The sequence below is a fragment of the Aquabacterium parvum genome (genome assembly GCF_001447195.1).
Taxonomy (GTDB): Bacteria; Pseudomonadota; Gammaproteobacteria; order Burkholderiales; family Burkholderiaceae_C; genus Aquabacterium; species Aquabacterium parvum.
Map to the genome: position 1 here is coordinate 336,284 of NZ_LFRI01000386.1, position 114,106 is coordinate 450,389.

A 114,106-nucleotide genomic window follows, 5' to 3' on the forward strand; every position below is an offset into this window, starting at 1 on the left:
CCCCCTGGCTGAGGATGTGGGCGCCGCGGGGCACCATCTGGGCCTGCGCAGGGTGGTGCAGGGCGCTGGTCAGCAGCAGGGTGCCTGCCAGCACAGCGAGCGCGCGCGCGGACCAGGCCGATGCGGGGTCGGGCTGGTCGGCGATGGGGCGACGACGGTGTTGGGCTTGGCGCATGCGGCACTCCTGGGGACCACGTCCATGACATCCCATGCTAGGCAGGCGAGCCCGGTTTGTGGGCCCGAGTTGTGTGCCCTTGTTGGGGCCTTTTTGCCTGATGGGTTGGGCGCGGTGGGAGGACAAGGCTAGCGAGCGCGCTCCTGGTCGTGCATGGGTTTAACCCGTGGTCTGGAGGGCCCCAGGCCACCTGCCTCCGGTGCAGCGGGGTCGCTCCCCCAGGTCGAAGCGGGTGCTCACGTCGGTGAAACCGGCCGCTTGCAACAACTGTTGCACTTGTGGCGCCTGGTCGTGGCCGTGCTCCAACAGCAACCAGCCGCCTGGTTTCAGGTGGGTGGGTGACTGGCGGGTGATGTGACGCAGGTCGTCCAGGCCATCCGGACCGGCGGTCAGGGCGGTGCGGGGTTCGTGGTGAAGGGCGGCCAGGTGGTGGTCGCCTTCGGCGATGTAGGGCGGGTTGCTGGCGATCAGGTCGAAGCGTTGGCCGGCCAGGGGCTCGAACCAGCTGCCTTGTCGCCCTGTCACCTGGCGCAGGCCCAGGCGCTCGGCGTTGCCCAGGGCCACGGCCAGGGCGCCTGCCGAAAAGTCGACCGCAGTGACCTGGACCTGGGGGCGCTGGCTGGCGATCGCCAGGGCGATGGCACCGCTGCCGGTGCCCAGGTCTGCGACGGTGCGCGCCTGGTCACCTGGCAGCAACTCCAGCGCCCAGTGCACCAGGGTTTCGGTGTCGGGGCGGGGGATGAGGGTGTCGGGCGTGACGCGCAACAGCAGGCCGAAGAATTCCTTTTCGCCTTGCAGGTAGGCGAAGGGCTCGCCTGCGGCGCGACGGCGCAGCCAGTCGAGCAGGCGCGGCAGGTGCTCTGTGGGCAGCGGGTCGCGGTCGTGCGCCAGCACCCAGCTGCGCGAGACGCCCAGCACGGTGCCGACGATGAGCTGGGCGTCGAGGCGATCGAGGCCGGCATCGCGGGCCTGGTTCAGGGCGTCTGCGACGGTGAGTGGGGCCGGGGAGAAGGCGTCGGCTGGCGTGGCGCTCGTGGGCAGCGCGACGGTGGCGCCCGGCGGCAGCGGGGCGTGCTCAGGTGCCATGCGCGGCCTCCAGCTCGGCGAGTTGCTCCGCGGCCTGGGCCGACAGCAGCGCGGCGATCACCTCGCCGAGCTCGCCCTCCATCACCGCGCCCAGCTTGTAGAGCGTGAGGTTGATTCGGTGGTCGGTCAGGCGGCCCTGCGGGAAGTTGTAGGTGCGGATGCGGTCGGAGCGGTCGCCGCTGCCCACGAGGCCCTTGCGGGTGGCGGCTTCTTTGGCCTGGCGGGCGATGCGCTCCTGGTCGCGGATGCGCGCGGCGAGCACCGCCAGGGCCTTGGCCTTGTTGCGGTGCTGGCTGCGGTCGTCCTGGCACTCGGCGACGATGCCGGTGGGGATGTGCGTGATGCGCACGGCCGAGTCCGTCTTGTTGATGTGCTGGCCGCCGGCGCCGCTGGCGCGGTAGGTGTCGATGCGCAGGTCGGCCGGGTTGATCTGCACCTCTTGGGCCTCGTCGGGCTCGGGCAGCACGGCCACGGTGCAGGCGCTGGTGTGGATGCGGCCTTGTGATTCGGTGGCGGGCACGCGCTGCACGCGGTGGCCGCCGGACTCGAATTTCAACTGGCCGTAGACGCCGGTGAGCACCGTGGGGTCGGGGCGTTCGGCCTCCAAGCGCAGCACGATTTCCTTGTATCCGCCCAGGTCGGAGTCGCTGGCCGACATCACCTCGCAGCGCCAGCCCTTGCGTTCGGCGAAGCGGGTGTACATGCGGGCCAGGTCGGCGGCGAACAGGGCCGATTCTTCGCCACCGGTGCCGGCGCGGATTTCGAGGAAGGCGGGGCGAGCGTCGTCGGGGTCGCGGGGCAGCAGGGCGGTTTGCAACTGGTCGATGAGCTGCTCGAGGTCGGCTTCGGCCTGGGTGACTTCTTCTTGCGCCATGGTGCGCAGGTCGGCGTCGTCGCCGGCGCCTTGCAGCATCTCGCTGGCCTCGACCAGGTCCTGCTGGCGGCGGGTGTGGCGCTGGGCCAGGTCGCACACGGCGCTGACCTCGGCGTGCTCGCGCGAGAGGTCGCGAAAGCGGCGGTTGTCGGCGGCGACGGCGGGGTCGGCCAGGGCCGCGTCGAGTTCCTGCAGGCGGCGGGCCAGGCGGTCGAGCGATGAGGCCAGGGCGGGCGCGAGCGAGCGGCTCACGCGTCGGGCTCCGCGCTGGGGCCGGGCGGACGGAGGTGACCTGTGGAGGCTGGCGTGGACGTGGGGTCGCTGGGTGAGCGTTGGCCGGTGGCGGTTGGGCCCACAGGAGGAACGCGGGGGGGCTCACCGCGCAGGAACAGGCGCGACAGCGAAGCCGCCACCTGTGGCCGGTGCCGCGCGTCGGCGCTGTGCAGCTCGGCCAGGGCGCCGTGCAGCATCTTTTGCGTGAGGCCGCGCGAGAGGGCTTCCATCACGGCCTCGATGTCTTCGCCCTTGGCCAGCAGCTTGCGGGCGCGCGCGATCTCGGTGGCGCGCCAGTCGTCGGCCTGGGCCTGCAGGGCCTGGATCAGGGGCACGGTGGTGCGCTGGTCGAGCCAGCTCACGAAGCCTTGCACACCAGTCTCGATGATGGCTTCGGCCTGGGCGACGGCGGCCTGGCGTTTTTCGCCAGCCGTTTGCACCAGGGCGGAGAGGTCGTCGACGGTGTATAGGTAGACGTCACCCAGGCGCGCGACCTCGGGTTCGATGTCGCGCGGCACGGCCAGGTCGACCATGAACATGGGGCGGCGCTTGCGGGCCTTGAGGGCGCGCTCGACCGCGCCCAGGCCGATGATGGGCAGGGTGCTGGCGGTGCAGGAGACGACGATGTCGAACTCGTGCAGGCGATCGGGCAGGTCGGCCAGGCGGATGGCCTGGGCACCCAGGTGGGTGGCGAGCTTTTCACCGCGCTCGAGCGTGCGGTTGGCCACGGCCATGGCGCGCGGGTTGCGCGCCGCGAAGTGCGTGGCAGTGAGCTCGATCATCTCGCCGGCGCCCACGAAGAGCACCTTGGTGCGGCCCAGGTCTTCGAAGAGCTCGGCGGCCAGGCGCACGGCGGCGGCGGCCATGCTGATGGAATGCGCGCCGATCTCGGTGGAGGTGCGCACCTCTTTGGCGACGGCGAAGCTGCGCTGAAAGAGCTGGTGCAGCGTGGTGCCCAGGGTGCCAGCGGTGTCGGCCTCGCGCACGGCCTGCTTCATCTGGCCGAGGATCTGGGGCTCGCCCAGCACCATGGAGTCGAGCCCGCTGGCGACGCGGAAAGCATGGCGCGCGGCCTGGCTGTTTTCGAGCAGGTAGGTGTGGCGCAGCAGCTCGTCGGGGCCGACGCGGCCGATCTGGGCCAGCCAGTCGACCGCGATGTGGCGCAGGGCTTCGGGCGAGGCGCCCACGCCACCGGCGGCGCAATAAAGCTCGGTGCGGTTGCAGGTCGACAGCAGCGCGACTTCAGGCTGGGCGGACTGTGGCGAGCCGGTCAGGCGCTCGTGCAGGTGCTTGAGCGCCGGGGCGAGTTGGTCCACCGCAAAAGCAAATCGGCCGCGCAGGTCTACGGCGGCCGTGTGGTGGTTCAAGCCCAGGGTCAGGACAGTCATGGGCAAAGATTATAAAATCGCTGGTTTGCTTTCGGGCTCGCGCGGGGAAATGATCCTGGGCGAAGGTCGTGGTGGGGTGCAAGTGTTGGTCCAATTTCTCAGCCACGTCGTGAATTTTCTGTTGCCGGCGGTGGCCATGGCCCTGCTGGTGCCTTCGCTGGCGCGTCTCGTCTGGTGGAAATCGCTGGCGTCGGCAGGCTGGTGGCGCCAGGTGAAGCTGGCGGCTGCTGTCAACCTGGTGGTGCTGGTGTTGGGGCTGCTGGTGTTGGGGCGCGATGGCGCCATGTGGACTTACGCCGGCCTGGTGCTGGCTTCGGCCCTCTCGGTGTGGTGGACCGGTCTGCGCTGAGCTGAGCATCGTTCGACATTCCCTCGTCCATCTCATTCAACCGCGCGCTCCTGCGCACGAATCCTGGCAGCCACATCGGCATCTCATGAGCTACAGCGTCAAGGAAATCTTCTACACCCTGCAAGGCGAAGGCAGCCACGCCGGTCGCCCGGCGGTGTTCTGTCGCTTTGCCGGCTGCAACCTGTGGTCGGGCCGCGAGGCCGACCGTGCCACCGCCGTCTGCCGCTTTTGTGACACCGATTTCGTGGGCACCGACGGCCTGGGCGGGGGCAAGTTCGACACGGCGGCTGCCTTGGCCGAACGCATCGCCTCGTTCTGGCCCGCGTCGCAAGCCGGAGCCCAGGGGCAGCGTTTCGTCGTGATCACCGGTGGCGAGCCCATGCTGCAGCTGGACGCGGCGTTGGTCGATGCGCTGCATGCGCAGGGGTTTGAAATCGCCGTCGAGTCCAACGGCACGATCGCCGCGCCTGCCGGCATCGACTGGGTGTGCATCAGCCCCAAGGCGGGATCGACCCTGGTGCAGACTGGCGGGCACGAGCTCAAGGTGGTGGTGCCGCAAGCCGGTTTCACCGAAGATGACTTGCTCGCGTTCGAGAAGCTGGGCTTTGAGCAGCTGCGTGTGCAGGCCATGGACAGCGCCGACCCGAAGGCCCGACGCGAGGCCATGCAATGGGCCGTGCAGTGGTGCCTGGACCACCCGCGCTGGAGCCTGAGTGTCCAGACCCACAAGACGCTGGGCATCCGCTGAAACGCGCGATGCACCAGGCGCCCTCCCGCTGAAGGATTCCCGAGATGTTCGAGTTGAGCCAGACCTTTTCCTTTGATGCCGCGCACACGCTCAAGCGCCAGGTCTCGCCCGAAGAGGCCGCAGGCAGCCGCCGCATCCACGGGCACACCTACACGGCCGAGGTCATGGTGCGCGGTGAGCGCCAGCCTGACAGCGGCATGGTGGTGGACCTGGCCGTGCTGCGCGGGGTGATCGCCGGCATCCGCAACCAGCTCGACCACCACTTCCTCGACGAGGTGGCTGGCCTGGGCGCGCCCACGCTGGAAAACCTGTGCGTGTTCATCTTTGCGCAGGTGCACCAGCAGATCCCGCAGGTCTCGGCCGTGGCGGTGTCGCGCGCGGCGGGTGACCGCTGCGTCTACCGGCCGCAGGCCTGAGCCATGAGCTGGGCTGAGCGCAGCCGCCAGGCCGTCTGGCACCCGTGCACGCAGATGAAGGTGCACGAGCACCTGCCGCCGCGCCCGATCGTGCAGGCGCAAGGGCCCTGGCTGGTTGACGATCAGGGGCACCGCATCCTGGACGCGGTCAGCTCGTGGTGGGTGAACCTGTTCGGGCACGGTTTCGCGCCGATAGGCGAAGCGATCGCCGATCAGTTCAACCGCGTTGACCACATCATGCTGGCCGGGCTCACGCACGCGCCGGTGGTCGAGCTCTCCGAGCGGCTGGGCCGGCTCACGGGCCTGGGCCACGCCTTCTATGCCAGCGACGGCGCCAGCGCCACCGAGATCGCGCTGAAGATGAGCGCGCACAGCTGGCGCAACCGAGGCTGTGCGGGCAAGCACCGCTTCATTGGCCTCGAAGGCGGCTACCACGGCGAAACCGCCGGCGCCTTGTCCGTCACCGACATCCCGCTGTTCCGCGAGGCCTACGCGCCGTTGCTGCGCCTGAGCGCCACGCTGCCTTCGCCCGACCCGCGCCGAGCCCCGCCTGGCGTGTCGGCTGAGCAGCACCTGCAGCACTGCATCGACGCGCTGGCGGCCTACCTGCAAGCGCACGCACACGAAACCGCCGCGCTCATCCTCGAGCCCCTGGTGCAAGGTGCCGCAGGCATGGCCATGCACGATGCGGCCTACCTGGTGGCCGTGCGCCGCCTGTGCGACCAGCACGAGGTCCACTGGATCGCCGATGAAATCGCCGTGGGCTTTGGCCGCACGGGCACCTTGTTCGCGCATCAGCAGGCCATTGGCGAAGGCGGCCAGGCGGTGCGTCCTGACTTCATCTGCCTGAGCAAGGGCTTGACCGGGGGCGTGATGCCGCTGTCGGCCGTGCTGACCACCGACGCGGTGTATGAAGCGTTCTGGGACGACCGCAGCGCGCACGGCTTTTTGCATTCGCATTCGTACACCGGCAACCCGCTGGCCTGCCGCGCTGCGCTGGCCGTGCTCGATGCCTTCGAGGCGCGCGACGAGCAGGGCCACGACGTGCTGGCCCGCAACCGCGAAGCCGCCGCGCATTTCAACGCCCTGACCGAGCCGCTGCGCCGTCACCCGCGCGTCAAGGCCAGCCGTCACCTGGGCATGATCTGGGCTTGGGACATCGACACCAACGAGCCCACGTTCGCCGCGCGCTACCACCGCGCCGCGCTGAACGCCGGACTGTTGCTGCGCCCCATCGGCTCGACCCTTTACGCCATGCCGCCCTACGTGCTCACGCCCGATGACCAGCGCCACCTCGCCGAGGGTTTGCTGCGCGTGCTCGACCTGGTGCTGGCCGAAGTCGATGCCTTGCCCCCAGCTGGCGAGCGCGCCCACCCGCTGGCCTGAGCGCCTCGGCCCCCGTTCACAAGCCTTCGCCCCGATCTCATCAACAGGAGGCCGAGATGGTCGCTTACTTCGTCACCGGCACCGACACGGGCGTGGGCAAGACCCGCGTCAGCGCGGCCTTGCTGCGGGCCCTTCACCAGGCGGGTCATGCACGCGTCGTCGGCATGAAACCGGTGGCGGCGGGCTGCGACTGGGTGACCTGTGAAGACGCCCAAGGCGCGGCCCATGGTCAGTGGCTCAACGAGGACGTGGCCGCCTTGCGTGCAGCCGGCACCCTGGTTGTGCCCCCGGTGTTCGACAACCCCTACGCGCTGCCCGATGCGCTCTCGCCGCACCTGGCTGCGCGCCGCGCCGGTGAAGCCATCGACCTCGATCACATCGAGGCGAGTTTTCACGCCCTGCGCCAGCACGCCGATGCGGTGGTGGTCGAAGGCGCAGGGGGGTTCATCGTGCCCCTGAGCGAGCCCGATCCGATCACCGCCGAAGGGTCGTGGGCCACCAGTGCCGACCTGGCCGTGCGCCTGCGACTGCCGATCGTCCTCGTGGTGGGCATGCGCCTGGGCTGCCTCAATCACGCACTGCTCACGCAAGAGGCCATCGCATCGCGCGGGCTCAAGCTGGCCGGCTGGGTTGCCAACCACGTCGACCCTGACATGGCGGCTCAGGACGAGAACGTGGACACGCTGCGGCGGCGCCTGCAGGCACCTATGCTGGCGCGCCTGGCTTGGGCGCCACAGGCCAGCGCGGCAGAACTCGCGGCCAGCCTGTGCCTGCCGGGCTGAAGGTTTCAGGCGCGCACCGGTGCCCCTGAGCACGGCTCGTCTAAAGTGTTCACCTCGCCGGCGGGCGGGGCCGGGGTGAGCAGCGGCGTGAGCGAGTGGGTGCGCAGGACGTGCTCGCGCAGGGCCTCTATGGGCATCGGTTTGCCAAACAGGTAGCCCTGGAACTGCCGGCAGCCCATGGTTTGCAGGATCTGCAATTGCTCGCGGGTCTCCACCCCTTCGGCCATCACCGCCATGTTCAGCGTGGTGCCCAGGTCCACGATCGTCTTGGCGATCGCCAGGTCACGCGGTTGCGTGAGCAGGTCGCGCACAAAGGCCTGGTCGATCTTGAGCTGGTCCAGCGGCAGGCGCTTGAGGTAGGACAGCGACGAGTAACCCGTGCCGAAGTCGTCCAGCGAGAAGGACACACCGTACTGCTTGAGTGCCTTCATCTTGCCGATGAGGTCGTCCATGTCGCGGGCGAACACGCTCTCGGTCAGCTCCATTTTCAGGCGCTGCGGGGCCACTTTGTGCCGCTCGATGGCCGCCACGGCCTTGACCACGAAGTCCGGCTCGCGGACCTGGTGCACGCTGATGTTGACCGAGATCGTCAGTTGTGCGGTGGTGGGCTCGCTGGCCAGCTCGGCGAGGTGGCGGCAGGCCGTGTCCAGCACCCAGTCGCCCATGGGCAGGATCAGCCCCGTCTTTTCTGCCAACGGGATGAACTCCGCCGGCGAAATCATGCCGCGCCGCGGGTGAGGCCAACGCAGCAGGGCTTCGGTGCCCAGCATCTGGCCGTCCTGGTCGACCTGCGGTTGGTAGTGCAGCGCCAGCTGCCCCAGGCGGATGGCCTCGCGCAAGTCGGCCTCGTAGGCGTTGCGAGCCTCCACATCGGCTTGCATGATGTGCATCGCCAGGTACATGGCCAGGGCGGCCGCCAGGGTGTTGACCTTGCCGCCGATGGTGCGCAGCTCATCTGACAGGTTGTGGGCGGGTTGGCCGACCAGGGTGGTGCAGCCCAGCACCACAAAAGTCAGGAAGATGAACGCGACGATGCCATGGCGCCAGACCTTGGGTGCACCGCGCAGTCCCATGTACATGCCGGTGGCCAGTGGCACCAGGAACAGGTGGGCCGTGCGTGGCATCTGGGCGGTGGTCTGGTCCAGGAACACGCAGGTCAGGCAGACGACGACGTACAGCGCACCGCACTGGATGGCGCCGCCCAGGTAAGGGCGCCCCCGGCTGGCAAACCAGACGGCGAGCCCTCCGGCCAGCACGCCCGGGGCGGGGATCAGCGCGGCTTGCCAGCCAACCAGGTGCAGCAGAGCCAGCGCCCAGCCCAGCGTCATGACGGCCGTGAGCCACCCGCACACGGTCAGCAACAAGGCCACCCGGCGCATGTGCTTGGCGCCCAGGCCGCTTTTGCGGTGGGCTGACGTGGGAATCGATGGCTGCATGGGGGCCTGGGCCGTGGTCGCTCCGAGCGGTGGGCAAGGGATTCGACCCGAGGTTCATCGACGGGCCTTCCAGCTTTTCGACCGAATCGCCCGTCGCTTGAGCCATGCAGCGTGGCCGGGCCGAGCCTTGTCCCGGATCGACGCTGTGCCGGGGTGCGACCGTGCTCAGCGCTTGAGGTAGCCGGCTTCTCGCACCTTGCGCTCGGTCAGCTTCTGCGAGCGCGCGAGCACCTCGTCGATGCTCGGCGGACTGGGGGCCAGCACCCGCGCAACCTCCTGGGCCACGGCCGAGCCAATGGCCTGGAACTCCGGGATGCCCACCCACTGGATGCCGACGTAGGGCGACGCGGGCAGGGTGGGGCGCGCCTGGTCGGCCGACAAAATGGCCTGCAGTTCGACCTCGGCGTGCGGGTTGGCGCGCCGGAAGGGCGCCGCTGCGTACGTGGAGCGGCGGGTGCCGCCTGGCACAGCGTGCCAGCCCACCTCGCGCGCCACCAGTTCGGTGTACTCGCGGGAGGTTGCCCACTCGATGAACGACTGCGCCGCCGCCGGCTGACTCGAGCCTGCCGGGATGGCCAGCGACCAGGTCCACAACCAGTGGGCACCCCTGGGCGTGCTGGCCACAGGCGCCTGCAGGAAGTCAACGCGATCGACCACCTGGGACTCCGCAGGGCGGTTGACGAAGGCGCCGGCCACCGTGGCGTCGACCCAGATCGCGCATCGCCCCGCCGAGAACAGCGCCAGGTTTTCGTTGTAGCCGTTGGCGATGGCACCGGGCGGGCCTGCCTCGCGCAGCAGCGATGCATACAGTGTCAGCGCTTGCCGCCAGGCAGGGCTTTGCAACTGCGGTCGCCAGGCCATGTCGAACCACTGCCCACCGTGGGTGTTGACCATGGTGGTGAGCAGCGAGATGTTCTGGCCCCAGCCCGGTTTGCCGCGCAGGCAGATGCCGAATTGGCCTTTGCCGGGCTCGTGCAGCTTGCGCGCGGCATGGGCCACCTGCTCCCAGGTGGGTTGCGCAGGCAGTTGGATGCCGGCTTGCTTGAGCAGGTCGCGGCGCACCAGGGTCATGGTGCTTTCGCCGTAGAAAGGCAGGGCGTAGAGCTGGCCCTGGTGCGTGAGGGCGTCGCGGATGGGCGAGAGCAGGTCGTCGACCTGGTAGCGAGCGCTGGGTTGGAGTGCGCGCAGCCAGCCTCGGCCGCTCCAGACCTGGGCCTCGTAACCCCCCACGGTCAGGATGTCGAATCGGCCGGCCTTCGTGGCCACGTCCCGCGTCACCTGCTGGCGCAACTGATCTTCTTCCAGCACCACCCAGCGGATGCGCACCCCGGGGTGGGCCTGCTCGAAATGGGGCGTGAGCTTCTGCAAGGTCAGCATGTGCCCGTTGTTGACCGTGGCGACCACCAACTCCTGTGCAATCGCCTGCGCACACAGGGCCGGCAGCAGGGCCGCCAGCGTCAAAGCCGCCCTGACCTTCAGGGGGCACTCACATCGATGCAGGTTCATGAGCAGCTTCCGTCAGAATGGAGGCAGGCCGCTGTCTGGGCCACTGACCCGATCGATCACCGGGGGCATGCCCGGGTGACGAAGGACTCGTCCCTCAGGATACTTCAGATCTCCGGACACGCTTTGCGTGGGCGCTCACATCGGTCCCAACGTGCCTTCCACCTTCTCCGGCCTGCTGGCCACCTTGTCCCCCAGGCGCAGCCTGCGTGCCCGGTTCACCTTGCTGGCAGGCACCGGCGGGGTGGTGTTTGCCCTGATCCTGGCTTGGTGGGTGGCTCATGGCCAGCGTGCCCAGTTGCTCGATGCGGTGGACCGGTCCGTGCGCCGTGAGGCGCAGGTCGTGGGTGATGGCATGGCCGAGGCCCTGCGGCGGCATGTCGAGCGGGTGCAGCGCCTGGCCGCCAGGCCCGAAGTCGCCAGCGGCTTGCAGGACCTGGGCAGCACGCGGCTGCAGCTCGAGCAATTGCGTGAGCACGCGCCCGAATTCGAGTGGTTGGCCCTGACCGACGCAGGCGGGCTGATCATTTCGGCCACGGGGGCCAGGCTGGAGCAAACCGATGCCTCGGCAGAGAACTGGTTCCAGGAAGGTGGCAAGCAGGCCTGGGTCGGACGCCCCCAAGCCGCTGGCCGACTCGCGCGATTTTTGCCCGTCGACCCGGACGGGCAGGTGCCACAGCTCATCGACGTCGCCGCCCCCGTCATCGACCCGGAAGGCCAACTGATCGGGGTGATCGTCGGGCGCTTGAATTGGCGACGGGTGAGCGAGCGCCACCATCCCTTGACCGACGGCCTGGATGGACCGGGTCACACGGTGCTGCTGTCGCCAGACGACTCGGTCTCCATCGGCCCGCCTGCGCTCAGCGGTCGCCTCGCGCGGCCCGCCGGCTTCGAGCAGGTCCGAGCCGATGGCCGCTCGCGTGTGCTGGCCTGGCCTGACATGGGAGAGCAACTCACCTCCGTCGTGCCTTTGCGCTGGTCACCGGATGCCGCCCAGGGCCCTTGGACACTGGTGCTGCGCCAGGACCCCGAGCGCGTCTTTGGTCCCATTCAGGCACTGCAGCGGCGCCTGGTGATGGGCGGCATGGTGGGCGCGCTGGCCTTCATGCTGCTGATCTGGTGGTTGACCGGGCGCATCGTGCGTCCCATCGACCAACTGGCTCGCACCGCTCGCGACCTGCGTGCTGGCAAGCCAGCCCGCTTCGATGAGCCGGGTGACGTCGGCGACGAGGTGGCCTTGCTGTCGACCGCACTGGCCGAGCTGCAAGCTGGCGTGCAGGCGCGCGTGGGCGAGCTCGCGGCCTACCGCGATCACCTCGAGGAGATGATCGCCGAGCGCACGCAGGAGCTGCAGCAAGCCCGTGATCGGGCCGAGTCGGCCAACCGCGCCAAGAGCGCCTTCATCGCCAACATGAGCCACGAAATCCGCACGCCCATGAACGCCATCATGGGCATGACCTACCTGCTCAGGCAGGCCGTGCGCGACCCCGAGCAGCTCGACCGCCTGGGCACGGTGCAGCAGGCCGCAGATCACCTGCTCGACATCATCAACAACGTGCTCGACCTCTCGAAGATCGAGGCCGGCATGTTCACCCTCGTGGACGAGCCTTTCGACCTGCATGCGACGGTGCAGCAGGCGCTCGACCTGGTGGCCCTCAGAGCCGCCGACAAAGGCGTGCGGCTGCAGCTGGACACCACCGGCATGCCCAGCTGGGTGCGTGGCGACGCCATCCGCGTGTCGCAGGTCCTGCTCAACTTGCTGAGCAACGCGGTCAAGTTCACCGACCGCGGATCGGTGCGCTTGAGCGTGCACCCGCTCGATCAGGCCGGCATGTTGCGCATCGAGGTCACGGACTCGGGCATCGGCATTTCATCGGCCGACGCACAGCGCCTGTTCAATGCCTTTGTGCAGGCCGACGAATCGTCCACCCGTCGTCATGGCGGCACGGGCCTGGGCCTGGCCATCACGCGCAGCCTGGTCGAGCTCATGGGCGGGCGCATCGGGGTCGAGAGTCGCCTGGGCGAAGGCAGCACCTTCTGGTGCACGGTGCGCTTGCCGGCCATGCCGGTGCTGGCGACGAGTGCCCCACTTGCGCAACCGCTCGGGCCCTCGGGCGCAGAACCTGGCTTGGGTGCACAGGCCGGCTTGCCCATTCGCGCACCCCGGGTTGCAGACACAACCGCCGACGCCCTGGCCGAGTTGCGCCAGCGTTTCAGCGGCGCTCACATCCTGCTGGCCGACGACAACGCCATCAACCGCCTCCTGGTCACCGAGTTGCTCGACATGGTCGGCATCACGCCCGATGTGGCCGAGACCGGTGCCCAGGCCATCGAGCACCTGCAGACCCACCCTTGCGACCTGGTGCTCATGGACATCCACATGCCTGACATGGATGGCTTGACCGCCACGCGCCGCATCCGCGAGATGCCTGGGCTGGCCGAACTGCCCATCATCGCGATGACCGCCAGCGTGCTGCAAGACGAGCGCGAGGCCTGTTACGCTGCCGGCATGAACGCCCACTTGGGCAAGCCCCTCGACACGGGGTTGATGTACACCACTTTGTTGCACTGGCTGCGCAAGCGGGCCGACAGCCAACTGGCATCGGCCTCGGCAGCCTGAGCACTTTCACTTCGCTGTTGTCCCCATGCGCACCCGCCTGACCGAGCTGCTCGGCATCGCTCACCCCATCGTCCTGCCCGGCATGACCTACATCGCCGTGCCGTCTCTCGTGGCCGCCGTCTCGAACGCAGGCGGCTTGGGCGTCCTGGCGGCCGGTGCGCTCACGCCCGAAGGCTGCCGCGAGGCCATATGCGAGGTGCGCCGCCTGACCGACAAACCCTTCGGCGTGGGTTGCAGCCTGGGCCTGCCCGGCGCGGCCGAGTGCGCACGCGTGGCCATTGAAGAGCGGGTGCCCATGGTCAACGTGTCCATGGGCAAAGGCGAGTGGGTGATCGAAGGCGTGCGCGCTTATGGTGGCAAGGTGATCGCCACGATCTCCAGCGAGGCGCACGCACGCTCGGCCCTGGATGCCGGCGCCGACGGCCTGATCGTGACCGGGCACGAGGCCGCGGCCCACGGTGGCGCGGTGACGTCGATGGTGCTGATCCCCGCCGTGCGCGACATGACAGACAAGCCCCTGATCGCCGCCGGTGGCGTGGCCGATGGGCGTGGCCTCGTGGCGGCCCTGGCGCTGGGCGCCGACGCTGTGGCCATGGGCACGCGCTTTGCCAGCTCGGCCGAGAGCCCCGTGCACGCGGACACCAAGCGGCTCATCGTGTCCAAAGAGGCGGAGGAGACCATTTACTCGCCGAACTTCGACACCTGGCCCTGCCGCGTGATGAAGACCCCGGGTGGCAAGCGCTACACGGCCCATCGGCTGAGCCCGCCGGTGGCGATCACGCGTTCGCTCAAGGCCGCGCGCGAGCTCAACACGCCCTTGCACCACCTGGCCCGCGAAGCCATGCAGCAAGGCGTGGTGGGGGCGGTGAAGGTGGCCTACTTCGGCGCCGCGACGCTGGCGATGCGCAAGGCCATCCACGAGGGCAACCACGACGATGGCGTGCAGCTCATCGGGCAGTCCCAGGGGCTGGTGCACGATGTGCTGCCGGTGGCCGAGATCGTGGCGCGCGTGATGCGCGAAGCGGCCGAGGTGCGGGCGCGCTTGCAGGCGCTTTGAAGGGCGCTTCGTCCGAGGCCATCATGGGCCCTCAGAAAAGCAAGAAGCCCGGCCGGTGACCGGCTCGGGCTTCTTTTCGTCCGGCGTCAGGCGCCGGGCCGAATCACTCACTCGTCGCTGTTGCCACCCATGCCGAACAAGGCCAGCAATGCGCTGAACAGGTTGTAGACCGACAGGTACAGGCTGGTGGTGGCCAGGATGTAGTTGGTCTCGCCGCCGTTGACGATGCGGCTGGTCTCGAACAGGATCATGCCGCTCATCAGCAGGACGACCAGGCCCGACACCGCCAGACTCAGGGCGGGCATCTCGAAGAAGATGGCACCCAGGCCCAGCGCGAAGGCGACCAGGCAGCCGATCATCAGGAAGCTGCCCATGAAGCTGAAGTCACGCTTGGTGGTCAGGGCGATGGCCGACAGACCCAGGAACGCCACCGCCGTGGTGCCCAGCGCCTGCGTGACCACGGCCGGGCCGTGGGGCAGGTTCAGCACCGCGTTGAGCAGCGGGCCCATGGTGAAGCCCAGGAAGCCGGTGAAGGCGAAGACGGCCAGCAGGCCCTGAGCCTTGTGCGCGGTTTTCTGCACCCAGAAGCTCAGGCCGAAAAAGCCCACCAGGGTGACGATCAGGCCCAGCGAGGGCACGTTCAGGGCCATGGCCAGGCCTGCCATGCCCGCGCTGAAGGCCAGCGTCAGGCCCAGCAGGGCGTAGGTGTTGCGGAGCACGCGACGGCTGCTGTCCGACAGCGAGGTCGAAACAGCGGTGCCGGCCACCGGGCTCAGCGTGCGGGTCGGGTGCGAATGATCAGACATGGTGATTTCCTCGTGGGAAAAGAGACGAACACGCGTGGCATCTTGATGCGATTTTTGAATCATGTAAATTCGAAATATTGATCCGAATGATTCGGTAAAACCGATATGAACTACAAGCATTTGCTCTACTTCTGGACCGTGGCCCGCCTGGGGGGTGTCGTCAAGGCTGGCGAGCACTTGCACGTGACGCCGCAGACCATCAGCGGGCAGGTTCAGCTGCTGGAAGAGCATTTCGGGCGGCCCTTGTTCAAAAAGAAGGGCCGCCAGCTCGCGCTGACCGAAACCGGTGAGCTGGCCTTCAGCTACGCACAGGACATCTTCACCCTGGGTTCGGAGCTGGACCAGGTGGTGCGCCAGCCACGTGGTGCGCACCGCCCGCTGGAGCTTCGCGTGGGCGTGGCCGATGCCGTGCCCAAGATGGTGACCTGCCGCCTGCTGGAGCCGGCCCTGCAGCGCGAGCAGCCCTTCAAAGTGGTCTGCCGCGAGTGGAAGCTCGACAGCCTGCTGGCCGAGCTGGCCGTGCACCGGCTTGACCTGGTGCTGTCGGACACGCCTCTGCCACCCGCGCTCAGCGTCAACGCTTTCAACCATCGCCTGGGCGGCTCTTCGGTGGGCTTTTACGCCAAGCCTGAGCTGGCCGCGAGCTTGAAGGGCGGCTTTCCGAATTGCCTGGACGACGCACCCATGCTGATGCCGGGCAGCGACTCGGCCCTGGGGCAGCGCTTCGCGCAGTGGTTGGGCCGCCACAAGCTGCACCCCAGGCCCATTGCCGAGCTGGACGACGGCGCCCTGGCCAAGGCGCTGGGCAAGTTCGGCCATGGGGTCTTCATGGCGCCCATGGTGCTCGACGAGGAGGTGCGCCAGCAGTACGGCGCCGAGCTGGTGGGAGAGGCGCCCGATCTGATCGAAGAGTTCTACCTGATCACGGTGGAGCGCCGCATCACCCACCCCGGCGTGGCGGCCGTGGCCGAGGCGGCGCGCAAGGGCCTGTTCGCGGCCTGGAATCGCTGAGTGCAGACCGCGAACAGGCTTTCGGGCTTGCCGGAGCGCGCCTGTTAACCTCGCGGCATGACTGGATTGTTTGACCGGGAGCTGGGGCAGCTGCAGGCTGCGCACCTGGCTCGACACCGCCGCCAGGTGCAGCCCGCTGTGGCGCCCGCTGACCTGGCCCCGCATCAAGAAGCCCTGCGCGCCACCACTTACGTGATCGACGGGCAAACCCGCCTGTCATTTGGCAGCAACGACTACCTGGGGCTGTCTCAACACCCCGCATTGCTGAGCGCTGCGCACGAGGCCATCAACCGCTACGGCGTGGGCGCCACCGCCTCGCCGCTGGTGTGCGGCCACAGCCCGGAGCACGAAGCGCTGGAGCGCGAGCTCGCTGCGCGCGTGGGCCTGCCCCGCGCGCTGTATTTCTATGCGGGGTACGCCGCCAACGTGGGCGCCTTGCCTGCGCTGGTGGGCCGGGGTGATGCCGTGTTCTCTGACGCGCTCAACCATGCCTGCCTGATCGACGGCATCCGTTTGTCCAGGGCCGAGCTGCACGTGATGCCGCACGCCGACCTGGGCGCGCTGGAGCAGGCCCTCCAAGCCAGCATGGCCCGGCGCAAACTGGTGGTGACCGACGCCGTGTTCAGCATGGATGGCAACGTGGCCGATGTGCCGACCCTGCTCGAGCTCTGCGAGCGCCACGACGCCTGGCTCATGATCGACGACGCCCATGGCTTTGGCGTCTTGGGCTCACAGGGCGAGGGCACGCTCGCGCACCACGGCATCGCTGGCATCGGCGGTCCGAGCAAGGCTTGGCGAGGTCGCCTGGATCGACTGATCTACATGGCCACCTTGGGCAAGGCCGCGGGCGTGGCCGGTGCATTCGTGGCGGGTGAACCGTCGGTGGTCGAGTGGGTGATGCAAAAGGCCCGCACCTACATGTTCGCCACCGCTGCTCCGGCCATGGTGGCTGCGCCCCTGCGCGCGGCCTTGCAGGTGATGGCTGATGAACCTCACCGGCGTGCGCACTTGCGCGCGCTGCAGCAGCGCCTGCGCGAGGGCGTGCAGTCGGCGCGCCTGCCTTGGACGCTGATGCCGTCTGACACCGCCATCCAGCCCTTGGTGATCGGCAGCAACGCCGATGCGCTGGCCGTGATGGCTCGCCTCGACGAGCAGGGTGTGTGGGTGCCAGCGATCCGGCCCCCGACGGTGCCCGAAGGCACAGCGAGGTTGCGGATCTCGCTGTCGGCGGCGCACACGAGCGAGCACATCGATCGTTTGCTGGACGCGCTGGCTCGGGCGGCTTGAAAGGCCCTGGCTTCAGTGGGCGTAGCCGAAGAGCTTGCGCCGATTGAGCTGCACCAGCACGTTGCCTTGGGCGACGGCCGTGGTCACCTTGAATTCAGCGCGGCGCGTGTCGCGCGGCACCGGGTCTGGGAAGACCCAGCCATCGGCGCTGATGAGGCTGTGCACCTCGGGCGTGTTGGCGGTTTCGCCCGGGCGCACCACGATGCCGGTGTCGCCGTTGGCAAGCTTGACGAATGCGCCCGGCGGGAAGATGCCCATCTGCTTGATGATGGCCCCGACGTAGGGGTTGTCAGCGCCGCCGGCCTTCACATAAAGCTCTCGTGCTGCGACGTTGATGGGGATGGCGGCGCGGTTGGCCCTCGGGCTGATCTTGGCGAGGTAGACGTCGGCGTAGTGAACCATGCAGGCCAGCTGGCTCAGCGAGCTGCGGTCTTGCGGCAAGCCGCCACCGTTCTCGGTGACGTGGTGCTGTTCAACCGTGAGCAGCCAGTCGTTGCAGGGCACTTTGGCGCGCTCCAGCACCTGGCGGCCCTGGTGTGAGTGGGCGTCGATCGCAGCGCGTTGTTGCGCGGACAGCGGTGTGGCCTGCTTGGACAAGGTGTTCTGCAGGTCGAGCATGGCGATGTTCATGGTGAGCGCAGCCCGCACGAGCGTGGCACGTTCGGCCTCGCTCCAACCCAGCCGTTCGGCGGCCAACGAGGCCACGAAGGCCGTTTGCATGGAGTGGGTGACGGCATAGCCCAGGGGCTCACCCTGGATCATCTCGAAGGTGCCTGCCGCCACGTCTTCGCGCATGGCCGAGCCGATCTGGTCGGACAAGGCGGTCATGTCCTGGGCAAAGTGCGGGTTGGTGGCGTGGTTGCGCAGCAGGGTTCCGGCACGCCGCAGCAGTTGCGCCCACAACTCGAACGGTGTTCGACGAGCCTGAGCCGCCTGCTGCTCGCGAAGGTGGGCCTCGTACTCGTCGGCGTCGACGTAGACACCGCGCTCCAGCAGGCTCTCGATTTGCTCGGCGTCGGTCAGCAGGAAGCCTTTGCCCAGCAGCAGGTGACCAGGCTCATTGCGCACGTTCCAGGGCAGGGGCTCGTTCAGGCGTATCTGGTGGGCGCACAGTCGCAGGAGTTTCATGGGCTGGTTTCAACGGCAAAGGGCAGGGCCGTTGATTCTTCCCTTTGATCCGTTTGGCCTCGGCTGTTTGGCCGATGCGCGGCGGGGCAAAGTGCGACGCAATGCGCAGCCGCCTTCACGCCGGGCAGCCGGTCCTCTGCGGGTTAGCCATGAGCCATCGGGTCAACCCTGGGCCTGGTCGTACAGGCGCCGTCGGTTGAGCGTCAGCATCACCTGGCCGCGTGGCAAGGCGGCCACGACCTTGTGGTCAGGCTCGCTCGTGTCGGTCAGCTGGGTCATCAGGTAGGGCGTGCCGTCGGCGCGCAGCAACGTGCTGACCAGGGGCGTGTCGGGCGCTGTGCCTCGGCGCAGCACGATGGCGGTGTCGCCGTTGCGCAGCTTCACGAAGGTGCCCGGCGGGTAGTTGCCCATCTCCTGGACGATGGCTGTGGCGTAGGGGTTGGCGTTGCCACCTGCGCTGGCATGCAGTTCTCTGGCCGCGACGTTGATGGCCAGTGCGGCCCGCGTTGCGCGGGGGCTGAGCCTGGCCAGGTAGACATCGGCGTAGTGAACCAGGCAGGCCAGGGGGCTCAAGTTGCTGCGGTCGGCGGGCAGGGTTCGGCCACCATCGGTCACGTGGTGGTGCGCCACGGTGTGCAGCAGGACGGCGTCGCCAATGCCGGCCGCCTCGAGCATGGCCCGGCCGCGCTGAGCATGGGTGTCGATGTCCTGGCGTTGGCGGATCGAGGGCGGCGTGGGTTGCCTGACGAGGGCGTCCTGCAGGTCCAGCATGGCGATGTTCATGGTCAGCGAGGCCTTGACCAGGGTCTGTCGATCGAGGATGGACCAGCCCATCCGTTGTGCCACCCATGCCGTGGTGAAGGCCGTCTGCAGGGCGTGCGCGATCGCGTAGCCTGCGATCTCCTCGCCGTAAATCATCTCGAAGAGGCTGGCCTCGGGGGAGGCATCAACGGTCTGCAGGATCACCTCGGTGACCGCGTCGAGCTCTTGCGCGAAGCCGGGCGCCAGAGGCTGCCTCAGCAGGCGCGCGACGCGGTCATGCATGCCGTGCCAGACCGAGAAGGGGTCCGGCGCGGCCGGGTCATGCCACGAGGTGTTGCTCATGGCCGTCCATGTTGCCAGGGTGCGTGCAGGTGCGCCACGTTTGCGTGACGTTCGTTGCGCCCAGGCGTGTCGCCCTGCCTCAGGCGTGCTGGTCGAGCAACAGTTCGGCGCGCAGCGAGTGGGGATAGGCCTGCGTGATGTGGACGTCAATCAGCTGACCGACCAGCCTGTCGCGCAGGGCCTGCGTGGGGCCGGCGGCGAAGTTGACGATGCGGTTGCACTCGGTTCGACCCATCAATTCGGACGGGTCCTTGCGGCTGGGGCCTTCGACCAGGATCTTCTGCGTGGTGCCCACCAGCATCTGGCTGTAGCGCTGCACGTTGGACTCCAGGTAGGCCTGCAGGGTTTGCAGGCGCTTGAGCTTGACCTCGTGCGGGGTGTCGTCCTGCAAGGAGGCTGCCGGGGTGCCGGGGCGGGCGCTGAAGATGAAGCTGAAGGAGGCGTCGAACTCGATGTCGGTGGCCAGCTTCATGAGCTTGTCGAAGTCCTCGTCGGTCTCGCCCGGGAAGCCGACGATGAAGTCGGTGGACAGGCGGATGTCGGGGCGCACGGCGCGCAGCTTGCGGATGGTGCTCTTGTATTCGAGCACGGTGTAGCCGCGCTTCATGGCCATGAGGATGCGGTCCGAGCCGTGCTGCACGGGCAGGTGCACGTGGTTGACCAGCTTGTTGGTCTTGCCGTAGACGTCGATCAGGCGCTGGCTGAACTCGTTGGGGTGGCTGGTGGTGAAGCGGATGCGCTCGATGCCGGGGATCTCGGCGACGTACTCGAGCAGCATGGCGAAGTCGGCGACCTCGGTGGTGTCCCCCATGCGACCACGGAAGCCGTTGACATTCTGGCCCAGCAGGGTGACCTCTTTGACGCCCTGGTCGGCCAGGTCGGCGACTTCGGTCAGCACGTCGTCAAACGGGCGCGAGACCTCTTCGCCGCGCGTGTAGGGCACCACGCAGTAGCTGCAGTACTTCGAGCAGCCTTCCATGATCGACACGAAGGCCGAGGCGCCTTCCTTGCGCGGCGGCGGCAGGTGGTCGAACTTCTCGATCTCGGGGAAGCTGATGTCGACCTGCGGGCGTTGCTGCTGCTGCCGCTTTTCCAGCATGGCGGGCAGGCGGTGCAGGGTCTGCGGGCCGAAGACCACGTCCACGTAAGGCGCGCGCTCGATGATCGAGGCGCCTTCCTGGCTGGCCACGCAGCCGCCCACGCCGATCATCACGCCCTTTTCTTTCAGGTGCTTGACGCGGCCCAGGTCGGAGAAGACCTTCTCTTGCGCCTTCTCCCGGATGGAGCAGGTGTTGAAGAGGATGAGGTCGGCTTCTTCGGGGTCGTTGGTGGGCACGTAGCCCTTGGCCGCGTTCATGACGTCGGACATCTTGTCCGAGTCGTACTCGTTCATCTGGCAGCCGTAGGTCTTGATGTAGACCTTCTTTTGGGGCTGATCGGGCGCGGCTTGGGGCGTGGTGGAGGTGTCGATGGACATGGCGATTCAGGGGCCGTCTGGGCGACGGCGTCGTGCCTGCTTCAAAAAGGGAAATGGGGGACGCGGTGGCGGGCACCCTGAGGTGCCTGGTGCGCAGGAAAGCTCAGGCCGGTGGTCAGCCGCTCAGGGCTTGGACCAACTCTGCGAGATGGGGTCGAACACCCACTTGGCCGCTTCTTCGGGCGTCGTGGGCCAGGTGCGCGATGCTTCCTGCGCGGTCAGCAGCCAGACGTCCTGGATGAGGCCGGACTGGCCGTCGACGCTGTAGTTGACAACGTGGGTCTGGCCGCCCAGCGTGCCGGACATCACCAGGGTGTTGCTCTGGCCGCGGATGCGCGAGGCGGGCGACAGGCGCGTGGCCACCTTGCCGTTGAGCACGATCTCGGGCGGCAGACCGAAGGTGATCTCGCCACGCAGCGTGTTGGCAGGGATGGGCACGGGCCGGGCGGCCTGGGCGTGCGCCTCAGAGGGCGTCAGCGAGACGAGGCTGGCCAGCAGGGGCGCGGTCAGCAGCGCGCCGGCCGAGCCGAGCAGGGTGCCGAGGCAGGCGCGGCGGGTGGGGAGACAGCGGGGCATGGTGTAGATCCAGGGGCTGTGTGAGAGGCACGATTTTAGGGCATGCCCATGCCGATCGGCACCGCGGGCGACGATAAGATGGCGTGCTCAGAAGGTGGGGCTTTGCGCACCCGCCTCGTTGGCCAAACAAAGGATCAAAGGGAGAGACCATGGGTCTGGTTGATTTCATCAAGAAGCAGTTCATCGACGTCATCGAATGGAACGAGTCCGAAGATGGCGTGCTGGCGTGGCGGTTTCCGTTTGAAGACCGCGAAATCCAGAACGGTGCCACCCTGGTCGTGCGCGAGTCGCAACTCGCCCTGTTCGTCAACGAAGGGCAGGTGGCCGACCTGTTCGGGCCGGGCACCCACCGGCTCACCACCCAGACCTTGCCGGTGCTGACCAACCTCAAGAACTGGGACAAGCTGTTCGCCTCCCCGTTCAAGAGCGACGTCTATTTTTTCAGCACGCGGCAACAGCTGGACCTGCGCTGGGGCACCAGCCAGCCCATCACCCTGCGTGACAAGGACTTCGGCGCCGTTCGCCTGCGCGCCTTCGGCAACTATGCCGTGCGCCTGAAAGACCCTCGCCACTTCCATGTCAATGTCTCCGGCACCCGCGAGCGCTACAGCGTCGAGGACCTCGACGGGCAACTGCGCGGCGTGCTGCTGCAGCATCTGAGCGATGCCGTCGCGCAAAGCGGCATCCCCTTTCTCGATCTGGCGGCCAACCAGGTGGCCTTTGCCCAGGCCTTGCAGAAAGCGGTCACGCCGGCTTTCGAGCAACTCGGTCTGCAGCTCGACAGCCTGACCGTGCAGAACGTGTCCTTGCCCGAAGAGCTGCAGAAGGTGCTCGACCAGAAGATCGGCATGGGCATGGTGGGCCAGAACATGGGCCAGTTCGTGCAGTACCAGGCGGCCCAGGCCTTGCCGCAGGTGGCGGCGTCGGCCGGGCAGGGCTCGGGCGTGGCGGGCGATGCCGCGTCGCTCGGCGCCGGCTTGGCGCTGGGTCAGGTCATGGCCCAGTCCATCCAGCAGGGGCTGCAGGGCGTCGGCCAGGCGCCCGCCGCCGCCGCACCCGCAGGGATGTCACCCGACCAGGTCATGGCCACTCTCGAAAAGCTCGCCGAGCTGCATGCCAAGGGCATCCTGACTGCCGACGAGTTCAGCGCCAAGAAGGCCGAACTGCTCAAGAAGCTGGTCTGAGGAGTCGGTTTTGCGGTCTCTGTGTGAGCAGGGCGGGGTGACCCGCCATGGCTGAGCCTTCGTCTTCCAAAGACGCACCGCGCGGCTGGCAGGCGGCCTGCACGTTCTGCGGTGCGAAGGTGACGTTCCAGTCGCCGATCTCGCCGATGGCGGTGTGCAGCTTCTGTCGCAGCACCCTGGTGCGCGATGGCGAGACCTTGCGCCGAACCGGGCGCAGTGGCGTGCTGTTCGACGACCACAGTCCGCTGAAGCTCGGCACGCAGGGGCGCTGGCAGGGCGAGGGCTTCGCCCTGGTCGGTCGCATCCAGCTGAGCTACCCAGACGAAGGCGGCCAGATCGGTCGCTGGAGCGAGTGGCAGGTCGTGTTCGACAACGGTCGACCCGCCACCCTGAGCGAGGACAACGGTGGCCACGTCTTGTGCTTCCCGTTTGACCTCGATGCCCAGCAGCTTGCGGCCATCCCGGACACCCTGGTGGGCACAGACCGCTACATCGGCGGGCAGCGCTGGACGCTGTCGTCCCGGGTGGAGGCCAGTGTGCACGCGCTGGAGGGCGAGGTGTTCCACGCGCCGCAGGTGTCCGGGCCGTTCACGGTCTGGGAGTGGCGCAATGCCGATGGCGAGGTGCTGAGCGTCGAAGACGCCCCGGGTGGGCGGCGCGCAGACAAAGGGCGATCGGTGCAACTCGACGACCTCCAGCTCGGGGGCAGTTTCGATGCGGGGGCGCCGTCCGAAGCCCAGGTGAAGGCGCAGGCCCTGGAGTGCCCGCATTGCGGCGCATCGGTCACGCCCCGGCTGTCCCAGTCCAAGACGGTGGTCTGCGACAGCTGCCGCTCGGTCATCGACATCAGCAAGGGGCTGGGGGCCGACCTCGATCATTACCAGCAGAACAACGCCCTGGAGCCCCTGATCCCGCTCGGGCTGGTGGGACAGATTTCGGTGGGCGGGCGTACGAGCAAGTGGCAGGTGGTCGGCTACCAGGAGCGTTGTGAAGAAGCCGAGTCGCCCGATGACGAGCAGACCTTCTGGCGCGAGTACGTGCTGTACGAACGCACCCGCGGGTTCGCCTTCCTCGTCGATTCGGAAGAGGGCTGGAGCGTGGTCTCGCCGATCACCGGTGCGCCGAAGGTGTCAGGCCACGGGGTGAAGTGGCGCGGGCGGCAGTACTCGCTCCAGTACAGCTACGGCGCGGTCACCACCTATGTGCTGGGCGAGTTCTATTGGCCTGTTCGCAAGGGACAGCGCACGCGCAACACCGACTATGCCTGCCGAGAGGGGGGCAAGAACCACTTGCTCAACCGCGAGTCTTCGGGCTCGGAAGTGGTGTGGTCGGCCGGCGAGACCATCGACCATCAGATGGTGATGCGGGCCTTCGGCCTGAGCAAGCAGCCGGTGGCGGCGTTCAAGCGCGACACGCGTCCGACGGGCGATGGCGTGTTCTGGGGGCTGCCGACGTGGGCCTGGTTGCTCATCCTGTTCGTGCTGATCGTGATCCTGCTGGCGCAATGCTCCGACGATTGCGACGACGTCAAAGACAGGTATGGCGACCAGAGCGCGGAGTACCGGCAGTGCCGCCACAGCTCTGGCGGCTCCAGCGGCCGCAGCAGTTGGGGCAGCTCCCATGGCGGCTACAGCAGTGGCGGCTTCCACAAATGAAGAAAGGACTGGCACATCATGGAACTTGAGTGGTTCAAACTGAGCATCTTCGTGGCATCCATCAGCTACGCCCTGATCGGCGTGGCCCTGTTCTGGATCTGCTTCATCGTGGTCGACAAGCTCACCCCGTACGACCTCTGGGGTGAGATCGTCGAGAAGAAGAACGTCGCCCTAGCCATCGTGGTGGGGGCCATGTGCCTGGCGATCGGGCAGATCGTCGCCGCCGCCATCCATGGCTGATTCGGTCTCGGGCGAGGCCGACGAGGGGCTCGCCGAAGGTCGGCCGCGCATCGAGCCGGCGGAGCTGGCGCTGCTGGTGTCGGTCTTCGTCGTGGCGGCCTGCGGGCTGGTCTACGAGCTGGCGGCTGGCGCCCTGGCGAGTTACCTGCTGGGTGACTCGGTCCTGCAGTTCTCCACGGTCATCGGCACCTACCTGTTTGCCATGGGCGTGGGCTCGTGGCTGTCTCGTCACATCGAGCGCCAGCTGGTGGCGAACTTCCTGCGCATCGAGCTGCTGGTCGGGGTCATCGGCGGGCTGATGCCTGCGGGCTTGTTTGCGGCCCACAGCGTGCTGCCCGTGGGGGCGGTGACCGAGTTCCGGGCGCTGCTCTACGGCATGGTGCTGCTCATCGGCACCCTGGTCGGCCTGGAGATCCCGCTGGTCATGCGGATCCTGCAGCGGCGTTTTCGCGAGCGCTACGCCCTCAAGGACCTGGTCTCGCAGGTGCTGACCTTCGACTACCTGGGGGCCCTGGTCGTGTCCCTGGCCTTCCCGCTGATCATGGTGCCGCAGTTGGGCGTGGTCCGCACCGGCATCTTCTTCGGCTTGCTCAACGTGCTGGTGGCGGTGTGGGTGTGTTGGCAGTTCCGCGCCGAGTTGCGCGCCTGGCGCCAGCATGCGGCGGCCTGCCTCCTGTCTCTCGTGGTGCTGTCGCTGGCGATGCTGGGGGGGCAGCCGCTGACGACCTGGGCCGAAGACCGTTTCTACGGTGACCACATCGTCATCCGCCAGGACACGCGCTACCAGCGCATCGTGCTGACGCATGGTGGGGGGCACACGCGGTTGTTCCTCAACGGCAACCTGCAGTTCTCTTCCCGCGACGAGTACCGCTATCACGAGGCCCTGGTGCACCCGGCGCTGTCGGCGCAGGGCGCGCCCCGTCGTGTGCTGGTTCTGGGCGGCGGTGACGGCATGGCGGTGCGCGAGGTGCTGCGCCATCCCAGCGTCGAGCAGGTCACCCTGGTGGAGCTGGACCCGGCCATGACGCAGCTGTTCAGCCAGCAAGCCCGGCTGGTCGCGCTCAACAGGGGCGCTCTGCAGCAGCCCCGGGTGCGCGTGATCAACGCCGATGCCTTCGTGTGGCTGAGCGCGAACGACGAGGTCTTCGACGCCATCGTGGTGGACTTCCCCGATCCGACCAACCACGCCATCGGCAAGCTGTACTCGACCACGTTCTATGCCCTGCTCGACCAGCATCTGGCCGCGGGGGGCTTTGCAGTGATCCAGACCACGTCACCGCTGATCGCGCGCAAGAGTTTCTGGACGGTGGTCCGCACCATCGAAGCGGTGGGCCTGCAGGCCACGCCGTACCACGCCCACGTGCCGAGTTTCGGCGAGTGGGGGTTCGTGCTCGCGCACCGCCGGCCCTGGCGCATGCCGGAGCGACTGCCCGAGGGGCTTCGCTTCCTGACGCCGAAGGGCCTGCCGGCCCTGTTCGATTTCCCGCCGGACATGGCTCGGGTGCCGGCCGAGCCGAATCGGCTGAGCAACCAGTCGCTGGTGCACACCTTCGAGGAAGAGTGGGGGCGGATCCACCAATGAACCGGGGGCGTCGCGATCTGATGCGACAGGGCGCGGCCTGGTGCCTGGGCGCCTCCGCGCTGACGGGTTGCCGCGACAGCGGGGTCACGTCCCTGCGCGCGGACCTGGCGGGTGGCTGGGTCGGGCCCCAGGTCGAACGGGGCCATGCCTGGCGCGACGGGCGCTTGCCGGCGTCTGCCGTGAGCGAGCCGGTGCGGCGCGTGCACACCCTCATCGTCGGGGCGGGCGTGGCCGGTTTGTCGGCGGCGCGAGGGCTGATGCAGGCGGGCATCGACGATTTCGCCGTGATCGACCTCGAGGACGAGCCGGGCGGCAATGCGCGCGGCCACCGCATCCAGGGCCTGCCCTGCCCCTTGGGGGCGCACTACCTGCCGGTGCCCGACGATGGGGCCGAAGAGGTCGCGGCGTGGTTGGCCGAGCTGGGCTTGATCCGGCGGCAAGCGGGGCGCTGGGTGGGCGATGAACGCCACCTGGTGCACAGCCCGCACGAGCGGCTGTTTGTGCCCGAGGGCGATGAGGCTTCTTCCGGCGATCGGGGCTTCTGGTCGGGGCACTGGCAGGAGGGGCTGTTGCCTCGCGCCGATGACCCGTCGGTGCAGGCCGATCTGCGGCGTTTGCGCTCGGCGATCCAGTCCAGCCTGGGCGGGGTTCGGCTGGGCCTGCCCACCTGGCGCACGCCCTGGAGCCCAGGGCTGAGCGCCCTCGATGGCCTCACCTTTGCCGACTGGCTGGCCCGCCATGGGGTGCGCACGCGCGAAGTGCTGTGGTGGCTGGACTATGGCTGCCGGGACGACTATGGCGCCGGCTTGTCGCGCGTGTCCGCCTGGGCGGGCTTGCAGTACCTGGGCAGCCGCCACGGACTCGGAGGGGGCGAGGGCCCTGTGCCCCATGAGGACGCGGCCCATGGCGGGGGCGTGCTGACCTGGCCGGAGGGCAACGCCTGGTTGGTGAGGCAGCTGGCCCAACCGTTGAGCGCGCGCTGGCAGGGCGGTCTGATCGCCACGCGCGTGGAGCCAGGGCGCCACGACGTGGCAGTGAGCGCCGTGTCGGCTCGCGAGGGGCGGAGTTGGCGATGGCAGGCCCGCCACGTGATCCTGGCGCTGCCCTTGACGATGTCGCGGCGCCTGTTGTCACCGTCGTTGCCGGCGCTCGAGGCCCTCAAGCCGCTGCTGATGCCTGCCCCCTGGTTGGTCAGCAACATCGTGCTCGGCTCGAACTTGCCTGACCGGGGTGGCGTGCCCCTGGCCTGGGACAACGTGCCCTTCAGCCACGATGGCGGGGCGGGCGTGCCCATGCCTTCGCTGGGATACGTCAGCGCCCGCCACCAGGAGCTGTCTCAGCCCCATGGCTCGCAGGTCCTGACCCATTACTGGGCCCTGGGTGGCCAGTCCGCCGAGCAGACCTTGGCCATGCGACGCGCGCTGCTGGCCGATGACTGGCGCGTGTGGGCGACTCGGGTGGCGGCCGATCTGGCGCGGGTGCACCCCGAGTGGCCGGCCCTCATCGAGCGCATGGACCTCATGCGTTGGGGGCACGCGATGGCGACGCCCGTGCCGGGCTTGCGCAGCCACCCCGCGCTGGCGGCCTTGTGGCGCCCGCAGGGGCGCGTGCACTTTGCGCACAGCGACCTGTCCGCCTACTCCGTGTTCGAAGAGGCGTTCAGCCACGGCTTGCGCGCCGCTCAGGCGGTGGCGCTCGCGTCGGGGATTTCGCGGCGAACCGCCTGACGGTGGACGCCTCGGGGGCGAAAGCCCTCGATCAGGCCGTCGATCAGGGCTTGTGCGCGCGCACGGTTGTCGCCCACCAGGTTGCACACGAAGACGTCCAGGGTCACGACGCCTTGCTCGGGCCAGGTGTGCACGGCCAGGTGCGATTCGGCCAGCAGCACCACGCCGGTCACGCCTGCGGGCTCGCCGACCTGGCGAGGCGGGAAGCGGTGGAAGCGGTCGGCGACTGCGGTGAGGCCCACGGCGGCCACGTGCCGGAGGCAGGCGTCGCGCAGGGCGTCGCTGTCCTGCATCCAGGCCTGGGTGGGCTCGCAGCCTGAGAGGTCTGCTGTGAGGTGATGTCCGGCCAGCGCGGGCAAGGGCGAGGCGTCCATCATGATCGCCCGTTCAGGGCGGCCAGTCGCTCCGGCGTACCCACGTCCGTCCATTCGCCGGTGTGAACCCGCCCGCTCAGCCGGTCGCTGTCGATGGCGCGGTCGAAGCAGGGCCGCAGCGCGGCCTTCTCGCCCACCGTCACGCCATCGACCATGCCTGGGCGGTACAGCCCGATGGTCGAGTAGGTGAAGGTGGGCGTGCCTTCCGGCGCGCTGCCCTTGTGGTGGATGCGGCCGGCGGCGTCCAGCGCGAAGTCGCCCTGGGGCACGTGGGCCGGATTGGGCACCAGCCAGAGGTGGGCCAGGTCGGGTTGGCCGGTGGGCGCTGCCACCGCCTCGTCGGCGAAGGCCTGCGCCACCTGCGGGTCGAATTGGAAGCCGGGCACGAAGACGTCGCCGGCCAGCACCCAGAACGCGCGATCGCCGCCGGGCGCTTCGGCCAGCAGCGGCAGGGCCTTGGCGATGCCGCCCGCGGTCTCCAGCGCACCCCCGTGGTCGGCGCGCTCGTGCGAGTAGCGGATGCGCAGGCCCCAGCGGCTGCCGTCGCCCAGCGCGGGCTCGAACTGTTCTTCGAGGTAGGCGGTGTTGATGACGACGTCGCGCACGCCGTCGCGGGCCAGGGCTTCGAGGTGCCACACGATGAGCGGCTTGCCGCGCACGGCCAACAACGGCTTGGGGCAGGTGTCGGTCAGGGGCCTCATGCGCTCGCCACGACCGGCGGCGAGGATGAGGGCGGGCAGGTTGCGGGCGTTGCGCGGGGTGCTCATTCAGGCGTGTCTTCGAAAGCCACCACGTGGCTCATGTCCAGCCGGATGCCGATGGCTTCGCCGATGGCGTGGTCGTGGTGAGAGGGCACCATCGACAGCACCTCGGTGCCATCGGCCAGGGCCAGGGTGTAGAGGAATTCGGCGCCCTTGAAGGCCTTGTGCACCACGCGCGCCTGGATGGGGCTGGCGTCGTCGTGGACCACGTCGTCGGGGCGCAGCAGCACGCTCACCCGGGTGCCGGTGGCAAAGGGCATGCGCTCGTCGGTGAAGAAGGTGGCTTGGTCACCCTGCACCTCACCGACCAGCAGCTGGAGCCGACGTTCGTCGAGAACGCTGGCCGGCACGAAGGCCCCCTGGCCCACGAAGTCGGCCACGCGCCGGTTGGCGGGCCGGTGGTAGAGCGCGTAGGCGGTGTCCCACTGCTGCAGGCGACCGTCGGCCAGCACGCCCACCACGTCGGCCATGGCGAAGGCCTCGTGCTGGTCGTGCGTGACCAGCACGGCGGTGGTCTGCGTGGCTTTGAGGATGTCCCGCACCTCGCCGGCCAGGCGTTCGCGCAGCGCCACGTCGAGGTTGGAGAAGGGCTCGTCGAGCAGCAGCACGGCCGGCTGGGGCGCCAGGGCACGGGCCAGGGCCACGCGTTGTTGCTGGCCGCCCGACAGCTCGTGTGGGTAGCGCTGTGCCGCGTGGGCCAGACCAACGGTCTGCAGCATCTCGTTGATGCGGGCGGGGGCATCGCTGCGGCCCCGCAGGCCGAAGCCGACGTTCTGCGCCACGGTCAGGTGCGGGAACAGGGCGTAGTCCTGGAAGACCATGCCGACCCGACGCTGTTCGGGCGGCACGATGCGACCCGGCTGGCTGAGGCTGCGGCCATCCAGTGAGATGCGCCCGGCGGTGACCGGCTCGAAGCCGGCGAGGGCCCGCAGCACCGAAGTCTTGCCGCAGCCCGAGGGCCCCAGCAGGCAGGCGATGGCGCCCCGCGGCAGCGAAAACGACAGCTGCTCGACGATGGCGCGGTTGCCGTAGCGCAGGGCCAGGTCCTCGACGACCAGCCAGGGGGGGCCTTCGGGCGGGGCGGGCGTGTGACGCGGTTCGGGCGAGTGGGACATGGAGGGCTGGGTGGGGGCGGGCCGGTCTGCCGCGCGCGGGTGTCAACAAAGTGTCGGCACGGAGCAGGCCGCGGTGCAGGCAGCGATGATAATTCTCACTCACACCATGACCCTGGCCGCTTCCATCTCATCGTCTGTTCGCCGCCGCGGGGCCTCCCGCTGGCTGGTGGGCCTGGCCCTGCTGGTGGGCGCCCTGGTCGCGCTGCCTGTCCTGGCGGTGCTGGCCCAGGTGCTGTCGCCCAGCGACACGGGCGACACCTGGTCGCACCTGGCCTCCACCGTGCTGCCCGATTACCTCTGGTCCACCCTGTGGCTGTGCCTGGGTGTGGGGCTGGGCACCGCAAGCATGGGCGTGGGGGCGGCCTGGCTGGTCACCCGTTACGACTTCCCCTTGCGTGGGGCGCTCGAGTGGGCGCTGGTGCTGCCGCTGGCTGTGCCCGGCTACGTGATGGCCTACACCTACACCGACCTGTTCCAGTTCGTGGGGCCGGTGCAGACCGCCCTGCGCGAGGCTTTCGGCTGGACCCGCGCCGACTACTGGTTCCCCGATGTGCGCTCGCTGGGCGGCGCGGTGGTGCTGTTCTCGCTGGTGCTCTACCCGTATGTGTACATGCTGGCTCGCACTGCCTTCCTGGAGCGCGCCGGGGGCATGCTCGAGGTCGGGCGCGTGCTGGGACTGGGCCCCTGGGGCAGCTTCTTTCGGGTGTCGCTGCCGCTGGCCCGGCCGGCCATTGCTGCCGGGGTGTCGCTGGCCCTGATGGAGACCCTGGCCGATTTCGGCGCCGTGTCCTACTTCGGCGTGCAGACCTTCACCACCGGCATCTACCGGGCCTGGTTCTCGCTGGGTGACCGGGTGGCGGCAGCCCAGCTGGCGTCGGCCCTGCTGGGCTTCGTCATCCTGGTGCTGGCGTTCGAGCGCATGTCTCGGGGGCGGGCCCGTTTTCACGACACCACCCTGCGCCGCTCGCGCCTGAGCGGCATCCGCGTCGGGGGCTGGAGGGCGGCCCTGGCGGTGCTGGCCTGCGTGCTGCCGGTGTTCGCGGGCTTCCTGCTGCCGGCGGGCATCCTGCTGCACATGTCGCTCAGCCAGGGCGACGCCCAGTTCGGCCCGCGCTTCATCGAACTGGCGCGCAACAGCGTCACCGTGTCGGGCTTGACGGCGCTCATCGCGGTGATGCTGGCGGTGTTGCTGGCTTATGCCGCGCGCCTGCAGCCGCACTGGCTGGTGCAGCTCACCCACCGCCTGGGCGGGCTGGGTTATGCCTTGCCGGGCACCGTCATCGCGGTGGGGGTGCTGATCCCTGTCACCCGGGTGGACAACGTGCTCACCACCTGGCTGGAGCAGAGCGTGGGCTGGGAAGGCGGCCTGGTGCTCACGGGCGGCATCGCGGGCTTGGTGTACGCCTGCGTGGTGCGTTTCCTGACGCCGGCGGTGCAGTCGATCGATGCCGGTTTGCTCAAGGTCACGCCCAACATGGACCACGCGGCGCGCAGCCTTGGCCTGTCGCCTGCGGCGGCCTTGCGCCGGGTTCACTTCCCGCTGCTGCGGGGAAGCCTGCTGACGGCGCTGCTGCTCGTGTTCATCGACGTCATGAAGGAGCTGCCCGCCACGCTGGTGATGCGGCCCTTCAACTTCGACACGCTGGCCACGCAGGCCTACACGCTGGCGTCCGACGAGCGCCTGGCCGAAGCCTCAACCGCAGCGCTGACCATCGTGGTGGTCGGGCTGCTGCCGCTGATCGTGCTCTCCCGAGAGATCGCGCGCAGCCGCTTGCCCGGGGGCGGGCGCTGAGCCTGGTTCATGCAGCAGGTCAGCGCGTGAACCGATGGCCTGAGCCAGGCTGGCCCAGGCCTGCCCAGCGCTTCAACGCCAGCCGGCGCGGTCGTACAGCTTCTGGGCCTTGGCCGCGTTCTTGGCCAGCTCACCCACGTTGATGTCGTCGGGCTTGAAGCTGCCCAGCGCGGTCAGCGCCGGGTTGCTCAGCTTGACCGAAGCCACCGCCGGCCACTCGTTGTTGCCGTCCGCAAAGTAGGCCTGGGCCTGGTCGCTGCTGAGGTACTCCAGGAACTTGACGGCTGCGGCCTTGTTCGGCGCCGTCTTGATGATGCCGGCGCCCGAGACGTTGATGTGCGTGCCCCAGGTCTGCTGGTTGGGCCAGACCACGCCCAGGGCCTCGACCACCTTGCGGTCTTCGGGCTTGGACGAGCGCATTAGGCGTGCCAGGTAGTAGCTGTTGGAGATCGTCACACCGCATTCGCCGGCGGCCACGGCCTTGAGTTGGTCGGTGTCGCCGCCCTTGGGAGCGCGCGCGAAGTTCTGCACCAGGCCACGGGCCCAGGCTTCGGCTTGTTGCTCACCCTGGTGGGCGATGAAGGCGCCGCCCAGCGAGAGGTTGTAGGGGTGCGAGCCCGAGCGCACGCACACCCGGCCCTTCAGGCGCGGGTGGGCGAGGTCGCCGTAGCTCTGCACCCACTCGGCCTTGACGGCCTGCTTGTTGTAGGCGATGAGGCGAGCGCGCGTCGAAAACGCGATCCAGTTCGGGGTGCGCAGCTTGGCGGGGATGCGCTGATCCAGCACCTTCGACTGGATGGGCGCGAACAGGCCGGCCTGGTCGGCGACTTCCAGGCGCGCGGCATCGACCGTGATCAGGATGTCAGCGGGCGACTTGGCGCCTTCGTTCTTGATGCGCTCGAGCAGCTCGTCTTCCTTGCCGTCCAGGCGATTGACCTTGATGCCGGTCTGCTTGGTGAAGTTGGCGTACAGGGCCTCGTCGGTCTGGTAGTGGCGGGCCGAGTAAATGTTGAGGACCTTGTCGTCGGCCTGGGCCATGGAAGTCGAGAAGGCCAAGGCAGCGAGGGCGAGCAAACTGAGGCGAGGCAGCAAGGTAACCATGGAGCGCATTCCTGATTCGTGGATGTGAAAAAGCCCGCGGGCCGGGGCCGGCAACAAGGCCGACGGCTCGCGAGCTTACACGATAGCGAGAATGATTCGCATTGATATCCGGCAAGTCGGCGGGTCTTGTTCGCCCATGTTGGGCCCGCCAGTCAAGCTGACCTCGGCTTGAACCCGATCTGCCGTCAAGCAGCCTTCAGGCTGAACCGGTTGGCCCGGCGGAAGGTGCCGAAGTCGTTGAAGCGCACGCCCATCTCGCGCATCACCTGGTGGGCGATGCCGGCGTTCCATTGGCGGATGTAGAAGGGCTCTTTCACCGCGAAGTGGTGGATGGCGTGGGTGCTGCCGAAGTTGAAGCAGAACAGCTGCATCGGCACCAGCCACCAGGGGTTGAGCACCTGGCACTGCTGCATGGGGTTGCGGCCCTCGACGTCACCGTAGTAGTGCATGTTCGAGCTGATGAAGTGCAAGCAGAAGGTGCGCAACAGGCAGGGCAGGGCGTAGACCACACCGAAGATGTCCAGGCCGGCCATCAGCTGCGGCATCCATTGCGGCCAGGCGATGTCGACACCCAGCAGTGGCGCGGCGAACTGCAAAGCGTGCAGCACCACCCAGGCGTGAAAGCTGATGTAGTAGACGTGGCCGACGGGCATGTAGGCCATGGCTTGCTCCAGCGCCAGGCGGCGTGCTTCACCGGCGTTGGCGGGCTTTTGCGCCTTGATGAACTTCGCGGTGGCGCGGCGCATTTCGAAGGGTCGCAGGGCCACGGCCAGCATGTTGTCGCCGGTCATCAAGAGGCGGCGCAGGCCCCAGGGCGTGCCGTTGGTGATGCCACGCTCTTCCAGGTCGGACTCGGTGCCCGAGAACTTGTGGTGGTGCAGGTGCAGCTTGCGGCGCACGAAGGGGCTCACGGTCGAGGCCCGCGCCAGCCACCCCACCAGCAGCATCAGGCTGTTCGCCCAGGGCTTGCTGCGAAAGTACATCTGGTGGATGAGGTCGTGTTCGAGCTCGTGGATGAAGGACGCGAAGATGGCCACGGCCGGCACGCAGACCCACCAGGGGATCAGGCCGTCGATGTAGGCCCAGCCGCTGGCGACCATGCCCAGCAGGGAGCCGACCATGATGGCCGCGCCAATGGCGTCCTGGTGGCGCAGCCAGGGGTGGCGCGCGCGCAGGTCTTCACCGGCTTTGAGCACCACCGTGCGGATGTGCTCGGACTTTTGAGCGTCGCTCATGCGGCGCGGCTCCAGCGACTTGGGGGACAACTTCTTGCTCATGTGCTCCTCGTGGGCGCCTTTTTGGCGCTTGCTTGGGCCTCGTCACGAACGTGTCGTGGGCGCGGCGCAGCGTTTCCTTGACGAGGCTCAAGCGTAAGGAGCCGGCGTTGTCAGCGTGAGGGGCGCGCAGGCCTGAAATCTGTCATTTCGGGCCACCCCCAGCCGCCAACTTGTCTCGCCAGGCCTTGGGCGACAGGCCCGTCCACTTGCCGAAGGCGCGTGCAAAGTTGGCCGGATCGGCGTAACCCACGGCATCGGCCACCTGCTTGATGGCGAGTTGCGGGTCGGCCAGCAAGCGCTCGGCGTCGCGTTGGCGCACCTCATCCAGCAGCCCCTGGAAGGAGCAGCCTTCGGCCTGCGAGCGGCGCTTGAGGGTGCGCTCGGACATGTGCAGTCGCTCGGCGACCTCGGCCAGCTCGGGGTAGCGGCCGCCCTCGCAACGCAGGCGTTCGATCACCTGGCCGCGCGTGCCATGGGCCGCTGCCTGGCGAGACATTTCCTGCTCGCAGCGTTCGATGGCCAGTTGCACACTGACCGGGTCGGCCGTGGCGATCGGCTCGTCGAGCATGCGCGCGGGGAAGTGGATTTCGATGGCGCGCTGGTTGAAGCTGAAGGGCGGCAGCCGGTCACGGTAGCGCGCGTAGGCCTCGGGCTCGGCATGCGGCACGTGGATGCGGCTGGTCCAGCCGAAGGTGGCCGGGTCCTGCCCCCGCACCTTGGCAAACAGGCTGCACAACTCGACCACGGCCAGGTCCATCACGAAGGCGCGATAAGGCCCCAGGGGCTGGGTTTCGCGCAGCTCGATGACGACCTCGTCGCCGCGCACCGTCATCTCGTTGCTGAAAATGGGCACGCGGGCGCGGAAGTAGCGCTCGCTGAACTCGATGGCTTCGCGCAAGGTGGCGCAACTGATCAGCCCGAAGCCCACGAAGCCGTGTTTGGTGACCTGGCTGCGCAGGCCCAGCTCATAGGCCAGGCCATGGTCGGGGTCGGCGCGCATGGCGTTGACCAGCAGCACGGCGTACTGCCATGCGTCGATCTGCGCGTGCTGACCACGCAGCTCGTCCTCGGTCAGGCGTGTGCCGGACAACATGGCCTCCTGCGCATGGCCGCGCTCGAGCATCAGCGTCAACAGGGACAGCGCATAGGCCGCAGGGATGCGGGCGGTGAGCGAAGACGGTGAGGGCAGGGTGGGCGATGGCATCGGGCCGGATTCTATGCACCTCGGCTCAACCGCCCGGCGAAGACAACCACGTCAGCAAAGCGTCTTCTTCCATCGGGTGCGCGAACAGCCAGCCTTGGCCTTCGTCGCACCCCATGGCCTGCAGCATGGCTTGTTGGGCCTGTGTTTCCACGCCTTCGGCGATCACCTGCATGCCCAGCAGCTGCCCCAGCTGCACCACCATGCGCGCGATGCGGCTGTCGTGTTCGATCTCGGCGATGAAGCTGCGGTCGATCTTCAGGCGCTGGGCCTGGAGGTGGCGCAGCACGCTCAGCGAAGAAAAACCCGTGCCGAAGTCGTCGATGGCCACGCTCAGGCCCAGGGCCCGGATGTCCTGCAGGCGTTGCTGGATCAGGGTGAGGTCGTCGGCGGCCATCGACTCCGTGATCTCGAGCTCGATGGCGCCAGTCGCCACGCCGGTTTCCTGAAGCGTGTGCGCCAGCAAGGGCACGAAGTCGGGCTCTCGAAGCTGCGCGTGCGACACGTTGATGGCCATGGTCAGTGTGGTGTGCCCGGCCTCATGCAGGCGGCGCAAGGTGGCGCAGGCGGTGTGTGTCACGAAGCTGCCCAGCACCATCATCAGGCCAGCCTGCTCGGCCAGCGGGATGAAGCGGTCTGGCGGCACCATTTCCCCATCGGGACGACGCCAACGCAGCAGGGCCTCGAGCCCCAGCACGCGCGAGGTCTTGAGGCACACCTTGGGTTGGTAGACCGCAAAGAGCTGGCTGGAGCCAGTGGCGGTGCGCAGGCTGTCGAGCAGCTGCATGCGGGCGCGGGCTTCCTGGCCCATCTCGGCTGAGAAGTAGCAGGCCGTGCCGCGCCTTTGGCCCTTGGCGCGCTTGAGCGCGAGGTGCGCGTCCTTGAGCAGGTCGGCGCCGCGATCGGCGTGTTCGTCTAGCCGCACCAGGCCCATCGTGGCCGACAGGCGCACCGACTGCTGCTGGATCATGAAGGGCACGGCGAAGAGGTTTTGCAAACGCTCGGCCGTCACCTCGTCGGCCGGACCCAGCACGCCGAACACGTCGGCGCCCAGTCGGGCCAGGCTGCAGGCGGCGCTCGTCTGTTCCCGCAAGCGGTTCGACACCGCGCGCAGCACCGTGTCGCCGAAGCCATGGCCGAGCATGTCGTTGATGTCGGCGAAGCCATCGACGTCCAGCACGGCCAGCGTCGCGGGGGTGTGTCGCGCGGGTGTGCTGCTCAACGTCTGCAGCATCTGGTTGAGGTTGGGGATGTGCAGCAGCGGGTCCACATAGGCCTGGTCCACCAGCTGACCGTAGAGCAGCACGTTCTCGAAGCCAGCGGACATGCTCGAGCAGAACACCTCGACGAGGTGGCGATCGAGCGCCAGCAGGGGCGCGGGGTGGTCCACGTAAGCAGCCAGGCCCCGGCCGTCCGATGTGGCGAAATACAGGGCCAGGCCGTCGTCGAAGTGGCTGTGGCGCTCATCCAGGCAGCGCTGCAAGGCGGCTTGCACACGAGGCAGGCCCAGCTCGCTCACGGGGCGCTGGATGAGGTCGCCATAACGCCCGGCTGCCGCGATCACGCGCGCGGGCTCGCCTTGCCCCTGCAAGCCTGCTTGCGCGCAGATCAGTCCTTCTGGCTCGATGCCCAGCAGCGCGCACAACTGGCTGACCACGCCTTGTGCGAACAGGTGCATGCCGTGCAACTTGCTCAGGTCGGTGCTGGCGCGCACCACCATCTCCAGGCCCCGACGCGTCTGCTCGTGCGCACGCATCTGGCGGTAGACGCGAACGGCCACCGTCAGGCTGGTGAAAAGCCGCACCCGCGTCAGCTCCGACTTGGTGCGGTAGTCGTTGATGTCGTAATGGCGGATGGTGTCGAGCTCGGGCGCGTAGCCTGGCTGACCGGTGCGCAGGATGATGCGCAGCGATTCGCGCTTGAGCGTGTTGCGCACGTCGTGCACGAGTTTGAGCCCGGCGTCGTCCGACTCCATCACCACATCCAGCAGGATGACGGCCAGGTCCTCGTGTTGCGCCACCACGGTCATGGCTTCCTGCCGCGAGTAGGCGTGCAGCAGCTGCATGGGCCGGCCCTCGATGCTCAGGTCGCGCAGCGCCATCTCGGTGGCGCGGTGCACGTCGGCATCGTCGTCGACGATGAGCACCTGCCAGGGCGGCATCGCGGATGTGGCCGCTGCGTCGTCGCCATCGTCCTCGACAAAAGGAACGAAGTCGTCGTCGCGGTGGGTGCTCGAAGTAGAAGGGGGCTGGTCACGCATGGGCAGCGCTTTCGGGTGCTTCGGTTGACGGGGCTTGCAGCGGGATGCGCAGCGTCACGGTGGTGCCAAGCCCCACGGTGCTGTCGATGTGGACCGAGCCGCCAAGCAGCTCCGTCACCAGTGAGTAGACGATGTGCATGCCCAGCCCCGAGCCACCCTTGCCGAGCCGGGTGGTGAAGAAGGGGTCGAACACCCGAGGCAGGTGATCGGGGGGGATGCCGCAGCCGTTGTCTGTCAGGGCCAGCGTGAGCACACCGCCGCTGACCTGCCCCGATGCCGCGATGCTCGGTTGAGCTTGCTGCCCGAACGCATGCACCACGGCGTTGTTGACCACGTTCATGATCACCTGCCCCAGCGGGCCGGGGTAGCTGTCCAGCGTCACATCCGGGAGCACATCGTGTGTGAACGCGACGCCAGCGCGGCGCAGGGTCGGGCTGAGGGCCAGCGTGAGCTCGTGCACGATCTCCTTGAGGTCGAAGCGCCGCCTTTGATGGCTGGACTGATCGACCGCCACCTGCTTGAACCCGCTGATGAGCTCGGCGGCGCGGCGCAAGTTGCGCTCCATCACGTCGACCCCTTCTTGCACCTCGCTGACGAAGCGCGTCAGCGAGGCCCGCCGCAGGCCCGTCTCGACCTCGTCGGCGAAGCGGCGCTGCTGGTCGGCCAGCGTGCTGGCGACGATGACGGCGTTGCCGATCGGGGTGTTGAGCTCGTGCGCCACGCCCGCGACGAGCGAGCCCAGCCCGGCGAGTTTTTCCGAGCGCACAAGTTCGTCCTGGGTGCGATGCAGGTGATCGATGGCGGATTCGAGTTCCCGGGTGCGTTCGCTGACGCGCTGTTCCAGCTCTGCGTTGAGGGTCTGCAGCGCCTGCTGGGCTTGGCGCAATTCGGTCACATCGATGTAGCTGGTCAGGATGGCGTCGCCCACCAGGGCGCCACCCACGCGCATCGTGCGCACCTCGCCACTTTTGCAGGTCAGTTGCACCTGCGTTTGCTGCAACTCGCGGCCCTCGTGAACGACGCGGCCGATGGCCTTGTTCCAGATGTCCTGCACGGCCTGGCGGTAGTTGGGATCCGGGTAGGCCTTTTGCCACCATTGCGACATGGTCGGCACGTCGTTGCGGTCGTAGCCCAGCACCTGGATCCATTGCCGGTTGAAGTCGATCAACTGCCCCTGCTGGGTGGTCAGGGCCAGGGGCACCGGCGCCAGCTCAAACAGGCGGCGGAACTGCTGCTCGCTGACCTGCAGCGCCTCGGCCGCACGCCGAGCCTGGGTGACGTCGCGCAACACCGCCACGAAGCGCGGCACCTGGACTTCTCCGCGCTGGAACGCTGGCGCCAACGCCACCTCTGCCGTGAACGCCTCGCCTGAGCAGCGCAGGTGCTCCCACAAAAAGCGCTGCGGCTCGCCGCCCAAGGCGCGCTCGATGTTGGCGTTGGCCAGGTCCTGCGATCGCCCGCCACCGGGCTGCAACTGCGGCGAGAGCGACGCAGGGTGGGCACCGATCAAGGCCGTGTGCGGCATGCCGAACATCCGCTCTGCCGCCGGGTTGCATTCGACGATGCGGCCGGCCTCCATCAACAGCACGGCGTCGTTGGTGTTCTCGACCATGGCGCGGTACTCGCGCATTTGCTGGTTGACGCTTTGCGCCTGCCTTCGCTGCTGCCGCGCGCGATGCAGGTGCCACAGCGACGCGAGCCCTGCGCCCAGGCACGCCGAGGCGACGAAGGGCACCCAGCTCATCGACACCTTCCCGGCGGCGCAGGGAGGCTGCTCCGTGAAACAGGCAGAACAGGCGGTTTCATGCTTGGGTGGACGATTGGTCAACCCAATATAGCTGCGACAGGCAGGCCTGTGCGCTGGGGGTTGCCAGTGGCCAGTGGGGCGCAGGGCCAAGGGTGCAACCGCTGCGCCAACGAAAAAGGCCCAGCACTGCTGCTGGGCCTTTGGTGTTTTTTTGGTGGCGCTTCAGGGATTCGAACCCCGGACCTGCGGATTATGATTCCGTCGCTCTAACCGGCTGAGCTAAAGCGCCATCAAGCCTTGAACTATACACCGAAATTCAAGCCGTTTGCAAGCCCCCGGCGCAATCCGGTCCGCGAGCGTGTGGCGAACGCATCATGCCGCCTTGGCCCCCTTGAAAGTCACTGGGCTGTCCCCATCTGCGCGCCGCTGGCGCAATGGCGGTATTCAAACGCGCGCCCCGTCCAACCAACCTGCCCGTCGCCCCTGCAGGCGGGCTCTCACACTTGACATCCCATGAGCAAGCAAACCCTTTCCTTCCAGGCCGAAGTCAAGCAACTGCTGCACCTCGTCACCCACGCGCTGTACTCCAACAAGGAGATCTTCCTGCGCGAGCTGATCTCCAACGCGTCGGACGCCTGTGACAAGCTTCGCTTCGAAGCCCTCGACAACTCGGCGCTCTACGAAGACGCGCCCAACCTCGACGTGCGCCTGATCGTCGACAAAGAGGCGCGCACGCTCACCATCCGCGACAACGGCATTGGCATGAGCGCGCAAGAGGCCATCGATCACCTCGGCACCATCGCCAAGTCCGGCACCAAGGACTTCATGGGGCGCCTCTCGGGCGACCAGCAAAAGGACGCTCAGCTCATCGGCCAGTTCGGCGTGGGCTTCTACAGCGGCTACATCGTGGCCGACCGCATCATCGTCGAGTCCCGCCGCGCGGGCCTGAGCGCCGACGAAGGCGTGCGCTGGAGCAGCGAAGGCACCGGCGACTTCGAGGTCGATGCCATCACCAAGCCCACTCGCGGCACCGACATCATCCTGCACCTGCGCGAGGGCGAAGACGAGTACCTCACCGCCTGGAAGCTGCGCAGCATCGTCGGCAAGTACTCCGACCACATCTCCCTGCCCATCCTCATGCAAAAGGAAGAGTGGGATGCCGACAAGGGCGAGTACGTGCGCCGGGACGAATGGGAAACCATCAACCAGGCCGCCGCCCTGTGGACGCGCAGCAAGTCCGACATCACCCCCGAGCAATACGCCGAGTTCTACAAACAACTCAGTCACGACAGCGAAGACCCGCTGGCCCACACGCACAACCGCGTCGAAGGCCGCAGCGAATACACCCAGCTGCTCTACATCCCGGCCAAGGCCCCGTATGACCTGTGGAACCGCGACAAGAAGGGTGGCCTCAAGCTCTACGTCAAGCGCGTCTTCATCATGGACGACGCCGAGGCCCTGTTGCCCAGCTACCTGCGTTTCGTCAAGGGTGTGGTTGACTCGGCCGACCTGCCACTCAACGTCAGCCGCGAGATCCTGCAGGAGAGCCGCGACGTCAAGGTCATCCGCGAGGGCTGCACCAAGCGCGTGCTGTCCATGCTCGAAGACCTGGCGGGCAACGAAGACCAGGCCAAGCGCGACCAGTACGCCGCCTTCTGGGGCGAGTTCGGCCAGGTGCTCAAGGAAGGCATCGGTGAGGACTTCGCCAACCGCGACCGCATCGCCAAGCTGATGCGTTTCGCCTCCACCACGGTTGATGACGGCACCACCCAGTCGGTGAGCCTGGCCGACTACATCGGGCGCATGAAGGAAGGCCAGGAGGGCATCTACGTCATCACCGCCGACACCCTGGCAGCCGCCAAGAACAGCCCGCAGCTCGAGCTCTTCAAGAAGAAGGGCATCGAGGTGCTGCTGCTGACCGACCGCGTCGACGAGTGGCTGCTCTCGCACCTGCACGAGTTCGAAGGCAAGCCCTTGCACAACGTCACCAAGGGCGCCGTGGACCTGGGCTCCCTGCAAGATGAGGCCGAAAAGAAGCAGGCCGAAGAAGCCGCGGAAGCCTTCAAGCCCGTGCTCGAGCGCCTGAAGACCGCGCTGTCTGATCGCGCCAAGGACGTTCGCATCACCACCCGCCTGGTCGACTCGCCCGCCTGCCTGGTGACGGAAGACGGCGAGATCAGCGGCCACCTGGCGCGCCTGCTCAAACAAGCGGGCCAGGCCGCGCCCGAGGTCAAGCCCGTGCTCGAACTCAACCCGGAGCACGCGCTGGTCAAGAAGCTCGAAGCCAGCGAGCACTTCGACGAGTTGGCACACATCCTGTTCGATCAGGCCCTGCTGGCCGAAGGCGGTCAGCTCGACGACCCCGCTGCCTACGTTCGGCGCATCAACGCCCTGCTCGTGACGGCCGCCGTCTGACCAGGCAAGGCCCGCCGGGCGGCCTCAAGCCCGGAAACAAACCGGCCCCGACGCGTCACCGCGTGCGGGGCCTTTTTTCTGGCGCCTGAGGCGCTCCGATCAGATCGGGTTCACCAGCATCTTCAGCCAGTCGCTGGCGTGCATCGCGTTGTAGCGGATGCGGTAGAGCGCCTCGGCCGCGATCGACTGCAGCGAGCTGTCGATGTGCGTGCCCACGGTGTCGGGCGGCAGCTTGAGCCAGGCCTCGGCATCGGGGCCGTCGCGTTCGATCACGGCGCCGGCCTTGGCGGCGATCCGCAGCATCGGGCCGTTCTCGCTGAGCGCGTGGATCATCATGTGGCTGGCGTGCTGATTGCGCGCGTGCATGATCGCGTGCACGAACAGGCGCAGGCCCAGGCCTTTGCCGCGGCCCGCTTCAAGCACCGACACACCGAACTCCATCGCGCGGCCGCGCGACGAGCCATCGCCTGCCGGGCCCTTGCCGGGCATGGCGGCAAGGTGGGCCATCGCCACCAGGTGCAGCTTGCTGTTGAAAATACCGAACACCTCGTCGCGCTTGAAGTCGATGGAGGCCACGTACTGCTGGATCTGCTCGGTGGTCGCCTTGTAGCCGAAGCGCAGGTAGCGGTCTTTCTCATCCAGCTCCATCAGGTGAGCCAGGATGCGGCGGCGGTGGCGGGCGTGCAGGTCGCGGATGGGCACCCAGCCCTCAACGGGGCGGGCGGACGACGAACCGGGGTTCGCCGGAGCTTGAGTTGGCGTGCGCATGCCGAAACGGTCGATGGGCGGACGAGAGCGGATCTTGGTCATGGCTGACCCCTTTTGCGTGACCGGTGGGGAGGCTGCGGCCTCCTCTTTGGACTGTCGTCACCGGATTGCTTGGCAATGTAGGTGAAAACCCTTGGTGTCGCAAGGCGTCCCCTGCGTCCACCTTGCGACGTGTCAACTACTTCACGTCATCCGGGGTCCGATGATGGCTGCCGCGCCCGCCAGCGCCAGGGTGTTGCCGCACCTTGTGCAAGGGCCGGAACCTGGGCTAGAATGTCGGATTCCCGATGCGGTTGCCGGGAATGGTGCGCGTGCCTAAGCTGTTTGGGCGGTGCGCCAGGGTTGTTGCCCCGCCAGGTTTTCGAGTTTGCTTCCTCTGTGAAGCGGCACCTGGGGCGACACGACAGTCGGTTGCGAGGCCACCCCGTTCCTAAGAAGTGGTGCCAAAGCTGACAGACAACTGTTTTACTTCCTAATCTAAGGAAACACCCATGAAGACCTTCAGCGCCAAGCCGGCCGAAGTGACGCACGAGTGGTTTGTGATCGACGCCACCGACAAGGTGCTCGGACGAGTGGCCAGCGAAGTCGCTCTCCGTCTGCGCGGCAAGCACAAGGCCATTTACACGCCTCACGTGGACACCGGCGATTTCATCGTCATCGTCAACGCCGACAAGATCCGCGTCACTGGCACCAAGGCCACCGACAAGGTTTACTACCGTCACTCGGGCTTCCCCGGCGGCATCTACGCCACGAAGTTCAAGGACATGCAAGCCAAGCACCCTGGCCGCGCCATCGAAAAGGCCGTCAAGGGCATGCTGCCCAAGGGTCCCCTGGGCTACGCCATGATCAAGAAGCTGAAGGTCTACGCAGGCAGCGAGCATCCGCACGCAGCCCAGCAGCCCAAGGCCCTGGAAATCTGAGGAGCGGCCACATGATTGGTAACTGGAACTACGGCACCGGCCGTCGCAAGTCTTCCGTCGCCCGCGTCTTCATCAAGAAGGGCACCGGCCAGATCATCATCAACGGCAAGCCCGTTGAGCAGTACTTCGGCCGTCAGACCTCCATCATGGTGGTCAAGCAGCCCCTGGTGCTGACCAACAACGCTGAAGCGTTCGACATCAAGGTCAACGTCCACGGTGGTGGCGAATCCGGTCAAGCCGGTGCCGTCCGTCACGGTGTGACCCGCGCCCTGATCGATTTCGACGCCGCCCTGAAGCCCGAACTGAGCCGCGCTGGTTTCGTCACCCGCGACGCCCGCGAAGTCGAGCGTAAGAAGGTCGGTCTGCACGGCGCTCGTCGTCGTAAGCAGTTCAGCAAGCGCTGATCGAGCCTCCTGGCTGGCTGGCCCCTTGTGGGCCACGCCAGTCCAGCCAACCCGCCCCTGGCCTCGGCCCCGGGCGGGTTTGTCATTCATGGACTGCATCCTGTTGGCCATTGTTCCTACAATGGCGCCTCTTTCTTGAAAGGATCGAAGATGATCAAGGTCGGCATCGTCGGTGGCACCGGCTACACCGGGGTCGAGCTGCTGCGCCTGCTGTCGCAGCACCCCCAAGTCGAGATCAAGGCCATCACCTCCCGCAAGGAGGCCGGCATGCCCGTGTCCGACATGTACCCGAGCTTGCGCGGTCACGTCGACCTGGCCTTCGTCACGCCCGATGAAGCCAAGCTCACCGAGTGCGACGTCGTCTTCTTCGCCACCCCGCACGGCGTGGCCATGGCCCAGGCGCGCGAGCTGCTGAACGCCGGCGTCAAGGTCATCGACCTGGCCGCTGACTTCCGCCTGAAAGACACCGCCGAGTTCGAGAAGTGGTACGGCATGGCCCACACCTGCCCCGACCTGCTCGAAGAAGCCGTCTACGGCTTGCCCGAAATCAACCGCGACGCCATCAAGCGCGCGCGCGTCATCGGCAACCCGGGCTGCTACCCAACCTCTGTTCAGCTGGGCTACGCCCCGCTGCTGCGCAACAAGCTGATCGAGACCACCGGCCTGATCGCCAACTGCGCCTCGGGCATCTCGGGCGCAGGCCGCAAGGCCGAGGTGCACACCCTGCACGCCGAAGCCTCCGACAACTTCAAGGCCTATGGAGTCAAGGGTCACCGCCATGGCCCCGAAATCAACCAGCAGCTGCGCGCCATCGCCGGTGACGCGAGCGTGAACTGCCTGTTCGTGCCGCACCTGCTGCCCATCATCCGCGGCATCCACTCGACGCTGTACGCACGGCTGAACAGCGCAGGCCAGGCCGCCGATCTGCAGCAGGTGTTCGAGGACACCTACCGCAGCGAGCGTTTCGTCGATGTGCTGCCCGCTGGCAGCGCGCCCGAGACCCGCAGCGTGCGCGCCTCCAACAACGTGCGCATCGCGGTGCACCGCCCGCTGCCCGACACCGTCATGGTGCTGGTGGTGGAAGACAACCTGACCAAGGGCGCTTCGGGCCAGGCCGTGCAGTGCATGAACCTGATGTGCGGCCTCGATGAGCACCTGGGCCTGACCGGCGTGCCGGTGCTGCCCTGATGCGCTGGCGCCTGCTGCGCCGGCGGCTGTCGATCAGCTCACCGCGCATGGCCGTTCGCAGCCACTTGCCATGGCCCTTGCGTTGGGCCGTGGTGGCCATCGCGCTGGGCTTTTCCGGGGCGCTGGCGCTGTGGGCCTTCGAGTTCGGACGCGGGCTGGCGGGGCTGGGGCAGGGCAGCCGTTCTGCCCAGGCTCAGGTCACCGAGTTGCGTGCTCAGCTGGAGGGTTTGCGCACCGACCGCGATCAGGCCCGCTCCATCGCCAATTCGGCGGACAGCCTGCTCAAGGCCGAGCGCGTGACCCAGCAAAAGCTCGCCGACCAGGTTCGCGCGCTGGAGACCGAAAACCAGGCCCTCAAGGCCGACCTGGGCTTTTTCGAGCGCCTGTTGCCCACGTCGGGCGAGCCCATTGCCATCCGCGGCCTGCAGGTCGAGGCCTCGGCCACCGGGCCGGTTCGCTACCAGTTGCTGGTGATGCAGCAGGGTGTCCGGGGGCAGGCCGATTTCCGCGGCACGATCGAGGTCTTTGCAACCGGCACACGCGATGCCGCACCCTGGTCGACCAGCGGTCCCATGGTGCGTCAGGCGGTTCAGTTCAAGCAGTACCGCCGCCTGGAGGGGTTGTTGCAACCGCCCGCAGGGGTGGTCGTGCGCCAGATCCAGATCCGTGTGCTGGACGAAACGGGGGCCGTCAAGGCCACGCAGGTGCACCGCCTGTGACGCACCCCACGCCAGCCCCTGGTCAGGGCCTTGATCTCGATGGCCTTCGGTGTACCCTCGGGGGTTTGGGCGCTTCTCGGCCCTTGTCTTTTGTCATTGCCCTTGACCTGTGAGGAAGCCTGCGATGTTCGGTTGGAAAAAAACGCCCCCCATCCGCACCCTGATCGGTGAAGGCACCGTCATCACGGGCGAGATCCGCTTCGCCGACGGTTTGCGCATCGACGGCGAGCTCCGAGGCGACGTCCAGGCCATCGGCGATGGCCGCACCCTGCTGGTCATCAGCGACAAAGCCCGTGTGCATGGCAAGGTCAGGGCTGGTCATGTCATCATCAATGGCAGCGTTGAAGGCCCCGTCATTGCCGACGACCTGCTTGAGTTGCAGCCCAAAGCCCGCATCGTCGGCGACGTCAAGTACGAAACGCTTGAAATGCACCAAGGTGCCACCATCGATGGTGAATTGCGTGCCCTGAAGTCCGAAGCCAAGCCGGGTTTGAAGCTTGCCGCCAGCGCAACCGGTGCCGGCGGCGGTGAACGCGCCGCATCCTGATTTTCTGTTCCTGGAGTCTCCCCACCATGACCGCCGTCGCCCAAGACATCGTTGACACCCAAGCCGCTGATGCGCCTCCTGCGCCCATCGTCTTCACCGACGCCGCCGCCTCCAAGGTGGCCGAGCTCGTGGCAGAAGAAGGCAACCCCGACCTCAAGCTGCGCGTGTTCGTGCAGGGTGGTGGCTGCTCCGGCTTCCAGTACGGTTTCACCTTCGACGAGATCACCAACGAAGACGACACCCAGATGAACAAGAACGGTGTCACGCTGCTGATCGACGCGATGAGCCTGCAGTACCTGGTGGGTGCCGAGATCGACTACAAGGACGATCTGGAAGGCAGCCAGTTCGTCATCCGCAACCCGAACGCCACGACCACCTGCGGCTGCGGCTCGAGCTTTTCGGTCTGAGCCTGTCTGGCCTGTCAGGCCAGACACAACCGTTCAAACGGCCCCTCGGGGCCGTTTTTCGTGTCAGGCCGGGTAGAGCGCACCCAGCACGCGTGGCCCACGTGCCCCGGTCACCGCAGGCAGGTTGCCCGGCAGGCGGTTCACGTGCGCCCAGGCCAGCCACGCAAACGCGGCAGCCTCCACCTGCATCACGTCCAGGCCGCGCTCGTCTGAGCGGCACACGCGCACACCTGGCAGTTGCCGCATCAGGCGCTGCATCAGGTCCCCATTGAGGGCGCCACCCCCACACACGATGACTTCGGTCGCATCGGTGGCGTGGTCTCGCACGGCTTGGGCTGCGGAGCGGGCGGTCAATTCGCAAAGCGTGGCTTGCACGTCTTGGGGTGCGGTCCGGGCGGCGGAGGGTGGCTGCGCATGGGCGGTCAGTCCGTGCGGAGCCAGCCAGCGCTCAAGCCATTCGGCGTTGAACAGGTCTCGCCCCGTGCTCTTGGGCGGGGGCAAGGCAAAGAAGGGGTCACTCAGGGCTGCGGCCAGCCAGTCTTCGCGGACCTGGCCACCAGCACCCCAATCGCCATTGGCGTCGAACGCCTGACCGGTTTGCCTGCTGCACCACATGTCCAGCAGGGCGTTGCCTGGGCCGCAGTCGAAGCCAAGCGGCCCTTGCCCCGGTCTCAAGATGCTCAGGTTGGCCATGCCGCCGATGTTGAGGACGACCACGGTGTGGTCGGGCTGAGCAAAAACGGCCTCGTGAAAAGCCGGCACCAGGGGCGCACCCTGACCGCCTGCGGCCACATCGCGCGAGCGCAGATCCGCCACCACGTTGATGCCGGTGAGTTCGGCCAGCAAGGCGGGCTGGTTGAGTTGCAGCGTGTAGCCCAGCTCAGGCCGGTGGCGCACCGTCTGGCCATGGGCGCCGATGGCACGCACCTCGGCGGGAAGCACCTGAGCCTGCTCGCACACGGCTTGCACGACGTCGGCGTACACCACAGCCAGCGCCTGTGAGGCGATCGCTGCGTGATGCAGCTCGTCTGGGCCCGGCGTGTTCAACGCCAGCATGGTTTGACGCAGGGCGGTCGGAAAAGGCAGGTGCGCATGTGCCACCGTGTGCCACCGGCCGCCCTCTGCCTTGCTGAGCACGCCGTCGACCCCATCCAGCGAGGTGCCGGACATCAGCCCGATGTAGAGCTCCGCGCCCTGGGGGGGCAAAGGTGCCCGAGGGGCGATGGTTTGGCCGTCGCTGGCGGCCTTGTTCATTCGAAGCGGGGGCCGGACTGCGCGCCTGCTGCCTGCCATTCGCCAGCCATCTTGAGGCGTTCGGCGATGTCCACGGCCTTGCTGCGGAACTGCGCCAGCGATTGCGCCGACAGCTGAAGGCTTTCGGAGGCCCGGGCGATGGTCATTGGGTCGACCTGCTGGCCGCCCACCTTGAACTCGAAGTGCAGGTGCGGGCCCGTGGCCCAACCGGTTGCGCCCACAGCGCCGATGCGTGCGCCTTGTTCGACGCGCTCACCGCGCCGCACGTCAACGCGGCTGAGGTGGGCATAGACGGTGCTGCGGTTGCCGCTGTGCTGAACCTGCACCACGTTGCCGTAGCCGTTCTGCCAGCCCGAGAACGTGACCACGCCTTCGCCCACGGTGCGCACGGGGGTGCCTGTGGGGGCGCCGAAGTCGACGCCCAGGTGTGCACGCCAGGTCTTGTGGATGGGGTGAAAGCGCATCGCGAACCCGGAGGTCACGCGCGAGAAAGCCAGCGGCGAGGACAGGAAGGCGCGCACCTTGCTGCGCCCCGTCATGTCGAAGTAGGCGCCTTTGCGGCCTGGCTCCTGGTGCCAGACGGCGTCGTGCACCTCGCCCTTGTTGATGAAGCGCGCGGCCAGCACGCGACCGGCCGGGTTGCCCCAGGTCACGGGCTCGCCTTCGGCCAGGTGGGCCTCGTAGAGCACGCTGAAGGCATCACCCTTGCGCAGCTCGCGACGGAAGTCGATGTCGTTGCCGAAGATTTCGGCGATCTGGTTGGTGACGGCGTCCGGGATGCGGGCGTCGTCGGCCGCCGCAAACAGCGAAGACTGGATCGTGGCCGACGCCATTTGCGGTGTGCGCTCCAGCGGCAGCACGGCGCGCTGCACCGAAAAGCCGCCCTGCGGCAGGCGGCTGATCAGCACCTTGGTGAAATGGATGTCGATGTCGGCGCTGGTGTCGGCCGGACCGCGCACCACGAGCTCGATCAGCTTGCCATCTTCAACGATCGCCTTGACCGACTTGCCCAGCCGGCCTTGCAGGATCGTGGCGGCCAACGGGTCGTTGCGCACGAATTGGGCCGCTTCCATGTCGTCAACACCCAGGCGCTTGAGCAGGCTGTCGGCGGTGTCGGCCGAGCGCGTGACCTCGCTGCGGTACAGCCGCAGGGCCTGCAGGTCCAGGCGCTGCAACTGCACGGACAGGTCCGCAGGCTCGATGGACTCTGTGAGCTGGGTGATGACCGGGGTGGGGCCTTCGGGCAGGTTGCTCAGCGGGGCCACGCCAAAGGCGGTGACGGCGGAGCCTGCCAGCAGGGTCAACACAGCGGCGCTGACGCGACGGGGGTGGCGATGGGCTGCGTTCTGAAAGGCCTGGGCAGCGGCGGCGATGGGTGCCAGTCGCAGGGACTGCAGCACGTCGATCACGCGATCGAACAATCGGGAAGATGCCAAAACGGGATTCCTGTCAGCGTGCAAAGGGGTGTTCATGCCACCCCCCTTAAAATGAGCTCCCTGGCTACGCAAGCTGTGTGCCTGCGCGCGCGTTGCGCGGAGTATAGCGGGCACGAGCTGCCTTCCCGCCTGCTGATTTTCACCTGTTGGTTCACCATGTCTCACCCCGAAAAAGCGCCCGAAGCCCTGCCTGAACATCCCATCACCGACCGGGTGAAGGAGGCCCTGGCCATCACGCGCCGTGGCGTGGACGAACTGCTGCCCGAGGCCGAATGGCTGCGAAAGCTGGCCCGCTCGGAAGCCACCGGGGTGCCCCTGCGCATCAAGCTCGGTCTGGATCCGACCGCGCCCGACATCCACCTGGGCCACACCGTGGTCTTGAACAAACTGCGCCAGTTACAGGATATCGGCCACCAGGTGATCTTCTTGATCGGCGATTTCACATCGCTGATTGGTGACCCGTCCGGCCGCAACACCACGCGCCCGCCGTTGACGCCCGAGCAGGTCAAGGCCAATGCCGAGACGTATTACAAACAGGCCAGTCTGGTGCTCGACCCGGGCCGCACCGAAATTCGCTACAACAGCGAGTGGTGCGACGCCCTGGGCGCGCGCGGCATGATCCAGCTCGCCAGCCGCTACACCGTGGCGCGCATGATGGAGCGCAACGACTTCCACGACCGCTTCCACGCGGGCACTTCCATCAGCGTGCATGAGTTCCTCTACCCGCTGATGCAGGGCTACGACTCGGTGGCGCTGAAGTCCGACCTGGAACTCGGTGGCACCGACCAGAAGTTCAACCTGCTGATGGGCCGCCACCTGCAGGCCGAATACGGCCAGGAGGCCCAGTGCATCCTGACCATGCCCTTGCTGGTGGGCCTGGACGGCGTCGAGAAGATGTCCAAGTCCAAGAACAACTACATCGGCATCAGCGAAGCACCGAACGACATGTTCGGCAAACTCATGAGCGTCAGCGACGACCTGATGTGGGCGTATTTCACGCTGTTGAGCTTTCGTTCGCTGGCTGAAATCGAGCAACTGAAGGCCGAGTGCGCCGCGGGCCGCAACCCGCGCGACGCCAAGGTCATGCTGGGCCAGGAAATCGTCACGCGCTTCCATGGTGCTGCGGCCGCTGAATCGGCGCTGCAGGACTTTGTCAACCGCTCCAAGGGTGGCGTGCCCGACGACATCCCCGAGGTGTCGCTGACCGCCCCAGCAGACGGCCTGGGCATCGGAGCCTTGCTCAAGCAGGCGGGCCTGGTGCCATCCACCAGCGAGGCCAGCCGCATGGTCGAGCAGGGCGGCGTGAAGGTCGATGGGCAGTCGGTGTCCGACAAGGGCCTGAAGCTGCCCGCCGGGGTGTACGTCGTGCAGGTGGGCAAGCGCAAGTTCGCTCGCGTGAGCCTGGCGCAAACGTGATTTGTGGCGCCTATTGATCCCATCGGGGCGTCAAAAAGCGTGAATTTCCACGAATGCGCGTTTCCCCTACCCTTGGCTGAGGGGGCGGGTGCCTTGCAGGGGAGCGCGGGTTGACGGATTGTTGCAATCTTCGGGAAAGCTAACTTGAACCGCCATGGTGCGTGGGTCAAGATGTCAACGAAGCAGGCGAGCAAAGCCTGCCGGCAGCCGGGGAGCTTGCGGACGCCCCGGCCAAGCCAGAAGTTCTCTCAACAAGCACGTCCGCATTAGAGAGTGGAGATCACAATGAAATTCAATCTGAAGAGCCTGGTCGTGGCCGCAGCCTTCGTGGCCGCTGGTGGCGCCAACGCTGCCTCCTTCACCGTCAACGAAGGCGGCGACCTGACGGTCGGCGGCTACCTGATCAGCGGCCTGACCGGTTCCGGCTCCCTGACCTTCTCGCAAGACCTGCTCGACACCCTGAACCTGGGCGTCGTTGAAGTGACCAACTTCGGTCGCGCCAACTCGACCATCGACGGCGTTCCTGGCGGCTACACCGCTGTCAGCGCTGCTGCCCCGGTGACCTCGCTGACCGGCACGCCCACCAGCGCCAGCACCGTGGCCATCACGGAAGTCGGCACCTCCGGCGGCGCCACCCAAACCCTGACCGAAGCTGGCGTTGACGCCGGCGTGGCCAATGGCACGGGTTTCATCACCATCACCGACCTGCGCGTTGACCTGGTGAACAAGGACGTCTACGGCACCCTGATCGGTGGCAATGGCGTTGGCACCGTCACCAACCAGAAGATCTGGTCGTTCGCCGAGATCTCCGGCCCGACCACGTTCGACCTGGACGCGATCATCGCCGCTGGCGGCACCGTCACCGTGAGCAACACGCTGACCAACCTGCAGATCTATGACGACGCTCTGGCCCTGCTGGTGCAAGCCACCAACCTGAATGCTGACCTGGGCGCCCCCGCCCTGGCTGGCGTGAACAACGGTGCCACCGGCTTCGGCTCGATCACCTCCAACATCACCATCTCGGTGTCGGCTGTGCCTGAACCCTCTGCCTACGCCCTGATGGGTGTTGGCCTGGTGGGCCTGGGCCTGTTCGCTCGCCGCCGCGCTGCACGCTGAGCCCTGGGCAAGGGATGCCCCGCCCCCTCATGCGAGGGGAAAGTCGGCAAGCATCCCCCCTGTCCGTGGTGCTTTGCACAGTTCGACAGGGAGTTCCCCGATGCTTCAAGGTGGGCTCCCTCTTAAAGTGAACACATGTCAGCAAGACCTTGGAAAACAAACCAAGCTTGCTTCAATCGACACCCTTCTGTGGAGAAATCGATGAAATTCAACAAAAGCCTGATCGCCGCTACCGCCATCACGATGTTCGCTGGCGCAGCCCAAGCTGCCCTCGAAACCGGCACCCTCGAAGTGGGCGGTTCGTACGCCAGCAACGGCTACACCTTCAGCGACCTGTCCGGCAGTGGCACCCTGAGCTTCTCCAAGCTGCTCATCACCGCCCTGAACCTGGCTTCGGTCGGCATGCAAGCCGTGCCTGCCGCCACGCTGCAAATCTCGACTTCCACGAACGCCTCCGGCGCCGTGAAGTACGTGAGCGCCGCCGCTGCCGCCCCCGTCACCGGCCTGACCAGCACCTTTGACGGCGCCACCGTCACCGTGACCGCTGTGCAAACCCAAGGCGGCTCGCTGCAGACCACGGTCAAGAACAGCGCCACCAACGGTGCTGGCTCGCTGAGCATCAGCGACCTGAAGGTTGACCTGACCACCAAGACCATCTACGCCGACATCGTTGGCGCCAATGGCGTGGGCACCCTGAACGACTACGCCCTGTGGACGTACGACACCATCAGCGGCCCCACCACGTTCGACCTGACCCCTGGCGCTCCCGCCAGCGCTGGCGCTTCGACCCTGTCGTCGACCAACGTCCTGTCGGGCCTGTTCCTGGTCAAGGCCACTGACATCGACGCCATCTTCGTCAAGTCGCTGAACCTGAACAACACCGGTCGCTCGGGCATCAACGCCGTGAACAACCGCACCGCCACCAACACCGCTGGTTTCGGTTCGATCACCTCGAACATCTCCGTGATCGCCACCCCGATCCCTGAGCCCAGCACCTACGCCCTGATGGCTGCCGGCCTGGTTGGCCTGGGTCTGTTCGGCCGCCGCCGCGCTGCTCGCTGAGCACATTGAGGTCACACGGGGCTTCGGCCCTGTGTGCGACCAGCCGCTCGCTGTCGTGAGCGGCTTTTTTATTGCACCGAGAAATCATCCCTGAGGCGGCCCCCTGAGCTGCCAGGAGACAGACAGCATGCCTTCCATCCGATTCGGTTTCCCGCAGCTCGCGGTGATCGCCCTGGCCGCCTGTGCGGCCATGCCCGTTTCTGCGCAACAGCAGACGAACTCGATTTTCCCGACCGGCTGGGACAGCAGCGTCCGCAGCCGCTTGTTCATGCGCATCGGCTACACGTCGGCCTTCACGCGGACGAAGTCTGAGGATGCGAAGGATGTCACGGGTTTCGCAACTTCGCGTGCAGACATCAATGCCGCCCTGGACCTTGGCAAAACCATCACTGACGAATGCGACGCGGGCTCTCGGACCGGAGCTGACTGTGCGCGCTATGCCGATGGTAGTAACGGTTTTACTTGGGATACCCTGGCTCGCGCAGTCTTGGAGGACGCTTTTGTTGCTGATGGAGTTGATGGCATTGGCACCCCTGCAGGCATCAAGGCCCGAGCGCAGAAGAACCTTGGAACACCGACGGTGTCGGTCGGTTACTGGCTGGATGACGATCGCAAGTGGTTGTTGGAAGGTTTTGTGCTGGCCATGCCCATGAGCGTCAAGATTCACGGGGAAGGTACCCGCTGGGATGGTTCGCCCAACAGCGTCAACGGCAAGCACATTGCAACCACCAAGCTGCTGCCGCCTTTGGTCATTGGCAGCTACAGCTTTGGTGACGCGAAGACTTGGCCGGTTCGACCGTATGTTGGCGTTGGTGTGATGTATGCCATCTTTTTTGGTGCCAAGACCACGCCGTTCTTCGATTCTTACGTTGGCGGCAAGACCACCATCTCTACCAAGAACGTCTTTGGCGCCGGTCCTTTCGTTGGATTGCAGGCCCCGCTGAACGATTCGTTGCATTTCAACATTTCGGTTGGACAAGTTGGGTTGCGCGCCAACTCCCGCTTGGTGACTTCTAACACCACGATCACCTCTGGCGCTGCTGTGCTGACGGACCTTTCCAGGAATCTGTCTGAAGCGGTTGCGAATGGCGACTCCCTGCTTCAGGGCGACACGGGGGATAACACTGTTGGTGGCACCACCCTGATCACCGAATTGGTTGCCCGCAACAAAGGCCAGGCCAACCTCGGCACCTTCGTGCGCGAGCAAAAGATGAAGATCACCAACACGATCGTCACGGTCAGCGTGGGCTACAACTTTTGAGTGAATCGGGCTAACCCGTACTTCATTTGAAGTTCGGGTGCTTCAATTTGTGCGGTATCGCACGTGTCCAGAGGCTCGCTCACTCAAATCGGGGGGGCACTGTTTTGAGCCCTGCCCCGATGATTTGAGCCATGGTCACCCGGATGGGTTGGGTGACCGCCACTCAGGAGCCACCATGCAACAATTCTCCCTCCGTCTGAGCGCCGTCGCCGCCATCGTCAGCCTGTCCGCCATGTCGGCCCAGGCCCTGACCCTGCCCACCAACTTCCTGGTGGCCGACTCGGTTCAGGAGTTCACGTCCGACAACCTGGACGCCCTTGACCTCGTCGGCATGACGATCGCCGCTCGCGGCACGGCTTCGGCTGTCAAGGCAGGCCCCTACGGCACGCCAGCTGCCTTCAGCTTCCCGATCACCAAGATCGTCATCGGCTCTGGCCTGAAGATCGCCTCCGGTACCGCCTCGGGCTCCGCCCTGTACTTCGATCGCATGAACGAAGACACCGGCGCCATCCTGGGCCTGACCCTGGCCAACTTCACCATTGACTACGTCAAGCATCAGGTGCTGGCCGACACCACTCCCAAGGGTGGCAGCACCCTGAAGATGATGCCGCTGTACAACTTCACGGTGAACACCCCCCTGGGCCTGAAGTACAGCTTCCCGCTGAAGATCACGCTGCACGAGCAACTGGGTGACCTGCGCCTGACGGATCAGGCTCGGAACGTGATCCTGACGACCATGGAACTCAACGCCGACATCGTTGACGAGTCCCTGCGTGCCTCGTTCGGCACCCTGACCCAGGACGTGACCACGAAGCTGCGCTCCAAGGCCGTCAGCACCACGCCTTACACGGCCAAGTGATGGCCTGCTTCATCCGGGTGATTTGATCGCCCGGTGGCAGACAGCAAAAGCGACCTTCGGGTCGCTTTTTTCATTGGAAGGCGGCCGATGAAGGGTGGTTGGGTCAAATTGGTTCAATTTGCGCCGAATGGTGATTACCCTGCATCGTGGCGTCATTTAACGCTGAGGGATAGCCCTTGAAATGGGCTGATTTGTGCGGGGATTCCCCTGGCCCTCTCCCGCATTCACGGGGCCACGGCAAAGCGGCTTGTTGCCATCATGAACTCACCGATCAACGCAATTGATCGCAGCCCCTGAACCCAAGATCACCTTCTGGAGAACACATGAAACTCGCCGCTGTTTCCCTCCGCGCCACCGCTGCCGCCGTCGCCCTGTTCGCTGTCTCGGCCGCTCACGCCGACCTGACCATCCCCTTCGCCTGGACCGAATCGAACTCGGTGCAAACCTTCACCCAGGACAACCTGGACAGCTTTGACCTGGTTCACCTGTCGGTGGTTGCCAAGGGCAACGCCTCGGCCAAGGGCGAACCCGTTAACGGTGGTTCCGGCTCGGTGAACTACCAGTCCTACAGCTTCCCGATCACCAAGATCGTCATCGGCAGCAACCTGTCGATCAAGTCCGGTCAAGCCGCTGGCTCGGCCCTGTACTTCGACCGCACCGACGACGACACCGGTCTGGTGTACGGCCTGACCCTGGCCAACTTCACCATCGACTACGCCGCCCAGAAGGTGCTGGCCGACATCACCCCCAAGGGCGGCACCACGGCTACCCAGCAGCACCTGTACACCTTCGAAGTCGACACCAAGCTGGCCCTGAAGTACAAGTTCCCCCTGACCGTCACCGGCCACGAAGTGCTGAAAAACCTGCGCCTGTCCCAAGGTGCTCAGGATGCCCTGAACAGCGCCCTGCTGCTGCCCGAAATCGCTCAGGACGCCCTGAAGTTCGACTACGGCACCCTGACCCAAGACGTGAGCACCAACCTGCGCAAGAAGTCGATCTCTTCGGCTCTGTACGTCGCCAAGTGATTGGGAGGGGCGGCTGCGGCTGCCCCGAGCCAACTCAAAGCCAAAGGGCCCTCATCCGAGGGCCCTTTTTGCTTCCTGCAGCGACCGGGCTTGAGGCCCGCTTCATCCGCGCAGTGGGTCTTGTGCAGCCGTGGGTTGCTTGAACAGCAACACCTGGGTGAACAGGAGGTCCCACGTCTGCATCAGCACCGTCGGGTCGTCCAGCTCCAGTGCATGGGCCGGGTATCGGTTCATCAGGCGGAGCAGTTCCCGGTCGGAGTTCAAGCGGATGAGCTCGGAGAACAACTCTTGCCCAAAACCCATCGGCATGCCGACCCGACCTCCATGGCAGGGGTAGACGAGCAGGTGCTGTCTCAATGCCTGCCGCAGTCGGGTCAGCGTTTGCGGTCTGGGTGGGGTCAGGCTGCTGGGCAACAAGACCCAGCCCGACGCCTGTGCGCTGAGCTGAACGCCTGCCCTGATGGCCGATGACAGCCGATGGGCCGGGTGCGGCTCGTGCAGGGGCGTCAGTTGAATCGGAGTCTGCACCTGCCAGCGCGAGGCCTCTTTCAGAACGGGGGGGGAGCCAAGCAGGACAACGTCCATGCCGCACATCTGGCAGCTCTGCACCAGGTGCTGCGTGCCGTCCAGGAACGAGGGCAAGCCTGTGACAGCGCCACCACCGTCTGGTCGATCAGACGGGGCAGGTGTGATGATGGCGGTGACGGCGGTTTCCATTTGTTCTTCCCTTTCCCAAGTGTGAAACTGGTGCGCCGCAGCAACCAGGGAAGCTTCACTTAGGGGCATACCCGTGTGCTGAATTGATTTGAGTCATTTCAGGCATCAATCCAAAGCACCGATACTCGAACCATGGACAAAACACCTCATGATTTGGCGCAGATGCGCAAGAGCTATGAACAGGCAGAGCTGGACGAAGGCCAGGTTTTGGCTGACCCGGTTGCGCAGTTCCACCATTGGTTCGATGAGGCGGTGAAGGCCAAGGCCCTGGAGCCCAATGCCATGACCCTGGCAACGGTGGGCCAGGACGGGCGTCCGTCAACCCGTGTCATCTTGCTCAAGGGCGCCGATGCGCAAGGGTTGGTCTGGTTCACCAACTACCAGAGCCGCAAGGGCCTGGAACTGGCACGGCACCCTGTGGCTGCCGTGCAGTTCTTCTGGCCTGAACTGGAGCGGGTGGTTCGGGTGGAAGGCCGGGTGGAGCTGGTCAGCGAGCAGGAGTCGGACGCTTACTTCATGGCGCGCCCCCTGGGCTCCCGGATCGGTGCCTGGGCGTCGCCGCAGAGCAGCGTGTTGCCTTCCAGGGCGGCGCTGCAGCAGGCCTGGGCGGAGCAACAGGCCCGCTGGGGCGAGCACCCACCGCGCCCGGCTCATTGGGGGGGGCATCGCTTGCTGCCCGATCGCTGGGAGTTCTGGCAAGGGCGTCCGTCACGCCTGCACGACCGCATCGAGTACCTGCTTCAGGCCGACGGGTCTTGGCTGCGCCAACGGCTGGCGCCTTGAAACAGAGGGGGCCTCAGGGGCTTGGCTTGGCTGCTTCGCTGCAGCGTTGTCGCCACATCCCTCGCAGGGCTTCCTGAAAATGTTGGGCGAACCTGGGGGCATCGAACAGCGGTGACTGGGCGGCTTGCTCGCGCAGCGCAGCGCGCAGCCGGCTCAGGGCTGGCAGGTCGTTCGCGAAGGCGATGGCTTTTTGTCGGTATGCCTGCGCGTCATTGGCAACCCAGTCGGCGAGCCCGACGTTCATCATCATGCTGACGCCCTGTCGGGCCACCAGGCAGTCGCCTTGCAGGGTCAACACAGGCACGCCCATCCACAAGCTTTCTGCGGTGGTGGTGCCGCCGGTGAAGGGAAACGGGTCGAGCCCGATGTCCACGCGGTGGTAGGCGCGCAGGTACTCTTCGCGCGGCGAGTTGCCTTCCAGGATCAGCCGGTCGCAGCCGATGCCCATCGCCTGCAGCCTCCGCGCCGTGAGGTCGTGGACCTGCGGGTCATCGAGCTGGGGGGCCTTGAGGAACAGCCGGCTGCCCGCCACACCCTGGACGATGGCCGCCCAGAGTTTCAGCACTTCGTCGTTGAGTTTGGTGAGGTTGTTGAAGCAACCGAACGTGACGTGCCCCTGTTGTGTCGCAGGCAGTTCGGACACCGGCGGGGCCGACTCCGGCGGGCTGAAGCACAGGCGTGTTTCGGGCAGCAGCCACAGCCGCTCGGTGAAGTCGCGCTGCACCTCGGCCGGTGTGCTCCAGGGGTCGGACAGGAAGTGGTCCATTTCCTGAAGGCCTGTGGTGGCGAAATAGCCGAGCCAGCTGACCTGAACAGGCGCAGGGCGCCAGGCGAAGACAGACAGCCGCGTGTGAGCGGTGTGGCCCGAGAGGTCGATCAGGATGTCGATGTCGTCGTCGCAGATGCGCCGTGCGGCGGTGGCGTCGTCCAGCCCGACCAAGGGGTGCCAGGCGGTGCAGCAGGCCTTGAGGCGATGGGTCAAGGCGTCGCTCAGGGCTTGCGTGGGGTAACCGATCAGCGCAAGGTTGTTGCCAGATTGCGCTCGGATGGCTTGCAGCACGGTGTCCAGGAAGTAGCCCACGGGGTGGCGCCGCAGGTCACCGGACACCAGGCCGACCCTGAGCGGTTTTTCCGGGTCCCAGCGATGCGGTCGAACGGGCGCGTCGGTGACCTTGGCACGCATGCGCTCGCCGTATTGGCGGGCGCGCTCGATGCGTCGTTGACGGGGCACGCTGCTGGCGTAGTTGCTGAGCATCAGCCAGTTGCTCAGCACGTCGAGGCGATCTGGCGCGAACTGGTCCGCGTGTTCGAAACAGGCCAGGGCCTCTTCAAGGTCTCCGACCTCCTTGTGCACATTGCCCAGGTCGATCCAGGCATCGACGTGCTTGGGATCGAGCTCGATGGCGCGCTTCAAGGCGACGATCGCGGCCTGGTACTGGCGCAGCTTGCCCAGCACTTGGCCCATTCCCTGTTGTGCATCGACATGGCTGGGTTGCAGCCGGAGGGCTTCTCCAAACGCTTGCAGTGCCTGCGGCATGCGCAGGGCGTCCTTGTGGACGTTGCCCAGGTTGTGGTGGGCGTCGGCCATGTCGGGGGCGAGCCTGATCGCCTGTTTGAGCGCCGCATGTGCTTCGTCCAGCCTGCCCCGTCGGGCGTGCAGGGCACCCAGGTTGCACCAGGCCTGAGCGTGGGCGGGTTCCACCTGGACGGCGGCCTTGAAGCTGTCCTCGGCGGCGTCGAGCTCCTGCAGCTTTTGTTGCAAGATGCCCAGGTTGAAATGCGCATCGGCGAAAGCGGGGTTCGCAGCGATGGCTTGGCGGTAGGCTTTTGCTGCTTCGGGCAGCTTGTGCTGGTCGGTGAGCACGATCGCCAGGTTGTAGGCGTGGCTGGCTTGAGTGGGGGCCAGTGCGATGGCATGCCGGTGGCTCTCTTCTGCCTGGCTCAGCAGGCCTTGGGCACGCTGAGCGTTGCCCAGGTTGCTCCAAGTCTCGGCGTCCTGCGGCATCAAGTTTGCGGCCTTGCTCAGGGCCGCCACACCGTCTTTATTTTGGGCCAGCAGCGCGACCCCCAGGACCTTCCAGATGAACCCCACCTCAGGGTGCAAGCGGGTGAGCTCACGGGTGCGTGACTCGAGCTCCGCGTGACGCCCCGAACTGAACAGGGCAATGAGCTGATTGGCGTCCTGGGCAGAGAAGGGCGGCGGGCTGTGTGTCATGGGCCCACATTGTGGGGCAGCGGCCGATGGCGCTCAGTCCTCGGTTTTGAGCAGCTCGCTGAAGGTGCGCCGGAACTTCTCCAGCTTGGGTGCGACGACGACCGCGCAGTAGCCCTGGTAGGGGTTCCGCGCCGCGTAGCCTTGGTGATAGGCCTCTGCAGGGTGGTAGTTCACCACCGGTGTCACCTCGGTCACGATGGGCGAGGCGTGCACGCCGCTGGCCGTGAGTTGTTCGATCAATGCACGCGCTTGCGCGGCCTGCTCGGCCAAGTGCGTGTAGATGCCAGATCGGTACTGGGTGCCGACGTCGTTGCCTTGGCGGTTCAGTGTGGTCGGGTCGTGCAGAAAGAAGAACACCTCCAGCAATTGCTGGTAGGACACGCGTGCCGGGTCGAAGCGCACACGCACGACTTCCGCATGACCGGTTCGGCCGCTGCACACAGACTCATAGTCAGGTTGGGGGTGTTCGCCATTGCTGTAGCCTGATTCGGCATGCAGCACGCCCTGCAAGCGGTTGAAGGCCGCTTCCAGGCACCAGAAACAGCCGCCTGCGAAGGTGGCCTCTTGAGCCGAAGCTTGGGTGTCGGTGGCTGCGTCGCTCATGGGGACTTATCCAGTTCAAGCCCACCAGGGCGATGGCTGAGAGTCTCGCAGAAACGAAAACCCCCGGCATGAGCCGGGGGCGACGCGACTCAGGGGCCGCGCAGGAAAGCGTCAGAGATCAAGGTCTGGCACTTCCCGAGACGCAGGGACTGCGTCTGCTTGAGGTACCTGCTCTCGGCAGGCAACTGCAGGTTAAATCAGGAATGGTCTGGGGGCAAGTGGCCGATCGCGCCGAGATGTGAGCAGGGTCAAACAAAGTCTCACAAAGCCCCACGACGCCACACAACGCCCCGAATGGGGCGCTTTGGGGTTCAGGTGCTCAGGACGCGCGCCACCAGGCCCTCGATGCGGTCGGTCACATCCTTGGGCATGGTGATGACGCGCCCCCATTCGCGGTCGGTCTCGCCGGGCCACTTGTTGGTGGCGTCCAGTCCCATCTTGCCGCCCAGGCCGCTGACCGGAGAGGCGAAGTCCAGGTAGTCGATCGGGGTGTGGTCGACCAGGGTGGTGTCGCGCACCGGGTCCATGCGGGTGGTGATGGCCCAGATCACTTCTTGCCAATTGCGGATGTCCACGTCGTCGTCGACGATGACGATGAACTTGGTGTACATGAACTGGCGCAGGAAGCTCCAAAGGCCGAACATCAGCCGCTTGCTGTGCCCCGCGTAGGCCTTCTTCATGCTGATGATGGCCATGCGGTAGCTGCAGCCCTCGGGCGGCAGGTAGAAGTCGACGATCTCGGGGAACTGCTTTTGCAGGATCGGCACGAAGACCTCGTTGAGCGCCACGCCCAGCACGGCGGGCTCGTCGGGCGGCTTGCCGGTGTAGGTGGAGTGGTAGACCGGGTCTTCGCGGTTCGTCAGGCGGCTGACTTCGAAGACGGGGAACCAGTCCTGCTCGTTGTAGTAGCCGGTGTGGTCGCCGTAGGGGCCTTCCAGCGCGTGCAGGTAGCCGTTCTTCTCTTTGAGTGGCACACCATGCTCGCTGACGCCCTGGTAACCCGCTGGTGCCGTCGGGATGTGGCCCTCCAGCACGAACTCGGCCGAGGCCGGCACCTGCAGGCGGTGCTCGCCTTCGCCCACGGATGTGTCGGTGACCTCGGTGCGGCTGCCGCGCAGCAGGCCGGCGAACTGGTACTCGCCCAGGGTGTCGGGCACCGGGGTGACGGCGCCCAGGATGGTGGCCGGATCGGCCCCGCAGGCCACGGCGATGGGGAAGGGTTGGCCCGGGTTGGCGAGCGCGAACTCGCGGAAATCGAGCGCGCCGCCTCGGTGGGCCAGCCATCGCATGATCAATTGGCGCTTGCCGATGAGTTGCTGGCGGTAGATGCCCAGGTTCTGGCGTCGGCGCGGGTTGGGCACGCCTTGCGGGCCGCGGGTGACCACCAGCCCCCAAGTCAGCAGCGGGGCGGCGTCGTCGGGCCAGCAATGCTGGATGGGCAACTCGGTCAGGTCGATGTCGCTGCCTTCGCGCACCACCGCCTGGCAGTCGGCCCGGCGAACGGAGGCTGGCTTCATGTCCCACAGGGCCTTGGCCATGTGCAGCAGCTTGCCGGCGTCCTTCAACCCTTTGGGCGGCTCGGGTTCTTTCAGGCTGGCGAGCAGCCGACCGATGTCGCGCAGCTCGCTGACGTCAGATGCACCCATGCCCAACGCCACTCGTTTGGGGGTGCCAAAGAGGTTGGCGAGCACCGGGGTGGTGTGCGTGCGCCCCGGGCGTCCGTTTGGATCGAGCTTGCCGACGGGCTTTTCAAACCACAGCGCAGGGCCGCCAGCCCTCAGAACGCGGTCGCAAAGGGCGGTCATGTCCAGGTGGACGGACACCGGGTCGCTGATGCGCTTGAGTTCCCCCTCTCGGGTGAGGCCTGCCACAAAGTCCCGCAAATCTCGGTATTTCATGCTCTGAGAGTAATAAAGAGTTGGTTCTTTATGCTTGACTGGTTATTTCAAGGCTGCCTAGAATCCGCCCCGTCGATCCCGGAACCGATTTTTTCCGGGTTAACCCTGGGTGCCTCTGGGCATCCTCGTCAGCTCCGGTCCTTGAGATTGCCGGGTGTGGCCCAAGTGGCTTGGCACCCTTTTCGAGGTCAGGCCCATGGTCGCCAAGCGACCGCCTGCAGCCTCGAAGCCGGGGCGATTATCACCGCCGACCTGGTTGCGCAGGCTGCTTCAAGGCAGCCTGCCCATGCGGTCAGCGGGGTGAGGAAAGGATAGTCATGTCTACGTTTGAACGTGCTGCCGAGGCGCCCCTGGTTGCCCCGACCGCGTCGAACCCCGCCAGCCGAATCGGCGAAGTCCTGGGTGTTGTCGCCTCGGACGTCCTGGGCGGTCTGCGCCATGCGAGTCACCATGTCCTGGCTGCCGTGGGCCTGGTCGCTGTCGTGGTGGTTGGCTTCCTGGCTGGTCGCCCGGACTTGCGCCATGGACTGGAAGACCAGGCCCTCTCATGGTTGTCTGCCCGCGCCATCCAGCGCGCCGAAGGGGGCGTGGACGCCGCACCCGACATCCTGCTGGCCATGGCCGAGCCTGAGGCCATTCAGCGCGCCACCGCCACCAACCCCGCCGAGCTCAGCCGACAGCAAGCCGCTGTGGCCCACTGGATCGCTCGTCGCTACAGCGTGGCCCCCGAGCCCGTCAGCCGCCTGGTGCAGGAGGCCTGGGTCCTGGGGCAGCGTGCTGGCCTGGACCCGACGCTTTTGCTGGCCGTGATGGCCGTTGAGTCCAGCTTCAACCCCTTTGCGCAAAGCCATGTGGGTGCGCAGGGCCTGATGCAGGTCATGACGCGTGTGCACCATGACAAGTACGCCATCTTTGGTGGCCAGAACGCCGCCTTTGACCCCGTGACCAACCTGCGCGTGGGCGTGCAGGTGTTGCAAGACTGCATCCGCCGCGCCGGCAGCGTTGCTGGCGGCTTGAAGCATTACGTGGGAGCCGCCAACCTGGCCGATGACGGTGGTTACGGTGCCAAGGTGCTGGCCGAAGCTGCCTACCTGCGCCAAGTGGCTTCGGGCCAGAAGGTGGCTTTCAACGCCAGCTTGCCTCAGGCCGGTGTGCCGAGTGCCGTTCAGGTTGCGGCGCCTCAGGCCGCATCGGGTGCGGCCGCGGGTGGTCACACCCTGGAAGCCGCCGAGCCTGCCCAGACCGTGCCTTCGGCTGGCGAGGCCGCCCCTCACCATGCCCCTGCTCGCTCGACCGAACAGGTGGCGCTGCTGACCCAGCCGCTGCCTGGCCGTTGACCCAATTGACGGCTGGGTCCGGTCATGGCGTTGGCCTCGCAGCTGTCATGCAGGCCTTTGCGGCCTCCGCTACAATTCGAAGCCTGCGCGACTGGCGATAGATGGCTGCATTCAGCGGCCTGAGGTGGTGAACCACCGGGAAGCGCAGCCGATTTCGTCCAGGCCGAAGCTTGAGACGAGGTCGTTTCAGCCGTTCGCCTGGGCAGCCTTTTTCACCCACCGTCCCTGGTGGGTGGCAGGTCATCAACCGTCTTGAAGAGACTGCCCATGTTCGTTCGCGCTCAATCCACCATCGCCAACGTCGACCCCGAGTTGTTCGCCGCCATCCAGGCCGAGAACCAGCGCCAGGAAGATCACATCGAGCTGATCGCCTCCGAGAACTACACCTCGCCGGCCGTCATGGAAGCTCAGGGCTCCCAGCTGACCAACAAGTACGCCGAGGGCTATCCCGGCAAGCGCTACTACGGTGGTTGCGAGAACGTCGATGTCGTCGAGCAACTGGCCATCGACCGCCTCAAGCAGCTGTTCGGTGCCAACTTCGCCAACGTGCAGGCCAACTCGGGCTCGCAAGCCAACCAGTCGGTGTTCTTCGCGCTGCTGCAGCCTGGCGACACCATCATGGGCATGAGCCTGGCCGAGGGCGGTCACCTGACCCACGGCATGCAGCTCAACATGTCCGGCAAGTGGTTCAAGGTCGTGTCCTACGGCCTGGACGCCCAGGAAAACATCGACTACGACAAGATGGAAGCCCTGGCGCGTGAGCACAAGCCCAAGCTGATCATCGCTGGCGCCTCGGCCTTTGCCTTGCGCATCGACTTCGAGCGTTTCGCCAAGATCGCCAAGGAAGTCGGCGCCTTCTTCATGGTCGACATGGCCCACTACGCTGGCCTGATCGCCGCGGGTGTGTACCCCAACCCCGTGCCGTTCGCTGACGTGGTCACCTCGACCACCCACAAGAGCCTGCGCGGCCCGCGTGGCGGCATCGTGCTGAGCAACAACGAAGAGATCGCCAAGAAGATCAACTCGGCCATCTTCCCCGGCATCCAGGGCGGCCCGCTGATGCACGTCATCGCCGGCAAGGCCGTGGCCTTCAAGGAAGCCCTGTCGCCCGAGTTCAAGGCCTACCAGCAGCAAGTCGTCAAGAACGCGGCGGCCCTGGCCGACACGCTCACCAAGCGCGGCCTGCGCATCGTCAGCGGTCGCACCGAGAGCCACGTGATGCTGGTCGACCTGCGCCCCAAGAACCTGACAGGCAAGGAAGCCGAGGCCATCCTGGGCGCCGCGCACATCACCTGCAACAAGAACGGCATCCCCAACGACCCGCAAAAGCCGATGGTGACCTCGGGCATCCGCCTGGGCTCGCCGGCCATGACCACGCGTGGCTTCAAGGAAGAGCAGGCCGTCATCGTCGGCAACCTGATCGCCGACGTGCTGGACAACCCGCACGACGAAGCCAACCTGGCCCGTGTGCGCGAGCAGGTCTCGGCCCTGACCCGCCAGTTCCCGGTCTACCGCTGAGCCGTCGATGCGCTGTCCCTTCTGCGGGCACCTCGAAACCCAGGTTGTCGAAACCCGGGACTCCGACGAAGGCGACAGCATCCGTCGCCGGCGCAAGTGCGGCAGTTGCGACAAGCGCTTCACCACCTACGAGCGCGCCGAAATCGAGCTGCCGGCCATCGTCAAACGCGATGGCCGGCGCACCGACTACGAGCGCGCCAAGCTCAAGGGCTCGATGATGCTCGCGCTGCGCAAGCGGCCGGTCAGCGCCGAGGCGCTGGAGACGGCGCTTGAAGCCATCGAGGCGCGCTTGCGTCAGTCTGGTGAGAAGGAAGTGGACTCGACTTGGCTGGGCGAGGCCGTGATGCGCGAGCTGCGCAAGCTCGACAAGGTGGCCTACGTGCGCTTTGCGTCGGTCTACCGCAGTTTTGACGACGTCAACGAGTTCGTGGCGGCGATCAAGGAGACGGGCAAAGCCCGCAAGGGATCGGCCGACGAGGGCTGACGGGACGCTCTCCTGTCGTTTTCCATGATCCCTCGCTTGCGGGGGCGACGCCCCTGAAACGGCGTCGATTCGAGGGGGAACCCGCAGGCCTGCGGACGAGCGGTCGGCATGCGCCGCTCAGCGGTGTTGCGCTGCCGGGTGGGCGCGCTACATTCGCCGCATGCAAAAAGCGGGAATCCTCCACATTCAGCGTGGCTTCACTCTGGTCGAGATGATGGTCACGATCGCTGTGCTTGTCATTTTGGCCAGCATTGCGGTGCCGGGCTTGCAGTCGTTCACGACTCGCTCGGGCATGAACGCCATCCGGGACGACTTTTCGATTGCGCTGCAGCGTGCGCGCTTGGATGCGATCAGCAGGAACACGTGCGTCTCGATTTGTCAGCTTGAGGCGGGTACGTCCAATACCTGCCAAGCTAACGCGACGGCATCATGGGCCGGCGGGTGGATCGTGTTCACCAACCAGGCCTGCTCTGCGGCCTTGCCTGATGAGGCCCTGCCTCGGGAAAACATCGTGGCGGTGCGTCAGGCGTCCGACCCACGGTTTCAGCTCATACAAAAAAACCCGACGGGAATCGTGACGTTCGACCCTCGCGGCACGCAGCTGGGCCAGAACTTCTCGGGTGTCACCCAGGACGCCCAGGAGGAAGACAGCGTGCATGCGCGAGCGATCAAAGTCAGTCGGCAAGGCCGCGTGTCGGTTGCGCTGAAAGACTGACGAGTTACCAGAGGTGAAACAGTGAAACCCCGTCAATCTGGCGTTACGCTCGTGGAGGTCCTGGTGTCCATGGTGATCATGGCCCTGGGTTTGGTGAGCTTGGCTGCGCTGCAGAACTACACCTTGCGATACCAACTGGGGTCGGTGCACCGGGCGCAGCTCTCCGGTTTGTTGTCCGATTACGCCGAGCGTGTGCGTTCCAACCTTTCCCAGGCTCCCGGGGTGGCTCCTGTCAAGCCAGAGGACGCGCCCTATGCATACCTGAAGACCTGGGCGGATCAGGCCAGCGTGCCTGACGAGGCGTCGGCATCTGTCTCATGCACGGGTGAAAGCGTCTGCGCTGCGGACGCCCTTGCCAATGCAGACAAAGATCAATGGCGCGCTCGCGTGCGTCGCGAGTTGCCGCGTGGCTCTGTCTGGGTGGCGGGGGATGCCGTCCAGGGCATGACCGTGACCTTCATGTGGGCCGACAAAGAAAACGTCGACAGCGCAGCGGCTGGCAACCTGGTGCAAGCGGCTTCCTGCAGCGCCAATGACACCGGCCTGGCGCAGCAAACCTGTTGTCCAGCAGATGCCAAGGTGCCTGCCGGGGTCCGCTGCGCCACCTTTTCTCTCACCCCCTGAATACACGATGCACCGCGAACGCATTTCATCAAGAGGCGCACGTCGGCAAAGCGGGGTGACGCTGGTCGAGCTGATGGTGACCATCGCCATCAACCTTGTCCTCGTGCTGGCAGCCACCTTGCTGTACCTCAACACCCGCAGCACCCAGCGCGAAGTCAACGAACGAAGTGCTGTCTACGAGACCGGGCAGTTCGCCATGGGCCTGCTGGCTCGCGATATCAACTCCGCCGGTTTCTACCCGGCCGCAGCCATCGAGAAACCCAACGAGACCTCTGCCGTGCCCACGGACGGTGTGCGCTTTACGTACGACACGGCGGTGGCAGGCATGGGGTTGACCGATGAGGCGTACGCGAACGGTGTGTTCGGTTGTGCGGGCAAGTCTTTCGACTCCAAGACCCGTGCCTGCGTCGATTCAGACAAGTTGCCCGAGGGTTCGGACTCCCTGGTGCTGTCGTATTTCACCGAAGACGCCTTCTCGCTGGGCGCCGGTCAACGTGGTGATTGCACCCGGTCCGATGTGATCACGGACACGACCGTTGCGAAGAACGACAAGCGGGCCACCTATTTGACCGACATGTCGGGTTCAGGCTCCGGCAGTGGTGCGGACGACAAAGGCGCCAGCAAGCTCACGGCCGACAAGGTCAAGCCAGACCTGGGGCCCTTGCCCGACGCGCCCCTGCTCGTGATCAATGCCTACGAGTTGATCAAAGACACCTTGGTGCTCGACGACGGGCGCGAGGTACCATCATCCACCCTGACGTGCTGGGGCAATGGCAGCGGCAGCCGTCAACCGCTGGTGCAGGGCGTCGAGCAGTTCGTCGTCAGCTACGGTCTGGCCAACGACGCCTCTCGCCGGCCGGTGCGTTATGTGTCTGCAGGCGTGGTGGGTACCCAGTCTGCCAACATCGACGGCGAACTTCAGCGTGGCTGGCAGCTGGTCACGTCCATCCGGGTGTGCATGCTCGTGCGTTCGGCCCAATCCACCACCTTGCGTGACGCGCCCGACGTGACCGATTGCCGGGGCGAATCCGTCAGCCGTGCTAACGGCGTCCAAGTCCAGCGCTTCGAGCAGGTCTTCAGCGTCAAGAACCGCCAGGGCAACACGGTGCCCTTGAAGTTGGCAGTGGCGGGCGGGCAGGCGCCCGATCCGGAGGCCCAGCCATGATGCGCGTTGTGCCTGCCCGCCAGCGTGGGGTGGCGATGTTGGTCGTGCTTGTGTTCACCCTTGCCTTGACTGGCATCGCCATCGTCAGCGCCCGCCTGGCCTTGCTGGGTGAGGGCCTGGCTCGCAACCAGCTTGACTTGCAGGTGGCCCGGCAGGCTGCCGAAGCCGCGCTGCGAGACGCCGAAAAGGACCTGATGATTGCCAATGGGGAGCTCGACTTTCCGGGAGCCGTTTGCAAGCGCAACGTCCAGCGCCCAGTCCTGAATCAGATCACCGAGTTCACGGAGGATTGCCTGCGCGGCCAGTGCCTCTTCGATCCGAAGAAGCGCGCCAAGGTCGATTTCTCAAAAGCCGAGGGCGATCCGGAGCTTGCCGAAGCCTGGTGGCCAGAGGATCGAGGTGGGCGCTGGGGCGCCCCAGGCGAAGACAAGCCTGGCGCAGGCAACGCAGGCCCTTGCCAAACGTTCACGGGCGCCGTCCCGTTGGGATCGTTCACTGGGGCGCGCGCCGTCCAGGGTGTGGCTTTCCAGCCCGAGTACCTGATTGAACTCATCCCACGCGGCACCGATTATTTCTTTCGCATCACCGCCCGCGGGTTCGGCTACCGTGCCGGCACAGAGGTGGTGCTCCAGTCTTACTTCTTGGTTCCCGAATCCTGAGGCCGTGCCATGAACCTTCACCTGCCTCGCCTCGCGCTGGCTGCAGCGTCGCTGCTGTCCCTGACGCTGACCGTCTGGGCGCAGACGGGCGTGAGCCCCCAGTTCTCATCCACCAGCCTCGCCGCCTACCCGCCAAACATCAGCGAAGGGGTTGGCGGGCCCATGATGATGCTCACGGCGTCGCGTGACCACACGCTGTTCGCACCCATCTACACCGACTACGAAGACATCGATGGCGACGGCACGGTTGACTACACCTTCAAGCCGACGTTCGTCTACTACGGCTACTTCGACGCCAAGCTCTGCTATAGCTATTCGACCGGCAACCCAGGGCGTTTCGTGCCCTCGGACGTGGCCACCGAGGTGGGCGGTCGACTGACCTGCCCTTCGAGGGAGCCCTTGTGGAGCGGCAACTTCCTTAACTGGGCCACGATGACCCGCCTGGACGTGGTGCGCAAGACCTTGTATGGCGGTCGAAGGGTGATCGACACAGTGGACAACGCTGGCGGTGACACCACGCTCCAGATGGCGGCGCTCGGGCACGACGCGCACGCCTTCGTCAAGTACTACGGTGGCGCAGACATCCGTGACTACACCCCATTCACGTTTGCCGAGCTGGGCAGCGCAGGCTTGACGATGTGCAGCCGTGGCACAGACGCCAACGGTCAAGGTCTGCCGCAGCTTCGTTTGGCCAAGGGCAACTACAGCCTTTGGGCCACGACGCCCGGGACAGTGTGCAACTGGTCCGAGTTCCAGCCTAACTTCGCCTTTGGCGCGAAGGCCCAGGCCTTCTATAAGGAGTACGGGCCGCCGGCCAAGGTCAACCCCTACCACGTTGAGCAGGTCCATCGACCCGATTTGCCGTCGTATGACCAGAATGGTGCCAAGTATGGAACAGTTGGCCCCGAGCTGATCGTTCGTGTTCAGTCATGCGTTGGAAAGTTCATCGGCCAGGGCAACGAACGCTGCCGAGGCTACCGCCGCACCGTCAACAACGTGGTGCAGACCACCTACAAGCCCATCGGGTTGTTGCAGGAGTTCGGCACCAGCGAGCGGACGAGCCAAGCGGTCCGCGCCGAGTTCGGCCTGATCACGGGCAGCTTCGACGACAACCTGCGCGGCGGTCAGTTGCGCAAGAACGTGGGCTCGGTCAACGACGAGGTTGACCTGGGCACGGGGCGTTTTTGCCACATGCTGACGGAGACCGACAGTAACAGCAACTGCAAGGTCACGGCCGATTCCTTTTCGAATGGTCGGGGTTCCACCATCGCGGGCATCATCCGTTCCTTTGATAGCTTGCGGCTGTTCAACGCTGGCAACTACAACGCTGATGCCCCGGTGATCGGCGGCCGAGCGGACACGTTCGCCTTCCCGTCTCAAGTTCCGAACGGCAGCTTCCCGTCCTGGGGCAACCCCATGTCGGAGATGATCACGCAGGCACTGGCCTATTTCGCCAACCTGCCCATGGGCGCCGATGCGACCAAGATCACCCGCGATGCCTCGGTGGGCCTGCCCGTTTCGATCACCCCACGCGACCCCCTTCGCGACACTGACAACGACCCCGTCGCCGGTGTGCCGCGCCGTGACCTGTTTGGTCGGGCGATCTGCCGCCCCATGCACATGCTGGCCCTGTCCAGCGGGGCGGTCACCCACGACACCGACGAGCCGGGCGCATCCGAAGATGTGTATGGCGATGCCGCGGCGTTCATCGGCAAGAACAAGGCCACCGAAACCATCCAGAAGGCGACCGACCGGGTTGGCCAAATCGAGGACATCAACAACAGCCGTCGTTCCGTGGGGTCGGCGGATGCCGACTTCGGCTCGGATTGCACCGCCAAGCAGATCGGCACCGTGGTAACCGAGGGCCTCGCACGGGTTGCGGGCGTGTGTCCGGAGGCCCCTGCTGTCAAGGGCTCGTACCTGGCTGCGGGCGCGGCCTTCATTGCCAACACCCAGGCGGTTCGCGCGCTGGCCGACTTGGTCAATGAGAACGGTAAGTCGGTGTCGACCAGCAGGCTCCCTGCCCACGCCCTGCGCGTGAAGTCTTATGCGGCCACCTTGTCAGGCGGCGTGGCCCGCATCGAGGTGCCGATTCCGGGCAAGGCGGGTGTGGTGTACATCACGCCCGAGAGTTCGTGGGACTTCGTGGACTACAAAACCACCAACGGCCAGTTGATGCCGGGTGCCATGCTCACCTTCCGATCGATCTATGGCGATGCGAACTCTGCGTCGTACGTGGTCACCTGGAACGACGCGCAGTTCGGCGGTGACTACGACATGGACATCGTCGGCTTTCTGCGTTGGGAGCGCAAAGAAAGTGCAAGCCGCCCGGGGGTGTACGAGCTCAGGGTGATGACCGACATCCTCAACCACGACGCAGGTGCCCGGGGCTCGCACGGCTTCAGCATCATGGGGACAGAGAACCCCGAGCTTGACAAGCGCTACCTGACACACGGTGGGGTGGGCTACGCTGCACCTGGCTCCGATTGTGCGGGCTTGGGCGGCACACAATTCAACCTGCGCTGTGGGTTCACGGACAGGGGGATGAACACGGGTGCTCCGAACAGCGGCGATGGCTACGCCTGGCCGAGCAGCTACGGAGGCCAACGCGTTGACTTCTTCGGCAGCAGCGCGCCCCTGACCACCACGGTGGCCAAGGACTTCACGGTCACCAATGGCGCTGCAGACGTCACCCTGCGCGACCCGCTCTGGTACGTGGCGAAGTACGGCAGCTTCAGCACCGGCGAAACCGAGTTCGCGGTCAGCTCGAACGCCAGCCCTGAAGCTCGCTCGGGTGCGGCCGCCGTCAACTGGGACAGCCAGAACAACAACGGCAAGGCGTGCGGGCTCGGCGGCTGCGCCGACGGCGAACCCGACGGCTACTTCCTGGCGCGTCGGCCGGAGTTGCTCGAGGAGCGCCTGCGCAACCTCCTGAAGGCCATCACCCAGGGAAGCAACTCGGCGCCTGCGGTGTCCTCGTCTCAATTGCTGTCCGACAGCATCAAGTACACGGCCGAGTTCAGCCCCACGGGGTTTGGCGGCACGATCAAGGCGTACACGCTCGACAAAGACGGCGCCTTCAACAGCCAGCCTGGCTGGAGCGCGACCGATCTGATGACCAAGGCCGGAACCTCCCGCACGATCATCACGGACAACGGCGACACCGGTCTGGTGTTCGACTGGGCGTCGCTCAATGTGGACTCCCAGGCGCCCTATCGCGCCGCGATGCTGGGGTTGAGCCTGAGTCAGCAGCCGACGCAGGCCGAGCGCGAGGCGCTATCGGCCCAAGCGAGTCGTGCCGAAAACCTGATCCTGTACATGCGCGGCGATGACAGCAAAGAGGGCGCGAGCTTCCGCGTTCGCAGCAATGGCGTCATGGGCCCGATCGTCAACTCGACTCCCTGGCTACAGAGTGGCTTGGTTGCCGGTCGCTACACCGATGCGGTGTTCGGCGACGGCCCCTCGTACCGCACCTTCGCCAACGGCAAGCTGAAGGCGAAGCCGGTGCTGTGGGCGGGCGCCAACGACGGCATGTTGCACGGCATCCATGCCCAGACGGGTGAGCCCCTGGTGTCCTACGTGCCCAGCCCCCTGGTCGGGCGCCTGGAGTCGGCCCTTTCGGCGGGCAATGTCTCTCCCGTGGCCCTGATGGACGGCAGCCCCTTCGCGGCCGACGTGCTGGCGGCCCCTGGCACCGGTTTCCGCACCGGCACGGGTTCGACGGGTTCCGTCAAGCCGGCCTGGGCCACCTACCTGTTCAGCTCGTTGGGCCGAGGTGGCCGGGCCGTGTTCGCGCTCGACGTCACCAGCCCCGACTCGCTGTCCTCCACGCTGACCGCGCCGGCTGCCTTCAAGTGGGTGTTTTCGTCGAGCGTCGACGGTGACCTGGGCTACCAGCTGCAGGACCCGGTGCGCCACCCGGGTTCGGGGCAGGCCTCGCAGGTGGTCTACCTCAACAGCGGTGATTTCGGCCTGTTGGTGCCCAACGGCTACGGTTCCGACCGTGGCAAGGCGGCTTTGTTCATCCTCGCGGTCAATGGCCCGACTTCTGCCGGCTGGCAGCCAGTGGGTGCCGGCTCGGGGGGCTCGTTCCGCAAGATCGTGGTGTCGCGTGACGACGACTCGCAAAACGGGCTGATGGGCGCGACCTGGGTGGACCTGGACAACAACGGCACCGCCGACGTCGTGTACGCCACCGACCTGCGGGGCCAGCTCTGGAAGTTCGACCTGCGCTCGTCAAACCCGCTGGAATGGCAGTCGGCCCTGGTCACCTCGGTGACGACCACGGTGGGCACCCAGGCCACCACCAACGAGGTGGCGCAGCCCCTGTTCACCGCCAGCGTCGGCGGGCGCACGCTGCCGATCACGACGGCGCCGGTGGTGTTCTTCCCGAACTTCGGGGGCGCGATGATCTCGTTTGGCACCGGTCGCGCCATCGAATCGGTCGACTTCCCCGATTCCTCCACAACGCAGGCTTTCTTCACGGTGTGGGACAAAGGCCGCTACCCGGGTGACCGGATCAACCCGCCTCTCACCAACGCCTCGGGTGAGGTCACCTTCGAGAACGCCTTGCCGCGTGTCGGCGCCACGCGAACGATCGGACAGGGTGAGGCGGCGCGCACCGTCAAGACCTTCGTGCGCCGCGTCTTGCGTCGCGACACGGACGGCAGCGTCTACCAGGTCCAGACCGACGACCAGGGTGACGTGGTGATCAAGAATGGTGCAGAGGTACGCCTGGCCGATGGCACCACCACCCAGGAGTTCAAGCCGGCCGAACACGACGGTTGGTACTTCGAGTTCCCGGTCGCGGGGGAGGCGGTCATCAGCTCGCTCACCCGGCGTCAGAACTTCGTGCTTTTCACCACCGTGCGGCCGAAGTCTGGCACGGAGCGGGAGGTCTCGTGCTCGATGGAGCCACAAGGCGCGCTGTACGCGTTCAGCCCGGTGTCTGGTTTGCCCATCACCCGTCTCCTGTCCACCACCTCTCTGCTCATCGGCAAGGACATCGCGGATCAAAAGGTCGTCGCTGTCACGGACGCGTCGACGGGTACGTCCGTCAACACTGGCGGGGAAGGCAAGGGGCGTGCGCTGGGCAAGGGCACGGACGAGGACATCAACTTTTCGGCTTCGAACCTGCGCCTGCAATGGCGCGAAATCATGGGCATGCGCACCCGTCCTGCCGCCACGGCCGATGAAGATAAGGCGCCCACACCATGAAGGTCAGAACCATGATCGCGCGTGACACTTGGGCCTCGCGTCGGCCCCACGCCATCACCTCCAGGGGGTTCACGCTCATCGAGGTGATGATCACCGTGGTGATCGTGGCCATCCTCGCGGCCGTGGCCTACCCGTCCTACACCGAGTACGTGGCCCGGGGGCACCGCACCCAGTTGAAGACACAGATGCAGGCCGCCCAGCATTGGATGGAGCGCCGCTACAGCGAGCGTTACTTCTACGGCAACGCTGCGAACACCAACGATGCTCCCGCGGCTTTCGCGGATCAATTGTTCGCGTCCAGCCCGCCGGCTGGCGAAGGGGCTGCTCGCTACAGCCTGAGCGTCACGATCAACGGCACCGGCCAGGGATACGTCATCACAGCCGAGCGCGTTGACACGGGAACCATGGCCAATGACCAGTGTGGCGACCCGACGGTCGACAATCTGGGCGTCAAGGGTGTCGTGGAAGACAGCCTGAACGACGGTCGCTACAAGGGCGATGTGGCCGACGCGATTGCGAACTGCTGGCGGTGATTCGTTGAGAGCTAGAAGTGAACGTGAGCCGAGCCCGCGCCCCCTGGTTGGCCATCGCCATGGCAGTCGCCCTGCACGGTTTCGGCACCTGGTTGTTGGGCGCAGGAGGGTGGCCGAAGCGGACGTCGGGGGCCGTGGTTGACGCCCACGAAGGCCCAGTTGAAGCGCGAGCAAGCCGGGTCTTGAGGGGCCGCTTGTCGCTCGCCGAGTCGCCTGCGCTGGACGCGCCGGGCGCAGGGCCTCTGAGCCCTGAGGCCCCCATTGATCGGGCGCAACAGCCCGCCTCTGAGGCGCCGGTCAACCCGGCGGTGGTCGCCCAGCTGACGCCTGACCAGGCGACGTTGGCTGAGCGCTACGTGCAGGCCGATCAGCTCGACCTTGCCCCGTCGCCCGAGCCCGGTTGGATCCTGGACGAGGACGCTTTCAGCGAGGTCGGCTCGGCCCGCATGGTCTTGCGCCTCTGGGTGTCGGCCCAAGGCCACATCGACCGTGTGGACGTGCTGCGTGCCGAGCCCGGGGGGGGCTGGGTCGATCGCGCCATCCGCCCCTTGCCAAAGACCCGTATGCGGCCTGGCGAGCGGGCCGGGCACGCGGTGGCATCGAGCATCGTGGTAGAACTCGTCGCCGACCTCGAAACCTTTCGCTGAACGCTTCCTGCCCACGGGGGCTAGCAGCCGATCGCACGCTCCATGTCAGACGACAGTTCGCACGCATCCCACCTCACCTGGATGCAAGCCGCCCTCACCCAGGCCCGCCTGGCCCTCCCCATCTCCACCCCCAACCCCCCGGTCGGCTGCGTGATCGTGCGCGACGACCGCCTCATTGGCCAGGGCCACACCCAGCTGGCGGGCGGTCCGCACGCCGAGGTCATGGCCATGCGTGACGCGCAAGCGCGGGGCGAACGCCTCCAAGGCGCCACCGCTTACGTCACCCTCGAGCCTTGCTCTCACCATGGCCGCACGCCCCCTTGCGCCGACGCTCTGATCCGCGAGGGTGTCGCACGCGTGGTCGTGGCCCTGCACGACCCCAATCCGCTGGTGGCGGGGCAGGGCGTTGCCAGGTTGCGTGCAGCGGGCATCACCGTTGACGAGCTTCCGCCCGATCACCCCGCCGCCCTCGAAGCGCGCGAGATCAAGATCGGCTTCCTGTCTCGCATGGTGCGTCAGCGTCCTTGGGTGCGCCTGAAGGTGGCTGCGTCGCTGGATGGCCGAACGGCGCTGGACAACGGCGTCAGCAAATGGATCACCTCGCCGGGCGCGCGCGAAGACGGGCAGCACTGGCGCGCCCGCGCGTCGGCCGTGCTCACGGGCATCGGCACCGTGCTGGACGACAACCCGCGCCTCGACGTGCGTGCGTTCGAGGTGCTTCGCCAGCCCCTGCGCGTGGTGCTCGACAGCCGCTGGCGCATGCCGCCCGATTCGGCCATGCTGGGCACGCAGGGTGGTTTGCTCGTGGTGGGCTTGACGCCCATCGATGAAGACGCGAAGAACCGCCAATCTGCGTTGCTGGCGGCTGGTGCCGAGGTGCTGGAGGCGCCGCCAAGCGTGGTGGGCCGACCTTCCGAGGCCGGGGACTCTCTGGGTGCCTGGGTGCTCCCAGGTGTTTCAGTGCAAGCCAAGGCGCAAGCGAATGGCGGACAGGCCAGTGCCACGGCCGTGTCCGCCCAGGCGACCCAACGCACACCCCAGGTCGACCTGGCCTGGCTGCTTTCCGAGCTCGCCCGCCGTGGTGTCAACGAGCTGCACGTCGAGGCTGGCGCCCGCCTGAATGGCCATTTGATCGAGCAGGGGTGGGTCGACGAGATCCTGGTGTATCTTGCGCCCAAGCTGCTGGGCCCCGGACGGGCGCTGGCCGCGCTGTCTCCGCTCAGGGGGCTGGATGGGTGCTGGCAAGGCGAGGTCCGCGACCTCTGCCTGGTCGGCCCGGATGCCCGCCTGATCGTGCGCCCGCCCGGTCGCGAACGTTTCTGAGGTCGGCTGGGGCGATCGCCCTGGCCCGTGGCATCGGTTTCGCGGGCGCCTGCGCGCGCCCGTGATCGGTACCAAGCTCTCTCTGTGCCTTCTTCCCTCCCAATCCACGTCGTCGAGAAGTCCATGTTCACCGGCATCATCACTGGCGTTGGCCAGGTCACCGACAACCAACCCCTGGGCGAGCTGCCCACCCACGGCCGCCGCCTGACCATCCAGGCCCCGGCTGGTTACCTCGAGGGCGTCGGCCTGGGCGACAGCATCGCCATCAACGGCGCTTGCATGACGGTCACCACCTTCGACGTGGCCGCCAGCCGCTTCACCATCGACGTCTCGGCCGAAAGCCTGGCGCGCACGGTCGGTCTGGCTGGCACGGGTCACCGGGTCAACCTGGAGCAGGCCCTGCGCTCGCACGACCGCCTGGGCGGCCACATCGTCACCGGCCACGTCGATGGCGTGGGCGATGTGTCCGTGTTCGAGCCGGTGGGCGAGTCGTGGCTGCTGCGCATCCGTGCGCCCAAGGCCCTGGCGCGTTTCCTGGCTTACAAGGGCTCGATCACCGTCAACGGCGTGAGCCTGACCGTCAACCGCGTGCAGGACGCCGACGACGGCAGCACCGAGTTCGACATCAACCTCATCCCGCACACCATTGACAACACGGCGCTGGGCGAGATCAAGGCGGGCACCCAGGTCAACCTCGAGGTCGACCTGATCGCCCGCTACGTGGAGCGCATGCTGTCGGCCGAGGGGCGCCTGCCGGGCTGAGCGCCTCTTGCGTGGTGAAATCCCGGCGCATTTCCGCTCTCCAAGGGGGCTCAAGCTGGGGTTTGCCCCCGTTGGGGTGCGCCGCCCGCCTACAATCGCGGGATGCCGATTTCACCCATCCCCGAGCTGATCGCCGAGCTGGCCGCTGGCCGCATGGTCATCCTGGTTGACGAAGAAGACCGCGAGAACGAGGGCGACCTCGTCCTGGCTTCCGACCACGTCACGCCCGAAGCCATCAATTTCATGGCCAAGTACGGCCGTGGCCTGATCTGCCTGACGCTCAACCGCGAGCACTGCGAGCGCCTGCAACTGCCGCCCATGGCCACGCGCAACGGCACCAAGCATGGCACCGCCTTCACGGTGTCCATCGAGGCCGTCGAAGGGGTGACCACCGGCATCTCGGCCGCCGACCGCGCGCGCACCGTGCAGGCCGCCGTCGCCGCCGACGCCAAGCCCACCGACCTGGTGCAGCCCGGCCACATCTTCCCGCTGCAGGCCAAGGACGGCGGCGTGCTCATGCGCGCTGGCCACACCGAAGCCGGTTGCGACCTCGCCGGCATGGCAGGCCTCACGCCATCGTCCGTGATCTGCGAGATCATGAACGACGACGGCACCATGGCCCGCCTGCCCGACCTGGAGGTCTTCGCCAAAGAACATGGCTTGAAGATCGGCACCATCGCCGACCTGATCCAGTACCGCAGCCGCAACGAGAGCCTGATCGAGTCCGTTGGCCGTCGCACCATGCAGACGCCCGAAGGCCCTTTCGAGACCCGCGTTTTCAAGGACCGCACGGGCGCCGTTCACATGGCCCTGAGCCTGGGCCTCGAAGGCGCCAAGCCCGGTCGCGAAGACGAGGTGTTGGTGCGCGTGCACGAGCCCTTCTCGGTGCTCGACTGGCTGGACGCCGGCAGCCGCAGTCACTCCTGGCCGCTGCCCAAGGCCCTGGCTGCCGTGCGCGAAGCCGGCCGTGGCGTGGTGGTGCTGCTCAACGTGGGCGATGACCCCGATCGCCTGCTCGATCGCGTGCTGCCTGCTGACCCGCAAGCCGTCCCCAAGACCCCGGCTGACCTGCGCACCTACGGTGTGGGCGCCCAGATCCTCAAAACCCTGGGCGTGCAGCGCATGCGCCTGATGGGCAACCAGCAACGCCTGCCCAGCATGGTCGGCTATGGCCTGGAAGTCAGCGGTTTCCTGACCGCCGATGGCCAGAGCCTGCCGGTGCCTCACGCCTGACGGCTTGCCCGCCGATTGTTCTTTGATTCGTTCTTTTCACTTCGCTCTTTAGATTGGATGTCCCATGCAAGGCGCTGACAAAGGTACCGCCAACCGCCTCGACGGCAACGACCTGCGGGTCGGGCTCGTTCAGGCCCGTTTCAACGATGACCTCACCGGTCGCCTCGCCACCGTCTGCATCGACGAGCTGCTGGCCCTGGGCGTGCAACGCAAGCACATCACCCACGTGACCGTGCCCGGCGCACTCGAGGTGCCCGTTGCCCTGCAGGCCATGGCCGACAGCGAACGCTACGACGCCCTGGTGGCCCTGGGCTGCATCATCCGTGGCGAGACCTACCACTTCGAGCTGGTGGCCAACGAGAGCGGCGCCGGTGTGACCCGCGTCAGCCTGGACCACCACGTGCCGATCGCCAACTGCATCCTCACGGTCGAGAACCAGGAGCAGGCCGAGGCCCGCGTTCAAGAGAAGGGCCGTGACGCGGCCCGCGTTGCCGTCGAAATGGCCAACCTGCTGGACGACCTGCTGTGAGCGACGCCACCTCGACCCCTCCCGGCGGCCCCTCCGAGGGTGCCCGCAGCGAACGCGGTGCCGCAGCATCGCAGCCTCCGCGCGACCGCGCCAAATCCTCTCGCCGCCGCGCTCGCGAGTACGCGCTGCAAGGCCTCTATGAGTGGCAACTCAACCCGCGCGACCCGGGTGCCATCGACGCTGATTTGCGCGATGCCCCCGAGTTCGCCAAGTGTGATCGTGGCCACTACGACGCCCTGCTGCACGGCTGCATCGAGCAGTCCGCACAGCTCGATGCGGTGCTCCTGAAGTACCTGGATCGCTCGGTGCAGGAGCTCTCGCCCGTCGAACATGCCGTGTTGTGGATCGGGGCTTACGAGCTCACCCACTGCCTGGACGTGCCTTACAAGGTCGCGATCAACGAGGCCGTCGAGCTGGCCAAGTCCTTTGGTGGCACCGATGGCCACAAGTTCGTCAATGGCGTGCTGGACCACCTCGCTCCTGGTCTGCGTCCCGACGAAGTCAAGGCCTATCGTTCGAAACAGCGTTGAGCCTTCTCTCTGCTGTGTCCACGCCCCCTACGCAACCCGCCGTCACCCAGCCTCACGAGGTGGAGGCGGATCGGCTCGTGGTCGATGACGTCGACACGATCTCCGAGACCAGGCCACTGCCCGAGCCAGACCCGGCCGAGTTGCGTCGCGTGCGTCCCGAGTCGCTGCCCACGATCGGGCACATCGGCCGCTATGCGCTGAAGTACGTGATCGGCGAAGGTGGGCTGGGCACCGTCTACGCAGCGCATGACACCTTGCTGTCGCGCCTGATCGCCATCAAGACGCTGAACGTGAACCTGCCCGCGTCCGAGCGCGAGCAGTTCGACAAGCTGGTGCTGCACGAGGCGCGCGCTTCAGCAGGCCTGAACCACTCCTACATCGTCACCGTGCACGACGCGGGCACGAGCGAGCAGGGCAGCTACATCGCCATGGAGCTGCTCAAGGGGCGTGACCTGCGCCACCTCTTGTCCATGGGCTGGAAGCCCACGCCCGAGCAGGCTGCGCTGATCGTGCGGCGGGTGGCTGATGCGCTGTCCTACGCCCACCACAAGGGCGTGACCCACCGCGACATCAAGCCGGCCAACATCTTCATGGTCGGGCGCACGCAGCCGCGCGTGCTGGATTTCGGCATCGCGCGCATCCGCCAGGTCGAGGCCTTGGCGCAGCGTGACGACGAGACCAGCCGCTTCCAGGAGCTCATCGGCGGCTCGCCCTTCTACATGGCGCCCGAGTTGGTGCGCCGAGAGCCTGGCGACCAGCGCGTGGACGTGTACGCCCTGGGCGTGGTGCTCTACGAGTTGCTGGCCGGGCGGCGAGCCTTCACAGGCGGCTCGCTCGACGAGATCGCCGACGCGGTGTTGCACCAGCCCGTCAAGCCGGTGCACGAGGTCAACCCCGAGATTCCGCGCGAGCTGTCGGACATCGTGGCCCATGCGATGCACCGCGACATCGATCAGCGCTTTCGTTCTGCGCGCCGCCTGTCGCACGCGCTGCGCGACTGGTTGGATGGCGTCGATGGCAGCCGGCCTGTGGCCTCCGAGGCGGCTGCTCCGCGCCATGCGCAGCGGCCTGCGTTGTGGCGCCAGCCCCTGGTGTGGCTGCTGGCGCTCAGCTTCATCGGCCTGGTCGTGGCGCTGGCCGGCGTGTTTCTGACGGGTTCGCGCGGGCACTGAGTGGTCACTGCGGCGAGGGCTCGTGCGAACAAGCGCCTCGGTCCGCGTGCCGGGGTTTGGCCCAGCGTCAGCCTCAGCCTTTGCCCAGGGTCACTTCCAGCGCCCGGTCGCCCTGACCGGCCCAGCGCCTGACCTCGTCGTCGAGCAGGTGCAAGGTGCGCGGGTGTTGCAGGGCCCAGCTGCGCGCCAGCACCAGCTTGACCTTGCCGGAGCGGGCCGGCTGCAGCGATGCCACCTGCTCGGGCAGCTCCATGCGCGCGTGGTGCAGGATGATGGCCAGGCGCAGGCACAGCACCTGCGACATCAGCACCGTGTCGTGCTTGTGCTCGGCCAGCTTGATCAGCTCACCGCGCTGTCCCAGGGCCAGGGTGGCCAGGCGACGCAACTGCGACTGCGAGTAGCCCGACGCGTCGACATGACCGAGCAGGTAGGCGCTGTGGCGGTGGTGGTCGTGGTGAGAGACCATCATGCCGATCTCGTGCAGGGCGGCGGCCCACGCGAGCTCGCGCGTGTGCTCGCCATCGGCGCTGGCTTGCGGCTCGGCCAGGCCTTGCCAGAGGGACAACGCTCGCTGGCTCACGCGCGCAGCCTGGGCCGCATCGACCTGAAAGCGCCGCTGCAGCTCGCGCACCGAGGTGTCGCGCGGGTCGGGCTGGCGGTGGTCTCGCGTGGCCTCGATGCGGTCGTCGAGGTCGAAGATGACGCCCTGGCGCAAGGCGCCACGTGCAGGGCGCATGACCTCGATGTCGAAGTGCTGCGAGAGCGTGTAGAGGATGCTCAGGCCGCCACCGAGCACAGCCTTGCGCTCGGGCTTGAGGCCGGGCAGGGTGAGGCTCTCGGCGTTGCCCGCTTCCAGGCAGCGCTCGATGCACCAGCGCAGGCCTTCGGGTGTGATGCTGCCGTCGGTGATGCCATTGGCCGCCAGGATCTGCGCCACGGCGCCCACCGTGCCGGACGAACCCAGGGCCTCGGTCCAGGCCTCGCGCGGGAACAGGGTGAGCGCTTCTTCGAGTTCGGCGCCAGCAACGATCTGGGCCGCACGGAAGTTCTCGGCGGTGTAGTTGCCTTGCGGGAAGTGCTGCATCGACAGGCTGACGCTGCCCACCGCGAAGGACTCGACCTGGCGTGCGCTGCGGCCTGTGCCCAGGATCATCTCGGTCGAGCGCCCGCCGATGTCGATGACCAGGCGCGGCAGTTCGCTGGGTTGCAGGCGCGAGACGCCCTGGTAGATCAGGCGGGCTTCTTCGCGACCGGAGATGACCTCGATCGGACTGCCCAGCACGCGGTTGCCACGCTGCAGGAAGGCGTCGCGGTTGCGGGCTTCGCGCAGTGTTTGCGTGGCCACGGCGCGCACTTGCCAGGGCTCGAAGCCTTTGAGGCGCTGGGCGAAGGTGGCCAGGCAGGCCAGGCCGCGCTGGGTGGCTTCTTCGGTCAGCATGCCGCGGCTGTCCAGGCCGGCGCCCAGGCGCACCGTCTCCTTGAGGTAGTCGATGCGCTTGTACTTGCCTTTGCTGACCTGGGCGATCTCCAGGCGGAAGCTGTTCGAGCCCATGTCGATGGCCGCGAGCAGGTCAGTGGGGCGGCTGACCGGGCTGGTCCCGGTGGTGGCTTTGGCCTGGCTCTTGCTGGCCACGTTGCGCGGTGCGAGGTTCATGGGGCCCTATTGTGGCCGCTTATGTGGCCGCTTATCTCGCATCGCCCGATGACAGCCCGGGTGGGTTTGACACGGTTGCTAAGATGAACGCATGACCCTGACCTACATCATGGCCGCCACGTTGTTCGGCGGCCTGACCTCCGTGTTGCTCGCTGCGGCCCTGTCGGCACCCCTGCTGGGCCTGATCGTTCGCCACCTCGTGAGCCTGTCCACCGGCGTGCTGCTGGGCACGGCCCTGTTGCACGTGCTGCCCGAGGCATTCGAGTCGCACGTCGAGCCGCATGCGCTGTTCCTGACCTTGCTGGGTGGCCTGATGTTCTTCTTCCTGCTGGAGAAGGCCGAGCTGTACCGCCACGGGCACCACCACGAGCACGATGACCACCACCATCACCACGGCTTCGATGCCGAGCAGGCGGGCCGCGGGGGCTGGAGCGTGCTGGTGGGCGACAGCATCCACAACTTCTGCGATGGCGTGCTGATCGCGGCGGCCTTCCTGGTGGACACGCACGTCGGTGCGGTCACGGCCATGGCGATCATCGCGCACGAGATCCCGCAAGAAGTGGGTGACTACATCGTGCTGATCAACGCGGGTTTTTCGCGCACCCGTGCGCTGGTCTACAACCTGCTCTCGGGTCTGGCGGCCGTGGTGGGCGGCGTGCTGGGTTACTTCCTCATCGAGCCTTGGCAAAACCTGCTGCCGTACCTGATGGTGATCGCCGCGAGCAGCTTTGTGTACGTGGCGGTGGCCGACCTGATCCCGCAATTGCAGAAGCGCTTGACCGCGCGCGACACCGTGCTGCAGCTGGTCTGGCTGGCCGTGGGCCTGATCATGATCGCCCTGCTGGTAAACGGGCTCCATCACGAGCACTGACTTTGCCCCCCCGGCATGCAGGGGTTTTGGGCGACGCGCCCCTTGAACCTGGGGTCAAGGGGTGTTTCCATTTGTGAACCGATGCCTGCCATGCGGCAACTTGGTTGACTCATGGGCTGGTCGCGGCGATTTGCGCGGGCCCGCAAATCGCAAATGAAAACAGCATGGCATTTGGGCTCGGTGGCGTTGGTCGCGTTGCTCGCAGGGTGTGGTGGTGGCGGCAACAGCGACGCCCCGTCTGCTCAATCGGGCGGGCAGTTGCAGGCGGTGCCCAAAGAGCGGGCGTCCATCCTGGCGGTCTCGCCCGTGTCGGTGGCGCGTTGGGATGCGGTGCAGACCTTGCCCATCGTTCCGGTGTCGGCGGCCAACCTGCCTGACGGCAAGGTGCTGCTGTGGTCTGCTGAAGACCGCTTTGGCTTTTCCAGCGGCTCGCAGACCTACACGGCCTTGCTGGACCCGGTGACGGGACAGGCCACCGAGCGCCTGGTCACCGAAACGCAGCACGACATGTTCTGCCCTGGCACCACCAACCTGGCCGACGGGCGCCTGCTGATCAACGGTGGCATCAGCACCCAGGCCACCAGCATCTACGACAGCCGCACCAACAGCTGGACGCGTGGCCCGGCCATGGTCATTCCGCGCGGCTACAACGCCAACACGCTGCTGGCCGATGGCTCGGTGTTCACCTTGGGCGGCTCCTGGAGCGGTGGCACGGGCGGCAAGCATGGTGAGGTCTGGAAGGACGGGCAGGGCTGGCGCCGCCTGACGGGTGTGCCGATCGACCCCTTTCTGTCGACCGATGCGTCGCGGGCTTTCGGCGGTGACAGCCATTTCTGGCTGCTGCCGGCCGGCAACGGCAAGGTCTTCCATGCCGGCACGGGCGTGGACATGCACTGGATCGACACCCAGGGCAATGGCAGCGTGACGTTCGCCGCAAGCCGGGGCGACGACGAGTTCAGCGTCAGCGGCAACGCGGTGATGTTCGACACGGGCCGCATCCTCAAAGTGGGCGGCGGGCCGGGTTACGACGCGGTCAACGCCAACGCCAACAGCTACGTCATCGACATCAACGCGGGTGTGTCGGTGCGCAAGCTCGCGCCCATGGCCTATCGACGGGCCTTTCACAACTCGGTGGTGCTGCCCAATGGGCAGGTGGTGATCATCGGTGGGCAGGCCTACGCGGTGGGCATCTCCGACAACAACTCGGTGCTGGTGCCAGAGCTGTTCGACCCGGTCACGGAAACCTTCACGCCGTTGCCGGCGATGAGCGTGCCCCGCAACTACCACAGCGTGGCCTTGTTGCTGCCCGACGCGCGCGTGTTGTCGGCCGGTGGTGGCCTGTGTGGCCAGGGCTGCGCGGCCAACCACGCCGACTACCAGATCCTCAGCCCCAACTACCTGTTCACCCGCGACGGCCAGCCCGCCGTGCGCCCGGTCATCCGCAGTGCGCCCGACGAGGTGGTGTACGGCACGCGCATCCAGGTTCAGCTCGACAGCGACGTGAGTTCGTTCGCCCTGGTGCGCATGAGCTCGACCACGCACACGGTCAACAACGACCAGCGACGCCTGTCGCTGAACTTCCGGCCCATGGTTGGGCAGCTCTACGAAGTGGACGTGCCCTCCAACCCTGGCTGGGCGCTGCCCGGCTACTGGATGCTGTTCGCGCTCAATGACGACGGTGTGCCCTCGGTGGCCAAGGTCGTTCGTGTTCATGGCACGGGTGCGCCGGTGATCACCCCGATCGCAGACCAGACCACCCTGCTGGGTGCGGCGGTGAGCCTGCAGCCCGCTGTCACGGTGGACGGTGGCGGCACCGTCACCTACCGCGCCACAGGGCTGCCGGAAGGCGTGAGCATCGATGCGGCCACCGGTCGCATCAGCGGCACGGCCACGGCGGTTGGGCGCTCGCACGTCAAGCTCTTTGCCAGCAAGGGGGCCGCGAGCGTCAGCACCGAGTTCCTGTGGAGCGTGGGCAGCATCCAGGCTGCGCGCTACCTCAAGTTCGAGGCCCTGTCCGAGCGCAATGGCAACGCATGGACTTCGATAGCCGAACTCAACTTGCTCAACGAGTCGGGGCAGGTCATGCCACGCACGGGTTGGAAGGTGTCGGCAGACAGCCAGGAGCTGGCCGGTGAAAACGGGGCCGTGGGCAACGCCATCGACGGCAACGAGGGCACCATCTGGCACACGCAATGGCAGGCCGCCAACCCGGTGCACCCGCACTGGATCGTGGTCGACATGGGCTCGGCTCAGCGCGTCACGGGCTTGCGCTACACACCTCGCTCGGGCGGGGGCAATGGCACCGTCGCGCGCTACCGCGTGTACCTGAGCCAGGATGGCGTGAGCTGGGGCTCGCCCGTGTCCGAGGGCAACCTGGGTGACCTCGGTGACTGGGCCGCGACCAAGGAGCTGAGGTTCAATGCCCTGTCCACGGTCAACCGCGCGCCCACGCTGGTCGCGCCCGTGGCACCGCCCGTGCGCGAAGGCGACGCGGCGATGCTGACCGTGACGGGCTCCGACCCCGATGGCGACGCCATCACCTTCAGCGCCAGCGGCCTGCCGCCCGGCATGTCCATCAACGCCAACTCAGGCGTGATCAGTGGTGTGGCCAGCCGCCTGGGCAACTACGAGGTGACGGTCACGGCGCAAGACAACCGTGGTGCCAGCAGCCAAGTGGTCTTCAGCTGGTCGGTGCTGGGTGCGCCGCCCGTGATCACCTCGGTGCCTGTTGCGCCTGTGGTGTCTGGCACTTCGGCGGACTTCACCGCGTCCGTGACCGGGCAGGGTCCTTTCCAGTACAAGTGGTCGTTTGGCGATGGCTCGGGCGAGACCGCCTACAGCGATCAGGCCAGCGTCAGCCATCGTTACGCTGAAGCGGGCGTCTACGAGGTGACGCTGACGGTGCTCGGCGGCGATGGTGTGTCCGCCGCCGCGAAGAAGTTCTGGCAGGTGGTGGGGGGTGACCCTTCTGCGCCACAAGCCAGGGGCTCGGGTGCGCTGGCCTGGGCGCCGCGCGACGGCCGCCTGTGGGCCGTCAACCCTGACAACGACAGCGTGTCGGTGTTCGATGGCACGACCTGGTCGCGACAGGCCGAGGTGGCCGTGGGCGCACAGCCGCGCGCGCTGGCCATCGCGCCATCGGGACAGGTGTGGGTCGTCAACCGTGGCAGCGCCAGCATCACCGTGCTCGACGGCAGCAGCCGTGCGCTGGTTCGCACCATCGCCTTGCCCACGGCTTCGGCGCCTCACGGCATCGTGTTCGATGACGACGGGCAGGCCTACGTGACCCTGGAGGCCGTGGGGCAGGTGCTCAAGCTCTCGGCGACGGGCGCCACCCTGGCCACCGCCAACGTGGGCGGATCGCCTCGTCACCTGGCCTTGTCGGCCGATCGCTCGCAGTTGCTGGTCACGCGCTTCATCACCCGGGCCCAGCCTGGCGAAGGCACCGCCGTGATTCAGACCGTGGTCAGCGGCGCGCGGCAGGGCGCCGAGGTGCACGTGCTCTCGCCCGCATCGATGGGCGTGCTGCGCACCATCGTGCTGCAGCACAGCGACAAGCCCGACACCACCGTGTCGGCCCGAGGCGTGCCCAACTACCTGGCCGCTCCGGCGATGTCGCCCGATGGCCGCTCGGCCTGGGTGCCCTCCAAGCAGGACAACATCCTGCGCGGCAGCCTGCGCGATGGCCAGAACCTGAACTTCGAGAACACGGTGCGCGCCATCTCGTCGCGCATCGACCTGACGACGCAGGCCGAAGACGCCGCCGCGCGGGTGGACCACGACAACGCGTCGGTGGCCAGTGCGGCGCTCTACCATCCGACGGGCGCCCTGGTGTTCGTGGCCCTGGAGACGAGTCGCCAGGTGGCCGTGCTGGACCCTGTGGGCCGACGCGAGCTGTTCCGCTTCGACACCGGCCGCGCACCGCAGGCGCTGGTGCTCTCGCCCGATGGCCTGCGCCTGTTCGTGCTCAACTTCATGGACCGCACGGTGGGTGTTCATTCGCTGGAAGGCCTGCTGCGCCGGGGTGAGTCGACGGCGGAACAGGTGGCCCTGCTGGCGGCCGTCGGCACCGAGAAGCTCAGCGCCACGGTGCTCAAGGGCAAGCAGCTGTTCTATGACGCACGCGATCCGCGCCTGGCGCGAGACGCCTACATGAGTTGCGCGAGCTGCCACAACGATGGCGGGCACGATGGCCGCACCTGGGACCTCACGGGTCAGGGCGAAGGTCTGCGCAACACCATCAGCCTGCGCGGCCGCGCCGGGGCGCAAGGGCGCCTGCACTGGAGCGGCAACTTCGACGAGGTTCAGGACTTCGAGGGGCAGATCCGCTCTCTGGCGCAAGGCACCGGCCTGATGACCGATGCGCAGTTCAACACCGGCACGCGTGCGCAGCCGCTGGGCGATCGCAAGAGCGGCGTCAGCACCGACCTGGATGCGCTGGCGGCCTACGTGTCTTCGCTCAACACCTTTGACGCCAGCCCCTTGCGCGCAGCAGGTGGGCAGCTGACGGCATCGGCATCGGCGGGGCGCACGGTCTTCGCGGCCCAGTGCGTGAGTTGCCACGGCGGTGCCGACTTCACGGACAGCGCAGCAGGGCAGTTGCGCAACGTCGGCACGATCAAACCCAGCAGCGGCAAACGCCTGAACGCCACGCTCAGTGGCCTGGACACGCCCACCCTGCGTGACGTTTGGGCCACCGCGCCTTACCTGCACGATGGCTCCGCCGCGACGGTGGACGACGCGGTGCGCGCCCACTCGGGCCTGACGCTCACGGCGGCGGACCTGGCCAACGTCAGCGAGTTCGTGCGCCAGATCGGTGGCACCGAGCCAGCCGTCACACCCTTGGTGCCCGCAGGCACCGGCACCGGCCTGCGTGGGCAGTACTACAACAAGGGTTGGTTCGGCACCACCTCGCTCGTGCTCACCCGCACCGAGAACCCCAACTTCGACTGGGGCACCGCTCGCCCCGCCAGCAACGTCAACGCCGACAACTTCGTCGTGAAGTGGACCGGTACGGTGCAGGCCGAAGAGGGTGGCGTCTACCGCTTCCAGACCCTGTCCGACGACGGCGTGCGCGTGTCGGTCAACGGCCAGCAGGTCATCAACAACTGGACGGCACACGGGCCCACGGCGGACACCAGTGCCGCCATCACCCTGGAGGCGGGCAAGCGCTACACCATCGTCATCGACTACTACGAGCAAACGGGTGGCGCGGTGCTGCGCCTGAGCTGGCAGAAGCCGGGTGCCACGGCCTTCACGGCCATCCCGACCAACCGGCTTTACCTGCCGTGACGATGGGGGCTGCCATGCATCGGTCGCGTCGCCCAGCCCGCTGGATGAGCGTGGCCTGTGTCCTGATGGGGGGGGCGTTGCTGACGGCCTGCGGCCTGGCGCCCCAGGAGCAGTTGCGCCAGCTCGGGCAGCGCTGGTTCAACGGCGAGGCGCCCTTGCAGGCACGCATGGTGGGTCACGCTCAAGACCTGCCTGCCGCCGCTGCGGCCTGCATCAACTGCCACGGTGCCGGTGCATCCAGCGAGCGCTTTGCGGTGGCCCTGAACCGCAACTGGCTCACTCAGCCGCAGGCGCGTCGCGGTGGGCCTCTGTCCCGCTACGACGCGACCAGCTTTTGCCGTGTGCTGCGCGAAGGCATCGACCCCGCCTGGGTCGTCGTCAACCAGACCATGCCGCGCTACGAGGTCACCGGCCTGCAATGCCGGGCTTTGTGGATGCACCTGATTCAAGCTGGGAGGCCCGATGCCGGGCGATGACATGAACCATGGTCGCCGCCAGCTGATGCGCGGTCTGCTCGCAGGCGCCGCAGGCTCCGCTTTGGGCGGGCTGGCGTGTGCGCACCAGGTCGCTGGCCGGCTTGACCCGCCCCTGGCGCCCCCTGCGCTGCCGGTCCGCTGGCAAGACGGCAGCCAGCGCCCACTGGCCGATGTGCTGGAGGGCCGGGTCACCGCCTTGCAGATGATGTTCACCACCTGCAGCGCAACCTGCCCCATCCAGGGTGCCTTGTTCGCGTCGTTGCGAGATCGCCTGGGTTCGGCGCGCCCTGATGTGCAGTTGATTTCGCTGAGCCTGGAGCCCTTGGTGGACACCCCCAAGGCGCTGGGCGAGTGGCTCAAGCGCCATGGTGAAGGGCGAGGGCGCTGGCTGGCCGGCAGCCCGGACATCCGGGCGCTCAATGCCTGGGTCGACTTCCTGAAGTCGGCACAACCTGGGCCTGATCGGCACACGGGCCAGGTCTACCTGTTCGACCGGCGTGGTCGCCTGGCCCTGAGAACCGTGGATTTTCCTGCGCCAGAGCAGGTGACGGGCATGCTGGACGGGTTGGCTCGGCTGCGCTGAACGGCGGGTGCCCATGGCCGATTCCCGGCCGGGCGCCTGTTCGACTCAGCGTGCTGCCCTGCCGGCAGCAGCCGACGAGTTGTGCCGCGTCGCGTACAACCCCGAGAGCACGATCAAGGCCGCCCCTGTTACCGCCGAGGCGAGCAAAGGGTCGTCGAACAACACGATGCCGAAAACGAAGGCGTGCACGATGCCCAGGTACTGCAAGCTGGCGTTGACCAGCATGGTGCCGCGCGCATAGGCCCGTGTCATCAGCAGCTGCGCGATGGTGGCGAAGGCCCCCACACCGAAGAGCTCCAGCCAGGCGTGCCAGGGGATGTCGGGCAGCGAGCTGGGGTTGCCCTGACCTGGGATCAACCAGATCAAGGCGCCCAGCAGCGTGCCCATGACCGAGAACCAGAACACCACCCGCACCTCGGGCTCGCCTGCACGCCCCAAGGCCGTGACCTGCACATAAGCCGTGGCGGCCAGCATGCCGGAGCCCACGCCCAACATGCCGGCGAAGAGCTGGTCTTGCGCCAGGGTTGGCTGCAGCACCAGGGCCACGCCCAGGAAGCCGACGGCGATGGCGCCCACCAGCCGCAGGTCCACACGCGCGCTGCGCTGAAAGGCCGCGCGCAACAGCAGGAACACCGCGATCCACACCGAGGACATGTAGTTCAGCGTCACGGCCGTCGCCAGGGGCAGGTGGCCGATGCAGTAGAACCACAGCGACAGGGCCAGCACGCCAGAGACGCCTCGCTGCGCGTGCAGGCGGGGCACCGTCGTGCGCAGCGGCGTGGCCGTCTGCCAGGCGATGGCCGCCATGATGAGCGCACCCACCAGCCCTCGAGCGCTCACCACGGCCGCGGTGCCGAAATGCGCAGACGCCAGCTTCACGCACACGCCCATGCAGGCGAACAGCACGGTGGCGGCCACCATCTGCAAGTAGGGTGAATGTCGAATGGGCATCGGGGCTGCAAAGGAAAAGGCCGCCCGCAGGCGGCCTGTGCACGAGGGGCTGTCAGCCCTTGTAGGCCATCGTCCGGCGATACCACTCGTGGAAGTGCTGCATGCCGTCTTCCATCGGGCTTTGATAAGGACCGACTTCGTTGTCACCGCGCTCCATCAGGGCACGGCGGCCGGCGTCCATGCGCTCGCCGATCTCGTCGTCCTCGATGCAAGTCTCCATGTAGGCGGCGCGCTGGGCCTCGATGAACTCGCGCTCGAAGGCGGCGATTTCTTCGGGGTAGTAGAACTCCACCACGTTGAGCGTTTTCTGAGGCCCTTGCGGGTACATGTTGGAGACCACCAGCACGTGCGGGTACCACTCGACCATCATGGTCGGGTAGTAGGTCAGCCACACGGCGCCCTGCGAAGGCTTTTCGCCGCCGCGGTAGTTCATCAGCACCTCGCGCCACTTTTTGTAGACGTCCGAGCCCGGCTTGTCGAAGCCCTTGGAGACGCCCACGGTCTGCACCGAGTAGGCGTCGGCCATGTCCCAGCTCAGGTCGTCGCAGGTCACGAAGTTGCCCAGGCCGGGGTGGAAAGGACCGACGTGGTAGTCCTCAAGGTAGACCTCGATGAAGGTCTTCCAGTTGTAGTTGCACTCGTGCAGCTCGACGTGGTCGAGCACGTAGCCGGTGAAGTCGAGGTCGCCACCCGGCTTGAAGCGCGCGTCCAGGCCGGCCAGGTCGGCAGCGATGTCACGCCCGTTGTCTTCGAACAGCAGCCCGTTCCAGTTGCGAACCTTGTAGTTGTTCAGGTTCAGGCAGGGGTCGTGGTCGAAGTGGGGGGCGCCGATCAGCTCACCCTGGTGGGAGTACGTCCAGCGGTGCAGCGGGCAGACGATGTTGTGCTTGGTGTTGCCGCGGCCGCGCAGCATGAGCGCCTGCCGGTGGCGGCAGACGTTGGAGATCAACTCGATGCCGTCTTTCGTGCGCACCAGCACGCGGCCTTCTTTTTCCTGAGGCAGCGCGAGGTAGTCGCCCACCTCGGGCACGCTGACGGCGTGGCCAAGGTAGCGGGGACCTGACTGAAAGATGCGCGCTTGCTCCTCCTTGTACAGTTGTTCGTCGAAGTAGACGTGAACTGGCAGCTGGGTGTGGGAGCTGCGGCGAAGGGCGTTGAGCGCAGGACTCAGGTCGGACATGATCCCCAGGATCTCCAAAAACCAATGTCAACCCGCTCCGCGAGAGCTGTCTGCCGACCATGAAATCAAGGCACGGATCAGGCGTTGGCTTCGCGAAGACATGTGAAACCCGGCTTGAAGTCAAAAAACCAAACCGGGGACGGCATCCCGGTGCAATCCGGGGAACCCGAGATTCTAGCCGGGGGGGTGGGGTGGGGCAAGCCTGTGGGTTTGCTCCGGCGCAAACCAGCGCGCCAGGCCCGATGTCAAGGCCCGCCCACCCTCAGGGGCGGGGCGTTCGAGGCAGGGCAGTCGAAATAGAATACGCGTTTGCCCGCAGAGCCGGATTTCCCACCCTCCCCATGGCCCGACCACCCTCCACCCCCGCTGCGGCCTCCTCCGCAGCCGCGTCGAGCGCCCCAGGCGCCGAGGCCCTGCCCGACAGCTACGAAGACGCGATGGCCGAGCTGGAACAGCTCGTCGCGCGCATGGAGTCGGGCGCCTTGCCCCTGGAGCAGTTGCTGGTGGCCTACCAACGTGGGGCCTCGCTGCTGGGCTTTTGTCGCGAGCGCCTGCAAGCCGTTGAGGACCAGGTCAAGCAACTCGAAGGCGGGCAGCTCAAGCCCTGGGACGCGGCATGAGCCCTGAACAACTGCAAAGCTGGTCGGCCCAGGCGCTGGCCCGTGTGGAAGCGGCCCTGGACGAATGGGTGCCCCGGTCGGCGCCGGCTGGGCTGGGCGATGCCATGCGCTATGGCGTGCTCGACGGTGGCAAGCGTTTGCGGGCCTTGCTCGTCGAGGCCGCTGCCGAGGCGGTGGGCGCGCTCAACGCCGCGACGGGCCGCGAAGCCGCTTTGCGTGCCGCCTGTGCCGTCGAGCTGATCCACGCGTACTCGCTGGTGCACGACGACATGCCCTGCATGGACAACGACGTGTTGCGCCGTGGCAAGCCCACGGTGCACGTGGCCTTTGGCGAAGCCCAGGCCATGCTGGCCGGTGACGCCATGCAGGCCTTGGCCTTCGAGGTGCTCACGCCCGATGTGGGCGAGGGCGCCGGGGTGTCGCCCGTCTTGCAGGCAAGGCTGGTGCGCTTGCTGGCGCGTGCCTCGGGGCAGTCCGGCATGGCCGGTGGCCAGGCCATCGACCTGGCCAGCGTGGGCCGGGCGCTCGATGAGGCCACCCTGCGCGACATGCATCGCCGCAAGACGGGCGCCTTGTTGCGCGCCAGCGTGCAGATGGGTGCTGCCTGCGCAGAGCTGGGCGCGGACTCACCCGCCTGGCAGGCCCTGACCGATTACGGCCACACCATGGGCCTGGCTTTCCAGATCGTCGACGATGTGCTGGACGCCACCCAGCCCTCCGACACCCTGGGCAAGACCGCCGGCAAGGACGCCGACGCCAACAAGCCCACCTACGTGAGCCTGCTGGGCCTGGACGGGGCCCGCCGCGAAGCCGATGAGCTGCTGGCCCAGGCCCTGGCCGCACTGGCTCGCAGTGGCTTGAGCGCCGAAGCCACCGGGGCCCTGGCGGCCCTGGCGCACCGCATCGTCCACCGCGACCACTGAATCAGAACAAATCCCCACCAGGATGAGCAACATGACCCACCCCCTGCTGTCGCGCGTCGACTCGCCCGCAGACCTGCGGCACCTGTCGCGAACGGAGCTCAAACAGCTCGCCACCGAGCTGCGGTCCTACCTGCTCGAAAGCGTGGCGCGCACCGGGGGGCACCTGTCGTCCAACCTCGGCACGGTGGAGCTGACCATCGCGCTGCACCACGTCTTCAACACGCCGCACGACCGGCTGGTCTGGGACGTGGGTCACCAGACCTACCCGCACAAGATCCTGACCGGCCGCCGCGACCGCATGCCCACGCTGCGCCAGTTCGGCGGCATGAGCGGCTTCCCGCGCCGTGACGAGAGCGAGTACGACACCTTCGGCACGGCCCACTCGTCGACCTCGATCTCTGCTGCCTTGGGCATGGCGCAAGGTGCGCAGATCCGTGGTGAGTCGCGTCGATCGGTGGCCATCATCGGCGACGGCGCCATGACGGCCGGCATGGCCTTCGAGGCGCTGAACAACGCCGGCGTGCCGCACGCCGGCAAGATGCCCAACGTGCTGGTGGTGCTCAACGACAACGACATGTCGATCTCGCCGCCGGTGGGGGCGCTCAACCGCTACCTGGCGCGCCTGATGTCGGGCCGCTTCTACATGACCGCCCGCGAGAGCGCCAAGCACGTGCTCAGCAACGTGCCGCCGCTGTTCGAGCTGGCCAAGAAGCTCGAAGAACACGCCAAGGGCCTGGTCGTGCCGGCCACCATCTTCGAGGAGTTCGGCTTCAACTACGTCGGCCCCATCGACGGGCATGACCTCGACAGCCTGATCCCCACGCTGGAGAACCTGCGTGACCTCGAAGGCCCGCAGTTCCTGCACGTGGTCACCAAGAAGGGCTATGGCTACAAGCTGGCCGAGGCCGACCCCATTGCCTACCACGGGCCGGGTAAGTTCGACCCTGCCGTGGGCCTGAAGAAGCCCGCGCCCACTGACACCCCGCCCAAGCCCACCTTCACGCAGGTGTTCGGCCAGTGGCTGTGCGACATGGCCGCGGCCGATCCGCGCCTGGTCGGCATCACCCCGGCCATGCGCGAGGGCTCGGGCATGGTCGAGTTCCACCAGAAGTTCCCGGGGCGCTACTTCGACGTCGGCATCGCCGAACAGCACGCCGTCACCTTCGCGGGTGGCCTGGCTTGCGAGGGCTTGAAGCCTGTGGTCGCCATCTACTCGACCTTCCTGCAGCGCGCCTACGATCAGCTCATTCACGATGTGGCCATCCAGAACCTGCCGGTGGTGTTCGCGCTCGACCGCGCCGGCATCGTGGGGGCCGACGGCGCCACGCACATGGGGGCCTTCGACATCGCCTTCGTGCGCTGCATCCCCAACTTGAGCATGCTGACCCCGGCCGACGAGGCCGAGACCCGCCAGGCGCTGAGCGCCGCCTATGCGCAGAACCACCCGGTGGCCGTGCGCTACCCGCGTGGCGCAGGCGCTGGCGTGCCGGTGCCCACCGACCTCGATCCCATGCCCTGGGGCAAGGGCGAGGTGCGCCGCAGCGCTTCGTATGCCCAGCCCGCAGGCCAGCGCGTGGCCATCCTGGCCTTTGGCACCTTGCTGTACCCGGCCTTGAAGGCCGGTGAGGCTTTGGACGCCACCGTGGCCAACATGCGCTTCGTCAAGCCGCTCGACGTCGAGCTGGTCAAGCAACTGGCCGAGGCCAATGACCTGATCGTGACGGTGGAAGAAGGTTGCGTGCAGGGCGGCGCCGGTTCTGCGGTGGCCGAGGCGCTCGCTGCAGCGGGCATCGCCAAGCCCATGCTGATGCTGGGTCTGCCCGATCAGTTCATCGAACACGGGGACCCGGCCAAGCTGCTGAGCCTGTGCGGGCTGGACGCGGCAGGCATCGAGCAGGCCATCCGCGACCGGCTGGCGGCGACCGCCTGAACCCGTCGGGGGATGGCCGGGCTCGATGCCCGCGCCGCGTCTCCGTTTCTTCTTCGATGACGCACGTCGGTGACGTGCTTCGGTGACCCGCCTCGATGGCAGACCCTGGCCGCCTCTGCTCAGGCGGCTTCTTTTTGTTCGTCGATGCCGGCCGGGCTCGCCCCGCCCTCGCTGCTGCATGAGCCCCCACAGCCGCTGATGGCCTCTGCGGGCAAGGCTTCGGGCTGGGCGACTTCACCGGTGACCGGGTCATAGCCCACGCTTTTCAGGTGCAGCGACAGGCCCGAGTCCATGGTCTGGGCGTGGTGCGGGAACCAGATCGTGAGCTCGTGCGCCATCTGGCGGATGGGCTGCAATTGCCCCTGCCGGCCCAGGTCCAGGCCTTCCTTGAGCACCTTGAGCACGACCGCGTGTTGGGTGAGGTGGCAGCTGCCCGGCGCGAAGCCGGTGGCCAGCATCCAGCGGTCTTCCTGGGCGAAGTGTTCTTCGGTGTGTTCCACCAGGGCTTGCCAGCGCGAAACCAGGGCGGCGTCTTCGGCCTGCTGAACCAGGGCCAACAGGTCGACGAACTCGACGTGGGTCTGGTCCATGACGGGCATGGACAGGCTGAGGGCGTCGGACCAGATCAGCTCGGGCGCCACCGGGGTGGTGTGCGGCAGGGCATTCGGGGCGTCGGACGTGGTCGGGGCGGTGGCAGCTTCAGGCATGGCCGCGAGGTTAGCGGTCATGCGGCGCCGGCACCTTGCGGTGGCGCAAGGTGCTGCGGGATTGGCTCGGGATGAAGCCCGTGCGTGCTGCGCTGCGCTGCACGCAGCCCCGCGTTTTGCGGGGCGCGAGCGATGGCGTGCCGTCCGGGATCGTGTCCGGCGCAGCCTCCTCAGGCCAGGCGGGTGCGGTGGCGGGCCACCTGGGCGCGCACCTGGGCCGGGGCGGTGCCGCCCAGCAGGTTGCGGGCGTTGAGCGAGCCGCGCAGGCTCAGCACCTCGAACACGTCCTGCTCGATGGCTGGGTTGTAGGCCTGCAGTTGCGCCAGCGACAGCTCGGACAGGTCCACGCCCGCGGCGATGGCGTCCTTGACGGCGTGGGCCACCACCTCGTGCGCATCGCGGAAGGGCAGGCCCTTCTTGACCAGGTAGTCGGCCAGGTCGGTGGCGGTGGCGTAGCCTTTCTTGGCGGCGCGCTCCATCGCTTCGGGCTTGACGGTGATGCCGGCGGCCATCTCGGCGAAGATGCGCAGCGTGTCTTTCAAGGTGTCGACCGTGTCGAACAAGGGTTCCTTGTCCTCCTGGTTGTCCTTGTTGTAGGCCAGGGGCTGGCCCTTCATCAGGGTGATCAGGCCCATCAGGTGACCGACCACGCGGCCGGTCTTGCCGCGCGCCAGCTCGGGCACGTCGGGGTTCTTCTTCTGCGGCATGATCGACGAGCCGGTGCAGAAGCGATCGGCCAGGTCGATGAAGCCGAAGCTCTGGCTCATCCACAGGATGAGTTCTTCCGACAGGCGCGAGACGTGCACCATCACCAGCGAAGCGGCGGCGGTGAACTCGATCGCGAAGTCGCGGTCGCTCACAGCGTCCAGGCTGTTCTGGCTAACGCCTTCGAAGCCCAGCGTGCGGGCCACGCGCTCGCGGTCCAGCGGGTAGCTGGTGCCGGCCAGCGCGGCCGAGCCCAGCGGCAGGCGGTTGATGCGGCGGCGCAGGTCGGTCATGCGCTCGGCGTCGCGCGCGAACATCTCTACATAAGCCAGCAGGTGGTGGCCAAAGGCCACGGGCTGGGCCACCTGCAGGTGGGTGAAGCCGGGCAGGATGACGTCGGCGTTCTGCTCGGCCACGTCGACCAGGGCTTTTTGCAGTTCATTGAGCAGCACACCGATTTCATCCACCTCGCCGCGCAGCCACAGGCGCACGTCGGTGGCGACCTGGTCGTTGCGCGAGCGGCCGGTGTGCAGGCGCTTGCCGGCGTCGCCGACCAGCTGGGTCAGGCGGGCCTCGATGTTCAGGTGCACGTCTTCAAGGTCGAGCTTCCACTCGAACTGACCGGACTGGATCTCTTCGGTGATCTGCGCCATGCCCTTCTGGATGGCGGCCAGGTCAGCGGCGGAGATCAGGCCCTGGGCGCACAGCATGTCGGCGTGGGCCAGCGAGCCCTGGATGTCGGCCTGCCACAGGCGCTTGTCGAAGAAGACGCTGGCGGTGTAGCGCTTGACCAGCTCGCTCATGGGCTCGGAAAACAGGGCCGACCAGGCCTGGGACTTTTTGTCGAGTTGGTTGGTGCTCATGGCGGTGTTCGCTGGGGTGGTGGCCGCCGGGGGGCTGGCTTCACGCAGAATGTGCAAACCATGGATTCTAAAGACCCTGTCGCTTCCACGCAGCCCCAGTCCACCCCGGCCTGGGCGGTGTCGACCCAGTTCGCGCTGCCGCAGGGCGATGCGACGGGTGGCGTGGCCCATGCCCCGAAGGCGTCCCTTGCCCCCTCGCCCTTTGATGTTTGCCACGTCGGGGTGGTGCTGCGCGTGGTGCTGGGCGTGCAGGTGGTGGTGGGACTGGGGGTGAGTTTCGCGGCCTCCGGGCCGTCGGACGCGCTGGACCGCTGGGCCCAGTCCGCCATGGTGTCGCTGCCGGCCAGCCTGTTGTGGCTGGTGGTGGCTTGCAGCGTGCGCCGGGCGCTGGGTCAGGCGCCGGAGTGGGGTCAATGGTTGGGCGCTTGCAGCCTCGGGGCCATCGTCGGTGGCTTGGCGCACTGGCAGGCCCGCTGGCTGGAGCAATGGGTCACCGGGCAGGCCATGGCCCTGGAATGGAGCTTCGTTCCACCCTTGTTGACGGGCGCGGCCTTGGCGGGCGCCACCCTGGCCTGGCTCAAACAGCGGGCACACAGCCAGCTGCCGGCCCATGCCGCTGCCCGCCTGGCCGAGCTTCAGGCCCGCATCCGGCCACACTTTTTGTTCAACACGCTCAACACGGCGATCGCCCTGGTGCAGATCGACCCGCAGCGCGCCGAGTCCGTGCTCGAAGACCTGGCTGAGTTGTTCCGCCAGGCGCTTTCTTCGCCATCGCTGCGCAGCACGCTGGCCGACGAGGTGGAGCTGGCGCGGCGTTACCTCAGCATCGAACAACTGCGCTTTGGCGAGCGTGTCACCGTGCGCTGGGAGCTCGACGATGCCGTCTCCAGTGCAGAGGTGCCCGCACTCGTGCTGCAGCCCTTGGTGGAGAACGCCGTTCGCCATGGCATCGAGGCCAACCCCCTGGGCGGCTGGATCGTGGTGCGCACCCGCGTGCAGGCCGGTCAGGCCGTGCTCACCGTCAGCAACTCGGTGCCCACGCAAGGCCCCACGGTGGCCACGGCTGGGCATGGCATCGCCCTGCGCAACGTGCGTCAGCGGCTCAAGCTCATGCACGACGTCGAAGCCGATTTCGAGGCCGGCTTGCAAAAAGGCGAGGGCGCCCAGCCGCCGATCTACGTGGTGCGCATCGCCGTGCCGCTGCCGGCCTCTGCCAAAGGAACTGCCCCCGCATGAACGCGCCCAACATGTCCCTGAAAGTTGCCATCGTCGACGACGAGCCGCTGGCCCGCATGCGCATCCGAACCTTGCTGAGCCAAACTGCCACGCCCAACGAGGTGGTGGGTGAGTTCGGGGAGTCGGTCAGCGCGCTGTTGTGGCTGCAGGAGCAGGACCAGGCAGGTCAGTCGCCAGACATGGTTGTGCTCGACATCCAGATGCCCGGGCTCGACGGCATGGTGTTGGCCGCTCGCCTGCGCGACCTGCGTCGACCGCCATCGGTGGTGTTCGTCACGGCCCACGCCGAACACGCCCTGCGCGCCTTCGACCTGGCCGCCGCCGACTACCTGACCAAACCCGTTCGCCTGGAGCGGCTCGATGCCTCGCTGGAGCGGGTGCGCAAGCTGCGCGCCGCGCTGATGCCTGTTGCCGAGCCCTTGGTGGACGACACCGAGGTGCTGGTGGTGCAAGAGCGTGGTCGCGTCGAGCGCATCCGCCTGGCCGAGGTGCTGTATTTCAAGGCCGAGCAAAAGCAGGTGCTGGTGCGCACCCTGGATGACAGCCGACTGATCGACGACTCGCTGACCGAGCTGGAAGGTCGGGTCGGGGCGCGCTTCATCCGCGTGCACCGCAATGCGCTGGTCTCGCGCCAGGCCATGAAAGCGCTGGAGCGCCGCGCTGACGACCCCGATGGCGGTGAGGCCTGGGCTGTGCAGGTGCTGCCCACGCAGGAGTGGCTGGCGGTTTCGCGCCGGCAGGTCAGCGCGGTGCGCGAAGCCATGGCTCAGTGACACCCCGCAGCGCCAGGCGGACGTGAAAAAGCCAGGCCTGTGGCCTGGCTTGTCGGGTGCGAGAGGGTTGGCTGGCGGCGCTGTGTGGTGTCGCTGAGCCGAGTGGCCTCAGAAGCCCAGGCTGGCCAACAGGTCGTCGACTTCGCTCTGATTGGCAACCACGTCGGAGCGACCTTCCGCATTGACGACGGGGCCCTCGAGCACGATGTTGTCCGGATCGGGGTGGTGGTGCGCGGTGAGCGCGGCCTCCACCTTTTGAGCCTGCTCGGGCGGCGCGGCCTGCACCAGCAACTTGACCAGTTGGCCTTCAAGGTCGTTGGCCAGTTTCACCACCTTGGCCACGACCTGACCGGTGAGGTCATGGAAGTCCTGGGCCATCATGATGTCGGTCAGGTGCCCGTCCACGCGCTTGGTGACGGTCTCGACGTCTTGAACGAAGTTGAACACCGCACCGCTGGCCACGGCCTTCACGGGGTCTGCCGTGATCAGGGCGGCCAGTTTGCGGGTTTCGTCCGCGATGTGCTCCTGGTCCGCCTTGGCGGTGTCCACCAGGTTGAGCACCTTTTCGGCTGCGTCGGCGGTCTTGGTCGCGATGTAGGTCAGGCGGCTGCGCGCATCGGGCAGGTCGTCCACCGTGTTCTTCAGGCCGGGCAGCACGCCCAGCATGTTCATCGTGTCGTGCAGCTGGCGCGTCAGGGTGCCCAGTTGCTGGAAGATCTCGGGCGAGGCCGCTGGCATCACCATGTTGTCTGGCAAATCCACCTTCATGGCGTGCTCCCAGTGTTTCAGGCCGTGGCGGCCAGTTTCTGCATGATCTTCTGGACCTTCTCTTCCAAGGTGGCCTTGGTGAAGGGCTTGACGATGTAGCCGGCGGCGCCAGTCTGGGCAGCCAGCACGATGTCTTCCTTGCGGGCTTCAGCGGTCACCATCAGCACCGGCAGGTGCTTGAGGCTGTCGTCGGCCTTGATGGCCTTGAGCAGCTCGAAGCCATTCATGTTGGGCATGTTGATGTCGCTGACCACGAAGTCGAACTTGCCGTTCTTGAGCATGTTCAGGGCGACGGCGCCGTCTTCGGCCTCTTCTGCGTTGTTGTAGCCGCTTTCCTTGAGCAGGCCCCGGACGATCCGGCGCATGGTGGAAAAGTCGTCCACGATGAGAAATTTCATGTCCGCGGGGTTGCTCATGACTCGTCCTTTTTCAAACGCGGGCTGTGTGTGGTTGCCCTCGGGTACACAGGGTTATCGGCCGGTGAGGCTGGGCCTTGAGGGTTTGATGTCGGGCGCCGGCTCCTCTTCGGGCGGTGCTTCGTCATCTTCTTCGTCGATCGCTTCGATCTTCGATGCCTGGAAGAACCGGTCCTCGGCCTCGCGGTTCATCACGATCACGCTGATGCGCCGGTTCAAGGGGCTTTCCGGGTTGCCCTTCTCGAACAGCATGCTCGCAGCCAGCCCTTGCACGCGCAAGACCTTGCTGCCGCTGAGGCCTCCAACAATGAGCTCGCGTCGAGACGCATTGGCCCGGTCGGCCGACAGCTCCCAGTTGCTGTAGCCGATGTCGCCTGCGCTGAATGGTTTGGCGTCGGTGTGTCCTTCGATGGTCAGTCGGTTGGGCACCTCGTCGAGCACCCCGCCGATCGCCCGGAGGATGTCGCGCATGTAGCCCTGAACCTGGGCGTCGCCGCTTTCGAACATCGGCCTTTGCTGGTCGTCCACGATCTGGATGCGCAGGCCCTCGGCCGTCATGTCGAGCTGGATCTGACTTTTGTACTTGGCCAGCCGTTCGTCGTTGGCGATCACCTCTTCCACCTTGGCCTTGAGCACGCGCAGCCGCTCGGCCTCGGCGCGGGCCTGTTCCATCTTCAGCGCCTTTTTGCGGCGCTTTTCATCGGCGGTTTCGGACTGGCCTTTCTTGACCTGACCGGTTGACTCCGACAGGCTGTTGCCACCGCCCTTGATGATGGACGAGGCATCCCCCGCGCCCGAGCCGCCAAACATGGCGACTTTGAGCGGGCTGTTGAAGTAGTCGGCGATGCCCTTTTTGTCGCCTTCGGTGGTCGAGCCCAGCAGCCACATCAGCAGGAAGAAGGCCATCATGGCCGTCACGAAGTCGGCATAGGCGATCTTCCACGCACCACCGTGAGCGGCATGGCCGCCCTTCTTGATGCGCTTGATGATGATCGGCTGGACCTTCTTCGAATCACCGGCCATGTCGGGTTCCTCGGGTGTGTGCGTTCAAGCGAACGCTCACTTCTTCTTGACGTGGGCTTCGAGCTCGGCGAAGGTCGGTCGCTCGGTCGAGTACAGCACCTTGCGGCCGAACTCGATGGCCACCTGCGGGGCGTAGCCCTGCATCGAGGCCAGCAGCACGGTCTTGACGACCTGGAATTCCTTGGTGCCTTCGTCGAGCTTTTGCTCCATCAGGCCGCCCAGGGGTTCGACCACGCCGTAGGCCAGCAAGATGCCCAGGAAGGTGCCGACCAGCGCCGAGCCGATCATGCCGCCCAGCACGGCGGGCGGCTGGCCCACCGAGCCCATGGTGTTGACCACGCCGAGCACGGCGGCCACGATGCCGAAGGCGGGCAGGGCGCCGGCCAGGCGGGCCACGGCCGCCACGGCGCCATGGCCTTCGTGGTGGTGGGTGTCGATCTCGTTGTCCATGAGGGTCTCGATCTCGTGGGCGTTGAGGTTGCCCGAGACCATCATGCGCAGGTAGTCGGTGATGAACTCGACGACGTGGTGGTCGCTGCCCATGGTCGGGTACTTCTTGAACAGGGCCGAGTTGTGCGGGTCTTCGACGTCCTTTTCGATGGACATCAGGCCTTCCTTGCGCACCTTCTGCAGGATCTCGAACATCATCGCCATCAGCTCCATGTACCGGTCTTTCGTGTACTTGGAGCCCTTGAACAGCGGGCCGAATTGCGCGATCACCGCCTTGACGGTCTTGGGCTGGTTGTTCACCAGGAATGCACCGATGGCACCGCCCGCGATGGCCATCATCTCGGTGGGCAGGGCCTTGATGATGACCTGCATGTTGCCGCCGTGGATGGCGTAGGCGCCAAAGATGCAGCCAAGGCAAAGGATGTAGCCGATTGCGACAAACATGGGGTCTCGCTCAGGTGCTGTTTCGGGTCATGGCGTGATCTTGTTCCCACTTGCCCCGCCGGGAACCCGTGAACAACGCCGCGCAGACGCCGCTATTTCGGATCAACTTCCAGCACATGGAATCCCCAGGCAAGCGGGCGCCCCAAAAAAAGGCGGACCCGATCAGGGTCCGCAGGAAAGCACGGATTCGTGCCAGGAGGAGACAAGCAAGAACGCCTTCCTTCCAAAAAGACGCTCAGTTGTTGTATCGGCGAGCTGCGCCGCAACTTGAGCCCTTTTTTTGAAGGCCGCGTGAAATCAATGAAGCTGCAGCGAGCCGGCGGCCTTGCCCTTGCCGGCGCGTGCCGGGGGGTTGCACAGGCCGCAGGTGAAGTGACGGGCGATCTCGTGGGGGTGGGTGACGAAGTGGCCACCGCACTTGTTGCACTTGGTCATGGTCAGCATGCCGTTGTCGATGAACTTGACCAGGCGCCAGGCGCGGGTCACGGACAACAGGGGCTCCAGGCCTTGTGACTGGGTTTGTTCGAGGTACAGCTGATACGCCTTGATGACCACGTCGATCTCGTCCATTTCCGAGGCCTTGTTCAGGTACTCGTGCATGTTCAGGAACAGGCTGGCGTGGATGTTGGGCTGCCAGGTCATGAACCAGTCGGTCGAGAAAGGCAGCTGGCCCTTCGAAGGCGACTTGCCCGAGACTTCCTTGTACAGGCGCAGCAGGCGCTCATACGACATGTCGGTTTCCGACTCCAGCACTTGCAGGCGGGCGCCCAGGTGGATCAGCGTGATGGCGCGGTCGATCTGCTTGGCTTCGGTCAACAGGCTCTTGGTGCGCATGGTGTCTCTCCTGGGGGAATCGCGTGGAAGGTGGCGTCGTCTTGAGGCGTCGGCGTCGGGCGCTGATCAGGCGGCTTCCTGGTGGCGACCGGCCATCAGGATGGAAGCGTGCAGGCGGGTGACGGAGTCGTTGTTGGACTTGGAGTGGCTGGTCAGCAGGCTCCAGACCAGGTCGTCGTCGATGCGCATGCGGCACAGCAGGGTGTTGCCCGAGGCGATCTTGAGCACTTGGGCGGGCGACAGGGAGGCCAGGCGTTCGGCGGCTTCTTCGGAGATGCCAAGGCGGAACAGGGCCTGTTCGCGGTCGCTGCGGATGAGGCTCTGGGCCAGCATCAGGTAGGACAGGTTGACTTCGCGGATTTCGGCAAGGATCTGGTCGGCGTTCATGGTGGGCTCCTTTGGAAGTGCGGCGGTTCGGTTGAAACGATCTGGAAGGCGTGCTTGTCGGCTCTGTTTCGCTGGTCAGCGAGGTTTGTCGCTGGCATGGGTTGAATTCTGTGGATCACCCTTGTTTTTCTGAATAGGCAGCCCGCTGTAAGGCATGTCGGCCCCCCGCTGAGCGGCGTGTCAGAAAAAATCCGACAAACGCCTTTTTGTGCGGGCAGGAGAGGGGCAAACCACGCCCAGAAAAAAGCCCGGTCGAACCGGGCCAGTCTCACTTTGCGCAACGGACTCGGGGCCCATGGCCTCAGGTTCGTGACGGATGTCGCGTTTCCCGGCCTGGCAGGGCGCTCAGCAGGTGCTCGCCACCCGGGAAGCTGTGGCGCACGATGCGCCGAGCCACCGTCAGGAACTGCGCGAACAACGAGCCCGTGTTGTAGGGCACGCCATGGCGGCGGCAGACCTCGCGCACCGCAGGCGCCACCTCGGCGTAGCGACGCGCCGGCAGGTCGGGGAAGAGGTGGTGTTCGATCTGGTGGCTCAGGTTGCCGGTCATCAGGTGAAAGATGCGGCCACCGCTGAGTTGCTTGACCCGAGCACCTGGCGCAGGTACCAGTGCCCACGTGCTTCGCCAGCCACGGCGTCGGCAGGGAACAGGTGCACCCCGCCGGTGAAGTGCCCGCAGAAGATGACCACGAAGGTCCAGAGGTTGCGAATGACGCCGGCCAGGGCATTGCCAACGAAGACGGTGGCGCCCGCCAGCCAGGCGCCGCTCAACCCGCCGAGGGCCGCGCCGAGCACCGCCGCCACCAACGGCCACCACAGCGCGTCCTTGCGCAGCTGTGCACCCATCTTGGCCCGCGCCCGGGGCCACAGTCGCTGCATGCGCGCCTTCGTCGCCTCGCGGTCGGTGCACAGGCGCTCGAACTCCAGGTTGTGGATGGCGATCGCCCACTCGAACAGCAGCGCCACGATCACGGTGTAGGGCGCCTGCATCAGGTGACGCGGCTCCCACTTCATCTCGGCCGACAGGCGCAACATGCCGTAGCCGAAGTCCCGATCGATGCTATCCACGTTCGTGTAGTGGTGGTGCATGTGGTTGTGAAAGTCCCGCCAGTCTTCCTTGCTGCAGGCGCTGTCCCACTCATGGGCCTTGCCCTCGAAGCGCGGGTCGTTCATCCACTCGTATTGCCCGTGTATCACGTTGTGGCCGAACTCCATGTTCTGCAGGCACTTGGACAGCCCCAGGCTGATCAGCGAGGTCAGCGCGACCCAGCCCCAGGGCGCCATGGCAAAAGCGCCAGCCAGGGCGATGCCCATGCCGGCTGCGAGCAGCCCGATGCGGCCGGCAGCTTCCATGCCACGGATGGCCCACAGCAAGCGCACGATGTAGCGCGCGTCCACCTCGCCCACCTGGGCGCGGGCGCGGTCGCGGATGGCGTCGAGTTCGGATGCGAAAGCCGCCAGGCCCTCGGGCGTTGAGGGGCCGGGCGCCCGCGCGGCGGGGCCCGTCGATGAGGCAGCTGACATCAAAGCGCTTTCGGTGAGACGGCTTGCCTCAGAGCTGGCGCTGCATCACGGGCGTGACTTCCAGGTGCACCGCTTTTTGCGTTCCGCCGGGCAAGCTGTAGCGCGCGATGCGCTTGAACACCGTCCACAGCTGTGGAATGAAAGCGCCGGTGTTGTAAGGCACTTCGTACTTGCGGCAGACGCCCTGCACCTTGGGCGCCATCTCGCTGTAGCGGTTGGCCGGGATGTCCGGGAAGAGGTGGTGCTCGACCTGGTGCGACAGGTTGCCGCTCATCAGGTGCAGCAGCTTGCCGCCGCTGATGTTGCTCGAACCCAGGATCTGACGCAGGTACCACTGGCCCTTGGTTTCACCTTCGATCGACTCGCGGCTGAAGGTGTAGATCTCTTCTGTGAAGTGACCGCAGAAGATGATGGCCCACGCCCAGATGTTGCGGATCAGGTTGCCCACGGCGTTGCCGGCCAGCACGGCCAGGGCCATGTCCACGGAGGCGTCAAAGGGCAGGCCCACCAGCGCGGCCACCAGCGGCCACACCACGTAGTCGCGCTTGACGATCTTCCACATCTTGGCGCGCACCAGCAGCCACTGCGGGCGCACGTCGGACCACTTGCGGCGGCCGATCACCACCTTGTCCATCTGCATGTCGTGGATGGCCACGAACCACTGGAAGTAGGCCGCCAGCAGCATCGTCAACAGCAACTGGAAGGGGTGCAGCCAGCTCCAGCGCAGGTCGTTGGACAGGCGCAGCATGCCGTAGCCGAAGTCGCGGTCCTTGCCGATGACGTTGGTGAAAGTGTGATGCACGTAGTTGTGCGAGTGACGCCATTCTTCCTTCGGGCAGGTGTTGTCCCAGTCGAAGGTGTCGCCGTGGAACTGCGGGTCGTTCATGAAGTTGAACTGCCCGTGCATCACGTTGTGGCCCAACTCCATGTTGTCGATGATTTTGCTGATGCCCAGCAGGCCCGCGCCCAAAAGCCACGTCGGCGGGAACCAGCCGAACATGAGCAGCGCGCGACCCAGCACCTCGGTCACGCGCACGATGCGCTGGATGCGGCGGATGTAGCGGGCGTCTTTTTCACCCAGGGTGCGGCGGGTTTCTTCACCGATGGCCTCGAGTTCGCGCTCGAAAGCCTTGAGTTCTTCGGCGGTGCGCGGGCCGATGTGGATGCGGGTGGACATGGTCGGGCTCACTTCAAACTTCAATTCAGGGATTCGAGGTCGACGTCGCTGAGGGCGGCGCTCACGCACAGGCGGATCGGCTGGCCTTCACCATCGATGCGCTGGCCGGTGCTCAGGTCCTGCACCGAGCCCCGGTGCAGTCGGCAGGTGCATTCGTGGCAGATGCCCTGGCGGCAACCGTGCTTGATCTGCAGGCCGGCTTGTTCGCCCGCTGCGAGCAGCGTCAGGTTGCCGGCGGCTTCGAAGTTGGCGGTTTGGCGGTCGCGGCGCAGCGCGACGGCGTGGCGAGCGTTGGGGTCACCGCTGGCTTGCGGGGGCGCGAAGGCCTCCAGGCGCAGGCGATCGAAGGCACCGGCCTCCTGCCAAAGCTGGCGCGCGGCGTCCATCAGCGGGGCGGGGCCGCAGCACCAGGTGGGCAGTTGCGACCAACCCGGTGCGACCTCGTCGAGCAGGGCGATGTCCAGCACGCGGGCGCTGGCTTGGGCGGCGTCGCGACCGGGCTCGTGACCGGTGGGTGTGTGGGCGCTGCTGTCCAACGGCACGTAGCGCAGCAGGTTCCAGCGTTTGGCCAGGTCGTTGAGCTTGTCGGCGAAGATGCGATCGCGCTCGCTTCGAGCGAAGTAGATCAGCGTCACGCGCGTCTGGGGTGCGGTTTCGTGCAGGTGGCGCAGCATGGCCATGCCCGGTGTGATGCCCGATCCGCCCGCGATCAGCAGCAGCTCCGCCGGCGGGGGCGAGGGCAGCACGAAATCACCGGCTGGGGCTTCGATGTCGAAGACGTCACCCACCTGGGCATGTTCCTTGAGGTGCTGGGACACCAGCCCACCCGGCTGGCGCTGAACCGTGATGGCGATGTGGCCCGGTTGACCAGGCACAGCGCGTGGCGAGTAGGCGCGGCGGTGGCGCACGCCCCGGATCGTCACGCCGATGATGACGTACTGCCCCGGGCGCAGCGCCGGAAAGGCCGCTCCCGTTTGCAGGTACAGCGACGTGGCGCTGGGCGTTTCGGCGCGGCGTTCAATCAGGCGCGCTTGCAGGCTGTGCACGCGCAGCAGCGGGCTGAGCAGGCCCACGGTGTCGTCAAAGGCATCCCGGCTGACGCCCAGGTGGGTCAGCCAGCCAGACAGGCGCCGGGCGGCGACAGCAGGCAAGGGCAGGTTGGGGGATGCGGACATGAGGAGGCTCCAGGAACTCGGGTGCGACAGCAGATGCCCTGGAGGGTAAGGACCGGGCCGTTGGCCTCACAACGGGGGAACTCCCCGCCAGACCGTGCATTCCCCTCAAACGGGGGGCGTTAAAGCCTGTTCGAAATCAAACGGGCGTCTGAATGGGGCAACGCTGGTGCCCGAATCGGCCGTTGGAGCGCGGGCAGGCGCACGAGGTGATAATGGGGACAGATCACCCGACCCAGCCCTCAGGCTCCGATCCATGGCCCGACTCCCTCGACTTGGCGTGGCAGGTTGGCCTCACTTGCTCATTCAGCAGGTGCACGATGGCCAATTGCTCGCCCGCGACGACACCGACCGACAGGACCTGCTCGATGCCCTGCGGGAGGCCGCGCGCCAGCATGGGGTGGCTGTGCACGCCTATCAGATTGGGGCTTCGGCCCTGGTCTTGCTCGTGACCCCCGAGCGCGCCGACTCGACCAGCCTGTTCATGCAGGCCGTCGGGCGACGTTACGTGGCCAACCACAACCGCCGACACGGTCGCCAGGGTGGGCTGTGGTCGGGGCGCTTCCGGGGCACCGTGCTCGAGCCGGCACGTTACCTGCTTGATGCCATGGTGTTCACCGAAACGCGCGAAGCGGGGCCTGATGCGCTGCCTGGCGGGGCGGCTTGGTCCGATTGGTCCAGTGCGCCCCACCACCTGGGCCTGCGAACCGACCCGCTGGTGACCGACGCCCCTGGTTTCTGGGCCTTGGGCAACACACCCTTCGAGCGCCAGGCGGCTTGGCGGCAGCGTTTGCAAGAAGGGCTGGGGGCGTCCCAACGCCGTGAACTGGCCGAGGCCATGCACAAAGGTTGGGCGCTGATGCCCCCCGAGCAGCAGCGGGCGATGGAGGCATCCATCGGTCGGCCTTTGTCGCCCCGACCTCGCGGGCGTCCTCGTAAATCAATCTGACCCCATTTTTAATGTGGCGCGCAGCATGGCGTTGCCATAAATCGATCTGACCCCATTTAGTTGTGCTTGTGTCCACCCCGTGACAGCAGTATCCTCCGTGGTTCCCCGCGTTGTTTTTCCACACTTCACTCTGGAGCGCCCCTCATGACCCAGGCGACTTCGGGAACCACGTTCCCCATCACCCCCGTGTCCGACGCCGCCACCTCTTTGGTGGCCACCCGCCAGGAAATCCAGGCGGCCGCCGAGCTCGGCATGTACGCCAACGTTGAGCACGATGCGTGCGGTGTGGGCTTCGTTGCGCACATCAAGGGCGTCAAGGCGCACAGCATCGTGCAGCAGGGCCTGAAGATCCTGGAAAACATCGACCACCGCGGCGCCGTCGGTGCCGACCCGCTGATGGGTGACGGCGCGGGCCTGCTGATCCAGATCCCCGACGAGTTCTACCGCGCCGAGATGGCCAAGCAGGGCGTCGTCCTGCCTCCCCCCGGCGAGTACGGCGTCGGCATGATCTTCCTGCCCAAGGAAAGCGCGTCGCGCCAGGCCTGCGAGCAGGAGATGGAGCGCGCCATCAAGGCCGAAGGCCAGGTGCTGCTGGGCTGGCGTGACGTGCCCGTGGACCGCGACATGCCCATGTCGCCCCTGGTGCGTGAAAAGGAGCCCGTGATCCGCCAGGTCTTCGTTGGCCGTGGCACCGACATCCTCGTGCCCGATGCCCTGGAGCGCAAGCTCTACGTCATCCGCAAGACGGCGTCCTCCAAGATCCAGAGCCTGAACCTGACCCACGGCAGCGAGTACTACGTGCCCAGCATGTCGTGCCGCACCATCATTTACAAGGGTCTGCTGCTGGCCGACCAGGTCGGCAAGTACTACATCGACCTGCGCGACGAACGCGTGACCTCGGCCCTGGCCCTGGTGCACCAGCGCTTCTCGACCAACACCTTCCCCGAGTGGCCGCTGGCTCACCCGTACCGCATGGTCGCCCACAACGGTGAAATCAACACCGTCAAGGGCAACTTCAACTGGATGCGCGCCCGCGAAGGCGTGATGAAGTCGCCCGTGCTCGGCGACGACCTCAAGAAGCTGTACCCCATCAGCCTGGACGGCCAGTCCGACACCGCCACGTTCGACAACGCGCTCGAGCTGCTGACGATGTCCGGCTACCCGCTGGCCCACGCCGCCATGATGATGATCCCGGAAGCCTGGGAACAGCACGCCACCATGGACGAGCGCCGCCGCGCCTTCTACGAGTACCACGCCGCCATGATGGAGCCGTGGGACGGCCCCGCCGCCATGGTCTTCACCGACGGTCGCCAGATCGGTGCCACGCTGGACCGCAACGGCCTGCGCCCCGCCCGCTTCATCATCACCGACGACGACCTCGTGGTGCTGGCCTCGGAGTCGGGCGTGCTGCCCATCCCCGAGAACAAGATCGTCAAGAAGTGGCGCCTGCAGCCCGGCAAGATGCTGCTGATCGACTTCGAGCAAGGCCGCATCATCGACGACGAAGAGCTCAAGGCCCAGTACGCCTCGGCCAAGCCCTACCGTCAGTGGATCGAGAACGTGCGCATCAAGCTCGACACCATCGATGCCAAGGGCAGCGTGGGCGAGTTCAACGAGTCGCTGCTCGACCGCCAGCAGGCCTTCGGCTTCACCCAGGAAGACATCAAGTTCCTGATGGCACCGATGGCCCTCAACGGCGAAGAAGCCACCGGCTCCATGGGCAACGACTCGCCCCTGGCCGTGCTGTCGGACAAGAACAAGCCGCTGTACAACTACTTCAAGCAGCTGTTCGCCCAGGTCACGAACCCACCCATCGACCCGATCCGCGAAGCCGTGGTGATGTCGCTGGTGTCCTTCATCGGCCCCAAGCCGAACCTGCTGGACATCAACGCCGTGAACCCGCCGATGCGCCTCGAAGTCTCCCAGCCCGTGCTGGACTTCGACGACATGGCCCGTCTGCGCAACATCGAGAAGCACACCGGCGGCAAGTTCAAGCCCTATGAGGTGGACATCACCTACCCGGCGGCCTGGGGCCACGAAGGCGTGGAAGCGCGCCTGGCCTCGCTGTGCGCCGAAGCCGTGGAAGCCATCCAGAGCGGCCACAACATCCTGATCATCACCGATCGCAAGATGGACCGCGCCAACATCGCCATCCCGGCGCTGCTGGCCCTGTCGGCCATCCACCATCACCTGGTTCGCAAGGGCCTGCGCACCTCGACCGGTTTGGTCGTGGAAACCGGCACCGCCCGCGAAGTGCACCACTTCGCCGTGCTGGCTGGCTATGGCGCCGAAGCCGTGCACCCGTATGTGGCCATGGAGACCCTGGCCCAGATGGCCAAGGACCTGCCGGGCGAGCTGTCGGCCGACAAGGCCATCTACAACTACACCAAGGCCATCGGCAAGGGTCTCTCGAAGATCATGTCGAAGATGGGCATCAGCACGTACATGTCGTACTGCGGCGCCCAGATCTTCGAAGCCATCGGCCTGAACAAGGAGCTGGTCGACAAATACTTCCGTGGCACGCCCACGCAAGTCGGCGGCATCGGTGTCTTCGAAGTGGCTGAAGAAGCCATCCGCAACCACCTGGCTGCCTTCGGCACCGACCCGGTGCTGGCCAACGCCCTGGACGCTGGCGGCGAGTACGCCTGGCGCACCCGCGGTGAAGAGCACATGTGGACGCCGGACGCCATCGCCAAGCTGCAGCACAGCACGCGCTCGGGCAAGTTCGACACCTACAAGGAATACGCCCAGATCATCAACGACCAGAGCAAGCGCCACCTGACGCTGCGCGGTCTGTTCGAGTTCAAGGTCGACCCCACCAAAGCCATCCCGGTCGAGGAAGTCGAGCCCGCATCCGAGATCGTCAAGCGTTTTGCCACCGGCGCCATGTCGCTGGGTTCGATCTCTACCGAAGCCCACAGCACCCTGGCCCTGGCCATGAACCGCATCGGCGGCAAGTCCAACACCGGTGAAGGTGGTGAAGACGAGCGCCGCTATCGCCAGGAACTCAAGGGCATCCCCATCAAGCAGGGCACCAAGGTCTCTGACGTGATCGGCAAGGAAGTCGTCGAAGTCGACTACGAGATGAAGGAAGGCGACAGCCTGCGCTCGAAGATCAAGCAGGTGGCCTCCGGCCGCTTTGGCGTGACCACCGAGTACCTGACTTCTGCCGACCAGATCCAGATCAAGATGGCCCAGGGCGCCAAGCCCGGTGAGGGCGGACAGCTGCCTGGCGGCAAGGTCTCGCAATACATCGGCAAGCTGCGTCACTCCGTGCCGGGCGTGGGCCTGATCTCGCCCCCGCCGCACCACGACATCTACTCGATCGAAGACCTGGCCCAGCTGATCCACGACCTCAAGAACGTCAACCCCAAGGCCGACATCTCGGTCAAGCTGGTGTCGGAAGTGGGCGTCGGCACCGTGGCCGCGGGTGTGGCCAAGGCCAAGGCCGACCACATCGTGATCGCCGGTCACGACGGCGGCACGGGCGCTTCGCCCTGGTCGTCCATCAAGCACTGCGGCACGCCTTGGGAGCTGGGCCTGGCTGAAACCCAGCAGACCCTGGTCCTGAACCGCCTGCGTGGCCGCGTGCGCGTGCAGACCGATGGTCAGATCAAGACCGGCCGCGACGTGATCGTGGGCGCCCTGCTGGGTGCCGACGAGTTCGGCTTCGCCACCGCGCCGCTGGTGGTCGAGGGTTGCATCATGATGCGCAAGTGCCACCTCAACACCTGCCCGGTGGGCGTGGCCACGCAAGACCCGGTGCTGCGCCAGAAGTTCTCCGGCAAGCCCGAGCACGTCGTGAACTACTTCTTCTTCGTCGCCGAAGAAGCCCGCCAGATCATGGCCCAGCTGGGCATCCGCAAGTTCGACGACCTGATCGGCCGTGCCGACCTGCTGGACATGAAGAAGGGCATCGAGCACTGGAAGGCCCAGGGCCTGGACTTCAGCCGCGTCTTCGCGCTGCCCCCGGTGCCCGCCGACGTGCCCCGCCTGCACGTCGACACGCAAGACCACGGCCTGGACAAGGCCCTGGACGTGCGCCTGATCGAGAAGTCCAAGCCCGCCATCGAGCGCGGCGAGTCGGTCAAGTTCATGGAAGTGGCCAAGAACGTCAACCGCACCGTCGGCGCCATGTTGTCGGGCGAGCTGATCAAGCACCACCCCGATGGCCTGCCCGACGACACCGTGTTCATCCAGATGGAAGGCACGGGCGGTCAGTCCTTCGGCGCCTTCCTGGCCAAGGGCATCACGCTGTACATGATCGGTGAAGCCAACGACTACACCGGCAAGGGCATGTCGGGCGGCCGCATCGTGGTTCGCCCCAGCATCGACTTCCGTGGCAACGCCGCCGACAACATCATCGTCGGCAACACCGTGCTCTACGGTGCCACCAGCGGTGAGGCCTTCTTCCGTGGTGTGGGCGGCGAGCGCTTCGGCGTGCGTCTGTCCGGCGCCACCGCGGTGGTCGAAGGCACGGGTGACCACGGTTGCGAATACATGACCGGCGGCACCGTGGTCGTGCTGGGCAAGACGGGGCGCAACTTCGCGGCCGGCATGTCCGGTGGCGTGGCCTACGTCTTCGACGAAGACGGCCAGTTCGGCAAGCGCGTCAACACCGCCCAGGTCTCCCTGGAGAAGGTGCTGCCCGCAGCCGAGCAAGCCGACGCCGGCATCCCGATGCACAAGGGCCTGGCCGACGAGGCCCTGCTCAAGAAGCTGGTGGAAGACCACCACCGCTGGACCGGTTCGCTGCGTGCCCGCGAGATCCTGGACAACTGGTCGACCTCGGTCACCAAGTTCGTCAAGGTCTTCCCGCACGAATACCGTCGCGCCCTGACCGAGATGGGTGCCAAGCAAGAAGCCACGGCCGCTGTCGCCAAGGCCAAGTCCGCCACCAAGGCCAAGGCCTGAGATAGCGCGTTAGGAGTTTGAAATGGGAAAAGTCACTGGCTTTCTGGAATTTGAGCGCCTGGAAGAGGGCTACGAGCCCGTCGAGAAGCGCGTCAAGAACTACAAAGAGTTCGTCATCGGTCTGACGCCCGAGCAGGCCAAGCAACAAGGTGCGCGCTGCATGGACTGCGGCACGCCTTTCTGCAACAACGGCTGCCCGGTCAACAACATCATCCCCGACTTCAACGACCTGGTGTACCAACAGGACTGGAAGGCGGCGATCGAGGTCCTGCACAGCACCAACAACTTCCCCGACTTCACCGGCCGCGTCTGCCCGGCGCCCTGT

At 66.6% G+C, this 114,106-nt stretch carries 96 protein-coding genes, 1 tRNA gene, 1 pseudogene and 1 riboswitch (2 of these 99 cut by a window edge); of the genes and pseudogenes, 57 read left to right on the forward strand and 41 right to left on the reverse strand.

Annotation, left to right across the window (positions count from 1 at the left end):
- From ABG80_RS15655 to hemA, 4 genes are all read right to left on the reverse strand, one after another.
- Positions 1–175: the beginning of a hypothetical protein gene (locus tag ABG80_RS15655; RefSeq protein ID WP_058088533.1), read on the reverse strand. The gene continues 641 nt to the left of window position 1, outside the view; 175 of the gene's 816 nt are visible here — the first part of the coding sequence; it begins with the start codon at positions 173–175; the stop codon falls past the left edge of the window.
- A gap of 159 nt (positions 176–334) precedes the next feature.
- Entirely contained in the window at positions 335–1,261 is a 927-nt protein-coding gene (prmC, locus tag ABG80_RS15660; protein WP_083506162.1) for a peptide chain release factor N(5)-glutamine methyltransferase, read from the reverse strand.
- Positions 1,251–2,387 (reverse strand): peptide chain release factor 1, encoded by a 1,137-nt coding sequence (gene prfA / locus ABG80_RS15665; protein ID WP_058088534.1) that lies wholly within the window; start codon positions 2,385–2,387, stop codon positions 1,251–1,253. Before prfA ends, prmC begins: the two co-directional genes overlap by 11 nt.
- A complete protein-coding gene (gene hemA / locus ABG80_RS15670; RefSeq protein ID WP_083506163.1) occupies positions 2,384–3,796 on the reverse strand; it encodes a glutamyl-tRNA reductase in 1,413 nt (470 codons plus the stop codon). Before hemA ends, prfA begins: the two co-directional genes overlap by 4 nt.
- Before the next feature lie 109 nt (positions 3,797–3,905).
- Here hemA and ABG80_RS15675 point away from each other — a divergent pair, with 109 nt between their 5' ends.
- From ABG80_RS15675 to bioD, 5 genes are all read left to right on the forward strand, one after another.
- Positions 3,906–4,145, forward strand: coding sequence for a hypothetical protein (locus tag ABG80_RS15675; protein WP_235513884.1), 240 nt, complete (start codon positions 3,906–3,908; stop codon positions 4,143–4,145).
- 85 nt (positions 4,146–4,230) lie between these two features.
- On the forward strand, positions 4,231–4,893 hold the full coding sequence (queE, locus tag ABG80_RS15680) for a 7-carboxy-7-deazaguanine synthase (protein ID WP_058088535.1): 663 nt from the start codon (positions 4,231–4,233) through the stop codon (positions 4,891–4,893).
- Positions 4,894–4,937: 44 nt separating this feature from the next.
- Positions 4,938–5,309 (forward strand): 6-pyruvoyl trahydropterin synthase family protein, encoded by a 372-nt coding sequence (locus ABG80_RS15685; protein ID WP_058088536.1) that lies wholly within the window; start codon positions 4,938–4,940, stop codon positions 5,307–5,309.
- 3 nt (positions 5,310–5,312) lie between these two features.
- Positions 5,313–6,695 (forward strand): adenosylmethionine--8-amino-7-oxononanoate transaminase, encoded by a 1,383-nt coding sequence (gene bioA, locus ABG80_RS15690; protein ID WP_058088537.1) that lies wholly within the window; start codon positions 5,313–5,315, stop codon positions 6,693–6,695.
- A 56-nt stretch (positions 6,696–6,751) separates the two neighbouring features.
- The gene (bioD, locus tag ABG80_RS15695; protein WP_058088538.1) at positions 6,752–7,477 is read left to right on the forward strand and encodes a dethiobiotin synthase; all 726 of its coding nucleotides are present in this window, start codon (positions 6,752–6,754) and stop codon (positions 7,475–7,477) included.
- A 5-nt stretch (positions 7,478–7,482) separates the two neighbouring features.
- Here the strand turns inward: bioD and ABG80_RS15700 are convergent, their stop codons facing one another.
- Both ABG80_RS15700 and ABG80_RS15705 read right to left on the reverse strand, forming a co-directional pair.
- Positions 7,483–8,913 carry a putative bifunctional diguanylate cyclase/phosphodiesterase gene (locus ABG80_RS15700; protein WP_058088539.1) on the reverse strand — a complete coding sequence of 477 codons (1,431 nt, stop codon included), beginning with the start codon at positions 8,911–8,913 and terminating at the stop codon, positions 7,483–7,485.
- A gap of 165 nt (positions 8,914–9,078) precedes the next feature.
- Positions 9,079–10,419, reverse strand: coding sequence for an ABC transporter substrate-binding protein (locus tag ABG80_RS15705; RefSeq protein ID WP_058088540.1), 1,341 nt, complete (start codon positions 10,417–10,419; stop codon positions 9,079–9,081).
- A gap of 151 nt (positions 10,420–10,570) precedes the next feature.
- Between ABG80_RS15705 and ABG80_RS15710 the strand changes: the two genes are divergently transcribed.
- Together ABG80_RS15710 and ABG80_RS15715 are read left to right on the forward strand one after the other, a co-directional pair.
- A complete protein-coding gene (locus tag ABG80_RS15710) occupies positions 10,571–13,036 on the forward strand; it encodes an ATP-binding protein (RefSeq protein WP_152987655.1) in 2,466 nt (821 codons plus the stop codon).
- Positions 13,037–13,061: 25 nt separating this feature from the next.
- Positions 13,062–14,093, forward strand: coding sequence for an NAD(P)H-dependent flavin oxidoreductase (locus tag ABG80_RS15715; RefSeq protein WP_058088542.1), 1,032 nt, complete (start codon positions 13,062–13,064; stop codon positions 14,091–14,093).
- Positions 14,094–14,200: 107 nt separating this feature from the next.
- Here ABG80_RS15715 and ABG80_RS15720 read toward each other — a convergent pair whose 3' ends face one another.
- On the reverse strand, positions 14,201–14,899 hold the full coding sequence (locus ABG80_RS15720) for a Bax inhibitor-1/YccA family protein (protein ID WP_152987656.1): 699 nt from the start codon (positions 14,897–14,899) through the stop codon (positions 14,201–14,203).
- A gap of 105 nt (positions 14,900–15,004) precedes the next feature.
- Here ABG80_RS15720 and nhaR point away from each other — a divergent pair, with 105 nt between their 5' ends.
- Positions 15,005–15,910: a transcriptional activator NhaR gene (nhaR, locus tag ABG80_RS15725; RefSeq protein WP_058088543.1), complete on the forward strand. Its 906-nt coding sequence runs from the start codon at positions 15,005–15,007 to the stop codon at positions 15,908–15,910.
- Between the two features lie 57 nt (positions 15,911–15,967).
- Positions 15,968–17,197 (forward strand): 8-amino-7-oxononanoate synthase, encoded by a 1,230-nt coding sequence (gene bioF, locus ABG80_RS15730; protein ID WP_083506164.1) that lies wholly within the window; start codon positions 15,968–15,970, stop codon positions 17,195–17,197.
- A gap of 12 nt (positions 17,198–17,209) precedes the next feature.
- On the opposite strand, the gene ABG80_RS15735 is transcribed toward bioF, so the two are convergent.
- From ABG80_RS15735 to ABG80_RS15750, 4 genes are all read right to left on the reverse strand, one after another.
- Positions 17,210–18,325, reverse strand: a complete 1,116-nt coding sequence (locus tag ABG80_RS15735) for an HD-GYP domain-containing protein (RefSeq protein ID WP_058088545.1) — start codon at positions 18,323–18,325, stop codon at positions 17,210–17,212.
- Between the two features lie 162 nt (positions 18,326–18,487).
- Complete coding sequence (locus tag ABG80_RS15740; protein ID WP_058088546.1) at positions 18,488–19,429, reverse strand: HD-GYP domain-containing protein; 942 nt, start codon at positions 19,427–19,429, stop codon at positions 18,488–18,490.
- 79 nt (positions 19,430–19,508) lie between these two features.
- Entirely contained in the window at positions 19,509–20,906 is a 1,398-nt protein-coding gene (gene miaB / locus ABG80_RS15745) for a tRNA (N6-isopentenyl adenosine(37)-C2)-methylthiotransferase MiaB (protein ID WP_058088547.1), read from the reverse strand.
- A gap of 123 nt (positions 20,907–21,029) precedes the next feature.
- Positions 21,030–21,482, reverse strand: a complete 453-nt coding sequence (locus ABG80_RS15750) for a hypothetical protein (RefSeq protein ID WP_058088548.1) — start codon at positions 21,480–21,482, stop codon at positions 21,030–21,032.
- Between the two features lie 149 nt (positions 21,483–21,631).
- On the opposite strand from ABG80_RS15750, the gene ABG80_RS15755 reads away from it, so the two are divergent.
- From ABG80_RS15755 to ABG80_RS15775, 5 genes are read left to right on the forward strand one after another with little or no spacing between them, the layout of a single operon-like run.
- The gene (locus ABG80_RS15755; protein ID WP_058088549.1) at positions 21,632–22,666 is read left to right on the forward strand and encodes an SPFH domain-containing protein; all 1,035 of its coding nucleotides are present in this window, start codon (positions 21,632–21,634) and stop codon (positions 22,664–22,666) included.
- Between the two features lie 47 nt (positions 22,667–22,713).
- Entirely contained in the window at positions 22,714–24,321 is a 1,608-nt protein-coding gene (locus ABG80_RS15760) for a DUF4178 domain-containing protein (protein WP_058088550.1), read from the forward strand.
- Between the two features lie 18 nt (positions 24,322–24,339).
- Positions 24,340–24,561 (forward strand): DUF350 domain-containing protein, encoded by a 222-nt coding sequence (locus ABG80_RS15765; RefSeq protein WP_058088551.1) that lies wholly within the window; start codon positions 24,340–24,342, stop codon positions 24,559–24,561.
- Complete coding sequence (locus ABG80_RS15770) at positions 24,554–26,143, forward strand: polyamine aminopropyltransferase (protein WP_083506165.1); 1,590 nt, start codon at positions 24,554–24,556, stop codon at positions 26,141–26,143. The genes ABG80_RS15765 and ABG80_RS15770 overlap by 8 nt, the downstream gene beginning before the upstream one ends.
- Positions 26,140–27,870, forward strand: coding sequence for a flavin monoamine oxidase family protein (locus ABG80_RS15775; protein WP_235513885.1), 1,731 nt, complete (start codon positions 26,140–26,142; stop codon positions 27,868–27,870). Before ABG80_RS15770 ends, ABG80_RS15775 begins: the two co-directional genes overlap by 4 nt.
- On the opposite strand, the gene speD is transcribed toward ABG80_RS15775, so the two are convergent.
- From speD to ABG80_RS15790, 3 genes are read right to left on the reverse strand one after another with little or no spacing between them, the layout of a single operon-like run.
- The gene (speD, locus tag ABG80_RS15780; RefSeq protein ID WP_235513886.1) at positions 27,825–28,244 is read right to left on the reverse strand and encodes an adenosylmethionine decarboxylase; all 420 of its coding nucleotides are present in this window, start codon (positions 28,242–28,244) and stop codon (positions 27,825–27,827) included. The two genes, ABG80_RS15775 and speD, sit on opposite strands and share 46 nt — an antisense overlap.
- A complete protein-coding gene (gene murU / locus ABG80_RS15785; protein WP_058088553.1) occupies positions 28,244–29,011 on the reverse strand; it encodes an N-acetylmuramate alpha-1-phosphate uridylyltransferase MurU in 768 nt (255 codons plus the stop codon). The genes speD and murU overlap by 1 nt, the downstream gene beginning before the upstream one ends.
- Positions 29,008–30,120: an ABC transporter ATP-binding protein gene (locus tag ABG80_RS15790; RefSeq protein WP_058088554.1), complete on the reverse strand. Its 1,113-nt coding sequence runs from the start codon at positions 30,118–30,120 to the stop codon at positions 29,008–29,010. The genes murU and ABG80_RS15790 overlap by 4 nt, the downstream gene beginning before the upstream one ends.
- A 106-nt stretch (positions 30,121–30,226) precedes the next feature.
- Between ABG80_RS15790 and ABG80_RS15795 the strand changes: the two genes are divergently transcribed.
- Positions 30,227–31,912: an ABC transporter permease gene (locus ABG80_RS15795; RefSeq protein WP_058088555.1), complete on the forward strand. Its 1,686-nt coding sequence runs from the start codon at positions 30,227–30,229 to the stop codon at positions 31,910–31,912.
- A 72-nt stretch (positions 31,913–31,984) separates the two neighbouring features.
- Here ABG80_RS15795 and ABG80_RS15800 read toward each other — a convergent pair whose 3' ends face one another.
- The 6 genes from ABG80_RS15800 to ABG80_RS15825 all read right to left on the reverse strand — a co-directional run bounded on the left by ABG80_RS15800 (position 31,985) and on the right by ABG80_RS15825 (position 39,787).
- Entirely contained in the window at positions 31,985–33,022 is a 1,038-nt protein-coding gene (locus ABG80_RS15800) for a Fe(3+) ABC transporter substrate-binding protein (protein ID WP_083506166.1), read from the reverse strand.
- Positions 33,023–33,198: 176 nt separating this feature from the next.
- Positions 33,199–34,290 (reverse strand): fatty acid desaturase, encoded by a 1,092-nt coding sequence (locus ABG80_RS15805; RefSeq protein WP_058088556.1) that lies wholly within the window; start codon positions 34,288–34,290, stop codon positions 33,199–33,201.
- A 142-nt stretch (positions 34,291–34,432) separates the two neighbouring features.
- Positions 34,433–35,494, reverse strand: a complete 1,062-nt coding sequence (locus tag ABG80_RS15810; protein WP_058088557.1) for an AraC family transcriptional regulator — start codon at positions 35,492–35,494, stop codon at positions 34,433–34,435.
- A gap of 25 nt (positions 35,495–35,519) precedes the next feature.
- Entirely contained in the window at positions 35,520–37,751 is a 2,232-nt protein-coding gene (locus tag ABG80_RS15815) for a GGDEF/EAL domain-containing response regulator (RefSeq protein ID WP_058088558.1), read from the reverse strand.
- Complete coding sequence (locus ABG80_RS15820; protein WP_058088559.1) at positions 37,744–39,495, reverse strand: PAS domain-containing sensor histidine kinase; 1,752 nt, start codon at positions 39,493–39,495, stop codon at positions 37,744–37,746. The genes ABG80_RS15815 and ABG80_RS15820 overlap by 8 nt, the downstream gene beginning before the upstream one ends.
- 215 nt (positions 39,496–39,710) lie before the next feature.
- A tRNA-Met gene (locus tag ABG80_RS15825) sits at positions 39,711–39,787 on the reverse strand.
- A gap of 224 nt (positions 39,788–40,011) precedes the next feature.
- Between ABG80_RS15825 and htpG the strand changes: the two genes are divergently transcribed.
- Complete coding sequence (gene htpG, locus ABG80_RS15830) at positions 40,012–41,913, forward strand: molecular chaperone HtpG (RefSeq protein WP_058088560.1); 1,902 nt, start codon at positions 40,012–40,014, stop codon at positions 41,911–41,913.
- Positions 41,914–42,012: 99 nt separating this feature from the next.
- Here htpG and ABG80_RS15835 read toward each other — a convergent pair whose 3' ends face one another.
- Positions 42,013–42,723: a GNAT family N-acetyltransferase gene (locus ABG80_RS15835; protein WP_235513887.1), complete on the reverse strand. Its 711-nt coding sequence runs from the start codon at positions 42,721–42,723 to the stop codon at positions 42,013–42,015.
- 449 nt (positions 42,724–43,172) lie between these two features.
- Here ABG80_RS15835 and rplM point away from each other — a divergent pair, with 449 nt between their 5' ends.
- From rplM to erpA, 6 genes are all read left to right on the forward strand, one after another.
- Entirely contained in the window at positions 43,173–43,601 is a 429-nt protein-coding gene (gene rplM / locus ABG80_RS15840; RefSeq protein WP_058088561.1) for a 50S ribosomal protein L13, read from the forward strand.
- An 11-nt stretch (positions 43,602–43,612) separates the two neighbouring features.
- The gene (gene rpsI, locus ABG80_RS15845; protein ID WP_058088562.1) at positions 43,613–44,005 is read left to right on the forward strand and encodes a 30S ribosomal protein S9; all 393 of its coding nucleotides are present in this window, start codon (positions 43,613–43,615) and stop codon (positions 44,003–44,005) included.
- A 150-nt stretch (positions 44,006–44,155) separates the two neighbouring features.
- Positions 44,156–45,193, forward strand: coding sequence for an N-acetyl-gamma-glutamyl-phosphate reductase (gene argC / locus ABG80_RS15850; protein ID WP_058088563.1), 1,038 nt, complete (start codon positions 44,156–44,158; stop codon positions 45,191–45,193).
- Positions 45,193–45,912, forward strand: coding sequence for a DUF6776 family protein (locus tag ABG80_RS15855; protein WP_058088564.1), 720 nt, complete (start codon positions 45,193–45,195; stop codon positions 45,910–45,912). Before argC ends, ABG80_RS15855 begins: the two co-directional genes overlap by 1 nt.
- A 124-nt stretch (positions 45,913–46,036) precedes the next feature.
- Entirely contained in the window at positions 46,037–46,459 is a 423-nt protein-coding gene (locus ABG80_RS15860) for a bactofilin family protein (protein ID WP_058088565.1), read from the forward strand.
- Between the two features lie 26 nt (positions 46,460–46,485).
- Entirely contained in the window at positions 46,486–46,866 is a 381-nt protein-coding gene (gene erpA / locus ABG80_RS15865) for an iron-sulfur cluster insertion protein ErpA (protein WP_058088566.1), read from the forward strand.
- Positions 46,867–46,929: 63 nt separating this feature from the next.
- Here erpA and ABG80_RS15870 read toward each other — a convergent pair whose 3' ends face one another.
- Entirely contained in the window at positions 46,930–48,120 is a 1,191-nt protein-coding gene (locus tag ABG80_RS15870) for an anhydro-N-acetylmuramic acid kinase (protein ID WP_083506167.1), read from the reverse strand.
- Positions 48,117–49,556, reverse strand: coding sequence for a M23 family metallopeptidase (locus ABG80_RS15875; RefSeq protein ID WP_235513888.1), 1,440 nt, complete (start codon positions 49,554–49,556; stop codon positions 48,117–48,119). The genes ABG80_RS15870 and ABG80_RS15875 overlap by 4 nt, the downstream gene beginning before the upstream one ends.
- Before the next feature lie 156 nt (positions 49,557–49,712).
- Between ABG80_RS15875 and tyrS the strand changes: the two genes are divergently transcribed.
- The 6 genes from tyrS to ABG80_RS15905 all read left to right on the forward strand — a co-directional run bounded on the left by tyrS (position 49,713) and on the right by ABG80_RS15905 (position 56,295).
- Positions 49,713–50,972 (forward strand): tyrosine--tRNA ligase, encoded by a 1,260-nt coding sequence (gene tyrS, locus ABG80_RS15880; protein WP_058088567.1) that lies wholly within the window; start codon positions 49,713–49,715, stop codon positions 50,970–50,972.
- A 285-nt stretch (positions 50,973–51,257) separates the two neighbouring features.
- Positions 51,258–52,088 (forward strand): PEP-CTERM sorting domain-containing protein, encoded by an 831-nt coding sequence (locus tag ABG80_RS15885; protein WP_058088568.1) that lies wholly within the window; start codon positions 51,258–51,260, stop codon positions 52,086–52,088.
- Between the two features lie 201 nt (positions 52,089–52,289).
- Positions 52,290–53,150 carry a PEP-CTERM sorting domain-containing protein gene (locus tag ABG80_RS22050; RefSeq protein WP_058088569.1) on the forward strand — a complete coding sequence of 287 codons (861 nt, stop codon included), beginning with the start codon at positions 52,290–52,292 and terminating at the stop codon, positions 53,148–53,150.
- 127 nt (positions 53,151–53,277) lie between these two features.
- On the forward strand, positions 53,278–54,411 hold the full coding sequence (locus tag ABG80_RS15895) for an OmpW/AlkL family protein (protein WP_058088570.1): 1,134 nt from the start codon (positions 53,278–53,280) through the stop codon (positions 54,409–54,411).
- 175 nt (positions 54,412–54,586) lie between these two features.
- Positions 54,587–55,270, forward strand: coding sequence for a hypothetical protein (locus ABG80_RS15900; protein WP_152987658.1), 684 nt, complete (start codon positions 54,587–54,589; stop codon positions 55,268–55,270).
- A gap of 323 nt (positions 55,271–55,593) precedes the next feature.
- Positions 55,594–56,295, forward strand: a complete 702-nt coding sequence (locus ABG80_RS15905) for a hypothetical protein (protein ID WP_058088572.1) — start codon at positions 55,594–55,596, stop codon at positions 56,293–56,295.
- Between the two features lie 102 nt (positions 56,296–56,397).
- Here the strand turns inward: ABG80_RS15905 and ABG80_RS15910 are convergent, their stop codons facing one another.
- Positions 56,398–57,012 (reverse strand): NTP transferase domain-containing protein, encoded by a 615-nt coding sequence (locus tag ABG80_RS15910; RefSeq protein WP_058088573.1) that lies wholly within the window; start codon positions 57,010–57,012, stop codon positions 56,398–56,400.
- A 132-nt stretch (positions 57,013–57,144) separates the two neighbouring features.
- On the opposite strand from ABG80_RS15910, the gene pdxH reads away from it, so the two are divergent.
- Positions 57,145–57,795 (forward strand): pyridoxamine 5'-phosphate oxidase, encoded by a 651-nt coding sequence (pdxH, locus tag ABG80_RS15915; protein ID WP_058088574.1) that lies wholly within the window; start codon positions 57,145–57,147, stop codon positions 57,793–57,795.
- 13 nt (positions 57,796–57,808) lie between these two features.
- Here the strand turns inward: pdxH and ABG80_RS15920 are convergent, their stop codons facing one another.
- The 3 genes from ABG80_RS15920 to ABG80_RS15935 all read right to left on the reverse strand — a co-directional run bounded on the left by ABG80_RS15920 (position 57,809) and on the right by ABG80_RS15935 (position 62,511).
- Complete coding sequence (locus ABG80_RS15920; protein ID WP_058088575.1) at positions 57,809–60,010, reverse strand: tetratricopeptide repeat protein; 2,202 nt, start codon at positions 60,008–60,010, stop codon at positions 57,809–57,811.
- Between the two features lie 33 nt (positions 60,011–60,043).
- On the reverse strand, positions 60,044–60,613 hold the full coding sequence (gene msrA / locus ABG80_RS15925) for a peptide-methionine (S)-S-oxide reductase MsrA (protein WP_058088576.1): 570 nt from the start codon (positions 60,611–60,613) through the stop codon (positions 60,044–60,046).
- A 311-nt stretch (positions 60,614–60,924) separates the two neighbouring features.
- Positions 60,925–62,511 (reverse strand): UbiD family decarboxylase domain-containing protein, encoded by a 1,587-nt coding sequence (locus ABG80_RS15935; protein WP_058088578.1) that lies wholly within the window; start codon positions 62,509–62,511, stop codon positions 60,925–60,927.
- Between the two features lie 317 nt (positions 62,512–62,828).
- On the opposite strand from ABG80_RS15935, the gene ABG80_RS15940 reads away from it, so the two are divergent.
- The 16 genes from ABG80_RS15940 (at position 62,829) to ABG80_RS16015 (ending at position 80,959) form a co-directional block, all read left to right on the forward strand.
- On the forward strand, positions 62,829–63,848 hold the full coding sequence (locus ABG80_RS15940; protein WP_083506172.1) for a lytic transglycosylase domain-containing protein: 1,020 nt from the start codon (positions 62,829–62,831) through the stop codon (positions 63,846–63,848).
- Between the two features lie 77 nt (positions 63,849–63,925).
- A riboswitch (ZMP/ZTP riboswitch) is annotated at positions 63,926–64,059 on the forward strand.
- Between the two features lie 56 nt (positions 64,060–64,115).
- Positions 64,116–65,366 carry a serine hydroxymethyltransferase gene (gene glyA, locus ABG80_RS15945; protein ID WP_058088579.1) on the forward strand — a complete coding sequence of 417 codons (1,251 nt, stop codon included), beginning with the start codon at positions 64,116–64,118 and terminating at the stop codon, positions 65,364–65,366.
- Between the two features lie 7 nt (positions 65,367–65,373).
- Positions 65,374–65,850 carry a transcriptional regulator NrdR gene (gene nrdR, locus ABG80_RS15950; protein ID WP_058088580.1) on the forward strand — a complete coding sequence of 159 codons (477 nt, stop codon included), beginning with the start codon at positions 65,374–65,376 and terminating at the stop codon, positions 65,848–65,850.
- A gap of 160 nt (positions 65,851–66,010) precedes the next feature.
- Positions 66,011–66,565, forward strand: a complete 555-nt coding sequence (locus ABG80_RS15955) for a GspH/FimT family pseudopilin (protein ID WP_058088581.1) — start codon at positions 66,011–66,013, stop codon at positions 66,563–66,565.
- A 21-nt stretch (positions 66,566–66,586) separates the two neighbouring features.
- Entirely contained in the window at positions 66,587–67,189 is a 603-nt protein-coding gene (gene pilV, locus ABG80_RS15960; protein WP_268760985.1) for a type IV pilus modification protein PilV, read from the forward strand.
- A gap of 7 nt (positions 67,190–67,196) precedes the next feature.
- Positions 67,197–68,354 (forward strand): PilW family protein, encoded by a 1,158-nt coding sequence (locus tag ABG80_RS15965; protein ID WP_160322565.1) that lies wholly within the window; start codon positions 67,197–67,199, stop codon positions 68,352–68,354.
- A complete protein-coding gene (locus ABG80_RS15970) occupies positions 68,351–69,013 on the forward strand; it encodes a pilus assembly PilX family protein (RefSeq protein WP_058088584.1) in 663 nt (220 codons plus the stop codon). The genes ABG80_RS15965 and ABG80_RS15970 overlap by 4 nt, the downstream gene beginning before the upstream one ends.
- A gap of 9 nt (positions 69,014–69,022) precedes the next feature.
- Complete coding sequence (locus tag ABG80_RS15975; protein ID WP_058088585.1) at positions 69,023–74,230, forward strand: pilus assembly protein; 5,208 nt, start codon at positions 69,023–69,025, stop codon at positions 74,228–74,230.
- Complete coding sequence (locus ABG80_RS15980; RefSeq protein ID WP_058088586.1) at positions 74,227–74,763, forward strand: type IV pilin protein; 537 nt, start codon at positions 74,227–74,229, stop codon at positions 74,761–74,763. The genes ABG80_RS15975 and ABG80_RS15980 overlap by 4 nt, the downstream gene beginning before the upstream one ends.
- A gap of 23 nt (positions 74,764–74,786) precedes the next feature.
- The gene (locus ABG80_RS15985; protein ID WP_152987660.1) at positions 74,787–75,410 is read left to right on the forward strand and encodes an energy transducer TonB; all 624 of its coding nucleotides are present in this window, start codon (positions 74,787–74,789) and stop codon (positions 75,408–75,410) included.
- Positions 75,411–75,452: 42 nt separating this feature from the next.
- Positions 75,453–76,733 (forward strand): bifunctional diaminohydroxyphosphoribosylaminopyrimidine deaminase/5-amino-6-(5-phosphoribosylamino)uracil reductase RibD, encoded by a 1,281-nt coding sequence (gene ribD, locus ABG80_RS15990; RefSeq protein WP_058088588.1) that lies wholly within the window; start codon positions 75,453–75,455, stop codon positions 76,731–76,733.
- 123 nt (positions 76,734–76,856) lie between these two features.
- The gene (locus ABG80_RS15995) at positions 76,857–77,495 is read left to right on the forward strand and encodes a riboflavin synthase (protein ID WP_058088589.1); all 639 of its coding nucleotides are present in this window, start codon (positions 76,857–76,859) and stop codon (positions 77,493–77,495) included.
- A gap of 102 nt (positions 77,496–77,597) precedes the next feature.
- Positions 77,598–78,728, forward strand: coding sequence for a bifunctional 3,4-dihydroxy-2-butanone-4-phosphate synthase/GTP cyclohydrolase II (gene ribBA, locus ABG80_RS16000; protein WP_058088590.1), 1,131 nt, complete (start codon positions 77,598–77,600; stop codon positions 78,726–78,728).
- A 64-nt stretch (positions 78,729–78,792) separates the two neighbouring features.
- Entirely contained in the window at positions 78,793–79,257 is a 465-nt protein-coding gene (gene ribH / locus ABG80_RS16005; protein WP_058088591.1) for a 6,7-dimethyl-8-ribityllumazine synthase, read from the forward strand.
- A complete protein-coding gene (nusB, locus tag ABG80_RS16010) occupies positions 79,254–79,787 on the forward strand; it encodes a transcription antitermination factor NusB (protein WP_058088592.1) in 534 nt (177 codons plus the stop codon). Before ribH ends, nusB begins: the two co-directional genes overlap by 4 nt.
- A 14-nt stretch (positions 79,788–79,801) precedes the next feature.
- The gene (locus tag ABG80_RS16015; RefSeq protein WP_235513889.1) at positions 79,802–80,959 is read left to right on the forward strand and encodes a serine/threonine-protein kinase; all 1,158 of its coding nucleotides are present in this window, start codon (positions 79,802–79,804) and stop codon (positions 80,957–80,959) included.
- A 73-nt stretch (positions 80,960–81,032) separates the two neighbouring features.
- Here the strand turns inward: ABG80_RS16015 and ABG80_RS16020 are convergent, their stop codons facing one another.
- Positions 81,033–82,613 (reverse strand): Ppx/GppA phosphatase family protein, encoded by a 1,581-nt coding sequence (locus tag ABG80_RS16020; protein WP_058088594.1) that lies wholly within the window; start codon positions 82,611–82,613, stop codon positions 81,033–81,035.
- A gap of 91 nt (positions 82,614–82,704) precedes the next feature.
- On the opposite strand from ABG80_RS16020, the gene ABG80_RS16025 reads away from it, so the two are divergent.
- The 4 genes from ABG80_RS16025 to ABG80_RS16040 all read left to right on the forward strand — a co-directional run bounded on the left by ABG80_RS16025 (position 82,705) and on the right by ABG80_RS16040 (position 89,835).
- Positions 82,705–83,484 (forward strand): ZIP family metal transporter, encoded by a 780-nt coding sequence (locus ABG80_RS16025; protein WP_058088595.1) that lies wholly within the window; start codon positions 82,705–82,707, stop codon positions 83,482–83,484.
- A 153-nt stretch (positions 83,485–83,637) separates the two neighbouring features.
- The gene (locus ABG80_RS16030) at positions 83,638–88,776 is read left to right on the forward strand and encodes a PA14 domain-containing protein (RefSeq protein ID WP_160322563.1); all 5,139 of its coding nucleotides are present in this window, start codon (positions 83,638–83,640) and stop codon (positions 88,774–88,776) included.
- A gap of 14 nt (positions 88,777–88,790) precedes the next feature.
- Positions 88,791–89,252 (forward strand): hypothetical protein, encoded by a 462-nt coding sequence (locus ABG80_RS16035; RefSeq protein ID WP_152987662.1) that lies wholly within the window; start codon positions 88,791–88,793, stop codon positions 89,250–89,252.
- Between the two features lies 1 nt (position 89,253).
- On the forward strand, positions 89,254–89,835 hold the full coding sequence (locus ABG80_RS16040) for an SCO family protein (protein ID WP_160322564.1): 582 nt from the start codon (positions 89,254–89,256) through the stop codon (positions 89,833–89,835).
- Between the two features lie 45 nt (positions 89,836–89,880).
- On the opposite strand, the gene ABG80_RS16045 is transcribed toward ABG80_RS16040, so the two are convergent.
- On the reverse strand, positions 89,881–90,786 hold the full coding sequence (locus ABG80_RS16045; RefSeq protein WP_058088599.1) for a DMT family transporter: 906 nt from the start codon (positions 90,784–90,786) through the stop codon (positions 89,881–89,883).
- Between the two features lie 52 nt (positions 90,787–90,838).
- The gene (locus ABG80_RS16050) at positions 90,839–91,966 is read right to left on the reverse strand and encodes an aromatic ring-hydroxylating oxygenase subunit alpha (RefSeq protein WP_058088675.1); all 1,128 of its coding nucleotides are present in this window, start codon (positions 91,964–91,966) and stop codon (positions 90,839–90,841) included.
- 341 nt (positions 91,967–92,307) lie between these two features.
- On the opposite strand from ABG80_RS16050, the gene ABG80_RS16055 reads away from it, so the two are divergent.
- The 3 genes from ABG80_RS16055 to dxs are packed head-to-tail and all read left to right on the forward strand — an operon-like array spanning position 92,308 to position 95,439.
- Entirely contained in the window at positions 92,308–92,586 is a 279-nt protein-coding gene (locus tag ABG80_RS16055) for an exodeoxyribonuclease VII small subunit (protein ID WP_058088600.1), read from the forward strand.
- Positions 92,583–93,509, forward strand: a complete 927-nt coding sequence (locus tag ABG80_RS16060) for a polyprenyl synthetase family protein (RefSeq protein ID WP_058088601.1) — start codon at positions 92,583–92,585, stop codon at positions 93,507–93,509. The genes ABG80_RS16055 and ABG80_RS16060 overlap by 4 nt, the downstream gene beginning before the upstream one ends.
- Positions 93,510–93,531: 22 nt before the next feature.
- Positions 93,532–95,439, forward strand: a complete 1,908-nt coding sequence (gene dxs / locus ABG80_RS16065) for a 1-deoxy-D-xylulose-5-phosphate synthase (protein WP_058088602.1) — start codon at positions 93,532–93,534, stop codon at positions 95,437–95,439.
- A 119-nt stretch (positions 95,440–95,558) separates the two neighbouring features.
- On the opposite strand, the gene ABG80_RS16070 is transcribed toward dxs, so the two are convergent.
- Together ABG80_RS16070 and argH are read right to left on the reverse strand one after the other, a co-directional pair.
- Positions 95,559–96,038 (reverse strand): hemerythrin domain-containing protein, encoded by a 480-nt coding sequence (locus tag ABG80_RS16070; protein WP_058088676.1) that lies wholly within the window; start codon positions 96,036–96,038, stop codon positions 95,559–95,561.
- A gap of 278 nt (positions 96,039–96,316) precedes the next feature.
- Positions 96,317–97,714 carry an argininosuccinate lyase gene (gene argH / locus ABG80_RS16075; protein ID WP_058088677.1) on the reverse strand — a complete coding sequence of 466 codons (1,398 nt, stop codon included), beginning with the start codon at positions 97,712–97,714 and terminating at the stop codon, positions 96,317–96,319.
- Between the two features lie 60 nt (positions 97,715–97,774).
- Between argH and ABG80_RS16080 the strand changes: the two genes are divergently transcribed.
- Both ABG80_RS16080 and ABG80_RS16085 read left to right on the forward strand, forming a co-directional pair.
- Positions 97,775–98,950: a sensor histidine kinase gene (locus tag ABG80_RS16080; RefSeq protein ID WP_083506177.1), complete on the forward strand. Its 1,176-nt coding sequence runs from the start codon at positions 97,775–97,777 to the stop codon at positions 98,948–98,950.
- Between the two features lie 11 nt (positions 98,951–98,961).
- Positions 98,962–99,723, forward strand: coding sequence for a LytR/AlgR family response regulator transcription factor (locus ABG80_RS16085; protein WP_235513890.1), 762 nt, complete (start codon positions 98,962–98,964; stop codon positions 99,721–99,723).
- A 108-nt stretch (positions 99,724–99,831) separates the two neighbouring features.
- Here the strand turns inward: ABG80_RS16085 and ABG80_RS16090 are convergent, their stop codons facing one another.
- The 9 genes and pseudogenes from ABG80_RS16090 to ABG80_RS16130 all read right to left on the reverse strand — a co-directional run bounded on the left by ABG80_RS16090 (position 99,832) and on the right by ABG80_RS16130 (position 107,921).
- On the reverse strand, positions 99,832–100,491 hold the full coding sequence (locus ABG80_RS16090) for a protein phosphatase CheZ (RefSeq protein ID WP_058088604.1): 660 nt from the start codon (positions 100,489–100,491) through the stop codon (positions 99,832–99,834).
- 17 nt (positions 100,492–100,508) lie between these two features.
- Complete coding sequence (gene cheY, locus ABG80_RS16095; RefSeq protein ID WP_058088605.1) at positions 100,509–100,907, reverse strand: chemotaxis response regulator CheY; 399 nt, start codon at positions 100,905–100,907, stop codon at positions 100,509–100,511.
- Between the two features lie 54 nt (positions 100,908–100,961).
- Positions 100,962–101,930 (reverse strand): flagellar motor protein MotB, encoded by a 969-nt coding sequence (motB, locus tag ABG80_RS16100; RefSeq protein WP_058088606.1) that lies wholly within the window; start codon positions 101,928–101,930, stop codon positions 100,962–100,964.
- A gap of 36 nt (positions 101,931–101,966) precedes the next feature.
- Positions 101,967–102,824, reverse strand: a complete 858-nt coding sequence (gene motA, locus ABG80_RS16105; RefSeq protein WP_058088607.1) for a flagellar motor stator protein MotA — start codon at positions 102,822–102,824, stop codon at positions 101,967–101,969.
- 297 nt (positions 102,825–103,121) lie between these two features.
- The gene (flhC, locus tag ABG80_RS16110) at positions 103,122–103,658 is read right to left on the reverse strand and encodes a flagellar transcriptional regulator FlhC (protein WP_058086832.1); all 537 of its coding nucleotides are present in this window, start codon (positions 103,656–103,658) and stop codon (positions 103,122–103,124) included.
- Between the two features lie 66 nt (positions 103,659–103,724).
- On the reverse strand, positions 103,725–104,045 hold the full coding sequence (gene flhD, locus ABG80_RS16115; RefSeq protein ID WP_058086910.1) for a flagellar transcriptional regulator FlhD: 321 nt from the start codon (positions 104,043–104,045) through the stop codon (positions 103,725–103,727).
- A gap of 301 nt (positions 104,046–104,346) precedes the next feature.
- Positions 104,347–105,569: pseudogene (locus ABG80_RS16120) on the reverse strand (fatty acid desaturase family protein).
- A gap of 28 nt (positions 105,570–105,597) precedes the next feature.
- A complete protein-coding gene (locus ABG80_RS16125; RefSeq protein ID WP_058088608.1) occupies positions 105,598–106,746 on the reverse strand; it encodes a fatty acid desaturase family protein in 1,149 nt (382 codons plus the stop codon).
- Between the two features lie 20 nt (positions 106,747–106,766).
- Positions 106,767–107,921 (reverse strand): ferredoxin reductase, encoded by a 1,155-nt coding sequence (locus tag ABG80_RS16130; RefSeq protein WP_058088609.1) that lies wholly within the window; start codon positions 107,919–107,921, stop codon positions 106,767–106,769.
- A 253-nt stretch (positions 107,922–108,174) separates the two neighbouring features.
- Here ABG80_RS16130 and ABG80_RS16135 point away from each other — a divergent pair, with 253 nt between their 5' ends.
- The 3 genes from ABG80_RS16135 to ABG80_RS16145 all read left to right on the forward strand — a co-directional run.
- On the forward strand, positions 108,175–108,867 hold the full coding sequence (locus ABG80_RS16135) for a hypothetical protein (RefSeq protein ID WP_058088610.1): 693 nt from the start codon (positions 108,175–108,177) through the stop codon (positions 108,865–108,867).
- A 252-nt stretch (positions 108,868–109,119) separates the two neighbouring features.
- Positions 109,120–113,781: a glutamate synthase-related protein gene (locus ABG80_RS16140; RefSeq protein ID WP_235513899.1), complete on the forward strand. Its 4,662-nt coding sequence runs from the start codon at positions 109,120–109,122 to the stop codon at positions 113,779–113,781.
- Between the two features lie 22 nt (positions 113,782–113,803).
- Positions 113,804–114,106: the start of a glutamate synthase subunit beta gene (locus ABG80_RS16145; protein WP_058088611.1), read on the forward strand. 1,170 nt of this gene lie beyond the right edge of the window; 303 of the gene's 1,473 nt are visible here — the first part of the coding sequence; it begins with the start codon at positions 113,804–113,806; its stop codon lies off the right edge, out of view.

Excerpts from the sequence above, each read along its gene's own strand:
- tyrS (WP_058088567.1), top strand. The coding sequence starts at position 49,713 with ATGTCTCACCCCGAAAAAGCGCCCGAAGCCCTGCCTGAACATCCCATC.
- miaB (WP_058088547.1), bottom strand. The coding sequence starts at position 20,906 with ATGTCCATCGACACCTCCACCACGCCCCAAGCCGCGCCCGATCAGCCC.
- ABG80_RS16030 (WP_160322563.1), top strand. The coding sequence starts at position 83,638 with ATGAAAACAGCATGGCATTTGGGCTCGGTGGCGTTGGTCGCGTTGCTC.
- ABG80_RS15940 (WP_083506172.1), top strand. The coding sequence starts at position 62,829 with ATGTCTACGTTTGAACGTGCTGCCGAGGCGCCCCTGGTTGCCCCGACC.
- flhC (WP_058086832.1), bottom strand. The coding sequence starts at position 103,658 with ATGCGCACCAAGAGCCTGTTGACCGAAGCCAAGCAGATCGACCGCGCC.
- ABG80_RS15805 (WP_058088556.1), bottom strand. The coding sequence starts at position 34,290 with ATGAGCAAGAAGTTGTCCCCCAAGTCGCTGGAGCCGCGCCGCATGAGC.
- argH (WP_058088677.1), bottom strand. The coding sequence starts at position 97,714 with ATGAGCACCAACCAACTCGACAAAAAGTCCCAGGCCTGGTCGGCCCTG.
- erpA (WP_058088566.1), top strand. The coding sequence starts at position 46,486 with ATGACCGCCGTCGCCCAAGACATCGTTGACACCCAAGCCGCTGATGCG.
- ABG80_RS15905 (WP_058088572.1), top strand. The coding sequence starts at position 55,594 with ATGAAACTCGCCGCTGTTTCCCTCCGCGCCACCGCTGCCGCCGTCGCC.
- ABG80_RS16135 (WP_058088610.1), top strand. The coding sequence starts at position 108,175 with ATGGCCCGACTCCCTCGACTTGGCGTGGCAGGTTGGCCTCACTTGCTC.
- bioD (WP_058088538.1), top strand. The coding sequence starts at position 6,752 with ATGGTCGCTTACTTCGTCACCGGCACCGACACGGGCGTGGGCAAGACC.
- ABG80_RS15800 (WP_083506166.1), bottom strand. The coding sequence starts at position 33,022 with ATGCGCTCCATGGTTACCTTGCTGCCTCGCCTCAGTTTGCTCGCCCTC.
- ABG80_RS16040 (WP_160322564.1), top strand. The coding sequence starts at position 89,254 with ATGAACCATGGTCGCCGCCAGCTGATGCGCGGTCTGCTCGCAGGCGCC.
- ABG80_RS16045 (WP_058088599.1), bottom strand. The coding sequence starts at position 90,786 with ATGCCCATTCGACATTCACCCTACTTGCAGATGGTGGCCGCCACCGTG.
- ABG80_RS16035 (WP_152987662.1), top strand. The coding sequence starts at position 88,791 with ATGCATCGGTCGCGTCGCCCAGCCCGCTGGATGAGCGTGGCCTGTGTC.
- ABG80_RS15995 (WP_058088589.1), top strand. The coding sequence starts at position 76,857 with ATGTTCACCGGCATCATCACTGGCGTTGGCCAGGTCACCGACAACCAA.
- motA (WP_058088607.1), bottom strand. The coding sequence starts at position 102,824 with ATGTTTGTCGCAATCGGCTACATCCTTTGCCTTGGCTGCATCTTTGGC.
- ABG80_RS15685 (WP_058088536.1), top strand. The coding sequence starts at position 4,938 with ATGTTCGAGTTGAGCCAGACCTTTTCCTTTGATGCCGCGCACACGCTC.
- bioF (WP_083506164.1), top strand. The coding sequence starts at position 15,968 with ATGACTGGATTGTTTGACCGGGAGCTGGGGCAGCTGCAGGCTGCGCAC.
- ABG80_RS15815 (WP_058088558.1), bottom strand. The coding sequence starts at position 37,751 with ATGCGTGACCAGCCCCCTTCTACTTCGAGCACCCACCGCGACGACGAC.
- ribD (WP_058088588.1), top strand. The coding sequence starts at position 75,453 with ATGTCAGACGACAGTTCGCACGCATCCCACCTCACCTGGATGCAAGCC.
- ABG80_RS15935 (WP_058088578.1), bottom strand. The coding sequence starts at position 62,511 with ATGAAATACCGAGATTTGCGGGACTTTGTGGCAGGCCTCACCCGAGAG.
- ABG80_RS15760 (WP_058088550.1), top strand. The coding sequence starts at position 22,714 with ATGGCTGAGCCTTCGTCTTCCAAAGACGCACCGCGCGGCTGGCAGGCG.
- ABG80_RS15820 (WP_058088559.1), bottom strand. The coding sequence starts at position 39,495 with ATGAGCTGGGTGCCCTTCGTCGCCTCGGCGTGCCTGGGCGCAGGGCTC.
- ABG80_RS16060 (WP_058088601.1), top strand. The coding sequence starts at position 92,583 with ATGAGCCCTGAACAACTGCAAAGCTGGTCGGCCCAGGCGCTGGCCCGT.
- ABG80_RS16050 (WP_058088675.1), bottom strand. The coding sequence starts at position 91,966 with ATGTCCGACCTGAGTCCTGCGCTCAACGCCCTTCGCCGCAGCTCCCAC.
- ABG80_RS15870 (WP_083506167.1), bottom strand. The coding sequence starts at position 48,120 with ATGAACAAGGCCGCCAGCGACGGCCAAACCATCGCCCCTCGGGCACCT.
- ABG80_RS15740 (WP_058088546.1), bottom strand. The coding sequence starts at position 19,429 with ATGAGCAACACCTCGTGGCATGACCCGGCCGCGCCGGACCCCTTCTCG.
- ABG80_RS16140 (WP_235513899.1), top strand. The coding sequence starts at position 109,120 with ATGTACGCCAACGTTGAGCACGATGCGTGCGGTGTGGGCTTCGTTGCG.
- ABG80_RS16085 (WP_235513890.1), top strand. The coding sequence starts at position 98,962 with ATGTCCCTGAAAGTTGCCATCGTCGACGACGAGCCGCTGGCCCGCATG.
- prmC (WP_083506162.1), bottom strand. The coding sequence starts at position 1,261 with ATGGCACCTGAGCACGCCCCGCTGCCGCCGGGCGCCACCGTCGCGCTG.
- ABG80_RS15770 (WP_083506165.1), top strand. The coding sequence starts at position 24,554 with ATGGCTGATTCGGTCTCGGGCGAGGCCGACGAGGGGCTCGCCGAAGGT.
- queE (WP_058088535.1), top strand. The coding sequence starts at position 4,231 with ATGAGCTACAGCGTCAAGGAAATCTTCTACACCCTGCAAGGCGAAGGC.
- ABG80_RS16055 (WP_058088600.1), top strand. The coding sequence starts at position 92,308 with ATGGCCCGACCACCCTCCACCCCCGCTGCGGCCTCCTCCGCAGCCGCG.
- argC (WP_058088563.1), top strand. The coding sequence starts at position 44,156 with ATGATCAAGGTCGGCATCGTCGGTGGCACCGGCTACACCGGGGTCGAG.
- ABG80_RS15715 (WP_058088542.1), top strand. The coding sequence starts at position 13,062 with ATGCGCACCCGCCTGACCGAGCTGCTCGGCATCGCTCACCCCATCGTC.
- ribH (WP_058088591.1), top strand. The coding sequence starts at position 78,793 with ATGCAAGGCGCTGACAAAGGTACCGCCAACCGCCTCGACGGCAACGAC.
- ABG80_RS15910 (WP_058088573.1), bottom strand. The coding sequence starts at position 57,012 with ATGGAAACCGCCGTCACCGCCATCATCACACCTGCCCCGTCTGATCGA.
- ABG80_RS15790 (WP_058088554.1), bottom strand. The coding sequence starts at position 30,120 with ATGTCCCACTCGCCCGAACCGCGTCACACGCCCGCCCCGCCCGAAGGC.
- ABG80_RS15835 (WP_235513887.1), bottom strand. The coding sequence starts at position 42,723 with ATGACCAAGATCCGCTCTCGTCCGCCCATCGACCGTTTCGGCATGCGC.
- ABG80_RS15810 (WP_058088557.1), bottom strand. The coding sequence starts at position 35,494 with ATGCCATCGCCCACCCTGCCCTCACCGTCTTCGCTCACCGCCCGCATC.
- ABG80_RS15860 (WP_058088565.1), top strand. The coding sequence starts at position 46,037 with ATGTTCGGTTGGAAAAAAACGCCCCCCATCCGCACCCTGATCGGTGAA.
- msrA (WP_058088576.1), bottom strand. The coding sequence starts at position 60,613 with ATGAGCGACGCAGCCACCGACACCCAAGCTTCGGCTCAAGAGGCCACC.
- ABG80_RS15795 (WP_058088555.1), top strand. The coding sequence starts at position 30,227 with ATGACCCTGGCCGCTTCCATCTCATCGTCTGTTCGCCGCCGCGGGGCC.
- nhaR (WP_058088543.1), top strand. The coding sequence starts at position 15,005 with ATGAACTACAAGCATTTGCTCTACTTCTGGACCGTGGCCCGCCTGGGG.
- ABG80_RS15955 (WP_058088581.1), top strand. The coding sequence starts at position 66,011 with ATGCAAAAAGCGGGAATCCTCCACATTCAGCGTGGCTTCACTCTGGTC.
- ABG80_RS15775 (WP_235513885.1), top strand. The coding sequence starts at position 26,140 with ATGAACCGGGGGCGTCGCGATCTGATGCGACAGGGCGCGGCCTGGTGC.
- ABG80_RS16090 (WP_058088604.1), bottom strand. The coding sequence starts at position 100,491 with ATGAAGGTGGATTTGCCAGACAACATGGTGATGCCAGCGGCCTCGCCC.
- ribBA (WP_058088590.1), top strand. The coding sequence starts at position 77,598 with ATGCCGATTTCACCCATCCCCGAGCTGATCGCCGAGCTGGCCGCTGGC.
- ABG80_RS15920 (WP_058088575.1), bottom strand. The coding sequence starts at position 60,010 with ATGACACACAGCCCGCCGCCCTTCTCTGCCCAGGACGCCAATCAGCTC.
- murU (WP_058088553.1), bottom strand. The coding sequence starts at position 29,011 with ATGAGCACCCCGCGCAACGCCCGCAACCTGCCCGCCCTCATCCTCGCC.
- flhD (WP_058086910.1), bottom strand. The coding sequence starts at position 104,045 with ATGAACGCCGACCAGATCCTTGCCGAAATCCGCGAAGTCAACCTGTCC.
- ABG80_RS15895 (WP_058088570.1), top strand. The coding sequence starts at position 53,278 with ATGCCTTCCATCCGATTCGGTTTCCCGCAGCTCGCGGTGATCGCCCTG.
- ABG80_RS15750 (WP_058088548.1), bottom strand. The coding sequence starts at position 21,482 with ATGCCCCGCTGTCTCCCCACCCGCCGCGCCTGCCTCGGCACCCTGCTC.
- motB (WP_058088606.1), bottom strand. The coding sequence starts at position 101,930 with ATGGCCGGTGATTCGAAGAAGGTCCAGCCGATCATCATCAAGCGCATC.
- rpsI (WP_058088562.1), top strand. The coding sequence starts at position 43,613 with ATGATTGGTAACTGGAACTACGGCACCGGCCGTCGCAAGTCTTCCGTC.
- speD (WP_235513886.1), bottom strand. The coding sequence starts at position 28,244 with ATGGACGCCTCGCCCTTGCCCGCGCTGGCCGGACATCACCTCACAGCA.
- ABG80_RS15720 (WP_152987656.1), bottom strand. The coding sequence starts at position 14,899 with ATGTCTGATCATTCGCACCCGACCCGCACGCTGAGCCCGGTGGCCGGC.
- ABG80_RS15700 (WP_058088539.1), bottom strand. The coding sequence starts at position 8,913 with ATGCAGCCATCGATTCCCACGTCAGCCCACCGCAAAAGCGGCCTGGGC.
- ABG80_RS15970 (WP_058088584.1), top strand. The coding sequence starts at position 68,351 with ATGATGCGCGTTGTGCCTGCCCGCCAGCGTGGGGTGGCGATGTTGGTC.
- ABG80_RS15885 (WP_058088568.1), top strand. The coding sequence starts at position 51,258 with ATGAAATTCAATCTGAAGAGCCTGGTCGTGGCCGCAGCCTTCGTGGCC.
- ABG80_RS15755 (WP_058088549.1), top strand. The coding sequence starts at position 21,632 with ATGGGTCTGGTTGATTTCATCAAGAAGCAGTTCATCGACGTCATCGAA.
- ABG80_RS15965 (WP_160322565.1), top strand. The coding sequence starts at position 67,197 with ATGCACCGCGAACGCATTTCATCAAGAGGCGCACGTCGGCAAAGCGGG.
- htpG (WP_058088560.1), top strand. The coding sequence starts at position 40,012 with ATGAGCAAGCAAACCCTTTCCTTCCAGGCCGAAGTCAAGCAACTGCTG.
- ABG80_RS15900 (WP_152987658.1), top strand. The coding sequence starts at position 54,587 with ATGCAACAATTCTCCCTCCGTCTGAGCGCCGTCGCCGCCATCGTCAGC.
- ABG80_RS15735 (WP_058088545.1), bottom strand. The coding sequence starts at position 18,325 with ATGAAACTCCTGCGACTGTGCGCCCACCAGATACGCCTGAACGAGCCC.
- dxs (WP_058088602.1), top strand. The coding sequence starts at position 93,532 with ATGAGCAACATGACCCACCCCCTGCTGTCGCGCGTCGACTCGCCCGCA.
- bioA (WP_058088537.1), top strand. The coding sequence starts at position 5,313 with ATGAGCTGGGCTGAGCGCAGCCGCCAGGCCGTCTGGCACCCGTGCACG.
- ABG80_RS16070 (WP_058088676.1), bottom strand. The coding sequence starts at position 96,038 with ATGCCCGTCATGGACCAGACCCACGTCGAGTTCGTCGACCTGTTGGCC.
- ABG80_RS15855 (WP_058088564.1), top strand. The coding sequence starts at position 45,193 with ATGCGCTGGCGCCTGCTGCGCCGGCGGCTGTCGATCAGCTCACCGCGC.
- ABG80_RS16025 (WP_058088595.1), top strand. The coding sequence starts at position 82,705 with ATGACCCTGACCTACATCATGGCCGCCACGTTGTTCGGCGGCCTGACC.
- ABG80_RS15980 (WP_058088586.1), top strand. The coding sequence starts at position 74,227 with ATGAAGGTCAGAACCATGATCGCGCGTGACACTTGGGCCTCGCGTCGG.
- nrdR (WP_058088580.1), top strand. The coding sequence starts at position 65,374 with ATGCGCTGTCCCTTCTGCGGGCACCTCGAAACCCAGGTTGTCGAAACC.
- rplM (WP_058088561.1), top strand. The coding sequence starts at position 43,173 with ATGAAGACCTTCAGCGCCAAGCCGGCCGAAGTGACGCACGAGTGGTTT.
- ABG80_RS16125 (WP_058088608.1), bottom strand. The coding sequence starts at position 106,746 with ATGTCCACCCGCATCCACATCGGCCCGCGCACCGCCGAAGAACTCAAG.
- ABG80_RS15705 (WP_058088540.1), bottom strand. The coding sequence starts at position 10,419 with ATGAACCTGCATCGATGTGAGTGCCCCCTGAAGGTCAGGGCGGCTTTG.
- ABG80_RS16020 (WP_058088594.1), bottom strand. The coding sequence starts at position 82,613 with ATGAACCTCGCACCGCGCAACGTGGCCAGCAAGAGCCAGGCCAAAGCC.
- ABG80_RS15765 (WP_058088551.1), top strand. The coding sequence starts at position 24,340 with ATGGAACTTGAGTGGTTCAAACTGAGCATCTTCGTGGCATCCATCAGC.
- cheY (WP_058088605.1), bottom strand. The coding sequence starts at position 100,907 with ATGAGCAACCCCGCGGACATGAAATTTCTCATCGTGGACGACTTTTCC.
- hemA (WP_083506163.1), bottom strand. The coding sequence starts at position 3,796 with ATGACTGTCCTGACCCTGGGCTTGAACCACCACACGGCCGCCGTAGAC.
- glyA (WP_058088579.1), top strand. The coding sequence starts at position 64,116 with ATGTTCGTTCGCGCTCAATCCACCATCGCCAACGTCGACCCCGAGTTG.
- ABG80_RS15975 (WP_058088585.1), top strand. The coding sequence starts at position 69,023 with ATGAACCTTCACCTGCCTCGCCTCGCGCTGGCTGCAGCGTCGCTGCTG.
- ABG80_RS16130 (WP_058088609.1), bottom strand. The coding sequence starts at position 107,921 with ATGTCCGCATCCCCCAACCTGCCCTTGCCTGCTGTCGCCGCCCGGCGC.
- ABG80_RS22050 (WP_058088569.1), top strand. The coding sequence starts at position 52,290 with ATGAAATTCAACAAAAGCCTGATCGCCGCTACCGCCATCACGATGTTC.
- pdxH (WP_058088574.1), top strand. The coding sequence starts at position 57,145 with ATGGACAAAACACCTCATGATTTGGCGCAGATGCGCAAGAGCTATGAA.
- ABG80_RS16080 (WP_083506177.1), top strand. The coding sequence starts at position 97,775 with ATGGATTCTAAAGACCCTGTCGCTTCCACGCAGCCCCAGTCCACCCCG.